Here is a 115343-nt window from a genome sequence, read left to right as displayed (position 1 = left end):
TCGCGAAGAGTTGCTAGACCTTCAAGGCGTTCTCGAAGTGGGGTTAGATTTTCCCGAAGAAGCAACCCCTTACAAAACGGACGAGGCGTTAATGGACTCTATCGCGACGCTCCGCTTGAGCCTAGAGGATCTGTTGGACCGTTGTTCGGTGGGGTTGTTGCTGCGGGAGGGGATACGGGTTGCTCTGGTCGGTAGGCCCAATGTTGGCAAATCCTCTCTTCTGAACGCTCTTCTAAAACAATCCCGCGCCATTGTCACGGCGCTTCCAGGGACCACTCGCGATGTGATTGAGGAAGCCATCACGTATAGAGGAGTCCCCATCCGGCTTGTGGACACGGCGGGGCTACGGGCGCCCGCCGACGAGGCGGAAGCCGGCGGCGTTGAACGGGCCTTGGAGGAGTTACGCCGCGCGGATATCTGTCTTTGGGTTTTGGATGGATCTTTGCCCTTGGACGAGGACGAGCGCGATTATATTGATCGTCTCCGCGAGAAGGATCATCTTGTCGTGTTAAACAAGTCGGACTTGAAACAATCCGGCTGTCTCTCCATCGTTACGAAAGAATCCGTTACGGAAGAATCCGTCACGAAAGAATCTGTCACGAAAGAATCTGTCACGGAAGAGGATATTCACGAGCTCTCTCCGGAGAGTCCGGTTTTGTCGCTCTCGACCAAAACCGGGGAAGGATTGGACCTTTTGAAAGAAAGTATTCTCGCCCTCGTGTCGGGAAGCGGAGCTTTGGACTCCGGCCTCAACGTCACGGCCCGGCAGCTTTCAGAGATCCGGGAGGCACTTCTCGCCGTCACGGAGGCCGAGACCGCGGTGGCGAAAGAAGCCGGCCAGGACATCATCGCTGGTCTCCTGGCCGCGGCTAGAGAGTGTTTGGAACGTCTTCTAGGACTCAGTTACGACGACGCTCTTCTCGATAACGTTTTCAGCCGATTCTGTGTAGGAAAATAGGGAAATAAACCCCAATCAAGCTCCGCCCCCTGAGCTTGATTGAATGTTTGCGCTTGCCTATTATGGGGGTTAGAGTTATATTGTTATCGGAACGACGTTTTTCCGAATCGGAAAAAGGGAACGGAGGCTTTTCAAGAGTGGCATCTGAAGTGGTGAAACCTTGGTGGAGAGAAACTCTGGAAACGATCATATGGGCGGTCGTATTGGCCGCGATCATACGGACGTTTGTGGTGCAGGCTTTCTGGATACCCAGTGGATCTATGTTGCCTACCTTTCAGGTAGGGGACAGGGTATTGGTGGCTAAGTTCTGGAACTGGTTTACGACTCCCTCTCGGGGCAGCATCTACGTTTTCAAATACCCTGAGGACCGGACGCGTGATTTTATCAAACGCATCGTCGCCATTCCCGGCGATATCGTGGACATCAAAAACGGTGTCGTCTACATCAATGGTTCTTCCGTGAACGAACCTTACGTGGTCAACAAAGACCATTACACGATGAGGCCAAATAAATTTTACCCAACAGTGCCTTTCGTCGTTCCGGAGGACAAGTATTTCGCCTTGGGTGACAATCGGCCGAACTCTCAAGATGGTCGTTTCTGGGGTTACGTGCCGAAACAAGACATTCATGGACCAGCCTTTTTTCGCTATTGGCCTCTGACTCGCATTGGCGTTCCTCGCTAAAAACGCTAAAGCTAAAACAGAAAAGATTATTGAATTGACGCCGCATGAGTGGTAGAACTGTCTGGTTTCCCGGCCACATGGCTAAAGGGGAACGTAAGTTAGGCGAATTGATCGACAAATTGGATCTCGTCATTGAGGTGCGCGATGCGCGCGCGCCTTTTTCTACATCCTCTCCCCTGATCACCACCCTATTGCGCCAAAAGCCTGTGACACTGGTGCTTGCCAAAAAAGACCTGGCCGACCCGCGACGGCTCCATCTCTGGCTAGACGAGTTCGCTAAACAAAAGCAAAACATCTGGACTTTCGATCTGCGCAAGGATAGCCTGGAACCTTTACGGAAAGATTTGTCGTATCTCGCGCCATCGTACCGGGAGCTTCGGCTGGCTGTAGTGGGTATTCCCAATGTAGGCAAGTCCCTTTTTCTGAACATGCTAGTGGGTAAGTCCCGGGCGCGGGTGGGAGGAATCCCCGGCGTTACCCGCGACGTCAGTTGGTATCGGGGCAACGGTTTCCTGGTCGTGGACTCTCCTGGAATCCTCAATCCCCGTTCCGAGCCGGGTGTTCATCGGATGCTGTCCTGGCTGGGTTGCGCCAAAGCGGAGGTTGTGGGAGGCTACGAGGTCACGGCACTGGAGCTGATCCGTTTTCTGAGAGAGCGAGACCTGTGGCGTCTCGCCGAAAAAACGTGGAACCTGCCGGATCCGGAAGGTTTCAACGGCGACGTTCCCGAACCCGTCGAAACAACCCTTGAACGCGTTGGTCGCCGGTTAGGTTGCTTGGTGGGGGGAGGAGCCGTGAATATGACATTGGCGGGGCGGCGTTTGGTGGACTCCTTTGCCGCCGGCAAGCTGGGACCTGTAACTTTAGAGTTGCCGGGCGACCCTTTATGGACTCCGCGGCAAAGCTGAAATTTTTGAAGGACTTCGGGGGAACCGTGGCAGGGACCGACGAAGCGGGCCGTGGGCCTCTGGCCGGGCCCGTGATGGCCGCGGCCGTGGTACTGACCGATACTCAAAAAGATGAACTCTTGAGACTGGGGCTCAAGGACTCCAAGCTGATGACGCCCCGAAGGCGTGACGCGCTTTTCCTAAAGATGTGCGAGCTAGGCGTTACTTGGCGGGCTCAAGCCGCTAGTGTCGTTTCCATCGCCAGGCTCAACGTGGGTAGGGCTTCTCTCTGGGCGATGGAGAAAAGCGTTTGTAAGCTGCCTTTTCCCATCGATCTGGTGGTCATCGACGGCCTTTACAAAATTCCCAATCTCCCTTTCGAACAACTTCCATTGGTAACTGCAGATGTTCTCGTACCCGTCGTCTCCGCGGCTTCCGTGGTCGCGAAAGTCTTGCGGGATCGTGTTATGGTCGCTCTGGATAGACTTTATCCCGCCTACGGTTTTGCTCATCACAAGGGGTACCCAACGCAAGCCCATCGGAAAATCATCTGTGCCATCGGGCTTTCTCCCGTTCATCGCGCGTCCTTCTGCAAAAAGCTAATGACGGGAACGTTCAACAATGAAAATTGATGAAATCTAATGAAGTTTGTTGAAATTTAATGAAGTTTGTTGAACATTTGTAGATGATGGGGTGAATTTTAATGAATATTAGAGCGATCAAAATCGAGGACGCGGCGGATATGAATCGTATGCGCATAATGGATGGCGTCAGAGAAACCATTTTAGGAATAATAAGCGAGCGCGTAGTGGATACAGAGGCGCTGATCAGGAATCTCTCTCCCAATGACCACATGTTGGTTGCGGAAGTCGATGATAGGGTCGTCGGCTGCGTTGGGCTTACCGTTTCAAAAATGCCCCGCGAAAACCACACCGCGGGACTCGGTATCATGGTCCACGCGGATCACCAAAGGCAGGGAGTAGGGCGGGCTTTGATGACCGCAATATTTGATCTTGCCGATAAGTGGCTGATGTTGAAAAGAGTCGAACTCAGCGTTTTTGTCGATAATGAGCCAGCTATCGCGCTTTATCGAAGCATGGGGTTTGTCGTCGAAGGGATAAAAAAATTTGCCGCGATCCGGGATGGGGCGTACATGGATGAATATTTGATGGCTCGCTACCGAATGTAACGCACCAGTCTTATAGCCTCATAACTGTTGTTCCTCTTCCCAGTCTTCCATGTCCATTTCCGCCATCGGGAGGGTGTCGCCGCGTAGCTCCCCCTTACGGCAGACGCCTTTGACGCCGCAGTGACGACAGGACTCCGCTACGTAGCAGGGCTCGTAACGTTGGGACTTCAACAGGGCCGCCGCGCATTTCATGGCCGCGAGGGCTTCTTCTTTGCGCTCTTGTAGGGACACGGAAGTTTTTTTGTTCGGCAGATAACACCCCGCCACGGGAGGCGCGAAAGTTCCCGCGAGAGTTCCGTCTCCATGCCCCAAAAAACCCACTCCCGCCACTTGACCCTCCGAGTGCTCGATAGCATACATCAGAGCATAGGCCGAGAGCTGAAGGCCATACTTGAAGGACTCGCGTTTCAGGCCATCTCCTATTAAAACATCTCCCTGCGCGGCGAAATGGCGACGAGAGGCCAGATTTGCCAGTCCTTTCTCGTAAGAGGCGCTTCGTCCCCACTTGTAGTCCACAATGACGACACTGCCGTCTTCGAAAACCTCCACACGGTCGCAGCGTCCCGTAAAAATCACGCCTTCCACTTGGTAGGGAGGCAGCTCCGTCTCCGCTGAAACCAAGCGATGGCGCAGACCGCACGCGGCTAAGCGGTCTAAGATAGCTTGCTGGGTATGAGCCAGGCGTTGAAGATAAAACTCCATATTCTTCCTGTGGCGCTCCAGCCGTCGGTCCTTCAGCAAAACCTCAAAAGCAGAGTAATCGGCCTCTAGAGATAAAGCTCTTCGCCATTCCTCGGCCGTCAAAAAGGAAAGAGTCTCACTCGTTTTTTGCTGGGTATGCCAGATCGCCTCCCAGATCTTGTGAGTTAACTGCCCCGCCATTGCCTTGCTGAAGAGCTTCGTGTCACGCTCTTTCAGCCTCGCATTCCGTTCCAGCCAGTAGCGCAGGGGACAGTCCAACAAGTTGTAAAGGCCGCTGACGGGCAATCGAAGGGCTTCCGCGCCTCGCCTCGAACCTTGGGCCACAGGCATGGCCCGTTCTCTTTTCTCCGATATTTCCACCTCGATAGCGGGGAAATAGGCTTCACTGCGCCCCGGCGTAAGGCCTCCGATACCCACAGTGGGTATCACGGGGTGTTCCCAGACTTTCATGTCCGTGAAAAAGGAATCCATAAACGACGTGACGTTAGTGGGTCGCCCTTCCTCATCGGTGGTGGAGTGGGAGGTCACGGTCAAGTTATCTCCCGTTTGGAGCAAGCGACGGAAAAGGGCTTCTTTTTGCGTGTATTTGTCATGTATGGAGGGCAAATAGGCGGATACTGACACCATCGCTTCCCGCTCTGAAGCATCCAAGAGGGGGGAAGAGCGAATGAGACCGGGCCAGTTTTTCTGCGTCACGTCAGTTATAATCCACACAGAGTGAGAGGCCAGAATGGGAGGCGGTCCGTCGTAAAGAACAACCGCGCCCCTTAGGGGAGGGCTGGGCTGAACCAGCGTTTCCTCGCACCAGCTTTGCAAGAAGTCGATGGCCTCCTTGCCTTGGAGAAGGACCTTGCCCGCGGGGCCCAGGTCGGGTTGTAGTTCACGCAAGGCCAAACCCTTATCCTCTACCTCCTCCACCGAGGCGACCAGCTCTCGAAGGCTATCATCCAGGTCTGGGTTGCTCTCCGGGAGGCAGGCCAGAGCGTCCACCCAAAGGCCCGGCATGGTCAGAAAGGAGTGGAACGCGCCTAAAAGCCTTGAGGGCGAAGCGCCCTTATCTACCAGAAGGCAAAATTTCGTCAGGGCTTTGAAGGCCTTGAGGGCGCGTTTGGCATTTTTAGTCTCTTCTTGATGGACCGCATTTTTCGCAGCCTGCTTCAAGTAGGCTGCCCATTCCTTGACGCCCCGCGGTCCGGCGCGAACGGCGCCGTCGATGGAAAACCCTGGTCCCCCAAGGCAAGGTTGGGCGAGCAGAAGCGCCGTGTCATAGGAGTTCAATCCTTGAACCCAGGTCGTCCACAGAGAAGTTAGAGTTGTTCCTAAAAAGGTTTGGGCGATGCTACGCCCACGCGCCAAGGAATAGGGGATGTGGTAACGGCGAAGCGCGGCTTCCAAGGCTGCCATGCGGTGAGGCGGAGTCGAAATCCCCATGACCCCAAAACCGGGAAAGAGGGTTCGCCCCTCTTTTCTTTCTTTTTCTTCTCCTTCTTTTTCTTCTCCTTCGGGCGGTGTCAAAGTCGCGAGGACTCCTGTCCCTGCCTGCCACAAAGCTAAGGTCCGCGCCACCAGTTCAGGCTCTAGAGAATGTTCCGAAATGGAAAGAGAGACAACAACACCAGGCATTATCGGAGGGTCGTCTTCCCAAGTGTTCTCTTGACTTTTGAACTGTCGCGTGGCGTCTTGGAAATCCACTAGCTCCGTCGCGGGTTTGAGGAGCACCAGTTCCTCGTGAGAAATTTTCTCCAACTTTTGGAGCAAGGCAAATTGCCCATGAGTGCAGGACATGAAGCCGGCAAAAACGAAGCGCTTGTTCCGCCCCCAGTCCTCCGCCATTTCTCCGCTGTTTTCGAGCAGTTCTAGAGCCTTCAAGGGAATTTGGGCGCTGTCCAGCAGCCTGTTGTGACGCAAATACAGGAGATAGCGTCCGTAAAGCCAAGGAAGAACTTTCGAAGTGGGCTTGTCGTCGAAGACCGTGACAGAGAGTTGCTCCACGGAAACAGCCTCATTAAGCAACTCCCGAATGTCGTCGGAGAGAATGTCCAGAAATCCAGGGCGCGCCAAGCCGGGCCAAAGTTTTAGCAGCGGCGGCAGGGCATCCCCTTCCCGATTCTCTTTTTGATTTTCTTTCAGCAGCTCGGCAACGAGGTAAGAGAGAATCAGGCGGTGGTCTGGAGGATCGATCTGACGCAGGATGGGTGAATCGAGAAAAGCGCAGATATCGTTAAAAAGGTCCTCCCAGTTCCAGAGACGCGTCTCGCTATCCGGTTCGAGCCCAAAATCCCGCAGCCCCGCCCGTAGCCTCCACCACTCTCGGTCGCGGCGCGACGGCACAATAAAGCGCGTCTCTTTGCCTAAAAAATCTCGAAGTAAGGGATCGAGGTCAGAGACTTTACGGTAGGGAATGATACGCACTTTCTACACCTCCACGGGATTTTGGGGTTCAAAAAAGCCGAAGAGGAACGCTCCTCTTCGGCTCCACATCGGTTGACAGGTCCGGCACCGGACTATTTCTTTTTCACGGGAGCTTTCGGGGCGGGTTTCGGCAGAGCCAGTGCTACACCCTTACCCGGAGTGGTCTTGGGGTCCACCGCCGCGAAAACCTTTTTCGTTGCCTCGGAAGCGCCGTCGTAAACAGTTCCGTAGATTTCGTTCCCTAGCATATCGTAATGGCGCAGATAGGTCACCGCGAACTGCTTTCCGTCCTTCGTGTATTCGTACTCGTACTCGGTAAAGTAGAGACTGCCCGCAACGTCTGGAGTGATCCCAAATTTGGACATCAAGAGATCAATAGTCTGCTGCTTGATAGATTCGTTTGTGTAGTATTTCCTGGCGACGGCAAAAGGAACTTCGCTCCTGATGCCGTAGTCCAAAAGATACCATTGCATTTTAACGTGATCTTGTCCCAGATTCTTCTGCTTTTCGGGGTCCCATGCCAAGGCGGGCAACGCAGAACATACTGCCGTCGCAACTAACAACGCTAATAACACCAACTTCTTCACTACCAAAACAACCCCTTCCTAAAATATAAAACGACCAAAACTTTGAACTCAAGAACTCAAGAACATCAACGCTTACATTGTAGCATAAATCGAGGGGAAAAATCCATAAACCAAGAGGAAAAATCCCTGACATACTCCTATCACTAAAGTTGTGGGATTCTAAGATCGACAAAAACAGCCGACTGAAACCGGTCTTACATCTTCTCCTTTATATTTATACGTCTTCTATACGTCTTCTCCTTTAAGAGTGGATGCCTAAGAGTGGATGCCCCCACTCTTAGAATATTTAGAGCCACATTAATATCCTGATCATGTTCCACCCCGCATCTCGCGTTGATAAGCCATAAAAAAAGTTTAACATAAAAATAGACATATGGCAAGAAATCAAATACAAAACAAATGTCACCGTTGGCGGCGTTACGATTCTCATCCAACGGCTTCAGCCGTTGGATGAGAATCGCTTTATCGTAAAAACACCCCGGCCGATGAGAATGAGTGATGATAAATTTCGCAAAAGTGCCGATAAAAGTTTACCGCGATTTGTTGCAATAAGTAGCGCAAATATACTCCATTATGAAAAAAATATTCATAACCGTTCAAACCCCTTCCGCACGATTCCTGAGCTTGAACAATTACTTTTGACTTAAGTTTCTGGCATTACCTCGTTGACTCCACCATTCGCGATCCGATAGAAAAGCATGATACGGTCCTCGACTCCCTCAAAGCCCCAGTGGACGTAGCGGATATAATCGGCCATTTCCCGTGGTGTCCCCCTCCAGAAAAGATCGATGATCTTGTGATGTTGCACCCAATATTCCCGCTCCCATGAGGCCAGCTTCGCAACCGCCGTGGACAGGTCCGGCGTTTTAACGCCGGGAAAATGGTAAAGTCTCTGACGGCTGCGACGCAGCATTTTCAAAAGTTCCTCGTTATCGCACAACTCCAGGATCGTCTCGTGAAAGGCGACGTTGTTCTCGTTGCACAGGCCGAAATCGTCCGCGCTCATCAGGTTTTCCGTCTCGCGGGTAAGCTCTTCGAGCTTATTCAGACGTTCTTCCGTGACGAGGTGAAATACGGACTCGAAAGCCACAGCCTCTAGAGCGCCGGAGATCTGATAAATATGTCTGACCGCGTTCCGCGTCAGAGGATTGATGCGCACGCCCTTGCAGGGAATGATGGAGACGAACCCCTCGGCCTCTAACTGCATCAACGAATCCCGTAAAGGCGTCCGGCTGATTCCCAGACTGGCGGTTAGCTCGGCCTGATTGATGAAATCCCCCGCCTTGAGTCGACCGGAGATCAGCAGCTCCCTCAGGTAATCGTAGACCTGTTTTCTCAATGGTTCCGAACGATAGAGCATCATCTGTGTGTTCCTCCACATGTTTTCGATATTTTCACCTTTATATTTTGTCACTTGACAACGCATTTGTGTAGAATTATCATGCGATGTACAGGATACAGCATTTCTTTCTTATTGATCTCTTCCTCAATTTGCGTCTTGGAGATCCTCTTTCGTTTGTACAGTGATACAGTTTAGCATTTGTGGCGATGGACGCCGTAAAGGAGGGAGATTCAAAGGGGGATTCGCAGAGAGAAGCATGCGGCTTCGGTGCCGTGTTGTTTTTGCGGAAAATCGCGATTTCTCGGAAAATCTGGGTTATTTCAAAAGGGATGTAAATTCAAGATGAATGTAGATTTAAGATGGGTGTAAATTCAAAATGGGTGTAAATTCAAGATGAACACGCGATGTTGGGACAGAAAGATGAATAAAGGAGCCCGAACATGAACAGAGCGGACAATATTGGGGAAGTCGTCCTGGGCGGCGAAATTTCGCTCCGTCACCTGATAGCCGTCGCCCGTCACGGCGCGAAGGTGTCCTTCGACGAAAACTTCAAGAAGCGCGTCCGGGAATGCCGCGAACGTGTCGAAAAGTTCGTCGCGGAAAACCGGCGCATCTATGGCGTCACCACGGGGCTGGGAGAGAACGTCAAACGTGTCGTTCTCGAATCCGAGGCCATGGACTACCAAACTAAGATGCTCCTAACGCACTGCACAACTGTCGGAAAAACGTTAGACGAAGAGGCGACACGCGCCGTCATGTTCGTCATGCTCGCTAACATGGGTACCGGCTACAGCGGCGCGCGCCTCTCTCTGTTGGAGCGCCTGGCCGATCTGCTGAACGCGCGAGTCACGCCCTGGGCCCCCGCTCATGGTTCCGTCGGGTACCTCGGCGTCGAGGCCCACATCGCCCTCGTGCTTCTGGGCAGAGGAAAGGCTTTTTATGGTGACAGCGGAAAACTGCTCGACGGCGGAGAGGCTCTGGCACTCGCTGGACTGGCTCCTGTGCAGCTCAGTTATAAAGAAGGGCTTTGCCTCATCAGTGGAGGTACCTCTGCGACGGCCTTGGCCGCCTTGGCGGAGTACGACGCGCTGAACGCCCTGTCCAGCGCCGACGCTGTGGCTTCTCTGACGCTGGAAGCCCTGATCGGAAACACCGAGGCCTTCGATGAACGCGTCATGTCCGTTAAACGCCAACCGCACCAGTGGCGGACGGCGGAGCACCTGCGTAAGATGCTGGCTGACAGCGCCATCCTCAGCGGAGCGAGAAAGGAAAACCTTCAGGACGCTCTTTCATTGCGCTGTATTCCTCAGGCCCATGGCGCGGCGCGTAAGACGATTCTCGACGCTAAAACGGCGATTGAGGACGAGCTGAACTCCTGCGACGACAACCCGATCATTCACCCCTCTGGCGAGGCCATCAGTGCCTGCAACGCCGACGCGGGTTTTGTTGGAATCGCCTCGGATTCCCTGTGTGTCGCGACCTGTTATCTGGCGAAAATCTCCGAGCGCCGGACGGACCGCATGATCAACGAGCACGTCAGCGGTCTGCCTGCCTTCCTGACGACCAGCGCCGGGGCAAACAGCGGATTCATGATCGTTCAATATTCCTCCGCGGGACTGTTGGGAGAAATGCGTATGCTGGCCCACCCGGCAACCGTCGATGCTGTCCCCACCTGCGCCATGCAGGAGGATTACGTCAGCATGGGTTACAACGCGGCCCTCAAAGCGCGGGATGTCGTGCGTCTGTTGGAGTACGTTCTGGGTAACGAGTTATTAACAGCCGCGCAGGCGTTGGAGCTGCGCGAACGCAAAGATTTGGCCCCATCCGCGACGGGACGCGCGCTCTGTGAAGCGGTGAGGAAGCGGGCCCCTTTCATGACGGAAGATCATTATGTCTCCCCAGACATGGAGTGGGGTAGGGAACTGATTCATTCCGGCCGCGTTCGCGCCTTGGCCGAAGAAATGATCGGATTGATGGACTGAAAAGAATCGTTATCAACGCGAGACGCGGGGCGGAACACGACCGGAATATCAATCGAGATATCATATCGGGATATCAATCGGGATATCAAGGCGGCTGTAAATATCCTCAGAGTGGGGGCATCCACTCTTATCAGATCTTATCAGAGCTCGGGAGCATCCACTCTTAAAAGAGAAGACATAAGACCGGTTTCAGTCGGCTGTCTTTGTTGATCTTAGAATCCCGTGACTTTAGTCGTGGGAGTATGTCAATAAAAACTCTTATATAGCCGAAGAAGGTGAGATTTTGTATGAGGATGTCATCGAGGTCTTTGAGGTTCCGGAGGAAGGGCGCGCGTATGTTGCCGATTTTTTGAGCGTGAAGGAAATCGCCGCTATTCGGACAATGGGCAGAACCGCTTACCTGCCTGAGGAACTCCAAACGCTTTTGAGCCCTCTGACCGCTAATCCGACGAAACTCATTGCGGAAGCGTATTCGAGAGCAGTCTTCAACAAAGTCAAAGAGGATGGTCAAGTTAAGTTTCAGACGGCGAATTTTTACAGGCGGCTAGCGTTTTTTGCTCAGTACGAGCCCGACGCGTGGACTGCCATTCCTAGGCCCCACCGCGAGGCGATGGACGCGTGGTACGTGAAGATCTACGCGGAAGGCGCGCGCTCCAGGCTGGAGGTGGTGCGAAAAAACCCGGAACAGTTGCCGGAACAGTTGATCGAAAACGCCTATTTCGTCACTTTGGACGAGGCTTTCGACATCATCGACAAGTTAGAACACGACCCTTACAGAGTTCCATGTAACTGCAAGAGCGTGGCCATGAACTGCGAGAAACCCAGAAACGTTTGCGTCCTTTTCGAGAAAGGGATCAACTCCGAATGGGACAGAGGCCACGGTCAAGCCCTAACCAAAGCGGAAGCGAAAGAGTTATTGAGATTCGCCAACAAAAACGGCTTGATGCAAACCTCGGAGCTACGACGGGCAATTTGTAACTGCGACGGCTGTTGTTGTTATCCGATTCGAGCGTCGCGGATGATCGGAGCAAGGGGCTTCTGGCCCAAGAAACTCTACAATATAGTTTGGGATGAAGGTCGTTGCGTCAATTGTAAAAAATGTACCTCCATTTGTAATTTCAGGGCTTTTATTGAAAAGGAAGGGAAGGTATTTTTTGAAAGAGAGAATTGCTGGGGGTGCGCCATCTGTAAAAGCAATTGTCCCGTAAACGCGATTTCATTGGAACGCGCGGAATAAACGATACTGGAATAATCTTGAATAATAAAATAATAAAAGGAGGAAATAGTGTGTTAACCTGGGTCGACAACATCGTCATTGTTATGGCTGTTGCGGGTGTGCTTGCCGTTGGATATTATTTTTCCAAGTCGGTAACGGATATGGAAAGCTATTATCTGGCCAATAGAAGTTTACCCTGGTCCCTCGTGGTGGGAACTTTGATGGCTTCGTGGTACGGCGGGGTCGGGGTCATCGGAACCATCGGATACGCGTCCGTCTTTGGGCTGGCGTCATGGTTCCTCTGGTCCATCGGCGCGCACGCGGTGCGTTTCCCTCTGGCCTTATGGGTTGGGCCAAAGGTTCATGTTCGTACGGACGTCACCATTCCTGATGTTATACAGAATACATACGGAAAATTCGCCGCCGTCATCGCTTCGATCTTTCTGTTTGTCTACTGTTCTCAAATTGGGGAGATCACCGCGACGGGATTCGTGGGGGAGGCCGCCTGGGGCATCAACAAGGTGGTGGTCGGCGTCATCGTCGTCATCATCACTATCGCGCTCACGTGCCTTGGTGGACTGATGGGTGTCGCCGTCACCGATATGATCTTTTTCCTGTTCATGGTCGTCAGTGTATGTTTGGTTTTTCCCCAAATTTTCCACAGCGTTGGCGGTCTGGAGGGCATCCGCGCCGCGACCGCCGACAACCCGGCTTTCATGCATCCCGTCGCCGGAATGGCTCCCACGAAGGCCATCATGTTGGTCATTCTGTGCATCAACGTCTATGCCGACCCAACGTTTTACCAGCGCTTCTCGGCAAGCAACTCCGCAAAGACGGGACGCCGCGCCATGCTCACTTGTTTTTGCCTGTGGATGGGCTTTGACATTGTGACGATGGTTGCCGGCATTATCGTGCACGTGGCCAGGCCGGACGCGCAACCCGAACTCGCGTACATTCAGATGATCTTGGAATATCTGCCTGTTGGAATAAGGGCCCTTTTCATCATAGGACTTTTCGGCGCCATCATCTCGACCTTGGACAGCTACTACCTTATCGGAGGAACGACTCTCGCGAAGGATCTTTATGCGCGCGTTTTCGCCGAGAATTCCATATCCGACAAACGCCTCATCAACTTGAGCCGCATCGGTTCTTGCATACTGGGGGGCATCGGCGTCGTATTCGCGTACCGTTTCAAACTCGTTTACGATGCCCTCGCGTTCATGTCCAGCCTCTGGATGTCCACCGTTTTCGTCGCCGTGCTGGGGGCTCTGATGTATAAGGGCAAAAAGACGCCAGCGGGGGGCGTCCTTTCGATGCTGGTTGGTTGTTTGTCCTTTGCGTACTTGCAATATTATCCCATCACTATCTCGGAGAGCGTCGGTATATTGGAACCGCTGTTGGTGGCGTTGCCGCTGTCATTGATAGCGTATGTGATCGGCAATAAAATTGGCTCGGACATCAACGCCGACAATATGAAAATTCAAGGCTAGAGAGGAGAAACAAACATGTCGGAAATCGGTAAGGTCAACAAGACGAAAAAGGACGACGAAATCCAATGGTTTGGCATCGACGGCGTGTTGTGTCTTTTGTATGTTCTTGAGGCTGTGTTTATCGGCACTAGCTTGATCAACAACAATGATTACATCATCGGCGAGGTCGTTCCTTACGGTATAGCGATTGTCACGATTTTGATTTTCCTAAGGTATATCGTGCAGGTTATCACTTTTTCAAAATCGAATGCGCCGAAAAAAAGTTGATTCAGGAACAAGGCCGCGCCTACATAAAGCTGGCGCGGTCCGTATAGATATATAGATATGGGGTGCTGATTTTGAAACTGGACAGTTTCGCTATCAAAATAAGCAGAGAAGAAGCCGAAAAACTTTTGGACCGGCAGTTAGGTCTTTTGGGCAGGCTGATCATCGGCAGAAAACCTCCGAACGAAATACGCGTGATTTTTATCGAAAACAAGCTGATTACGTATGAAATAACCACGATTTCGTGGCCGATAATTGCGTGGTTCGGAAAAAACGCGACTCCCCGCAAAAGCAAAATACGCGTTATCGCGAATGGCTCCACGTCGGGAGTCGCCTATTACGACGGAACAGGGCTTAAGATCTCCGAGATGGAAGTCGACGATAAACAGGTTCAATGGTCCAGTTACTCCGAATCGGCATTAGTGACACGAGGCAATGTGCTTGCCCGCAGAATTTTGAGGCGACGCGTCGGAGGCAATATGATCTTGGAGCCGCTGGAAGTCAAAACTGTTTTTCGCCCTTACTATGTGGCTTTTTATGGCGACTTGAAGGAAGGCAACAAGGTACGTTATGTGCCAATCCCGGCCGACGACTGCGTCGTGAAAAGAACGTTTTGAAAAAACACCCTGATCGTTCAATCTATTTCGAACTATTTCGAAGATCGTTCAACCTGTTTCGAAGATCGTTCAATACTATTTCGAAGATTGTTCAATCTATTTCGAAGTTTGTTCAACCTATTTCGAAGATCGTTCAATACTATTTCGAAGATCGTTCAACCTATTTTGAAGATTGTTCAATCTATTTCGAAGATCGTTCAACCTATTTTGAAGATTGTTCAATCTATTTTGAAGATTGTTCAATCTATTTCGAAGATTGTTCAACCTATTTCGAAGATCGTTCAACCTATTTTGAAGATTGTTCAACCTATTTTGAAGATTGTTCAACCTATTTCGAAGATTGTTCAATCTATTTCGAAGATTGTTCAATCTATGAAGATCGTTCAATACTATTTCGAAAGGAGAACACAATGTATGCGTGGAAAAGATCGTTTTTCGAGTTTCGCTTACCTCACACTAATGGTTTCTATTCTCTGTGTTTCCCTCCCTTTTCCGGCGCGTTCTCAAAATTTAACGCCGGAATATTTGACGCCGAAATGGAGGAGTTCCTTTTTAACCGAACCAGACGCTATTCCGCCTGAAGCGCTTCTCATCGACGCACGCCTCGGTTCGGATATCCCGCGCATCCCGAACGCCGTTACACTGGATTGGAAATCTTTTTTCATCGAAAAAGATCGTTCATTAAAGTCCTCTGAGGAAATTCAAAAACTTTTCGGCGCGGCTGGTGTGGGGTCCGCGCCGGTAGTGGTCTACGACGACGGGGGCCTGAAAGGTCCGGCGGGAATGATTTTTTGGTTGTTGGAGTACGCCGGGTACACGAACGTGAGTCTCTTGAATGGAGGGTTCAAAGTTTACCAGAAATTGGGTCTTCCTGTTTCTACGAACACGAGAACGCCGCCTCCCACAAATTTTGACCTTCAAGTCCGTCCAGAAGCGGCTGTGGACTTGCGTGGGCTTATTTCGCGCTTTGGCGACTACAAGCTCGCCCTGCTGGATCCGCGTTCTGACGAAGAATATTTGGGCTGGGCGCTTAACGAAGAAAAACGGGGCGGTCATATACGCACGGCCGTCAGCTTCGACCCTGATTGGGCGTGCGACGCCACGGGTAAGCTCAAACCTCAAGAAGCCGTTTATGAGCTTCTGTACCAAAAAACCTTAACTCCCGAAAAAGAATTAGTCATTTACTCGAATTTTGACACCCGCGGGACGGGGCTCTATTTTTTGTTGCGTTTAGCTGGCTACGAGAACACGGCCTATTTCACGGAGGCGTTTAACGCGTGGGCTGAGAACGAGCTTCTGCCCGTCGCTCAGGCTCCAAACTGGAAATCCTTGGTAAGTCCGGAGTGGGTTCACCAACTCGTCAGCACGGGAAAGGCCGACACATTCGGCGGAAAGTCGTTCGCGATCTATGAATGTAGCTGGGGGACTTTGGAGAATGCCGGTAAAGCCTATAAAAATGGGCACATTCCCGGGGCCTATCACCTGGACTCCGATACATTTGAGAACGAAAAGCATTATTGGGATCTTTTCGAGTTCGAAACTCTGGCCGCGCGCCTAGCAAAAGAAGGGATCACGAAAGATACTACCGTCATCCTATATGGCAACGGCTCGGACACGATTAGCGCGACTATTGCCTTCTGGGCGCTGCAATACGCGGGAGTCGAGGATGTTCGTTTACTAAACGGCAACTTCGAGCGATGGCTCGCGATGGGGTACCCCTCAGAAACGACGATTCATATCCCCCAAGCGGCAGAGTTCGGCCGAAACGTCCCCCTGCGTCCGGAATACGTTAAAAGCACAGAAGAGGTCAAAAATCTCCTGCAAGACTCAAACGTGCGCGTTTGTTCGGTACGTAGTTGGCCGGAATTTACAGGGGAAGTCGTGCGCCATTCCTATATCAAAGCAAAAGGAGAATTAGCCGGAGCGTATTGGGCTCGCGCGGGGTTTGGCGAAAACAGAAGCGATCTTAGTTTTTATTTTGATCCGGACGGTTCGTACCGCAGTTATATCGAGGTTGAAAAGATGTGGGTCGATCTTGACATCACCCCCGACAAAACCGTGGTCTTTTACTGTGGCACAGGCGCGCGCGCCTCTACGGCGTGGTTTTTCGCCCATCTGATGAACTGGCCGTCCGCTATTTATGACAGCGGATGGTTTGGCTGGAGCGAGGGCAGAGAGGTTTCTCCCAATCCCTCTCAAAAAATCTGGAACTACGAATAAAAGCACAAAATAACGCGAAGAGTAGCCTTAGAAGCACTCTTTGCGCGCGACAGCCTCTGGAATGGATCCTATTCTACGGTAGAGTGATACGGTAGAGTGAACGGTTCAACTATATTTTTTCCAATTATATCTCCAACATATTTCAAATCATATAATAGCCGATCCAAAGCCGGCCGCTCGACTGACGAGCGGCCTCATACTTGATTCACGAATTTCTGCGTACTTTAAACAACACTGTCCTTCAAAACCTTACCCGCTTTGAAAACGGGAACTTTCTTCTCTGGAATGTGAATGATCTTCTTCGGGTCCTGAGGATCATGTCCTTCCCGCGCAGAGCGCAGGCGAACCTCGAAAGAGCCAAACCCTATAAGTTGAACTTTGTCTCCTAGGGCAAGAGCATTGGTGATCACATCGAACACCGCCCCCACGGCAGCGCCCGCGTCTTTTTTCGTGATTCCTGCGGATTCCGCGACCTTGTCAATCAGGTCTGTTTTCGTCATCCTAAAAAACCTCCTTCATGGATTTTCAATCTCTTTTCGCATTTCCTTGCATTTGATATCGCTAAATTCTTTGATCCACCGAATACTATCGAGAGATTACAATACTTATCGAGAGATCATAAACAGCGACTTCTCACAAATACCACCCCTATTTTTAACCTAAGCTCGCCTTGCGGTCAAGTCCTCCAGGGCAAAGCAACCGATTGTCTCCCTCATACAAGGACTTAATGCCTAGCATAACCGTTGGGATTGGCTTTGTGCCAGTACCAGGCAGATTGTACGATATCTTCGAGTTGGAATAGAGGTGTCCAGTCCAGGATCTTGCGCGCTTTCTCCGCACTGGCGACCAAAATCGAGGGATCACCGCTCCGACGCAGTTTCTCCTGAACGGGGATTTTCGTCGTCGTAACTTTTTCCGCCGCGGCAATTACCTCCTTCACGGAAAAGCCCCGACCATTTCCAAGGTTGATCTTCTGGCTAGCCCCGCCTTCTTTCAAATAGCGTAGAGCCTTCACGTGAGCTTCCGCCAGGTCGGCCACGTGAATGTAATCCCGGACGCAGGTTCCATCCGGCGTGGGGTAATCGGTGCCATAGATATCAACATGAGTCCGTTGTCCCAGGGGGACTTGGAGCACTAGGGGGATCAAGTGGCTTTCGGGGTGGTGGGCCTCGCCCTTGTGTTTCGTGGATCCTGACGCGTTGAAATAGCGCAACGCCACGTGCGTTATGCCATGGGCCGCGTCGAGGCAGTCCAAAACGCGTTCCACAAAAAGTTTGGAAAGCCCGTAAGGGTTCGTGGGTTTTTGGGGGTGCTCCTCGTCGATGGGCGTGTATTCCGGCTCTCCATAGACAGCGGCTGTCGAGGAAAAAACCACGTTTTTCACGCCTTGCTCCCGAAGAGCCGAGAGCATCCGCACTACCTTGGCCGTGTTGTTCTCGAAGTACCGGAGAGGATCCGCCACGGACTCCGAGACAGAGATGAAGCCAGCGAAATGGATCACCTGCGTCGGTCTGTGGGCAGCCGTAATTTTTTCCAGAAGAGCGACGTCCGCCACGTCTCCCTCGTAAAAGGGAACACCAGCACTCAAAGCCTCCCTATGCCCGTCGCTGAGGTCATCCAGGACGACCACGTCCTCTCCCGTCGCGAGCAAAGCCTCTACTGTGACGCTACCAATATACCCGGCTCCGCCCGTAACCAATACGCTCATGAGTCCATCGTTCCCTTCCGTGTCGTTATTTTAAACGCTTTATCCAGAGCCCAGGCGGGCATGGACCACATCGGCCACGTAAAATCGCCTTGGTCCGACCGGTGTCTCCAAGATCAGCTCGCCATGCTCCCCAATGCCCAGGCAAAGTCCCCTCAAGGTTTCCTCGCTAGTCTCCACCTCCAGAACCCGACTCACGGAGGCACATCGCTCCCGATAGATTTTCAGCATGGGAGCCGTTCCCTCCCGCTCCAAGGCGTCTACCCATCGAAAAAAATTCCTGACGATCCGCGCCAAAAGTTCCGTTTCGTCTATTCTTTCCCTTTCTGTTTGGCGCAACCAACCCGCTCGCGTCGCTACCTCCGCGGGAAAAGAGGGAGGCTTGTAGAGGTTAAGCCCTATCCCCGTGACGCAATAGTCGATCACGCCGTTTCGGGTCGCTGACTCCGACAGAATGCCGCAGACTTTTTTATCCCCTTCGTCCTCAGCCGGACTGGCCTGGGGGAGCAGAAGGTCGTTAGGCCATTTGAGACGTAGCTCCAAGCCCAGAAGAGACCTGACGGCCTCAGCTACAGACAAAGCCGCCGCCACGTTCACTAGGTGCGCCGTGGCGGGTGGCAACTCAGGACGAAAGAGAATAGAAAAATAGAGCCCGCTGCCCTTAGGGGCTTCCCAGCGGCGGGCAAGGCGTCCCCGAGCCGCCGTCTGTTCTTTCGCGACCACAATAGCCTTGAGCTTTCCTTCGCGGGCCAATTCTCGCGCCCGAAGTTGAGTGGACGGCGTAGATTCGTGATATTCCACTGTCACCTCCGCTTGTCCACTGAAGAAATCTAGATTGTTCAAGTCGTTTACTCCCATCTCCACCGTTCTGTCAAACCTATGCAAATCTGAATAAATCCGAGCAAAGATGATCAGGAGCAAGTTTACTGTTGGCTTCCTGCTTCACCGAGGCCAGTTTCACCATCATCTCGCGACCATCTCGCGACCATCTCGCGACGACGGCCAGAGCTTTCCTCTCCACAGACTGACACCAGGCTGACACCAGGCTGACACCATGGAACTCACGGCGTAATTTCTTAATTTGACTGCGGCGTTTACGTCACCATCATGACGTGCGCCACATTGCGGACACGTCCATTCCCGAACCGATAGCGGCAACTCTCCTAGCTTTTCTCCGCAGCACGAGCATATCTTGCCACAAAAATCACGAGAAGCGTGCCGCAAGCGTTGCAGTAACACCTTATGCGCCTTCGGTCCAACTACGCATTCTCCCGTCGAGAGCACCGCCAGTGTCATAATACCTCAATCCACTCCTAAATCCACTCCTGCCACGCCTTGGGGGTCGGCCTTCGGAAGGCATGAATCATCTAGGGTATCGTCAGTTTGCGCCGTAGTGCCATCTGGTTAGGTTTTGGGTTTGCCGGGTCGGCTTTCCACGCCTCGTACTGCCGCTTCCATTCAACTCAACCAACGCCTCAGCCAACGCCCAATTGTACGCCAACCGGGCGCAACCTGCCGCACGGGCAAAATATGTTGCTTGCTTGTTGTTCGGGTTGAGGTCTATCCTATGCGCTATCAACATCAACATGATGGCCGCCTACTATGTATTCTGCTTTAATTCGCCCGATTTTTTCCCAACGCCGTAGCATTGTGATTGAAACCCCTAATGTTTCAGATGCTTCACCTATGTTTAACAATCTATTCATAATTACATATATTAACATAGATTTAATTATATTTCTATCGTACTGTTCACACCCTACACTTTACAATCCTTTTTTACAATAATTACCACATAAAAATACTATAATAGGTCTTTAGAGTTTACACTAGAGGGAAGGGGTGCTCAATGCCGCAAGAATTGAAAAAATTGAAAGACACCAGGCCGGACTGGGATACCTATTTCATCGCGATCGCGATGATGGCCGCGACGAGGAGCACGTGCCTTCGCCGACAGGTAGGAGCAGTGATCGTTCAGAATCGGCAGATCATCAGCACGGGCTACAACGGAGCGCCTTCGAGAACGGCTCACTGTATGGAGGTCGGCTGTTTGAGAGAGATATTAGATGTGCCGTCGGGGGAGCGACAGGAGATGTGCCGGGGCTCTCACGCGGAGTCCAACGCCATTGCTCAGGCGGCGCGTATGGGTATCGCCACGGACGGAGGGGCGCTTTATTGCACCTGTGAACCCTGCTCTCTCTGCACCAAGGTGATTTTAAACGCGGGGATCGCGAGGGTCGTCTATATGGAGTCCTACCCCGACAAACTGGCGGTAGAGCTGAGGAAGGAGACTCAGGTTGTTTTCGAACCCTTTCCTCAGGACAAAGCGGAGGCAGCGCGAGAATGGATGAAGCAATCGGTCTTTAGGTTCAAAAAATAGAAAAATAAGAATGCGTTACGGAGGGAGTTCAATGATACCGACGAGGGAAGAAGCATTAGCATTGCTTAAGCAACACAATAACGACGAAAGCCACATCAAACACGCTTTAGCGGTGGAGGGTACGATGCGCCATTTCGCGCGGAAATTAGGCGGCGACGAGGACCTTTGGGGCGTTGTGGGCATTCTCCACGACATCGATTGGGAAAAGACGATGAGCAAGCCGTCGCGCCACTGCAATCTGGCGCCCGAACTGCTACGTCAAGCCGAAATCGAGGAAAGCGTCATTCACGCCGTCCAATCTCACGGCTACGGTATATGCACCGACGTGAAGCCGGAGAACGACATGGAAAAGGTGTTGTTCACCATCGACGAACTCACGGGACTGGTCATCACCGCGGGGCTGGTGCGCCCATCTCGTTCTCTGTCGGATCTAGAGGTTAAATCCGTGAAGAAAAAATGGAAAGACAAAGCCTTCGCCCGGGGCGTGGACAGAGAGGTCATCCAGAAGGGCGCGGAGATGATGGGTATGCCCCTGGAGGAAGTTATCGAAAACACCATTCTAGCTATGCGCCCCATCGAGAAGGAAATCGGGTTGGGGTAACTTGTGAGAATTGCAACGCCGCCGTTAGCGGCGTTTGTTTTGTATTTGGTTTCTTGCCATATGTCGACTTTCATGTTAAACTCCTTTTATGGCTTATCAACGTGAGATGCGGGGCGGAACACGACCGGGATATTAATGAGGCTGTAAATATTCTCAGAGTAGGGGCATCTACTCTTAAGAGTGGGGACATCTACTCTTATCTTAAAGGAGAAGACGTAAGATCGGTTTCAGTCGGCTGTCTTTGTCGATCTTACAATCCCATGACTTTAGTCGTGGGAATATGTCAAATAGATCATATACTAATTGTTGCGTGGTGTGATGTGAGCTTAAAAATAGTCGCGGAAGGGGAAATTTTAAAAGGGAGATTTTAAATAGGTATTTTACGTATTTCCAAAAGCAAATTTGACGCTTACGATCTTTGATAAAATTAAATTTTGATAAAATTAAATTAGGTTAAGTCAAGGAATAGACCGTTCAAGGGAGGACTTTTTTTATTTTATCGTCCCCCTTGTTTTTGTGTCTCTGAAAATATATTTCTTTTCAATTACCGATTTTTCTCTATTTCAGCAATGTTAAACAGACGCGTCAGGAAAAGTGTATTTAACATGCCGATTCCCGACGCGTTTGCCACGTGAATCCCAAACCTTAGACTCTAGAAATTTCAAATTGCCGTGTTTTGTTTTTTATTATATACTCTCTGAAAATAAGAAAAGAGGAGGTAGACAGATGGAAACGCAACGGCGAGAACCTCAAATGGGCCTTACCTTTGAAAAGGTTTGGGCCGCGTTAATGGAATTGCGGGAAGAATCAAAAGAGACTGATCTACGGATGAAAGAGACTGATCTACGGATGAAAGAAACTGATCTACGGATGAAAGAAACTGACCGGTTGATTCGGGAATTGCGAGAGGAATCGAAAAAAACTGACCTACAACTAGAGAAGACCGCCCGACAGATTGAAAAAACAACGCAACAGGTTGAGGAGACCAGTCGAAGCATCGGAGGTCTAAACAACAGCTTCGGTGAACTGGCTGAACATTTGGTAGCCCCCAATATCCAAGAAAAATTCAACGCCTTGGGTTATCACTTCAAGGGGAGCGCTGAAAATCAGAAGATCAAGGACGAACAGGGAAAGATTATCGCGGAGATCGACATCTTGTTGGAAAATAGAGATTACATCGTCGCTGTGGAAGTAAAATCTAAACCGAAGAACGCCGATATCAATAACTTTGCGAAACGATTGGAAACCCTGAGGAAATACAAAGACGAAAACAATGACAAACGCAAGATTCGCGGCGCCATCGCGGGAGCTGTCTTTTACGATTCAGTCAAAAAAGCCGTCCTGAAAGCCGGCTTCTATGTCATAGAGCAGGCCGGCGACACGATGAAAATCAACATTCCAGTTGATTTTAAGCCAAAGGAATGGTGAGCGCGATGCCCACAAAAAAATATCAAAAACTTGAGCTTCAGGAAATCTCTTTTTAATTAGAAACGCACGGGCGCGCGTCTCTAACCTCAATGAACTTGATCACCTCGTCCACCTGGACCTTGCGTATCACCCGACCGTCACGAGCGTCGATCACTTGAAGTTGTACCACTAGTTGTACCACTCCCGCCTCTTCCAGAACCTCGTACTTCAGCGCCCGGCAGTGGCTGTTACTTAGACTTCTTCGGCTTCATCCTCTCTAAAATCCAGCTTCAGTTACCGGGCTTCCATTTCGTCCACTTCCCTGGCATTGCTGACGGACAACCCCATCAAAGGAACATGGCGAAGATCAGTGAAAATTTAGATGCACTTTTGATTGCGGCTAGCGATGGAACTTAAATGGAACTTAAATGAAACTTAAGCCGAAAGCATTAAACAAATTATTTGGGGTATTGTCAGCATTGCAAATTCGGCAAAAAACCCGATTATTAAATTTAATCAGCAAAGATCTGGGCATGTGCTTCGTCAGAGTAGATAGCTAGGGTACCGCGACCTTCATTTCAGTGACAATTGTATCTGGGGCGGGAAGAAAATACCCACCCCAATTATCACTAATATATCAGACAATTTAGAAAAGTTCCGAACTCTCGACAATGGCTCAACTTGTCTTTGTCTACGAGGACGATTGCAACTGTGCCGTAACGGTTTCAAGCCATGATGCCTGTTGAACGAGTGTGGAAAGACTGACCTCAGCAGCAGCGAATTGAGCCTGAAGACTTGCCTGTTTTGCCTGCAACCTCGCTTCGAATTTTTCGAGATATTCGTCGATTGACGCGATTTCCGTGTCGATGGCGTTCATCTCACGCACAACAGAACCTTGAGCCGTGGTGAAACCGGAGGCCACCTCTTTCTGAGAGGACTTGATCATATTGTCCACGAAGGTTTGCATTTGGGTCGCAAAGCTCGTTACCAATGCCGAAACGTCGTCAGCGTTGTTTTCCAGAGCAGCCATGAAGGTACTGGTGTCAAAATTGAGTTCGCCACTTTTCCCCTCATCGGACACAGTGCCCGTAGAAGCGAGCTTTATTCCGATCTGAGAGAGTGTCGAATATTCGTAATTCAACCCAAGCGACGACAACATAGACGTCGAACCACCAAGGGAAACTTGGCCGTCCCCCCGTATAACCAGCTTGTTGTTCTCCACCTCAGCTTTGGCAAGAGGTATGGAGTAGGCTTCTCCGTTCGCGTCGTAAAACAACGGGTTGTTTTGCCCGTCGAGCTGAGGGTTGTTGATTTTCGCCGCGACCATCGAGAGCGTGTCGCTGGGATCTACAGTAACGCTCAGGGTGCGGTCTCCCGCACTAATGGTAAAGTTCTCCGCTCTGAGGACTCCGTTTTGCAACATCGTGCCGAAGATCGCGTTACGGCTGACACGCTCCGTAAACAACGCGGCGTACACTTGAGACGTCAGTAGGCGCATGGAGTTCTTCGTGGTGCGCAGAAGAGAGTTCCCTTTCAAAAGCCCCCAGTTCATACGAAAATCGTCGCTGTCCACCGTGGCCTTTGCGGTATCGTCTAGTGCTTTTTCTGTCATGCGCACGTTGATCCAGTCTAAAATGTCGTTGTAGGCTGTGACACAATTCTGCAACGCGGTGACGGCGCTCTCCGCGTCCTGCGAAACATCAAGCGACACCTGTCCTACGCCCTTCAGTTGCAGGGTCATTCCCGTGATCAGCTCATTCCCGTAGCCCTCGCCTATGAAATTGGAGGAGCGACTCACCGTCTCGCCGTTTAGCACCAGCAGTGCATCTTGTGCCGCCGTGTAATGGTCTGCGTCCATGTTATCCAAACCAAACGCGGCCAGAGTACCGTTACCGTCGTCGCTTAGGAAAAAAGTGTTGGCACCATAGGTGTATTCAACGGTATACGTGCTCCCGTAGGCAGGAGTCTTCGAATGCATTCCAGGGGAGGGGGGATTCATTGACGCTGGATTTGGCGCTGCCCATGTTATCACGAGATTCTGATTCGAAGAGTCGAGTTTGGCGTCATAAGACCAGGCATCTATGACCGATGAGGTACTATAATCGAAAGTTAAGCCATTGTACGTTATCTTGTGCATCCCATGAGGATCGGTTTCAAACGTGCCGTTGTGAGGCAAACTGAACGTGTCCTCAGCATTACGTGTGACGCTAATGGTATCTGTCGTGCCGTCGATTTTGTACAATGTTATGTCGTAAGAGCTGTTGGGCTCTGGGGCATCTCCGGCTCCTCCCGTGTACCACTGGACTACTGCCTTACCGTTGATATCCTGCACGATGTCGAAGTCGATCCCTTCTCTCCAGACCCGGCTTCCTGATTGCTGGATCGTGGTGGTTCCTCCCACGATATCGGCGTAGTTTACTGACAACTCGTCTTTATTATTGCGTGTGATCTCAAGAGTAACGCTTTCATCTCCTGCGGCGATATAGGTTACCTTGTAACTCTCTCCATCTACCGGTTTATTGGTGTCTAACCAGTGTATCGAGCCATCGGAAGTGACTTGAAAAACAGGATTCGCGTCCGTCGAGGAATAAGTGTTACCTCCGAATTCGACATTTACCTCGCCTCCGGACTTTGGCGTGAAAGGCAAAACCAACGAATCCACGTTGCCATCTGAAGAACGCGTCGCCGTCATCGAGAACGTGTCTCCCGCATACGCCGTGTACGTGTCATAATAAAGGGCTCCTGGAGGGGGGACCACTGGATCCAAAATTCTCCAGCGTACAGAGTCGCCGCCCACAACGTCGAAATCTACGCCCGACGTGTAAGTTGTGCCATCTGCGCCCATAATGGTGATCCTCCCTTCGCCGAAACCGCCGCCCAGTTCCATGTCGAGGGTGTAAGTAGGAGGGTCATAGGTGGAGTCGGTATTGTCGGAGCTCGTGCTGAAAAACACAGTGTCATAAGAGTTGACGGATCGCGTTATTGTCGCCGTGTGCGTCGTATCTCCCAAACCCGTGTTGTCGCTTTTAAGGACGAGCTTGTTATCCACGACGCTCGCCGTTACTCCGACGGGGGAACTCTGGGTCTTGAGCTGCGTGTTGATCTTGTCCGTGAGGGAAGTCAGCGTATCCGTCGAGGCTACGTCAATACGTACTTTGTGCCCGCCGGCGTTTATGTAGAAATAAGAACTGCTTGATCCCAAAATATTGCCGAATTGGCTCGTGACGGACGAAAACTGGTTAGAACGGTTGACTTGGGCTTTAGCCAACTGCACAACCTCCAGTTCGTGGATGTTGATCGCAGCATCCGCGTTGACGGTCGCAGTCAAAACTCCCTTATACGAGGTGTTGCGGTCGAGCCTCTCGATTTCAACCTCCTTCGCCTTGAAGGTGGAGACTAACTTCAAGGGCGACAGGGCGCTTTGCAGAGCTTGCATGGAGACCTGGAGTTCCTCCCAAAGGGTTTTCGTCCGCTCAAGTCTGTCCCGCTTATCCAAGATTACATAAGCAGGCTGTTTCACTTTCTCGAGCAATTCTGACACCATACTGTCCCAGTCTATGCCGGACACAATGCCCGTAATGGACATGGCCATTTTAACGTACCTCCGTCGAATTCACGCCGAAAGACTGAGTTGGGAATATTGTGCTTGTTGTTGGGCGTAAATCTCGATCCAACGACTCGTCAGTCGAGTTTGCAGCTTCGCTGCCGCATTTTCGGCCGCAATATCCTTCAGATTTAGAGCTGCGCCGGAACTTTCGTCGCTTTCATTTTCCTCTAGCTCGGCGAGGTATTCTTCTAGCGTCTCAGTGAGAGAAACTTCGTCGTCTTCGTCGTCTTCATCTTCTTCGTCCACAAGGGCCTCAATCCACTTTATGGAGGCACCCGTGCCTCCGCTCATGCCGCCGGGGCCAGAAAATTTCATGCCTGCGGGTTTTGCTCTCGACGAGGCTTGGGAGACTTTTTCCTCCAGTGCGGACAGATCTCCGCTTTCCGCTATGGCGCTGAGTTCGGATGACAGGTCTTTGAGCATCTTTGCGTGCGGACCATTGGCGTTTTCTGCTTCGTTCGCCACTTGAAGCGCCATTTCGTAGGCTCTAGCCTTTAATTTTTCAGGATCTTCCTGTAACGACTGAAGTTCGGCTAAAAGTTCCGCAGGGTTCGTTGCTGGCACACTAGCGGCTCCGCTCGACCCGTTCGATACTACCTCGCGTGTTGTCTGTTGTTGTAATTTCTTCTGTCTTTCAAGATATTCCTCCCACTGTATACTGCTGCTCGATATAGAACTGACGCTCATAATGATGTCCTCCCGTTATAAAATTTTGTAAAAACATCAATTAATAAAAACATCAATGGACTTCCTCAAAACCTCAAAAAATGCCTCAATCAACGTACATTCAGAATAGAACGGAGAACGTTAACATGCGGCAAAAAAACGTAAAATAATGTCATAAAATGTAAAGAAATGCAAAGACAGTCGTGCGATGTGTTTTAATGATTAGGACGTCTCGACATGTAAAAACAGGGGGAGGCAGAGAGAATTAAAAGCATACTTATGATCGACGACGACGTGGAACTCTGCGCGTTGCTCGGAGATTATTTTCAAATGGAAGGTTTTGGGTTCTCATACGCACATTCTGGAAATAAAGGGCTTGAGATACTGGCCGATGGGGAGTATGGCATTATTGTCCTGGACGTCATGTTGCCGGGCCGCAGTGGTTTCGAGATCCTGAAAGAAATCAGGAATACCTCGCCAATACCGGTGATCATGCTGACGGCCAAAGGAGATCCGCTGGACAGAATAGTGGGGCTCGAAACAGGAGCGGATGATTACATCTGCAAGCCGTTCGATACGCGGGAGCTTTCGGCCAGGATCAGGGCCGTGCTCCGTCGTGGCAGTCTATCCGAAATGACCTCAGAGGATATCCTGCGAGTAGAAGACCTCGAAATGGATCTTCGGTCCCGTTCCGTCAGAATTGGACGGCGCGGTATTTCACTCACGAACGTCGAGTTCAGGTTGCTCGAAGCTCTACTTTCGTGCACGGGTAAAAAAATATCCTTGGAACAGTTGTCCATCAGTGTTCTGGGACATTCTCACTCTCCGTTTGACAGGAGCCTGAGTGTACATATAAGCCGGTTGAGGCACAAAATTGGTCTTTATCCCTGTGGAAGTGAACGCATCAAAACATTAAGAGGCGAGGGATTCATCTACGTTTTCTCCGAAAAAGAGACGTGATGGTTTTATCCGGGAGGGATTTTTTATTTTATTATGAAAAAAATAACGAGGTTTTCTCTGTTCTGGAAAATATATCTCACCATGTTGCTGGTCTTCTTTCTCCCCATCGTTTTCTTCACCCTGTCCCGTATGATCCGCGATCAGCGCAGTGGTATGCCGTTGGGAGTCATGCGCCATATGCAATGGAGCGTTTCAGAACTTGCAAAACAGGCTGAACCGATACCGCGTGAACTTCTGATGTCGTGGCTGGAATCAATGGAAAACGCGAGCGGCTTAAAGATCTGTGTTCGGCGAAATGGGGAAAATTTTTACCTGCCTGATTCGGAGTGGCTCGTCGAACATATATTGAAAGAAACGGACAACACGCAGTATCCACCGGCTCCAATTGTCGTTTCATCCGTTTCACATTCTGACCGGACAAAAATTGTTGTGGGCTCGAAGCCAGGCCCCAGAAGGCACAACGTAGAGGTATTTCTGATGGTGGCCGTTCTCTGTGCCATTTTTAGCTTCATGCTCGTGCGTAATTTCATGACTCCGCTCGCGGAACTTCAACGCACCACGCTTCAACTGGCGAACGGAGATTTATCCGCAAGAGTAGGGCAGAGTGTAGTTGGGCGCGGTGACGAGATCGCCGACTTGGGCAGACGCTTCAATAATATGGGCGAACGTGTAGAAAATCTTATCTCATCTCAAAAAAGGCTCCTGAGCGATATTTCTCACGAAATCCGATCTCCCTTACAACGTATGGAGGTTGCTTCCGCACTTTTACGGGACAAATCCTGCACAGAACCTAGAAAGTATATTGACCGCATAGAGTTGGAAATAAGGCGTATCGACAAGATGGTAGAGGAACTTCTGACCCTAACACGCACCGACGAAATGAATCTGCGGTCTGAAATTGTAGAACTGGATGAAGTAATAAATTCCATCGTTGAGGATGTCCAGTTTGGGAGCGATACGGAACACCGAATGAAAGAGGAAAAGGAGGGAGAAAAAAAGAAATTTATTACCGTAAATGTTGAAAAGGTTGCCGTCATAGGAGATGTAATACTTCTGAATCGGGCACTAGGAAACGTAATACATAACGCTATCCATTATACAGAGTCATCAAGTGGAATTGAAATAAATACATATCGGAAAGGTAATAATGTCACAGTAAATATCAGAGATTATGGGAAAGGCATTTCGGAAGAAGATCTAGAGAAAATTTTTTTACCATATTATCGCACCGAAAAGGCAAGAGAACGTTCCCGGGGAGGGGTCGGGCTCGGATTGGCGATAACAAAACGTATTGTTGAAAAACACGGCGGGACTATCAAAGCATCGAACGCCCAATCGGGAGGCTTAGTGGTGGCAATTATGTTGCCCTGCGCGGATGACCCCGTAGAGTTCAAAGCAGTTGATTCAGGTGTTTAAATACTTTCTATTCACTCAGGGTTACGATAAAGCGATGAGAAAGCCAACGGCTTCAGCCGTTGGATGAGCTTGGATGAGCTTGGATGAGAATCGCATCTTCTCGCCATAGCTATCACAGCCTCCCTTGGAACGGGGCTTTTCAATATTTTCAATATGATGATCGCGGTGGGCATCTCCAACATTCCTCGCTATGCACGCATCCATCCAGGGTTTCGTACTGTCGGTCCGCGAAGTGGATCGGTGTGAGTGTTGGTCTTTTGGCAGTGGTTTCGTTCTTTCTGATCTTGGTACGGTTCGGGAACGCCTACTACGCAAAGTTTGCAATTCAGTTACCGCCGCTCCAGCAGCACTGGAACATCGCCCATACCCGCGAGAAGTCGCTGGCAGCAAGGTCGGCCTTACGAATGGCGAAATACGCCATGCCGCAGTCGCCACACAGAACATCGGCATTGTCGTCGGAATCAATCTGGAAAAGCAGCGTCCAATCCTTTGCGCCATCCCGAAACTCTTTCGCGCGCGGGTCACGATAGCCGCTTTCATTGCCGCAAAACAGACCGTCGCTCATCAATTGGCATTCCTCGAATATCTCGCCTTGTACCAAATGAGAATGACCTAGCAGTTGGTGGTCACCTTCACCAAGCAAGCGGTTTTTTTATATTCTTCGATAATCTCATCAAAAATCTCATCAAATACGTCCGTGTCCGCACGTTTTTTGATGTTTATATGATGTTCATAAACTCCTTCAACATTTCCGGGCCAAGTCCCACGCCACCCAAGGCTTCACCTGTTGGATACGAAAGCCCGGCAAGCTCTTTATGGTGATAAACCCTAAAGCCGTCCGCGTCCGTCGGGTCGGAGCTCCAGACTTCCACGCCGCCTTCATAATGAAAGAGTCCTGGAAAAAATGCAGGACTCTTTCATGCGGTAAACCTACAACTCAATATGATGAAATAAAAGATAACCAATGTCAATAGGTTAAGAAAAATTCGATAAAACGACAGAACGACATAAATTGCTTGACATTTAAATTGGGGATGTTAGAATAAATTAAAATAAAATATTTGATAACTTTCTTGTATAAGTTCATTGATTTGGTATGAACGTTTCGACCGGACGACCTAATCGTCTTAGGCTACAAGGGAGTAATTTATCGACCGAGGGGTCAGTAAATTGCTTCTTTGTAGTCTAAGATTTTTTTACACGTTGCTTTGAACTGCGCAGCTTTAAAGTTTTGGAGGAAGCTAAATTCTCTCCGAATAAAGACGGGGCGCTGTTGTTTGTTACGCGTAAATAAAAAGCAAAATTATAAAGCAAAATTATAAAGGAGAGAATAGCATGTTAATGGACTTATCTATGAAAGAATTTGTTTCTGAACTGGCATCGTCATCTCCGGCCCCTGGCGGCGGAACGATTTCGGCCGTGAATGGGGCATTTGCTGCAGGGCTTGGCGTAATGGTATGTGGGCTCACTTTACAACGATCCAATAAAACGGAAGCCTCCGATTTGCTTCTAGAAGTGATGGACAGTCTAGCAATCGCGCAAAAACGCTTTATTGAGCTGGCCGACGAGGACACGGACGCGTTTAACAAAGTCATGAGAGCCTACAAACTTCCCAAAACATCTGAGCACGAGCAAGAGACCCGAAAAAAGGAAATCGAGGCAGCAATGGTTGAGGCAACACAAATACCGATGGAGACGACACAATTGTCCATAACTTGCTGTAAACTCTTGGAGAGCGTGGCAAGTGTCGCGCACGATAATGTTCTCAGTGATTGCGGAGTGGCTATCGAATGTGCCCATCTCGCCGCGCTGGGCGCGATCATGAACGTGACGATAAACCTTCCGAGCATTACAGATACAAATACTGCCCTCAAATTCCAAAGCCAACTCGACGCTGCCAAAACAGAGATTCAAATTCAGCACGGGAAAACCGATGCGGTATTCAAAAACAGATTCGTATATTGATACAGACGACTATGGTAGTTAGGGTGACTCACTTCGAACCTCCGGTCGCCTGGCGGATTTTATTACTCCTCTAAAAATGCAAAGCAGCACAACAGCATATTGACTCCTGCATTGCATGGTGTATTTTTGAGCTGAGGAAGTGCTTTCATGAATTCCTTTGCGTGTTTTCTAGAAATTTTGTTAGAAGGAGAAGACATACACAAACTTTTAAAAGCCATACGCGAAGATATCGGTATTGATGTCGCTTGGAAAGATATGCGGACGGGTGCCGTATTTTGTTCCGGCGCCCCACTTTTTTGCGAACGCGCTACGACTTATCCTTTAAAAGAACTGATGCGGCTTTATGCGTTTCAAGAGGTCCGTTTGTCCTGCCAATTGTTGGGTTATCTCTTGTTGAACACCTCTCCGTCGTCCGAAAAAACTAAAGAAGAAAACCTTGTTAACAGTTTAGCGGCCATACAGTTGATTTACAGGCAGACAATACTTCAAGAAAAGATGGAAAGTGAATACCGGAACAATTTTGTTCAAGATCTCTTGTATAACAGGATCGTACATCAAGAGGAATTGATCAATCGAGCCAGAACATTTCATTGGCAACTCGACGGTGGAGTCATATGTCTGATTATTGCTCTCTCTCGAAAATATATCGGCAAAAAAGATTTAGCGACACATGACTTTTGGGAACTTTCCTGTGTCAGAATCCGCGCCTTTTTTCCCCAATCTATCTTTTCGCAGGAAGCGCATTCTATTGTTTTCCTTCTATCCTATAATCCCGACGCGAATGACTTACGACACTTCCATTACAGGTTACGTGAAGTTTTAGGCGCATTGCGCAAAGATATACAAGACCGATATGCAGTCGAAATAATCGCCGCTGTCGGGGATTGTCGAAAATCACCGCTTTTTGCCCACAAAAGCTACCAAGAAGCGCGGCAGGCATTGATGATTCTGGAAAGCTCTCCCGGAAAAGAAAAAGAAAAGATTGTTTTTTGGAATCAGTTAGGCGGGCTCCGTTTATTGGCGACGATGGCGAATACCGATGCAGCTACGGATTTTTGTCGTCAAACATTGGCTCCCATCATCCAGGATCACGGCAAAAACGGAGAACTTTTGCAAACGCTCTTGTGCATAGAAGAAAACAGTGGAAATCTACAAAAGGTTGCTCATATACTTGCTTTGCATTACAATACTGTCAAATACAGAGCTGCCAAAATTTGGGAACTTTTGAACATTGACCCAGCCAATTCAGAAGAACGTTTTAACCTCTCTCTTGCCCTCCGTATATACAGACTTCAGGAACACTCCTAAATTCTCCGTGTGCTTACCCATCGTCATTATGACTATTTCCAAATTGAAACCAAATTGAAAGATCATGATCATCCAATTATCAACCGACTCTATATCTCTATAAAGCTCTGCCATGATTAAGAATGGCGAAATTTGGTGAAATTTATTGTAGTTTTTTGCAAAATTTTTTTAAAAATTTTATCCTTCATGGACAAAGACTTTTGTAGAACATCTTCTTATGATTATGATACTTAATCTTCCATCTACCTTGTGAACATCAATCAACTTTTTCGACTTCAAGTGTTTCTGAGAATAAGTAAGTAATGGTGTTCAGTATAAAGCGAGAGTTTCCCAAAATCAAAAGGCGACACACCTAGAGGGGATTTTTCAAGTGGAATTTGAAGAACGGAGCGCTATAAACATTTTGGGGCAATTGATACGAATACGAACTCCTCAGCCATACGGCGACGAAAAAGACGCTGTGCTTTATCTATGTGATTTGTTCAGCACGTATCCCGTTGAATGTATTGTTCTTGAGCACGGGAATAACAGAGCTTCTTTAATTGTAACCCTGCCTGGAAAAAATCGAAGTCACTCCATAGCGATTGTCGGTCATTTGGATACGGTGGGTGTCGATGTCGGACACCAATGGCAATATGGACCTTTTTCCGCTTTTCACGATGGAGATCGAGTTTATGGTCGCGGTGCCGCGGACATGAAGGGGGGCGTCACAAGTATCCTCTTAGCGGCTCTCAATCTTTTGGAAGATAATTTCCGGCCTGTCCTAGACATCCAGCTCTGTTTTACCGCGGATGAAGAGAACGGTGGAATCGGTGCGAAGAGCCTTTGCGATGGCGGATATCTCGACAAGGCGACAGAGATTGTGGTGGTCAAGCCTACAAATGAAAAAATAGGTTTGGCTGAGAAGGGAACACTTTGGTTGTCGGTGGAAACCAGGGGCTGTGGCGCTCATGCCGCTATGCCAGATAAAGGAGTCAACGCCATCGAACAAACTGCCCTGTTCGCTCAAAACATTGCAAAATGGCTCCATAAAAAAGGGAAATATCCGCTTTTAGGCCACTCGACCTGTACAATCACCAGCCTTCACGGCGGCAATTATTCAAACGTCGTTCCAGAATATACCAAGGCTTCTTTCGACATTCGAACTTCTCCCTGCATCGACCATACTTCTATACTCGAAAAAATAAATACTATCGCTCAAGATCAGATGCGCGAAAACGATCTATTAAAAATATCTTACGATGTCACTCAGAACCGCCCTGCTTTAGGTATGGATGAAAACGCGCCTTTGATATGTACTTTCGCGGAAATCTACAAAAAACTAAAAATGTCATGGAAAACGACGGGGATACGGTATTTTACCGACGCTTCAATATTTGTTCCTCGACTTGGCGTACCGTACATCATTATCGGTCCGGGGGAGGAGATGTTCTTCCATCAGCCAGACGAGTATGTCTCGATTGAATCTATATTGCGAATCGCCAAAGTTTTGAAAGAATATTTGTTGAAATCAACTCTTCAAAAAAGTTGACTCAAAGAGGGAGGCGTGTGCTCTTGTGCTAATTTCCTCTGTTAAGCGCTTTGAAGATACTGGCAAGATCTAAATCAATCATGACAGAAGGAGTGTTGATTAAGTGAGTTACGATCTTCTCATCAAAAACGCGGCTGTTCCCAACGGAGAGCAAACGGTGATTACGGATATTTTGGTCGACAAGGGAATCATTGTCGGCTTCCTCGCGAACGCGCAGATCGAGGCAAAACGGACCGTGGACGCGCAGAGCAAGTTGGTTTTGCCAGGGTGTATCGATTCTCATACTCATTTCATGGATCAAGGTTTTACCCATCGCGAAACATTTCTGACCGGAACCAGCGGGGCCGCCGCCGGAGGCGTAACCACGATTATCGACATGCCTTGCTGTAGTGTACCGTCAGTCCGTAGCGTTGATAATTTGAATTACAAATTATCACACCTTGAACCCCAAGCCATCGTCGATTTCGCCTTGTGGGGAGGGGTCACTGGTGAAGACGTCCGCAATGGGGCTTTAGATGTCGTACAGCAACAGGCTGATGCTGGCGTGTGCGCATTCAAAGTTTACATGACTCCCTCTGTGCCTAGCTATCCTCGCGTCACTGATCCGGAAATGCTGGAGTGCTTTGCGGCAATCGCAAAAACAGGTCTTGCGGTCGGAGTTCATTGCGAGAATTTCGCTATATGCGATTTCTATGTGAACAAATTAAAAGAAGCAGGACGGAAAGACGGCCCGGCGTGGGCGGAAGCACGAAAGATTCTCGCGGAAAAAGTGGCGATACAGCTCTGCATCAGCTACAGCGAAGAAACAGACGCTCGATTCCACGTTGTGCATATGAGCACGGGAATTGGCGCCGAATTGATTCGTGAAGCGAAAATAAAAGGCTTGAAAGTCACCGCCGAAACTTGCGCGCACTATTTAACTTTGAACGCACAAGACGCCATGACGAAATACGGGGCTTTCGCCAAAATAGCTCCTCCGCTCCGCCGCGTTGAAGACAATGCGATGTTATGGAAAGGTATCGCGGATGGGAGCGTCGACTTTATCGCCACCGACCACGCGCCTTACAGTATCGAAGAGGAAAAAGATAAAGCGGGCATGGACATTTGGACCGCCTTTCCTGGGATTCCTGGCGTGGAGACGATGGTACCGGTGATCGTGAGTGAAGGCTACAACAAGGGGCGCATTGGGCTTTCTCGCCTTGTAGAGATTCTTTGCGCATCTCCCGCTATACATTACGGCCTGTACCCCAAAAAAGGAGCGTTAGCCATCGGTTCCGACGCAGATTTCACGATCATCGACTTGGAAAAAGAGTGGACGATCGACGAAAAGAAGACTCAATGTCTGAACAAATACACTCCGTTGGACGGAATGAAACTCAAGGGCAAAGTTGTACGGACCATTGTGCGGGGCGAAGACGTATTTACGGAAGAAAAAGGAATCGTAGCCCAATCTGGCTTTGGGAAATATGTCAAGCGCCAAACCATCAGTTCTTTACCGCGGAAATTGATTTTCTAGTTCAATCTCGGAAAAGGAGAAGGAGAAGAAATGAGTAAAGACGCGATTCTCATTATTGATATGCTCAACGATTTTGCCGATCCGAAAGGCGCGCTTTTTTGTCCGGCTGGCCTTACGATTATTCCCAAACTTCAGGATCTGATCAAATTTGCCCACGAAAAAAGCATTCAAGTCGTCTTCATCGAGGAAGCGCACCGGAAAAACGATAAAGATTTTCGCGTGCGTCCGGTTCACGCGGTTAAAGGCACATGGGGATCGGACTTCATCGACGAACTACGCCCCAACGAAGAGCTGGGCGATTACATCGTTCAAAAAAGACGACACAGCTCCTTCGCATACACGGATCTCGACTTGTTCCTGAGGGAAGAAGGAATCGACACAGTGGTCGTCACGGGAACCTGGACGAACGTCTGCGTCCGTTCCACCGCTTCGGACGCGCTTTATCACACGTACAAGGTTCGCTGCATCAGCGACTGCACAGCGTCTAAAACGGAGGAGATGCACCAAGCCGGGCTTGTCGATATTGGCATTTTTGGCGAAGTGCTTACGTTGGAGGAGTATAAGAAGCTCTATTCTTAAAAATATTTGTTTAAGAAGCGTTTCTTTAGAGAATAACTTTCAAAAAACACCTGAGTCATCGTACAGAAGAACTTGCGATAGCACGTTTATTTGTATATGTTTATCCAGATGTTTTATGCGTATACTGTTTTTTGCTTCCTACTTGATGTCTCATTCGTTAGTTGCATTTTGATTGCTGAAAATTTTCTACACGAAGGAGAATTCACTATGCAAGCAACAGACGACCAGGCAATAATGACACATACGGACAAAACAGCAGATGGAATGTCCAATATCAAATTAAATTACCGCCTTGAAGACAAACCTCCGTTTCTGACTACATGTTTATTGGGGTTCCAAAATATCGTCACCGCGTTTGGGGGCATTGTGGCAGTGCCGTTTGTCCTTTCGGGGTTTGCGGGTCTGAACGTTCATGAAACCAGTTACCTTATCAGCGCTGCGTTGCTATGTTCGGGGATTGTTTCTATCATTCAGTCCCGCGGCATATTCAAAAAACCATTTCGTGTGGGCACAGGGATGCCTACTGTCATGGGAACCGACTTTGGTTTCGTCCCGCCGGCTTATACCATCATCAATACGATGGGAGGCGGTATGGCAGGCTATTTCGGCGCATCCATGTTGGGGGCCTTACTGGAGATCTTTTTGAGTTATTTCGTCAAACCATTGATGAAATTTTTCCCACAGGTTGTCACTGGAACGGTGATCACCCTCATAGGCGTAACGATCATGCCGGTCGCTTTCGACTGGGTCGGAGGTGGTGTAGGATCTCCCAATTACGGTGCTCCAATCAATATCATGCTTGCCACCTTTGTGTTCTTAGTTGCAATTTTATTGAATCGTTATGGCAAGGGGATTATTAGTAACGCTTCCATCCTTATTGGAATTGTTGTAGGGTACTTGATTTCCATTCCTCTTGACCTAGTGGATTTCAGTCAGGTGGCAGCAGCGGAGTGGTTTGCCATGCCTCAGGTTTTTCGATATGGCGTCGACTTCAACCCGAAGTTCGTGATTCCTTTTATTGCGGGATATTTAGTCACCGTCATTGAAACGGTAGGGGTTGTACAGAGTATCGGCAATATGACGCAGAGCGAAATGACCGATGAGATCATTGCGGATGGCGTTCGCGCTGATGGCTTTGGATCTCTGATTTCTCCCATACTGGGTTCTGGGCCTGTTGCGACTTTCAGTCAAAACGCGGGGCTTATTCCACTCACGAAATGCGCGTCTCGATCGGTCGCCATCGCGGCAGGCGTCATGCTCGTGATACTGAGCCTGTTTCCAAAGCTCGCTACCGTGGTTTCCATCATGCCTCCTCCGGTGTTAGGAGGGGTAGGAGTCCTCATGTTCGGTACAGTGGCTTCTGCGGGTGTCCAATCGCTTTCGGAGGTCAAGTTCAACAACCGGAATATGCTGATCATCGCATCGGCAATCGGAATAGGACTGGGTGTTACCATGCGTCCGGAACTCATATCAAGTCTTCCTGAGACGATAGAGAGCTGGCCCGCAATGGTAAAGGGGCTTCCCGGTATCGTGAAAGCACTGTTTTCTTCCGGTATTTCCGCAGGTACAATCGTAGCTTTCATACTGAATATCCTATTGAAAGAAGAAGAGTAAGGCATGGAGCACCCAGGGACAATTCGATTTCTTCGATTTTATTCAGTCGAGTTGTCCCCTGGGCGTTTATTTTGTTGTTTAATGTTATTGCTTGGAGGAAGTCATATGCCATTGAAATTAGTGGATTTGTCGCAGGACATTTATCAGGGCATGTCCATATTCCCGATGCACCAGCCCACTTTTATCATGACCAACATGTCCTATGAAGAAAACATGAAAAAAACAGGAAGCAAAACGCTGGGTTTTTCCGCCCGGAATCTCTTGATCAGTGAACACGCCGGCACCCATACGGACGCCGTGTCGGAGTTTAAGCCCGGCGGACTTACTATTGACCATATGTCGCTTGAATATTTTTGGGGAAGCGCGATTTGTGTGGATCTCTCCAGCATTCCAGTCAATCGTTACATTGAACCCAAAGACCTGGAATCCGCGGTCGAAAAATCCAGGCAGGAACTTCGGCAAGGAGACATATTTTTGATGTATACCGGCCACTACGACCATAATTTCGGTACGGAAAAATGGCAAACTACCTATAGCGGACTCAGTTACAAGGGAGCAAAGTGGCTTGCCGAAAACGGCGTGGTCAACATCGGCGTGGATGCTCCGTCTATTGATCATACTGAAGATTTGGATTTTTCGGGACATATGATCTGTGGAGAATATGGCATAACGAATACGGAAAATCTCTGTAATCTTCATCTTTTAGTGGGGCGGCGCTTTTTATTTTTCGGATTGCCCCTAAAAATCCGTGATGGTTCGGGATCGCCTATCCGAGCGATCGCTTTGCTGGAAGAATAAGAAGAATAAGAATGGGGGCCAGTGAGGCCGCTTTTGGCCAAATGGGCTCTGCCCTCCTGAGCTTGAACAATTATAAGGATCGTAACCAAATTTGACGCCCCCGCAAAGCCGGGGGCAATAACTGGAGGCGTTTGTGTTGTCCGAGAAAAAACAATATGTTCTTGCTGTTCCCAACTTCAGTAATGGACAAGATAAAAATATCATCGATCAGGTCACAGCAGAAGTATCTAAAGTTTCCGGGGTAAAGTTGATCAGTGTCGAACCGGAACATGATTTTAACCGTACTGTCGTTACGTTTATCGGTGAACCGCAGCCGGTTAAAAAAGCCCTGGTCAACATGGGAGCGAAAGCGGCGGAGTTAATCGACATGAGCGCTCAAAAAGGAAGTCATCCACGTATAGGAGCCCAGGATACTCTGCCTATTTTTCCTTTTTTGAACATTTCTCTGGAAGAATGCGCTTCTCTGGCAGAAGAGATTGGCAAGGAGTTTTTTGAGAAAACCAAAATCCCGGTGTTTTTTGCCGGTGAAAACGCGCGTACTCCTGAAAGAGCGTCTTTCGCATATATTCGGAAAGGGCAATACGAAGGCTTGCGCCAATTGTTGTTGGACACCCAATCAGACGCTGAGCGAGTGAAGGAATATGAGGGAAGAAAACCGGATTACAGCATTGATGGTCTGTTGAACGATAAAGCGGGTGGCACCATTGTAAGTTGTGAAGCCAACGGATTGACAGCCTACAATATTTTTCTCAACACAGAAAATCTCAATATTGCTAAAGATATAGCCAAAGCGGTACGGGGTCCCAGCGGTGGGTTTTCCTCCATCCGCGCGGTTGGGATAAAATTTCCTGAACATGAAGGCGTAGTCGTGTCTATGAACATGTTCGACTGCATGAATACTCCTATTCAGCGTGTGTTTGACTTTTGCCGCAGAGAAGCTGAACGCTTTGGCGTATCCGTCACAGGTTCTCAGCTTGTGGGACCCATCAAGCTCGAAGCGGTCATTCAAAGTTTCCTGTATTCATTAAGTTTGGAAGATTTTCGTCAAAGTCAAATTTTAGAGACGCATCTTATGGAGATTTAAATGAAAGTCCCGAAAGTCATTTTGCTGAACGCAATAGGGGATGGGGGACATGCGGATTATAGTGGGTATCACAGGCGGTAGCGGTTCGATTTATGCCTTGGCTTTGCTGAAGATGCTTCGAGAAATGGAAATTGAAGCACATCTTGTGGTATCGGATATGGGCGTGAATGTTACGGAACACGAGTGCGGGGTCAGTTTGCAGGAGTTAAAGGAATATTGTGACGTGTTTCATGACAACCATAATCTTGGTGCCGCCATCGCCAGCGGTAGCTATTTATCGGACGGCATGGCTGTTGTTCCCTGTTCAATGAAAACTTTGTCCGCTATCGCAAATGGATTTTCCGATTCATTACTTACACGAGCAGCGGACGTTTGTATTAAAGAACAGCGTAGGCTGGTTATGGTTGTCCGAGAAACGCCGTATAACCCCATTCATTTAGAAAATATGCTGAGGCTTGCAAGAATGGGAGTTGTCATTTTGCCTGCCAGTCCTGCTTTTTACAATCATCCACAAGATATCAGCGATCTGGTGAGTTTTATGGTGGGGAAAATTCTCGATCAGTTGAAAATTGAAAACCAAACCTATCGACGTTGGAATGGTGAGGAAATATGACGGGAAATATGACATCCGAAAAGCAAATGTTGCGGGCAGTGCTGGATCGACTGAAAAAAAACGACGACTTAGTCACTTGTTCCGTGCCTGTCGATCCCAAATTTGAACTCGGTGCGGTCCTATCCCACTTTCGCAATGAACAGCCTATATTGTTCAGCAGTGTTACAGGTTCAAAAGTGAGTGTAGCCGGGGCCCTTTACGGAAACAGGAGAATTATATGTGATTTATTGAATACGACTTTGGAAGATCGCATCTTTAAAATCATGAATGCGGTTGCTAACCCTGGGAAGCCTCGCATTATCGACAAAGGGCCTGTTCAAGAGAATGTCATCCGCGGTAATATTGATTTAAGAGCCCTGTGCCCGTTTCCCATTTCAAACGAGCGCGACAGCGGTCCCTATATCACGGCTGGCATCATCGCGTATCGAGACATCGATTCTAGGTGTACACATATGGCGGTACGTCGTTTTCAAGTCAATGAGGGTAATTCTTTAAACGTCTTGGTGTCGGGTGCCTCCCCTCATCTTCTCAATATGTTGACGGAATGCGAAAAAAACAACAAGACATTGGAATGTGCCGTTATTCTTGGATACGACGCGGCGTTTTTGTTGTCTTCTCAGATTGGTTCTCAAAAATATGGGTTGGATAAATACGCCGTAGACTCCGCTATGCGTGGTGAGCCGCTTGAATTAGTCCGATGCCGTAGCATTGATTTTGAGGTTCCCGCTTACGCGGAAATTGTATTTGAGGGTGTGATACATCCAGGCAGGAAAGGGAAAGAAGGTCCGTTTGCGGAATTAATGGGATACTATAGTGAGCTGGGAACGTCTCCTCTCATGGAAATTACGACCGTTACTCATAGAAATGACTACATATTTCAACACGCGTTTCCTTGCCGTGAAGAACATCTTGTATATGGAATGATAAAAGAAGCCGAATTGTACGCGGCTCTCAGTAGCGTTGTGGATGTTCTGGATGTCAATCTCACCATCGGAGGTGGGTGCAGGTTGAACGCGGTGGTGTCGATCCGAAAACGCAGTCCAGGAGACGGTAAAAGCGCGATCATAACAACACTGGGCGCTTACAAAGATATAAAGCACGTAGTCGTAGTTGACGAAGATGTCGATATTTTCGATCCACTGGATGTGGAATTCGCCATCTCATCTAGATTTCAAGCCTCGACGGATTTGGTTATGATAGCGGGCGCTCTGGGGTCTCCTTTGGAGGCTTCTCATCTGGAACGTGGAATGACCGACAAACTCGGATTTGACGCGACGAAACCATTGGGTGCCGCGTCTCAAAACTACGCGCGCGCGAAAATTCCAGGTTTTGAGAACAGTTTGGATATCAACAAGTATCTAGGGCCGCTAAAAAAGAAACAAAGGGGTGAGACTGCGTGAGAGAAGCGCTAGGAACGGTAGAGATAAGATCACTAGTAGGAGCCATTGAAGCTCTCGATACCATGTTGAAGGCTGCTAGTGTACAGGTCTATGATTTTCAGATTGTGGGATCAGGACTGGTGGCGGTTGTTGTCACCGGAGATGTTGCGGCAGTACAAGCAGCGGTAGAAAGCGGACAGCAAGCGGCCAGTCGTATAAGTGAAGTAATCAGTTACAATGTTATTGCGCGGCCTAACGACGAAGTGGATAAATTGGTTGAACTGGGCGGGTGAACACATTGGCGAACACACTGACATTAAAAGTCATGGGTAATCTATCGAAGCGAAATGCGCGTAGTACACCAAGCACCGACAGCGTTGCGGGGCATTTGTCCGAGCAAGAAGAATCAATGTTGATTCAAGAAATTCGCGAACCAGTAAGAAAAAATCCTTCTTCCGACCTCGCCCGCACTGTCCGCTGCCAAAAACAGGGTCCTGTTCAAGAGACACGGATGATCAGCTTAGATGATTTGGCAAACCATAGGCGATAGGGGTGAAATAAAATGGCTTTAGGCTTGATAGAAGCAATTGGTTTATCCACAGCTATGGTGGCTCTAGACGCCGCGACAAAAAGCGCGGATGTCACATTGATAGGCTGTGACCGCGTCATAGGTGTCGACAAAATGATTAGCATTACATTGAATTTAACCGGTGACGTGGCTGCGGTGCAATCGGCTGTAGAAGCTGGTGAAGTGGCCGGTAATCGTGTTGGGCGAGTCGTGGGGTCGCATGTGATCGCCAGTCCTCACGGTGAGCTGGACAAAATTATCAACAAATACGAAAAATCCTTTTTGCCCGGGCCGATTTAGCCCGCCGTGCCCAGTGGTGCACATCTCCGCTGCCAATCTAGCGATGTTCCTGAACAATAACATCATCAATCGCGTTTATTAATAAGGAGGTCTGACAATGAAAAACCGCATAGCCGACAGAATGAATTTGCTCCACACAGAATCCGCCTTCAGCATCATGGCCAGAGCTAACGCCCTGGAGGCTCATGGTAAAAGCGTCGTTCACCTAGAGATTGGGCAACCAGATTTTAAGACTCCGCAAAACATCATCGACGCAGCCTGCAAGGCACTAAATGAAGGCAAGACCGGCTACACTCCTACTGCTGGTATTCCACCCTTGCGCGAGACCATTGCGAAACACTGCCGCGAGTATAAAAAAGTGGATGTGGACATGGAAAACGTGGTGGTGGTTCCGGGCGGCAAGCCCATCATGTTCTACACCATGCTGATGTTGACCCAACCCGGCGATGAGGTGATCTACCCCAACCCCGGCTTTCCTATATATGAGTCCGTCATAAAGTTCTCTGGAGCTAAGCCGGTGCCCATGCCCCTTTTGGAGAAAAACGACTTTCGCCTGGACCTGGACCAATTAAAACGCGACATCAACGAAAAAACCAAGCTCATAATCGTCAATAATCCAGGAAACCCCACAGGGGGTGTTTTCTCCCGTGAGGACATTCTAGGCATCGCTGACCTGGTTCGAGGTAAAGACATTTACGTCATGTCCGACGAGATTTATGATCAGATCGTTTTCGAGGGACAACCTCTTTCCATCGCATCTCTGCCGGGAATAAAAGATCAAACCATCATCTTAGACGGGTTCTCCAAAACCTTCGCCATGACTGGGTGGCGTCTGGGCTACGGGGTAATGAACAAAGAACTGGCCGGGCACATGACCATGCTAATGGCGAACTCCAACTCCTGCGCCGCGTCTATGACTCAGTGGGCAGCTATTGAGGCTCTAGAAGGCCCCCAGGATGATGTGAAGAAAATGGTTGCCGCCTTCAAGGAAAGACGCGAGTACTTGATCGCGGCTTTAAATGAAATTAAGGGCATCCACTGTGTTCTGCCTCATGGCGCGTTTTACGCCTTTCCCAATATCTCGTCTTTCGGACTGAGCTCCGGCGACTTCGCGAATCGTTTGTTGGAGGAGGGTGGGGTAGCTGCGGCTGGCGGGACAGCGTTCGGAAGCTTTGGCGAGGGCTTTATTCGTCTTTCCTACGCTAATTCGCTGGAAAACTTGAAGATCGCTGTGGAGCGCATCGCCGACTTCACCGGTAGGTTAAATTCAAAATAAGAAAAACTTGAAATTAGCTTATGCCCAAACTTTACAACTACTCGGCGATAGGATGTTTTGCTTAACTGATTGGCATTGTATTTGAAAATGGAGGTCTCAATTATGGATAATTCGGCTTTGGGTATGATTGAAACAAGAGGGCTCGTAGGCGCGATTGAAGCGGCGGATGCTATGGTTAAGGCAGCGGGTGTCACCATTGTGGGATATGAAAAAGTCGGCTTTGGCCTTGTCACGATTTTGATTCGCGGCGACGTGGGTGCGGTAAAAGCCGCTACCGATGCGGGCGCCGAATCCGCTCGCGCCGTCGGGGAAGTGGTGTCTGTCCATGTCATTCCTAAACCGCACGCGGACGTGGAAACGATCCTCGCCAAATTCAAATAATGTCGAATAATGCCAAATAATGCCAAATAATGATGGATAAGAGGTCTTTTACGGAATCTATATTGTCCCGAGTTGTCCCTTACGCTCACTCGATTGTTGATGTTACACGGCAAAATGTGGAGGGTTTGTCGGACGCGCACGCCCATGAGGATTTCGGAAAACCTTCTGTCTTTGCCGTTACCGATTTATCTGTAGAAGAAGCGTTACCTTTTTTTAGAGTACTGCATCCCTTGACAAGATTTGGATACCGCGTCGCGGCGGTAGCCTCTTCACAGATAATTAGCTGCTTAAAATGGAAACCTCAATATAAGTATTGTTTGGAAGATAATGTCGTGGACAAGGTGCGGCCAACGTGGAAGTACGTGGTAGCCGCGTGTTCTCAAGATTCGCTTGCGAGGCTCGCGCTCGGATTGCAAGATACGGCATGCGCGAAGATCATTTTGCAAGCTATCTGGCATGGCATAGACGTATATGTGAATCTCGATTGTCTGAAGACGCTAAACGGAACTGCCTCGAAAAACAACACATTAAAAGACCTCTACGCCACTTATGCGGTGAATTTGGGGAATATGGGCATCAAATCGGTTCCAAACGGAAAATACTTGGCCGTTCTTCTGGATGAGCTGGTGAAGATAAATCCTTGCCCAACTAAAAAAGACTCTAATAAAGAAATCAAACCGGAAGAACTTCACGTATCAGAAAAGCGGCAGAAAAAAATGGTCGTTACCCAAGGGGATATTTACTCTTTCAAGGGTAAAAACACAACTTGGGATCTGCCGCGTGACGCGATTATTACTTCTTTGGCCGCTGATGCGGCCAAAGAAGCGGGAATTACACTGCGCAAAACGGTGCCATGAGCCCTTTGGAAAGGAATGTTTCAGCATGTATGTGGGGAGAATTGTCGGTACTGTTGTCGCTACCCGTAAGGATACCACCCTTGTGGGAACAAAGTTGTTGATCGTACAACCTTTGAATTTGACGTTACGCCCGACTGAGGAAGCGCGAGTGATGGTCGATACTGTTGGAGCCGGTGTGGGCGAATTGGTTATTTTCGCAACTGGAACTGCTGCTCGCAACGCTTTAAACAAAAAAGATTCCGCTGCCGATGCCGCAATTATAGGAATCGTTGATAAATTCGAGACAAACGACCATTGGATATGATCGATAACCCAAGAAAAGAGTGAAACCCTTGAATAATGTGACAACTATCAAAAAAGCTCTTGATTACCGAGCCCTGATCGACGTGTTGTTGTCGGATGATCGCTTCGCTGATCTGGTACTTCATGGCGGAAGCGTCATCAACACTTTGACAGGGGAAATTTACCCGGCCGACATTGCGATAAAAAAACCATATCTCCTCATGGCCGGCGATGTAGAAAGCATGATAGGACCCGATACGCTTGTGGTCGATATTCAGGGAATGTATGTGTCTCCTGGTTTTATTGATTCTCACATGCATTTCGAAAGCAGTATGCTTACCATAACAGAATTTTCTCGTCTATCTATTCCTTCAGGAACAACTACTTTGATTGCGGACCCTCATGAAATTGGCAACGCCTTGGGACCAGTCGGCATGATGGCTATGGCCGACGAGGCCGGAACTGTTCCCAATTATGTTCGTCTGGTTGTTCCCGCGCTCGCTCCGGATTGTCCGGCATTAGAAACAGCAGGTGTTGACGTGAATTCAAAAGACATGGAAATATTGCTGAACTATCCCAATATTATCGGTATCGGTGAGCTGCAAGGATTCTCCATAGCGAAACACGTCTACAAGAACACCCCGGAAATCATCACGGATTTAGTCGCGTCTACTACTTATGCTCGCGGCATAGGTCGCGTTGTAGACGGTAACGCTCCAGATTTATTCGGCAATGAATTGGCCGCGCATATTATTGCCACTGGCGGGCGCACGTCCTGTCACGAGACTACGACGAAGGCAGAATGTGTAGAAAAGCTCCGCCAAGGTGTTCATGTATTTATGCGGGAAGGTTCCACCCAAAAGAATATGGCAGAGTGTATTAAGGCGGTTACGGAAGACGGAATGGATTCCAGAAGATGTATACTCGCTACAGACGATATGATGGCGGGCGACCTGCAAAACCTCGGTCATATGAATGAAATTGTTCGAAGAACAATCCGTGAAGGAGTAGACCCAGTAGAGGCAATCCAGATGGTGACGATTAATCCTGCGAATTATTTTGGATTGCAGGACAGAGGAGCGATCGCCCCAGGGCTGAGAGCCGATTTAGCTATTATTGAGAATCTAGCAGAGATGAAAGTCAGCGCTGTGTTCCTGAGCGGTGAGTTGGTCGCCAAAAATGGCAAATTACTTATCGAGATGCCACCCTATCGGTATCCCAATACAGTCAAACATTCAGTTAGGCGCGGACCTGTCGTGGAAAAAGACATCTCCATAAGTTCGGAATCGACGCAGGTAACGGGGCGCTGTATCGTCGTCATTCCAGATCAAAATCTGACCGACAAAAAAGAGATTGTACTCCGGGTCGAGAAGGGAATTGTTCAGGCTGATCCACAAAATGATATCTTATTTATGTGTTGTGTCGAACGCTATGGGCGCAACGGAAACATCGGAAAATGTTTCCTTACAGGCATGGGCCTCAAACACGGAGCTATCGCGGAAAGCGTAGCTCACGATACTCACAATATTATAGCGGCCGGAACAAACCTAAAAGACATCATAGTTGCCGTCAACCATGTCATCCAAATGGGGGGCGGAATCACTGTCGCCAGGGACGGAAAAATCCTTGACGACTTGCCCTTGCCGATTGGAGGACTCATAACGGATGAACTCACGGGCAGTGAAGTAAGTGATAAAACCGAGTCGTTGGAAAAGATAGTACGTGAGCAATTGGGAGGAATTTTACACGCTCCCTTTATGCACCTGTCTTTTCTTGCGTTATCGACGAGCCCCAAATGGAAACTGACAGATAAAGGGTTGATTGATGTCGAAAATTTCAAGATCCTTCCGCCTATAATCGAAAACTAAAATTTCATTAAGGCGCTTTTGTCTCGCTGTTGGTTTTATTTCTACTGTCACTTTTTATTCCCAACGATCCGATGATGCGGCTGGTTCCTTCGGAGCAAAACGGCAAGGCATCCGTAACCTCAATTGACTGATCCGGCGGAATCTGTTGTAATTTCACTTTCGCCGGATTTGCTTTGCTGCGTCGATTTCTTTGTTTTCCGCCTTTTTCTGTTCTCTGAGACGAGCGATATGCCAGTATTTTATGTTGATCAGCAGTACCCGTGCCTCGGCGACGATGTAGGGTCGACCATGCAAACATAAGGATTAGTCAGCACTTATATCCTCTATTTCATAGGCTCGAACGAGGAGAATCCTTTGGTTTTTTACGATGCCTTCCGGGGTTTCTTTCGTATCGCGTGATTCTAATGTAGTTTAGTCGATATCTCGTGCCTTCTCACTTTATCGCCCATTCCGGAGAAAACGCCTCTATCGTTTTCTCGAAAAGATTCACAAACGATATAGCAAAGAATGCATAAATATTTATTTGCGCATACGCTCCTTATTCGATAGTGGACTGAACGTGTTAATGAATAGATTTTAAACGTTGATATCAGTGCCTTCAGGAAAGCGCACCAACACGTTGGATCCACTACACCTTATTCATATTCCAAACCGCCAACTCTTTGAAATTCTTGAAAACCATCGCCAATGATAAAGCGCAGGCGAGCGAATCAGCTATCGGGCCAGCGTACAGAACACCATCAAGCCCAAACATCATCGGCAGAATCATCAGTAACGGAAGCAGGAAAAATCCCTGCCGAGATAAGGAAAGCATAATTCCCTGCCGCGCATTGCCAATGCCTGAAAAAAAATTGACCGACAGCGGCTGTACGCCATAAACACATACCATCAGCATAAAGATACGCACATAACGCTTCGCAAAACTGAAGTAGAGTTCGTCACCCACGCCGAATATGCTGACAATCTGCCGAGGGAATAACTGAAATGCCAGAAATGCCATTATGCTAATGCACAGCGTTGCAACAAGAGCCTTCTTGTATGTTCCTTTTACCCTATCATAGTTTTTTGCTCCCATATTGAAGCCAAGAATCGGCTGACAGCCTTGCGCAATTCCAACGGTAAACGCTATCAGTATTCTGTCAAGTTTTGCAATGACACCGGAAACGGCAAGAGGAATGTCGCTGCCATATGCCGCGAGCGCACCATAATAGGCAAGAGTGTTGTTCATAACAATGTTGACAACCATCATAATAAGATGATTAATGAAGTTGGATGTTCCAAGTTTGGCTATATCGGTAACGTATGATAATTTTATCCGACAAGTTTCAAGTTTAATCTTAAATGCCTTAAATCGCGTGAAGTACCGAACGCAAATTAAGAACGAAACAATTTGTCCGATTACGGTTGCCGCAGCAGCGCCTTGTATTCCCCAACCTAACGGATACATAAATAGCCAGTCGAGGAAAACATTCAGAACCGCGCCGGTGAGATTGGACATCATAAAATATGTTGGGCTTCCGTCGGCGCGTATAAGCTGGCTCGCCGCTTGGGAAAACAGGAAAAACGGCAGGCCAATTACTGTTATTCCAAGGTATGATTCAGCATAAGGCAGCACGTTATCCGTTGCTCCACACAGCAAGAGTATCGGAGTTTTCAGCAGAAACACAAATGCCGCAAGTAACGGACCACAGACTGAGATAAGTGTTAGTCCCGTTCCGACTATGCCCTCCACTTTGTCCTGTTTTTTCGCTCCCATCGAAATATTGAAATTTGCGGCGGCTCCCACTCCTATCAACTGAGCCAGGGCGGTCGTCAGTATAGTGAGTGGAAACGCGACATTTGTCGCAGCGTTCCCAAGTATACCGATGACCTGACCGATAAATATCTGATCTGTGATATTATAGGCTGCGCTTACAAGAAGGCTGATGATGGACGGAAGCGCGAACTTTATAATCAGCTTCGAAATAGGTGCGTACCCAAGTGGGTTATTTTCGGCGGCGGTTTTCGTTTCCATATCTTGCTCTCTCCTGTTCAACAGCAGTTTTTTTATTTATAGACAGATAAATGACGTTTTTTTCCATTTGCAAAAGTGTGTTATAAGTGATTTCTAGATTGTCTGCGTCGATATGTTGTGTGAGAAGTTCGTTGAAATGAATCAGTTCATGTTCCACACTTAACCAGAGTCTTCTCGCTGTATCCGTTATAAAAACTCTGTTTTGCCGCCTGTTAGTTTCATCTTGCACCCGTTTAACATAGCCTTTCCCTTCCAATAGTTTTACTGTGCGGGCGGTGGCTGACTTGTCAACGCCGATAAGTGCCGAGAGTTCATCTTGAGTAGTACCGTCGTACACCTGTAACGCCGCGAAAAAAGGTTGTTCCGCTGTTGTTAGGTTATATTTGCTGAGCGCAACGCTTAAATAAGACTGGCTTTTCCTATATAGAATCGTGACGATTCTGATCATGCTCTTTTTCATGTTATTCACCTCTGGCGGACAATATAATAGATAACAGTTGATTTGTCAACTATCTTCTTAGTGTTTGTCGTTCGTCTGTGATAATGTCCTCCCATAATATGAATGGCTTAGAAAAGAGTTTGGACGCTTTGCCCTGCACGCCGTGATTGATGACGCGACCAGTATCGTAACTGGAGCAGTGTTTCCACGAAACGAGTGTGCAGAAGGATACAGCTTGGCAATGAGGGAGGGGAATGAGGGAGGGGATAATGAGATATGGAGTGCCTATGGAAATTTACACGGATAAACATACGATATTTCGTTCACCGAAAGAAAAAATGACGCTGGATGAGGAACTGGACGGAGTACAAATCTCCCTGTCGAATTTTGGTAAGGCGATGGTAGAGCTAGGTATTCAGCACATCAGGACGAACACGCCGCAAGTGAAAGGAAGGATAGAAAGGAAGGATAGAGCGTCTGTGGTAAACACTCCAGGATTGTTTACCTGTGGAATTGAGATTATTGAGAATCAAGAAATCGCCGCCCGATCATCCGTGGAGGAATATTAGTAAGAATCGTAATGGTGATAATGATCAGGAAAATCATGAGAATGTGAATATAGTCATGACAAATTAATATTAAAATCTAATATTATAGTTTAGATATAAACAATTGTAATTAGTGTACATAGCAATTTTATTAATTAATAAATTATAAGTATTATAATATTTTGAATTTAATTCCAAAAATAAAAAATATTTAAAATAGGCGTTTAATATGTATCTGGAACTTGGACGCCTCAATTCGGAAAAGGACATTTTCTCAGACGCTTGACACTCATACGCAACGATTTGTCACACGCAATGATTTTGAGTCTATTGACATTGCTAGGCTTCATGGTAACTTAATATATATATATAGGTTAGATAAGTGACCTATTTATGTAGGATATATTCGCGAGCGGAGAGATTTGCCAAAGAGCGAAAGCCCCTTATACAAAGTAGCCTAATCACTTGGCAAATGTTTTCGACCACGAGTATAACATGTTTGTACAACATCTTCGACATTGGAGGAATCATATTATGAACGAGACATTGTTAGTAATCAGAAATAGGCGAAGCGTTCGGAATTTTAGGCTGGAACAAATCAAGGATGTTGAACTTGAGGAAATTTTAGAAGCTGGAAAATATGCGCCCTCAGCAGCGAATCAGCAATCATGGCATTTTACGGTTGTTCAGAATCAGGTATTGCTAGATAGAATATCCCAAGCTGTAAAGATGATTTACAAAGAATTAGACGAGCCATTTTTACGCCAACTTGCTAACGACGAGAAATTTCATCTGTATTTCCACGCGCCTTCAGTTATTGTGATTTCTGGTAATCAAAGCGCTATGTTTCCTGATTTTGATTGTTCTCTTGCTGCCGAGAATATTATGATCGCTGCTGAATCCATGGACATAGGTTCTTGCTGGGTAAGTGGATTACCTCGACTTGCAGATTCAGAGATTGACATGCAAATCCTAAAAGATTTAGACCTACCGGAAGGATATAAACCCTTGTGTGCGATAGCTCTAGGATATAAAGAAGGAACAAAAGCAGAAGCAGCAGTTAGAAAAGGAAATACAGTAAACTACATAAGATAGTGTTTATATCCAAAATCCTCGGAAAATTTCTAGGGACTGAGGCATTATAGTCATAAATAAGCGCTGTAAACTATAAATATAAGCTAATTTTATAAGAAGGAGCAGCATGGATTATTTCCTCAGATGCACCTATAATATGCTATCTTATGGCTACATCTGAGGAAATAACTACGTATATTCTTGAAGCGGAAGTTTATCCCCAAAATTGAAAAAAATGAAGCTAAGACTTTACAAAAAAAGGGTTCAAGCGTTCTTTTTCCTATAGCTATAGTAGCTACACTTATAGCGATACTTGCTAAACAGGCAAATAATTTTACCTCCGTTGCCTTCAATAGTTTTCCGATTTATAGTTTTCCGATTTATTTACTTTGAGATGAAATCATGCTCATCTTCAAAGCATTTAGGATTGTTGCTAATAACGTGTACCTATAATTAGACCAGGAATTTTGGTTATATGTTCTCACAAATAGCAAAGCCACTTGTTCTTGCTTTATGAGAACATTTTCCCTGACGGGTTATGAGAGGACATTATCACAGACAAATAACATTCACACAACGCCAGACACATAGTCTCAAACTTTCCAGGGAAAAGCTCTATGCGCTCTATAGGGAGTACAATTTCTTTGAATTAGCTGTCGTCAAGCGGGGTTTGGGGTTGGGAGTTCGCGATCACGATAATGATGAATACTGCGGAACAAGAGCTTTTTCTTCCTGCAATTCTCCGTCTCGGAATTTTTGAATGATTTGCCCCGCCTCCTTTTTGCTCAATACCTCTGGGAAGGGATGGAGGTTATGAAAATTCAAGTACCACACTTGCTTTTCCGTCGCCGGTTGATTGAAATGCTGATTGAGTAAATTCGCTGCTTCTCCCTTTGAGATGACGGGGTTATGAGGTAACTGAAGATTGTCGAGTAGTTGTAATTGCTTGTCCGATGCTTTCTCTTTGCGCCATTTTGCTCCCTGATCGAAGAAAAACGATTGCACGGTTTTGCAGGCATAATTCTCGGCTGCCGCCATCGCCGTCTCCAATGGGACCGCCTTTTGGACGAGGACACTTGTTTTCCCTGCTTTTTGGACAAGAAAAACGAAATATCCGTTGTCGTGTGGAACACACGTGATTGCGAAATCCTTCACGAGTAAACGGTATCCTTTCCCGAAGGATATCCACTGGAAGCGGTCACGCCTCAGAGGGTCTACCTCTTCGGTATTCTTATGAATCACGATTAGACCGGACTGCGGCTCACGATCTTTCCATTCCCCTTCTTCGACGACTTCAAGAAGAGACTCACCGGATTTTATTTTTCTCCCCACCAGGGTTCCCAGGTTACACAAATCGTGCTTCCTCGAAATGTCTACAAAATCCAGAAGGAGACATTCTTTTTTTCCGGGAGCGAGTCTCAAGCCGCGCCCCACGCACTGTGTATAGAGTCCTTTGCTTCTTGTCGGACGGGACATCAGGATAGCATCAATGTCAGGTGCGTCGAATCCTTCCGTGAGCAACATGCAATTGGAGAGAACTTTGACTTCTCCAGACGCGAAACGCGCTAACTCTTTTTTCCGTTCCTCAGCCCCCATGTTTCCCCACATTACTCCGCATGGTATTCCGTTGGACTGGAATTCTCGTGCGATGCTTTGCGCATGTTCTACAGAAACGCCGAAAGCAACCGCCTTTTTCCCCATACAATAGTTTTTGTAGGCATCTACAATAACTTGATTGCGGCAGACAGTATCAATCGCTAACGCTAGCTCGTTGCTGGCAAAATCGCCGTTGCGGATACTCACGTTATCTAAGTCGGAATTTGTCCCGACCGAAATACACCGGACATCGCTCAAATATCCTTCTCGAATCATGGTCACAAGACTGCGCTCGAAAACGATATGCTCAAAAACACCACCTAAAGCACGTCCATCCATTCGGTACGGCGTAGCGGTCACTCCGAGAAGGAGTTTGTTGAGGTTGTTCTCTAAAAACCCCGTTTTCTTGAGAATCTTCTCATAGCTTTGCGCACGCGCGTGGTGGGCTTCATCGCAAATCAAAAGATTGAATCCCCGTTGTTGAAGGCTGCGCGTATGTCTCGCCGCCGTCTGAACGGAAGCGATGCAAATCCGGCTCTCCAATCCTTCGCGGTTGGAACCCTGAAAGATCCCGGCGTCTGCTTCCGGCATGATGGTTGTGATTTTCTCGTAGGCTTGGGATAAAAGTTCTTCCCGATGGGCGAGGATAAGGGTGAACGTATCCAGTCTCTGGGCTAACAGAGCAAAAATTACCGTTTTGCCGGTTCCGGTCGGGAGGCTAAGAAGTTGGCGAGTCACGCCTTCACGCCACTTACCCAGAACAGTCTCTATAGCTTCTAGCTGATACTGGCGCGGTGTTAACATTCTCCCGCCTCCTTTCTTGCTGTTCGTTTTTTTTGAATTATACGCCAAAAGCGACGATTACAATGAGTGAACCACGAATGATTTCATCCGTCATAAAAGCGCAACGTTCATCCCGGTCAAATAAAGAACGATCAAAATAATAAATATCATTGCAACAAGATTTGTTATGGATTTTACGATAAAGCGATGAGAAAGCCAACAGCTTCAGCTGTGATTGGGTGAGATTGGGTGAGATTGGATGAGATTGGATGAGAATCGCAACGCCGCCGTTGGCGGCGTTTGTTTTGTATTTGATTTCTTGCCATATTGCTACTTTCATATTAAACTCCTTTTATGGTTATGGCTTATCAACGATGGATTTATTCGAACACATCTGTGTTCAATATTGGCTATCAATATTGGCTATCATCTCCTCTAGTGTCCAAAATATTGGCGCAAGGTGCTTGTTGGTGATGTAGAAATCCGACTCAAAGAACTTTATAAATAAAAATCCTCACCATCAAGCGAGACGCGCTGGGTGACCTCCGGCTCTACTTCGTAACGGACGAGGATTGCAAAACGGAGGATTGCAAAGCGAATGAGGCAAGATCAGGTAAAAGTGTCGGCCTCGATTTTGGGTCTCGATTTCGATTTGAAAATATTCCTCACCACGTCGGAGGGAGAAAAGATTGAGTCGCCTCTTTCTATGCATCTATGCGCCGGGCTTCAGGCAAGCTCAAGAAATTTTCGCGAGAACTCAGCCGTAAGAGACGAGGAAGCAAGAATCATAAGAAAGCAAGGTTTGCTCTAGCCAGAACGCACAGGACAATCGCAAATCAACGTAGAGACTATCACTACAAACTGGCGCTTGAGCTCGTACGGCGGCATGCTTCCATCTTCCTTCGTCAAGGACTTAAAGTCAAGGACTTAAAGTCAAGGACTTGAAGTCAAGGACTTGAAGTCGAGGACTTAAAGTCGAGGACTTGAAGTCAAGGACTTGAAGTCAAGGACTTGAAGTCAAGGACTTGGAGTCGAGGACTTGAAGTCAAGGACTTGAAGTCGAGGACTTGAAGTCGAGGACTTGAAGTCAAGGACTTGAATATGAAAGCTATGCAACGCATGTGGGGTCGTAAAATATCTGATTTGGGACACGCTCAATTTCTCGGTATTCTTTCGTGGGAGATGTACAAGAACGGCAATCATGGAATAAAAATCGCATAGAACAAAAATCTACAGGTTCTATCCTTCGTCAAAAATCTGTTCATCCTGTTTTTATGTTCTTCCTGAGTTGCCGCTGTCCATCTCTGTCCATCTGTGGATGGACGGATGGACGTGTCCGAGATGCGGAGCGGAACACGACCGGGATATCAATCGGGATATCAAGGCGGCTGTAAATATTCTCAGAGTGGGGACATCCACTCTTAAAGGAGAAGACGTAAGACCGGTTTCAATCTGCTGTCTTTGTAGATCTTACAATCCCATGACTTTAGTCGTGGGAGTATGTCAAGTACAGAACGATATTTTCATTTTTGTTTTGTTGACTCCAAAACGCTTGTTGACGGTTATCTTTTTCATACTGCTGCTATAAACTTCAAACAGAAACGGACCGCTTCCCAACAGCAAAATCTATCCCGATGGCACATTCAAAATCCACCCTGCCACTCGACGCAGGCCTGTTTCGGAATGTAGCCAGAAAGGGCTATGTCCATTCCCCATGACATATCCTGAGTTGGACACCGCCGCCCGGAGCAGCACCACAAAGCTCATCAGCAGGCCCTACGAGCGCCACATAAAACCTTTGTTCTTTTGAACCGTGAGGCTGTCGGCCTTTTCACCAATAGCCTCTGCTATTTCTTCCAGTGCTCTATTCGCCACGCTGTCCGTGACGCGATCTATCTCCTCCAGTCTTTTTTTCAGGCGGTCATCATTTTAGTATGCGTCAGTACGCGCTGGCAAAGTTTTCATTTGCCGAATACGTGATATGATTAGTACGAGCAGAAAACTATGGAATCTGACAATTCGCGGAGTGACGGAGACAATGGAGTCTGTAGTCAATTTGAGAGTTTTTAAAACACACTCTCACTTTCAACAACCTGAGTCTACGAAGGAGCCATGAAACATGAAACATGTGCTGTGTAGCGGAGAAATCCTGTACGATTTCCTATCGACGACCCCCGGTGCCGGGCTGGCAAAATCGAAGTTCTTCGAGAGGCGTCCCGGAGGCTCGCCTTTCAATACCGCGGTAGGGGTGGCCCGACTGGGGCACAAAACAGGTTTTCTGGTAAAGCTGGGAACGGACGAGTTCGGACTTGAATTGAAGAGCTTGCTTTTGAACGAAGGACTGGATTCTCGGTATTTACTGGAGGGCAAAGGACAGAATACCACCCTCGCTATGGCGGCAATTGACACCGAGGGTAAAGCACAGTTCCGTTTCTACCGCGACCACGCGGCAGACATATCCCTAACCTGGGACGAGCTGCCGCCAATAGACCCTGCGGAGGTTGCGCTCTATCATTTCGGCTCTGTCTCCCTGGGCGACCCGCCAGCGTCCGAGACCTACGTCCGCCTTTTCAAAACGATGAAATCTGCCGGCGTTGTCACCGTACTGGATCCCAACATCCGCCCGCTTTACCTGAAAGATAAACCCAGCTTCAAGCCGCGCCTTCTGGAATGGATATCCGAGGTCGATGTTCTGAAATTGAGCGACGATGACCTGACCTGGATCACAGGGAAGAATGATACAACAAAGGGCCTCGATGCACTACCCGCTAACGAAAGCGGTCTTCTCATCGTCACGGAAGGCTCGAAGGGAGCGCGTGCGCGTTGGCATAAACAGGAAATATCGATTCCCGGTTTCAAAGTCGAGGTGAACGAGACAACTGGATGCGGCGACGCGTTCATGGCCGGAGTGATGTATAAACTGATGCCTTTGGCGGACACCCGATTGGCCAAACTGGACATGCCACAGCTTGCAGATATTCTGCGTTTTTCCAACGCGTGCGCCGCTATTGTGGCAACACGACGCGGCGCGGCGAATTCCATGCCGCGGCTTGAAGAGGTCGAATTTTTTTTGAAAGCGCAGGGATGAGAACGGGATGCAAGCGGGATGAAAACTCCGTCATATCGAAAGCTTCACAAATATTCACAAAGATTCACAAAGATTCATAAAGATTTATATTGAAAGATTCACATACATTGAAAGATTTGTTATTGAAAGATTCACTTACCACTTACATTGAAAGATTCGCCGTGACGCCGTATACTATACGGTATCGGTGAAAAACAGGTGAGGATGTGGTGAAGCTGCTCGCCGAACTGGAACATATCGATAAATCTTTCTTTGGCGTAAAAGTTCTAGACGACGTGTCGTTCGGTGTCAATGCCGGAGAAGTTGTAGCGCTTCTCGGCGAAAATGGCGCCGGCAAATCGACGCTCGTCAAAATATTGAGCGGGGTCTACACGCGCGACGCCGGAACGATGAAAATTTACGGTCGTTCGGTGGGCAATATCACGCCGCGCGAAGCCAAGAACATGGGAATCGCGATAATCCACCAGGAACTCAATCTCTGTTCACACCTTACTGTGGCGGAAAATATCTTTTTGGGGCGTGAGACCGTCAAAAAAGGTGTCCTGGCTAAACGCCAGATGAGCGCGGCGGCGGCGGCAGTGTTAAAACGTCTCAATATCGACATGGATTCCGACACAATCGTCGGCGACCTTACCGTTTCAAAGCAGCAGCTCGTCGAGATAGCCAAGGCACTTTCGGCCAATGCCCGTATACTGATAATGGACGAGCCAACAAGCGCTCTGACGGCAAAAGAAATCGATGACCTTTTCAGCATAATCCATTCACTCAAAAGAGAGGGCCATTGTGGCATCGTCTACATATCGCACAGACTCGACGAACTGAAGCGCGTCGCCGATCGTGTTGCCATAATGCGGGACGGACGCTTCATCATCTCGAAAAAATTCTCGGAGATCACCATGGACGAGATCATTTCCAACATGGTGGGGCGGGAGATAAAGGAAAAATTTCCCTGCGTCGAGCGTCTGCGTGGTAGGAAAATATTCGAAGTCAAAAACCTCTCGGCGGGGAAAGCGGTGAAAAACGTCTCGCTGGAGCTTTACGAGGGCGAAATAGTGGGCATCGCGGGCCTTATGGGAGCCGGACGCACCGAACTCACGCGCGCGATATTCGGAATTGATCCCAGGGACGGAGGCGAAATATTCCTCGACGGCGAAAAAGTTGCAATAAATCGCCCCTCCGATGCGATTTCCGCGGGCATAGTCCTCGCGCCCGAGGACCGCAAGAAGGACGGCCTGTGCGTAAGGCTTTCCGTGCGAGAGAATGTCGTGTTGCCGAACCTCGACTCGCTTTGCGGGGGCGGCGGCGTGGTGAGCCGCGTCAGAGAGATGAAAATGGTGGACGAGACGGTCAAAAATCTCGCCATAAAACTTTCGAGCCCCGAGGTGAACGCGGGGAGCCTCTCGGGGGGCAATCAGCAGAAGGTCGTCGTCGGCAAATGGCTGGCGCGAAATTCCAGGGTCGTGATTTTCGACGAGCCGACGCGCGGAATCGACGTGGCCGCGAAGGTCGAAATCTATAACCTGATGAATGAACTCAAAAAAGAAGGCATTGGAGTCATGTTCGTGTCGTCCGAAATGCCGGAGATAATGGGCTTCGCTGATCGCGTGCTGGTGATGTGCGAGGGACGTGTCACCGGCGAATTCACAGGCGACGAGGTCACACAAAATAAAATATTGGAGTGCGCGACACGCTTCGAGGAAAAAAAAGAGGAGAAAAAACTCGGCGCGCATATTGCAGTCGAAGGGGAGGAAGCGGTATGAGCGGCGAAAACAGGGGTATTGGCGCCCGAATACTGACGATCAGGGGAATGCCCCAGGTCATAACGGTGACGGTGGGCCTCGCGATAATTTTCTTCATCTTCAGTATGCTGAGCGAGAACTTCGTCTCGGCGCGAAACCTGAGGAACCTTCTCCGCCAGATGGCCCCGATATTGATAATCGGTATAGCCCAGTCGTTCGTGCTCATAACGGGCAACATCGACCTCTCGATAGGCTCCGTGGTGGGGATGAGTTGCATGATATCGGCCACTCTCATGACGAAGGGAGTCTCTCCGTCGGGAGCCGTCGCCATAACTCTGATTTCGTGTCTGCTGATCGGCGCTCTCAACGGGGTACTGGTCGCGAGGTGCGGGCTTCCGCCGTTCATAGCGACGCTCGGCACCATGACGATCGCGCGCGGCATCGCTCAGATCGTGAACAAAAACCACAACACCGACTCGATCGGCGAGGCCGCGAGAGCTTTCCGCAACCTGTTCTACTATGGCGAGTACGGGGGAGTCTATAGCACCGTCTGGATAGCCGTCGTGCTTTGGATCATATTCAATTTCATACTGTCGTCCACCAGAACCGGCCGGCATATTTACGCCGTCGGCAGCAACATCGAGGCCGCCAGGATGTCTGGGGTGAATGTCGGCTACACGGTCACCGCAGCTTATCTTGTCAGCGCTTTCTGTTCCTGTGTCGTGGGATTCATAGTCTGCGCGACAGGCGGCGTGGGTACCATGGACGCCGGCAATATGTACGAGCTGTACGCCGTCGCCGCAAGCGTAATAGGCGGTGTCTCGACGCTGGGCGGTCAGGGGTTACTGTTGGGGACAGTGATAGGGGCGTCGATATGGAGTGTTCTCCAGAATGGCCTGATTTTGGCCGGCGCTCCGGTCGCGATCAGAAACATAGCGGTCGGCGTGATCGTCGTTATATCGGTGTTGCTCGACATCATCGTGCGTCAGGGGACGCGGATGGGGAAAAATAAAATCGCCTGGTTCAAACGCAAAACGCGTGAAAGGAGTGAAAGCTGAGGTTTAGTTTAGTCGGTTTTACGGCAAAAGGTAAAAAATATAAGGGAGGTAATATCATGAAAGCACTGCGTTGCGTATTGGCGTTGACGTTGGTTTTGGGGTTTTTGGTCAGCGGAGCGGCGGCCGCACAGTACAAAGTGACCCTCATAACTATGGATCAGATGGATCGTCACTGGGCCGGTGTGAACGAAGGCGCGGATAAAGCGGCGAAGGAAGCGGGCAACGTCACATACAGCTGGACCGCTCCCGACGTCAAGGATGACGCGAAGCAGATAGAAATGATCAACAACGCCGTGGCCGGCGGAGCGAACGTGATACTGCTAGCGGCGAACGGCCCCGACGCGGTCACCGAGGCGCTGAAGGAAGCGGTAGCGGCTGGCGTCAAGATCATCTACGTCGATTCTCCCGCGAATTTCCCAGCAGAAGCCATATTCACCACCAACAACGAAGCCGCGGGCAATACGGCGGGTAAAGAACTGATAAAGGCTCTGGAATCCGCGGGCAAGACCGAGGGCAAAATAGGTATCGTAAACGTGAACTCGGCAACCGCTAGCACCGTCGCCCGCGAAAAGGGTTTTCGCGCGGCGTTCGAGGGGACGAAGTTCAGCATTCTGGAGACGCAGTACGGCGAGGGCGATGTTGTAAAGAGTAAGGAAATAGCCGATAATTTCATCACTCAGGGCGTGGTTGGTCTCTTCGGCGCAAACGAGGGTTCCTCCACCGGCGTAGGTAACGCGATTCAGGAGGCTGGCGATGCGGTACTGGGAGTCGGCTTCGACCAGTCCGACGCTCTCCGCGAGCTTATCAAGAACGGCTACCTGATAGCGACGATGGCCCAGAACCCCGGCGTAATGGGCTATGAAGGCGTGAAAGCAGCAGTAGCTGTCCTGGAGGGCAAGACCGTCTCCAAGGACCCGGTGGATACCGGCGTAACCGTCCTAAGCAAGGACAAGCTGTAAGGACAAAATCGGGCAGGAGGCCGCTCATGAGTTGAGCGGCCATGCTCAAAATAGGCTAGCGCTATGAATATCAAAGACACAATCGCGAAACTGATCGCCGAAAATAGAGGTTTGCTGCGTCTCGAGCCCGCATGGGTTTCACGGGTATTCCTGCCGCCCGGAAAACGCCTTGGTCTTCCGGTCGATGCTTATGACGTGGGCGAACGCGGTTTTATCACCGAACGATGGATCGGCTCGACCACCGAGGCCGAAAACCCGATACACACTCAGGACGAGGGGTTGTCATTCATCCGCGTCAACGGAGGGCCGGACATCACCCTCAAAGCAGCCGTGGAAGCCCTGCCCGACGAAATCATGGGCGCGGGTTACGCCTCGGCGCATAAAGGCCTCGGACGTCTGCCCAAGATATTCGACAACGCCGACAGATTGCCTTTTCATATCCACCAGCGTCAACAGGACACCGACAAGATAGGCAAAAAATCAAAGGAAGAGTCGTACTACTTTCCCCCAGGCGTTCCCCTCGGCCCACACCCCGAAACCTTCTTCGGCTTACATCCTTTTATCGTCCGCCAGAACCGCAAGGACATGATAGCCAAATACCTGGAGGACTGGGAGAATACCGACAGACTGCTAGCGTTGTCGCGCGCCTATATCAATATGCCGGATGACGGATTCCACCTACCTCCTGGCATACTGCACGCGCCGGGCAGCGCGCTCACGATTGAGCTTCAGGAGGATTCCGACGTGTCTAGCATGTTCCAGGGCAAACTAGCGCACACGCTGCTCGACAAGAGCGTTCTGACGCGCGATATTCCTCCGGATGAACTGGAGGAACGCGGTATGATGGCGGCTGTTGAACAGCTCGACTGGGAAGCGAACGGCGACCCGTATTTCTACGAAAACCACCACACGCCGCCCGTCATACTGGAAGACGGACACACGGCAGGCTGCGAGGAATGGTGGATATTCTACAACACCCGCAAATACAGCGGCACGAAACTGATAGTACATCCGGGAGCTTCAAAAAGAAGCGTTGATAGGGGTGCTTACAACATACTCGTATGGAACGGCGAGGGAACATTCGGTGGTCTACCGGTCAAAGGCGGCGACCACGCGCTTGACGAGATAATGGTCACGGCGATACGGGCGCGCACTGGGGTTGACGTGGTGAACACAGGGACGGAGGATCTTTTTATAATAAAGTTCTTCGGCCCAGACATCAACAACGACGCTCCCACCCTCAAAAGATTTGCCTGACGGGATCGGCAGTGGAATAGGAACTACCGTTATCGCCTGATGCATCTTTGCTTTTTGCCGGATGAAAGGTCGCATTTGTCCATCCTTCACTGATAACGTTCCCTGAGTTCAAGGAAGTATGTTAAGATGTCCGTAGCACACGATACAACCGGTCCGCTTACGCGGACCGGTTGTCGTTAAAGACGCTATTTGACTATTTGAGCTTTAACCTTGTCTGCTAGCCTTGTTTGTTTGCGCGAGAGAAGCGCCACACCGAAAGCCGTCAACGCAAATACACCAAAGCCGGCGTCGCAACCGCCGCCAGAGGACCCGCGGAGATTCTCGTCGCTTTTCTTGACCGCCATAGCGAGGGGGTCGATGACTTTTTTACCGTCTTCTGCCGTCTCCCAGTCGTATTCGCCGTTGTCTTTTATCGCTACGTTGAAATAGTACGACTCATCGCCGACAATCGACGTCGATGGGGCTATCTCCGCACCGGCGCTGTCCGTCCAAATGTACTTTCCATCCGTGATGTTCGCGAGAGAGTCCGCAGAGGTGAGCAGCGCAGTCACTCCGTCAGGCTTCAGCTTCAAAATGAGCAGGTTACCGATGGGAAGCCCATCGAAATCACCAAGTTTCGCATCGAACGTCACGACAGCCGTTTTGCCGCTCTCGGAGACTTCGGTCGCGAATACCGGCAGAGAGACGACCGTCTCCTCATCGTCGATTTGTTCCGCGTCGGCTTCGCCCAGACCGCTCTGAACGGCAGCCACGTCCGCGACAACCACGCCGCCACTCACGATCACGCTGTCGCTCATCGCAACGGGTAATTCGCTCTGCGTCTCCTCGCTAAACACCGTCGGTGTGCTTCCGATTTCGACGCCATCATTTGTGGGCTTTACGGGCGGAGTTGCAACAACGTCGATGACTGAGGGGGTGCCAGAACCGCCAGACGTTCCGGAGTCGTCCGGGGTCAAAGGATCGTCCGGTTTATCACCGTCGGACGCAGGCTGAAGTTCGTATGCGCCGATGTCGGGATCCCCATGCCTCGCAAAGCCGCGCTGATCCGTGGCCGGAGCGCTCTCCGAGTCCGCGGCGTCAACCGCCGGCGAACCCGCCAGCAGCGCAATCGTGGGCGTCCCTTGAACGTTGACCTGCGGAGCGCCCGATACCAGGACAGCCGAGATGTCTACGCCCGTTGACGTATTTTTGCCAAACGCAACCTCAGATATCCCTATGAGGTTGTAATCGCCGATAATTCTGGCATGATTCTCAGGCTCCACACCCGTGGGCTCGGAGAGATCGACGTCAGTGTAAGAACCGCTGCCGTTCCCGGCCACGATGCTGTTGATGAGAGAAAAGTCGCTGCGCGTGCCGAGGCCCGATGGATTGCCCGCAACATTATCTCTGGCCAACACGCCGCCGCCTTTTCCGCTCGCCACTTCATTGCCGACGATGGTGCTGTTCGTGATCCTGCCCCGGGCGCGGCTGTAGGCGATGGCTCCGCCGCCGCTGGCGCTTCCCGATTTGTTGCCGTAAAATGTGCTGTTCTCGATGATCACGTTTTCACCCAGCGTTACATTTTCCTGGTCACCGCTCGAATCGATGGCTCCGCCCGCGCCATTGGCAATATTGTTGATGAACGTACTGTTTTTGACCGAAAGGACGCTGGCGCGATGCTGCAACAAGATGGCGCCGCCGCCTCTGCCGGCCTCCGCGCCATCTCTGCCAACCGCATACGAGGCGTTGCCGCTGAATACGCTGTTATCGACCTCGACTTTTCCTCCGAAGATGGCGAAGGCCCCGCCGCCGTGGGTTTCGGCGTTATAAAGCCCGCTTACCGTGAGGTTTTTCAGGACGATGTGGTTTCCCCTGCCCGTCCCTGTCGCCGTCTCCGTCCACGGCGTGCGGTTCGCGAATCTCAGTCCCGTGTATTGGGCTCCCGCCACGTGTGTCGGGGCAGAGTCGGGAAGAGTGCCTCTAATGGAGTACCCGTTGCCGTTGATGGTCACTCGTACGGGATGGTCGATGTCCTCTTCCCCGTATGTCGACGAAGTTACCGCGTCGATGTCGGCGGCCAGTCTGATGTAGTGCATATCTGAAATATTGTTGTTCACGGCATCGACATCGGGGTTCGGGCGAAAGTCCTCTGCGATGACAACGAGCGTTTGGTCCAGCTCCGTTCCGCTGGAAACGATATAGGGACTGGCCGCGGATCCTGTGCCTTCAACCGGCAATACGAACGACTCGAACGCGCCGATATCGGCCCGCCTCAACCTTGAATAGCCTCGCTGATCTTTCTCTGGAGCTTGCTCCGTGTCCGCGGCGTCAATCGCTAGCGAACTGTCAGACAACGCAATCGTGGGCGTTCCTCTGACGTTGATCTGCGGAGCGCCCGATACCAGGACAGCCGAGACGTCTACACCCGTTGACGTATTTTCGCCAAACGCAACCTCAGATATCCCTATGAGGTTGTAATCGCCGGTAATTCTGGCATGATTCTCAGGCTCCACACCCGTGGGCTCGGAGAGATCGACGTCAGTGTAAGAACCGCTGCCGTTCCCGGCCACGATGCTGTTGATGAGAGAAAAGTCGCTGCGAGTGCCGAGGCCCGACGCGTTGCCCGCAACGTTATCTCTGGCCAACACGCCGCCGCCTTTTCCACTCTTCACTTCATTGCCGACGATGGTGCTGTTCGTTATCCTGCCCAGGGCGCGGCTGTAGGCGATGGCTCCGCCGCCGCTGGCGCTTCCCGATTTGTTGCCGTAAAATGTGCTGTTCTCGATGATCACATTTTCGCCGAGCGTCACATTGTCGCGATCGCCGCTGGAGTCGATGGCGCCGCCCGCACCGGTGGCGGTATTGTTGACAAACGTGCTGTTTTTGACCGAAAGAACGCTGGCGCGATGCTGCAACAAGATGGCTCCACCGCCTCTGCCGGCCTCCGCGCCATTTCTGCCAACCGCATATGAGGCATTGCCATCAAATACGCTGTTATCGACCTCGACTTTTCCTCCGAAGATGGCGAAGGCCCCGCCGCCGTGGGTTTCGGCGTTATAAAGCCCGCTCACCGTGAGATTTTTCAGCACGATGTGGTTTCCCCTGCCCGTCCCTGTCGCCGTCTCCGTCCACGGCGTGCGGTTCGCGAATCTCAGGCCCGTGTATTGGGCTCCCGCTGCGTGTGCCGGGGCAGAGTCGGGAAGAATGCCTCTAATCGCGTGCCCATTGCCGTCGATGGTCACGCGCACGGGATGGTCGATGTCCTCTTCCCCGTATGTCGACGAAGTTACCGCGTCGATGTCGGCGGCCAGGCTGATGTAGTGCATATCCGAAATATTGTTGTTTACGGCATCGGTATCGGGGTTCGGGCGAAAGTCCTCCGCGATGACAACGAGCGTTTGGTCCAGCTCTGTTCCGCTGGAAACGATATACGGACTGGCCGCGGATCCTGTACCTTCAACCGGCAATACAAACGACTCGAACGCGCCGATGTCGGCCTGCCTCAACCTTGAATAGCCTCGCTGATCTTTCTCTGGAGCTTGCGCCGCGTCCGCGGCGTCAATCGCTAGAGAACTGCCAGACAACGCAATCGTGGGCGTTCCCCTGACGTTGATCTGTGGAGCACCCGATACCAGGACAGCCGAGATGCTCACTCCCGTCCGAGTATTGTCAAGCGAAACCTTAGATGTTCCTACGAGGTTGTAAGCGCCGGCAATCTTGACATAGAAGTCAGGACTGGCAACGTTACGATGAATAAAGTCGACGTCAGTGTAGGAGCCGCTGCCATTCCCGATCACGATGCTGTTGATGAGAGAAAAGTCGCTGTAATCGCCGAGGCCCGATGCGTTGCCCGCAACGTTATCTCTGGCCAACACGCCGCCGCCTTTCCCGCTCGTCGCTTCATTGCCGACGATGGTGCTGTTCGTTATCCTGCCCCGAGCGCGGCTGTAGGCGATGGCTCCTCCGCCGCTAGCGCTTCCTGATTTGTTGCCGTAGAATGTACTGTTCTCGATGATAACATTTTCACCGAGCGTCACATTATCTTGATCGCCGCTGGAGTCGATGGCTCCGCCCGCGCCGGTAGCGGTATTGCCGATAAACGTACTGTTTTTGACCGAAAGAACGCTGGCGCGATGCTGCAACAAGATAGCGCCGCCGCCCCTGCCGGGCTCACCGGTACCGCCTCTGCCAGCCGAGTACGAGGCGTTGCCGCTGAATATGCTGTTATCGACCTCGACCTTTCCTCCAAAGATGGCGAACGCTCCGCCGCCGTGGGTTTCGGCGTTATAAAGCCCGCTCACCGTGAGATTTTTCAGCACGATATGGTTTCCCTTGCCTGTTCCTGTCGCCGGGTCTGTTACCGTCCACGGCGTGCGGTTCGCGAACCTCAGACCCGTGTATTGGGCTCCCGTTGCGTGTGCCGGAGCAGAGTCGGGAAGAGTGCCTCTAATCGTGTGCCCCTTGCCGTCGATGGTCACGCGCACGGGGTGGTCGTCGTCCTCATTTCCATACGTCGACGAGGCGATCGCGTCGATGTCATTGCTCAACTCGATGTAGTGCATATTTGAAACATTGTCGCCGCTAACAACATAGTAATCCTCCGCGATGACAATGAGCGCAGCATCGAGATCCTGTCCGCTGCCGACCAAGAACGGAGTTTCTTCAGTGCCGTCGCCCTGTATCCCCTCTATTGAATTAGCCGCCCACGTCTGTGTCGCAGGCATTGCGAGCGCCAAGACGCACAATGTCGCCACTATAAGCCTGGCAAAACTTTTCATTTTTTTGAAACTCTGCTTTTTGAAACTCTGCATTCTAAACACTCCTTCTAAAATACAGCCACTAAAATACAGCCACAACACCAAAAAATGCTAACAAACATAATCTTTACTTGACATACTCCCACGACTAAAGTCATGGGATTCTAAGATCGACAAAGACAGCCGACTGGAACCGGCCTTACGTCTTCTCCTTTAAGAGTGGATGCCCCCACTCTGAGAATATTTACAGCCGCTATTTACAGCCGCCTTGATATCCCGATTGATATCCCGGTCGTGTTTCGCCCCGCATCTCGGACACGTCCATCCACGTCCATCCGTCCGTCCACGGACGGACAGCGGCAACTCAGGAAGAACATATGAAGCCGTTGGCTTTCTCATCGCTTTATCGTAAAAATTATTTATTAAGCATTTGGATAAACGATATTTTTAAAATATATAGAGACTTTGAGTTTTTAAATTCTTAGTGGCGCGAAGCCTCGCCAAGGACGCCTCCGAATACCGAATTCCACCATGCGACATTGGGAAACAGCTTGCCTGAAGAGAAAAGATAAACTATCACTACTCGGAATAGGAGAAAAAAATGAGATGTCAATTGCATTATTTATACTTATATACCCGAACTCGCGATTAACTTCAGTCTTAACAGACATGATTTTTCGCTTTCATCGCTCCCAATCTGAGATGTCATAGTGTTTACTCTGGCAAACATTATATAGCTAAATTACCTAACGTCAAGCTCCCGTTTTTCTCAAAAATTCGCGAAAAGTTATAAAAAACATCCTAAAAATGAGCGGTTACAGTCAACTGGACTTATGTGACTGCCACCGCTCATTGTATCATTAGCCTAACACTTTTCCCTAAAAGACACAAGAAATATCCTAAATAGTGTCACTCGTCTGTGATAATGTCCTCCCATAAGTCGTCTGAGAAAATGTCCGCATGATGCGGGAGAGATTGACATCGAGCTAAAGATAGTTCTATCTCTTCGCCATCAGTGTAGCTCCAGAAGTTTGACATACTCCCACGACTTTAGCCGTGGGAGTATGTTACGACATCACATTTGTCGCTGTATATGATTGATTACGAATTGATTACGACGCGAAGAAAGCGTCCACGCCACCGGATGGTGATAATGATAATATGGTGATAATAGTGGTGGCGGCTGCGAAACCGAAGTAGGCGCGATGGCCGGCATCATTGTGCTCGGCGCGTTGATCATAGCCCGCAGAAGGGCAGTGTAAGTCTGTGTAGTCGTAATCAAATCCATTAGCTTCAAATTTATTGAGGTTATCAGCAAGGACCTCATCACAAATTGGGGTCCTTGCTGAACTGATAAGTCATAAATTGTCAGATTTATATTGAGACTTGATATTGAGACTTGCTCTAAGTGACAAAGACAGACTTCAAAACCCTGATTTGGAATTGACTTATTTATAAATCTATTAAATCTATAAATCTTCTGACTTATAAATCTAAATCTTCTTGAGCGGTAATGGCGGCAACTGGAATCGAACCAGTGACATCGCGGGTATGAACCGCGTGCTCTAACCATCTGAGCCATGCCGCCTCATAAATTTAGGAAATTTGAAAATTGGTTGCGGGGACAGGATTCGAACCTGTGACCTTCGGGTTATGAGCCCGACGAGCTTCCTGGCTGCTCCACCCCGCGATACTCTTTCTTTATACTTCTTTATACCTTATACTTCTTTATACCTTCTTCATGCCGGACGCGGGACTCGAACCCGCACAGATCTAAATCTCCAGGATTTTAAGTCCTGTGCGTCTACCACTTCCGCCAGCCCGGCAACATTAATATTATATCATCTTTATTTATCGTGTCAAGTTTTCTCACCCCCTCCTAAAACCGCGGGGAAAAAAGCATTGATATACTCCCACGACTAAAGTTAAAGTCATGGGATTGTAAGATCGACAAAGACAGCCGACTGAAAGCGGTCTTACGTCTTCTCCTTTAAGAGTGGATGCCCCCACTAAGAGTGGATACCCCCACTCTTAGAATATTTACAGCCGCCTTGATATCCCGATTGATATCCCGATTGATATCCCGATTGATATCCCGGTCGTGTTCCGCCCCGCATCTCGGACACGTCCATCCACTCCATCCACGTCCATCCGTCCATCCATGGACGGACAGCGGCAACTCAGGTTGCTTTAGAGTGAATGAACGATATTTCTCACCTTATTTTCTCAGCTTTTTGCAACTCGGAAGGGACGTTTTAACCCCGCGTTTCAGATTGCTGAAGAACAGTTTGTATACTCTGTCAATACGTTGCGCGATATCTTGTATTTCCTGAGAGCCAATATTATTCCAGTGTCCGTAGCGTTTAGTTTTCTTCAGCTTGGTTATATGCCGTTGCAAACGGATAACATTAAGGCTTTTACCGAACATCTGGTAGTAGCGGCGATGAAGCGCGATCAAATGATTATAGATCGACCCGGCAAGGCTAATCTTATGGTGAAGATGTTTATTCCGTTTGGCCTGGTAGAGTTTGAAAACGTAGGTTCTCATTTATTTTTCTGCTCTTCGATATACTTCATGATAGTTTTCTCTGAAATATGCCCCACAGATTCACAGTAATACGAACGTGTTCGCAAGTAAGGCATTTTTAGGAGATGAGGAAGTTCCAAGCGCAATACTCTTGCCGTATAGCCCTTGAGCTGTCGGACAATATAGTGAGGAGCGTTTATAGACCGCGTTTTGACAAAAGCGTGAATGTGATCCGGCATGATCTCAAGCTTTGCAATCTGAACATCGATCTCATCAGTTTTCTCGTATAAAAGTTCTTTGAGTCGGATTTCTACATTACCAACAAGTACCTTGCGCCGATATTCGATATTTTGGACAACAGATAAGATGACAGCCAATATTGAACACAGATGTGTTCGAATGAATCCATCGTTAATAAGCCATAAAGCCATAAAAGGAGTTTAACATGAAAGTAGACATATGGCAAGAAACCCAATACAAAACAAACGCCGCCGTTGCAATTCTCATCTAACGGCTGAAACCATTGGCTTTTTCATCGCTTTATCGTAAGTGTCATATATGCCCAGACAAAGTACGTGTGCGTGAGGCCAACTGCGATTAGGATTGAACCCTTGACGGAATGTCAGCGTCAAATTATGATCTTTATAAATATAGTACAGATATCGGAACGGTATAAGGAAGTGAGTTGATTGAAAGTATTGAAAGTTTTGTTTTATAGTAAGGAATTTGTGACGATGCACGACCGTTTAGCCGACTGGACTAAAGGACACGAGGCGGATACGGCCGACGAGGATGCGCTTGCCGAGAAAATCGTCGACGCCGATGTCTTGGTGACTCGCCCCGGTGTTGTTGTGAGCGGAGACCTGCTGGATTCCGCGCCGAGATTGAGGTTGCGGCAACAGTGGGGCACGGGCCTCGACGGTGTGGACCTCGACATGTATCGTAAACGGGGGATCGCGGTGTGCAACACGCCTTCCCGGGGCACGGGTAACGCCGAGGGAGTGGCGGAAATCGCCCTGCTACACCTATTGCTCTTGGGTCGCAAGTACGCCTTCGCCCAGCAGAACATTCAGTCGGGAAAAATGTTCTCGCCGAGCGGCGTCTCGCTCTGGAGAAAGACGGTCTGTGTGGTGGGGCTCGGTAATTTGGGACGAACTTTAGCGGAGCGGCTCACGGCTATGGGGATGAGGCTCAGAGGCGTCAACCGCAGTCTCGTGGACCCCGCGCGCCTCAATGAAATGAAGATAAAGGAATTTTTCCTCCTGAGCCGCCTGAGGAAAGCCGTTCCGGGCTGCCGATTCGTCGTCGCGGCCCTCGCCCTCAACGACGAAACTCGCGGGATTTTCGACGACGAGTTTTTCCAGTCTATGGACGAAGGCGCCTTCTTCGTCAACGTCGCTCGGGGCGGTCTCGTGAAAGAAGACGCCCTGTTGAGGGCCTTGAACGAACGTCACATCGCTGGGGCGGGTCTGGACGTGTTGGAAAACGAACCGCCTCTTCCCGGCAATCCCCTCTTGACCCATCCCTCCGTCACCTTGACTCCCCACATCGGTGGCGTTACGGATGAGTCTTTCAAAGGCGTGTTCGACTTCATCCAGGATAACGTTGATCGATTGAGTCGCGGGAAACCCCTACTTTCGCGGCAAGACCTGACCGAGTAAAAAAACGGGAACCTATCCCCACGGGCTGTCAGTCGTGGAGACAATGGGGAGCGAAACCAGCACACTGGCGCCGTTGATGCCGTCCGCGCGATGCGCGAGCATGATGTTTCCACCATGAGAGGTAACCACCTTGCGGGTAAAGGCCAATCCCAGCCCCGTGGAGCCCCAGCCGGACTTCTGGTACAAGGAGGACTGGATTCCAGGTCCATTGTCCATAACCTCAATCTCCAGAAACTGGACGTTGCGCCGGACGTGGATGTCGATGTCCTTCGTTCCCGCGGTGCGATTAGCCCGTGACGCGTTGTCCAGAATATTGAGCAGAGCCCGCGTGAAGCGGATCTCGTTGAGCGACAGGGAAAGCTGTTCGCTGTCGGGTTCAATGACAACGGCGACATGTTCGGCCCAAGGAAAGGGACAGATATGTTTTTCCAAGTCGTCGAAGAATACCTGGACCGGGACGAGACGTTGTTGATCCTCGTGAAGGATTTCCCCGATAATGTGTTCCATGTAATTCGCCGCTTTAAGCATAATGTCAGATTTTTCGGAAGCGGAATGCCCCTCGCTCCGAAACATGAGGGCTATTCCTTTGATGGCCGCCAAGGGGTTTCTGAGATCGTGGACCAGGCTGCGGATATCGACCATGCTGACCTCCAGAAGGGTGTCTTCTTCCTTGGTTCGCTTAGATTGGCTTTCCCAGGAGTGACGCATTTGCCCCAGAAGAATGGAATAGCGTGTCAAAATCCAGGTGGCAATCATGGCCCCCGCCATGAAGCTCAAAAACAGAGCCGTCCCTGCCACACTGGCGATGGCCACGTCCTCGTTGGAGCGGTACATGTCCCGAAAAAGCGTGGAGAGGGCGAGACGGTCCGGCGAAAACATGGGCAAAAGCTCCAGACTCTGGAACGAATAGACCCACAGCAGAATGGCCGCGGCCTTGTCGATCCAGTTTTCTATATTCAGCGTCAAGAGCTGGAAAATGGCGAACAAAAGGAGCACGATATAAAAATTCAAAGGAAATGTGTAGACCAAATTGCGGGAGAGCAGAGGAAACACCGTCCAGACCGCCCAAATGCCCAAGGAAGAAAAGGAGAGCCCCGCGATCAGCTCCGTTCGGTGAAAATAATAACCGATCCCCCTGCCGATCAACCCCCAGGCCACGAGCAACAAAATCACCTGGCCCCCGTGCACGAGCACTCCCAAAGTGGAGCCGAATAGCATGAGTCCGAATGATCGTTCCTGCAAACGTGAGATCATGTAAGCGACGTACCGATTGCCGAAATAAAGAACAGTACACCCCGCTAGAAGAATCAAAATCCCCAGCAAAATGCGTTTGAAGGCCCCACGTTCCTCGATGGGCAACAAAGTCCGATTTTCCACCATCAGGCTTTCACTTCGCCTCTTTAAACATTCTTTACAAAAATCAATCGCGTCATAACTGTTATAATAACCTCGGTTTTGTGTATTCCGGTCATTGACCCCGCGACGACATTCCGAGTACAAGTATAAGAGTATTCGGTAGGAAAGATAAAGGAATACTGCACAAAAAATCTAGGCTATTTCCGCAAGAAGCGCGAAGAATTTAAGGAGATGACATGAAAATAGAAGGCACAAACGCTACGACGACAAAAATCCGTGACGCACTCTCTATGTCTTACGAAGAATGGCAAAAAGCGGTGGAAGAATGGGAAGAGCCCCGTTTTCGAGCTGATCAGATCTGCGGGTGGATCCACGCCAAAAAAGTTTTCGACTACCACTCCATGACAAACCTTTCAAAAGGCCTAAGGGATAAACTGATCTATGAGGCGTTGGTGAAGGTTCCCATTCAGCTAAAGGAACAAAGATCCTCGGACGGTTCTCGCAAATACCTATGGCAACTGGAGGACGGCAATCGCGTTGAGTCCGTGCTCCTGGATCACGGCAATCACACGACGGCATGCGTCTCCAGCCAAGTGGGTTGCCCTTTGGCCTGCGCCTTCTGCGCCACGGGGCAAACGGGTTATATTCGCGACCTCTCGGCGGGAGAGATCGTAGGGCAATTTCTGCTCATGGAGAAACGCCTGGGCAGAGACATCAACAACATAGTGTTCATGGGTATGGGCGAGCCATTGCTCAACGAAACCAATGTATTCAAAAGCATCGGCGCGTTGAACCATCCCAAAATGCGCAATTTGGGAGGACGCCACATTACGATCTCCACATCGGGGATCGTGCCGGGCATACGGGACCTGGCGGACTTCGGGACTCCCGTGCGGCTGTCCGTTTCGCTGCACGCCTCCAATGATTCGCTCCGCGACAAGCTGATGCCTGTCAACAAACAATATTCCCTGGCTACCCTTGTGGAGGCGATGCGCCACTACAAAAAACGCACGAGCGAGCGCATCACCATAGAGTACGTCTTGATAGACGGAGTTAACGACGATCCTCAGTTCGCCTTCGAGATAGCCGCTCTTCTAGACGGGCTTGGAGTTTACGTCAACGTCATTCCCTACAATCCCATCGACACGCTTATAATAGGAAACGCGGCCAAAATGACTCTAAAACGCCCTGCCCCGGCTAGGATCAAGGCGTTTTGTGCCGCGCTTTCGGAGTTGTCGATAGAGTTCGAGCTTCGGCGAGAAAAAGGAACGGACATCCTTGCGGCTTGTGGTCAATTGGCGGGAGTCCTGAAAGACCAGAACAGGGAACAGAACAGGGAAGGCGCGCGTGACCGTTTATTCTAAGGAGGAATTTTTGTGAGCGTGAATAAAAAATGGACCAACTTCGCAGGACTGGTTTTGATTGGGGTCATTTTGCTGGTTTTGTACGCTTCCAGCGCCTTGTCCCAGCCCACGGTAAACGCGGCGAGAGGAGACTACGCTCCCGGCGAGGTATTGGTGGTGCTCAAAAATCGAATCGGACGACTGAATGTCTCGACTCTGTCCAGCGCGGCGGGAACGAGCTACGTTAAGAGCGCCTCCTCCTCCGTGGGGGCCAAAGCGGTCACGACTTACGCCGCTTTATCCGAAGCTGGAAACGGGATTTTCGTCTTGATGAGGTCCGAGACAAAAAGCACGGAGGAACTGTTGACCGAACTCGAAAAAAACCCCGACGTGGAGTGTGCGTCTCCCAACTATCGCGTATATGCCGATACAACGCCCAATGATCCATACTTCGACGGAAGTGCCGGAAACCTCTGGGGGCTAAAAAAAATACGGGCTAATGAAGCCTGGGAGACGACGACGGGAAGCGACAGCGTGTACGTGGCCGTGGCGGATACCGGCGTGTATTATGAGCACGCAGATCTAGCGAGCAACGTGGATATGTCTTTGAGCCGGAGTTTCGTCAATTCGGAGAACAACGACACGACGCCAGTGGAGAGCCACAACTTTGGGGACGACAACGGACACGGAACCCACGTGGCGGGTACGATAGCCGCTGTAGGCAACAATGGAATAGGGGTCGTCGGGGTCAACTGGAACACCAAGATTCTTGCGCTGAAGGTTCTCGACGAGGACGGCGTAGGATACTATTCTTGGGTCACTGCTGGTATTGATTATCTCCTCAAGCTCTTGAAGGAGAAGCCCGACTTACGTGTCGTCGCTTTTAATTTTTCTCTGGGAGGATGGATGAGCCCCACGCCGGATGCCATCCGAAACTCAGCAATGTGGCGAGCCTACAAACTGTTGGATCAGACGGACCGAACCGTCATTGTAGTGGCGTCCGGCAACGAGGGCCACGAGGTGGGCGCGCCGGCGCCCTATAGTTTTTCGAGTCTGGAAATAGCTCAAGGTGACTACTGCTACCCCAGCTCCTACACGGGCCTGAATAACATGTTGGTGGTAGGGGCGATCGACGTGAACGACAACGCAGGAGATTTCGCGAACTGGAGCAGTAAGTCGGTGCATCTGGCCGCGCCGGGAGTGAATATTTGGAGCACTTACTCGCCTTTGGCCACGGACAAACCAGGACTTTACAAATCATCAAGCGGAACATCCATGGCGACGCCTCATGTGGCTGGCGCTGTAGCGTTGATCGCATCGTTCCGTCCAGAGCTGGGGGCGCACCAATTGAAACTTTTGTTGAACGCCGCCGCTAACAGGAACATCAATCCCACATCCCCGGGAAAGCAGCTCGGCCGCGAGATCCCCCCCCAGAACGTCGTCGATAAAACGCTTTCAAAATACGGGCTTTTGGACGTCAAAACCGCCCTTGACGCAGACCTCCCCGCGTCCGTTCCCGTCAGCAGCATCGTGGTGCTCCCTACGTCTCCCGCCCTAACGTTAGCTAACACGGTCCAGCTCTACGCCATCCTGGAACCGGAAGAGGCAACAGATATTGATGTCACATGGAGCAGCAGCAGTGCCGACGTGGCCACTGTCGACTCCATGGGTCTGGTGACCGCGCATACTTTGGGTACAACGGTCATTACAGCCAGCGCGTCGGGAGGCACCGACATCTTCAAGAGCATGAGTATCACCGTGCGGGAGTTCATTCCAGATCCAGACAATAACCCCCCCGCGCGTCCAGCAAATCAACCTCCGACCGGAAGCGGCGGCGGCGGCGGCGGTTGTGACACGGGCATAGGGGCTTTCGTCTTTATTTTAGGAGGTTTTGGAGCCTGGAAATTTGCGGTTCACAGATTCAGGTTCTTTAGAGAATCCTTGACAACTCGTGGGTCGGATGCTATCCTACCTAAGTCTTTACGTAAAAGATAGGGGATAATATAGATGTCAAGTGTTATTTCCGTTATTTCTATTGTTTTCGTGTACGTGTATTATTATGAGTCTGGACCTCTGAGGGTGCCCGGCTTGTAATTTTTTGTGTTTCAAAAACAAAAATGACACGAGTTCTCAAGAGGGTCCTTCACCGAAATATGGGAGAAGGGCCCTCTGTTTTTGTATCTTTCAAATTCGAGAGGGTGCTAGAAGTGAACGGTATTATGAACGGTATGATTAAGTTTTTCGGTAGTAAGGATTTTCCCCTGGAAATGCACAAAGTGCGCATCGTCCAAAAGCTGAATTTGACCCCTGTGGAGGAGCGGGTTTCGGCGATACGCCAGGCTGGTTTCAACACGTTTTTGTTGAAAAATTGCTCAGTTTTCCTCGACATGTTGACAGACAGTGGAGTCAACGCCATGAGCGACAGGCAACTGGCCTCTATGATGATCGCTGACGACAGTTACGCGGGGTCTATGAGCTTCGAGCGCCTCTGCGAGACGGCCCAAAACATTTTCGGCAAGGAGTTTATCCTGCCGACTCACCAGGGCAGAGCCGCGGAAAATATTCTCGCCTGTGCTTTCGTCAAAGAGGGTAATATCATCCCTATGAACTATCACTTTACCACCGCGAAAGCTCATATCGGCTTAAAAGGAGGTTCGGTGCTAGAACTGTTCACACCGGCGGCAATGAAACTCTCCAGCGACGACCCCTTTAAGGGCAATATGGATGTGGCGGCGTTGGAAAAAGCCCTCGAAACCCACGCTGGTAACGTGCCTTTCGTTAGAGTGGAGGCCGGAACGAACCTGATCGGCGGACAACCTTGGTCCTTAGCCAACCTGCAAGAGGTCAGCGCCGTTACCCGTGCGCGCAAGGTGGCGTTGGTCCTGGACGCCTCGCTGCTGGCCGACAACCTTTACTTCATCAAAACCAGGGAGGCCGCGCAAAAAGACAAGAGCATACGTGAGATAACGAAAACCATCGCGGACGCGGTCGACATCATTTACTTCTCCGCGCGAAAGCTGGGCTGCGCCCGAGGTGGTTTGATACTGACCAACGACGCGAGTTTGCACGAGACCATGCGGACTTTTATTCCCTTGTACGAGGGTTTTCTCACCTACGGCGGCATGTCGGTGCGCGAGATCGAGGCGATGGCAGTTGGCCTGGAGGAAACTATGGATTTCGATATGATACGTCACGGTCCGGAGTTCATTGCCTTCATGGCCACCGAACTCATGCGTCAGAAAGTCCCTGTTGTCACACCTCCCGGTGGTCTGGGATGTCACTTAAACGCTGGTGAGTTTCTTCCTCATTTGCCCAAAGAAGAATATCCTGCGGGCTCCTTGGCGGCGGCGGTGTTCATTGCCGGGGGCATCCGGGGAATGGAGCGTGGCACTTTGTCAGAGGAACGGAACTCCGATGGCTCCGAGCATCTATGCGACATGGAACTCTTGAGGTTAGCCCTGCCTCGCCGAGTATTCACTCTATCGCAGGTGAAGTACGCTGTGGATCGTATACACTGGCTTTTCGAGAACAGGGAACTGGTGGGCGGACTAAAATGGGTATCCGAACCGAAAGTACTCCGGTTCTTCAGCGGTAAACTGGATGCCTTGAGCGATTGGCCAGAAAAACTGGCGCGAAAGTTCCGAAAAGACTTGGGGGATAGTCTGTAAAACTATCAAAAAAGCCGGAAGGAACGGATAAAGGTTTCTTCCGGCGGCTCTTTCTATTAGCTCTTTTATTGGCTATGAACACCGCTCATGCGGGACTTTGACATACTCCCACGACTAAAGTCATGGGATTGTAAGATGGGATTGTAAGATCGACAAAGACAGCCGACTGAAACCGGTCTTACGTCTTCTCCTTTAAGATACATCTTCTCCTTTAAGAGCGAATGCCCCCACTCTGAGAATATTTACAGCCGCCTTGATATCCCGATTGATATCCCGGTCGTGTTCCGCCCCGCCCCACATCTCGGACACGTCCATCCACGGACGGACAGCGGCAACTGTGGATTTAACACGACCATTGTTATATTACTGACACTCAGATTGCTCATTATGTTGGACAAAGACAACATTGTTGCTAAAGCTGTTGATGTACGAGAAATGACGCTATCTTTTTCGCCGGAAAAAGACGTGATGCTTAGACTCTTCCCTGTATATATTTTGTCAGTTAGTTTTAGCACTTCATCGTAAGTCCCAGGTTTAATTTTTACCACTACATCCACGAAATACCTGGGAATAGCATTCAGCGCTGCCTGGATCGTCTGATACGGCCTTGCTGCTGTTCCGTTTTTTAGCGTCTTAATTCTCCAATTTAATTTTCCAATTTAATTTTCCAATACGCTAACGATAGTCCGCTCTATCGTCATATAATCGCCCGCGAGGACGTCGATCATAGCCCCGACGACGCCCATAATCGCACCGGTCGCAGCGGTCGGGGAAATGTCGCTTAACGTGACCGACTTTATGATCGCGGTTCCTGAAGCCGGGTTTGTGCCGGTAGAAATTTTGACCGCTACAGAGCTGCGTTTTAAAGTTGAGGGCTGAATCTTACGCTCCTTCAATCCTTCAATGGACCCTTCAATGGTTTGCATTACCTCGCCAGCATTTTCCTCTTATTCCTGCCAGCCTTGTCGAGTAGCGAGTACAGCAGGGTTTTGTCGCCGTCAGCGAGAGACCTGCGGATAGTCTGTAAGCTACCGATGTATTCGTTGAGCCGGGCAAGTGTGTGCGACCTATTGTCCATCAGCAGCTCCGTCCACGCCTCCGGGTTTATGTTGGCGATGCGTGTACAGTCACGAAACGCCCCGGCCGCGAAAGCCGACGTCATACCCGCGTGAAACTCCACGCAGAGCCCTGCCGCGGCAATGTGCATCAAATCACTGGTATAGGCGATCACGCTGTCATGTTCGCCTGGAGGAGAGGTTGCCAACCTTGTCACCCCGATGTACTCCGCTATATCTTTCATTAAAGCGATATCCTCGGGCTTACTGCTGGGAAGCGGGCAGATGATCATGCCGGAGTTTTTGTAAATCGCGGGGTCCGCGTTGTCTATGCCGTCTCGCTCCTTGCCAGTCATGGGGTGGATTCCGACGTAGTCCACGTGCTCTGGCAGCAAGCCTCGCAGTTTGGCGTACAATTCACTTTTCACCCCGCAGATGTCGGATACCACCGAGCCGGTTTTGAAACACAACGCGTTCTCTGATATCAACCGCGGAATATGACGCGCGTATACGCAAAAGATGATTAGGTCTGCGCCGTGTATGGCGTCTCCCGCGTCTACATAGGCTTCATCCACAAAACCGGCCTGTTTTGCCTTGACGCAAACGCCTTCTGAAACATCCGCGCCCGCAATTCGAGCGTTTTTGAAACCGTGCAGCGCTCCGGCGAGGGACGCGCCCATCAACCCTAGTCCAATAATGCCTATCCTGTAGCTCATTTCATTCTCTCCATTCTATAAAACAAGAAACAAAAAAATAACCGGGGCCCTCTTCCGGACCCCGGTTTCACATACTGAATCGCGCTATGTCGTATCTTCTCTATCCTTCTCTATCAGGCCGGACCACGACAAGCACAAATCCTCCGCGAATCAGGACCCATGCTAATAAAGGAGAAGATAGTATAATAATAAAATGACTTGTAATAAATTGCTAACTCATACCTCATATCTCCATCTCTCCTTCAGTCGTTTTCAGCCGTTAAAACGCCTTGAGCTTTACTGCGCTCAATATATGTGTTTATAAATCAGAACCCCATTTTTGTCAAGGAGTTCGCGGGTTGGTCTCATAAAGTTGTTGTCGTCATCGTCACAACTCCTTGTCCATATTTTACTGCCGCCACGCTTGCCCAACTCTCTTACGTTTGATCCACGCTCCCGCTTTATGATAGTATTATATATCACCCGCGCGCTGATTGAAGAGCGCGTTGAATGGTGATATGTTTTTATCGAGGGGGCGGTTTGGATGTGTAAAGAAGTAAAGGATTATAAAGATACGCTGAACCTTCCTGTCACGAGCTTTCCCATGAGGGCCAACTTGGCAAGCCGGGAGCCCGATTTTTTAAAGTTCTGGCAGGATAACGACACGTATCACAAAGCTTTGAAGCGGCGCGAGGGCGCGGAGAAGTTCATTCTTCACGACGGACCTCCTTACGCCAATGCCAATATTCACATCGGAACCGCTTTCAACAAAATTCTCAAGGACTTTATTCCTAAGTATAAATTGATGTGTGGCTACTACGCCCCCTTTATCCCCGGCTACGACACCCACGGCCTCCCTATCGAGCTTCGGGTCCTGAAGGATGAAAAAATGTCCAAAGAGGCGGCCGACCCCGTCTTGCTTCGCAAAAAGTGCACGGAGTTCGCCTATCGATTCATCGACGTTCAAACCGACGAGTTCAAGCGTCTGGGAGTGTTCGGCGAATGGGACGCCCCCTACATCACTCTCGAACCGGCTTACGAAGCCGTGGAATTGAACGCCTTCGCCGAGATGATCGACAAAGACTTAGTGTACCGCGGACTCAAGCCAGTCTACTGGTGCATCGACTGCCAAACGGCCCTAGCCACAAGCGAAATTGAATACTGGGATGAATCCTCGCCCTCCGTCACCATCGCCTACCCCATGCCGGGCGTGAGCGAAAGATACCCCCAACTGGCGGGTAAAGATGTTTCCGTCCTCATCTGGACGACGACCCCCTGGACCTTGGCCGCCAGTATGGCCGTGGCCCTACATCCTCAGTACGAATATGGCTTTTACGAGGCGGACGAAACGGGGAACCAGAGCAACTCCAAGGTTTACCTGATCGCGGCGGACCTGAAAAACTCCGTGGCCAAGGAGACGGGATTGACCTTTGGCGAGTCCATCCTCAAAGTCAAAGGTTCCGAGCTGGAAGGCTTGATTTCCATCCATCCTTTTTATGACGAGAGGAAAGTTCCCCTGATTTTGGCCGATTACATCTTGTTAGACTCGGGCACGGGCTGCGTCCACACGGCGCCCGGTCACGGCACGGAGGACTTTGAGAGCGGCGTCAAGTATGGTATCGACATCTACAATCCCGTGGACGAGACGGGACATTATCTCAAAAATACCTCCCTCTTTGGCGGCATGGACATTGATTCGGGCGGAAAAAAGGCACTGGAACTCATCGCAGAACGGGGACGCCTCTTGGGCAATAGCACGATCATGCACAGCTACCCTCACTGCTGGCGCTGCAAAAAACCCGTCATTTTCCGCGCCACAGAACAGTGGTTCATCTCCGTGCCCAAGTTCCGGAATAGAGCCTTAGAGGTCATCGAGAAGGAAGTCCGCTGGATACCCGATTGGGGGCGCGACCGTATTTACAATATGGTGAGGGACCGCTCCGACTGGTGCATCAGCCGTCAGAGGATCTGGGGTGTTCCCATTCCGGCCCTGAAGTGTGAGGACTGCGGCGCATACTCCTTGACCTCTCAACGGGTACGTCGCTTCGCGGAAAAGGTTAAAGACGCGCCTAACGGCTGTTCCATCTGGTGGGACAAGGAAAAGACGCCCCAGAAACTCTTCGGCGACTTGGCCGTCTGCGATGCTTGCGGATCCCAGAACTTGTCGAAAACCAACGATATCATCGATGTCTGGTTCGACTCCGGCGTCTCCCATTTCGCCGTGCTGAACACGAGGGAAGGGCACGAATGGCCTACGGAACTCTACTTAGAAGGCAGCGACCAACACCGCGGTTGGTTCCAGTCCTCCCTCATGACCGCCGTGGCGGTGAAGGGCAGAGCACCCTACAAACAGGTTCTAACTCACGGATTCATTTTAGACGGCGAAGGACGCAAGATGTCGAAGTCCCTGGGGAACAGCGTCTTCCCTCAAGAGGTGGTGGACGAGTACGGGGCGGACATCCTGCGCCTGTGGGTAGCGTCTACCGACTACCGCAACGATGTGCGCATCTCGAAGACCATTATGAAGTCTTTGTCGGAGACCTACCGACGCATCCGCAACACCGCCCGCTTCCTACTGGGGAACCTGCACGACTTCGACCCTAAGCGCCATGTTGTACCCAGGGACAAGATGCAACCTATGGACCGATGGATTCTCGGCCGACTAAACCGAGTCGTCGAGCGGGCTGGGGAGGGCTTCGAGAACTACGAGTACCACCTGCCCACCTACGCGATCCACTCCTTCTGCGTCACGGAGCTGAGTTCTTTCTACCTGGACGTGAATAAGGACCGCCTTTACGTGGAGTCCGCCGATTCCCTTCTCCGCCGGAGCGCGCAAACCGCCATGTGGGAGGTGCTCTCCGCCGTCGCCCGTATGCTTGCGACGATCCTCAGCTTCACCGCGGAGGAGATCTGGCAGGAGATGCGCGCCATCGACTCCACTCTGCCTGAGAGCGTCTTCTTGTCCGATTTCCCCAAGCCCGACCCCAGCGCCATAGACGAGCCCTTGGACGCTTTATGGAGCGACGCTCTGTGGAGCAAGGTCTTGCTCTTACGAGGAGCCGTATCTCGCGCTCTGGAAGAACTGCGGGCCGCGAAGACCATTGGAACCTCGCTAGAAGCTCACGTGCAGGTCAAAAAGACAGAGGACCTGGCAGATGTCGTCTCGGCTTTTACGTTGCAAGAAATGGCCGACATCGCGATCGTGTCCAAGTTCGAGTGGGTAGAGGATTTTTCTCTGCCTCTGGCTAAAGTGATCACGGACGAGGAAACAGGTTACGTCATGGCCGTGGCCTTCACGTCCGGCGTCAAGTGTCCACGGTGCTGGAAGTACTCCGAAACTCCCGGTGAGAATGGACTATGCCCTCGGTGCGTAGGCGTGTTGAAGGCTTAGAAAAGAGTTAGAGACTAAAAGAGGAGTGGGAGAGAGCCCCCTTTAGGCTTCCCCTGCCTCTTTTGCTTCCCGCCATGACAGTCGAGCGCTACATCGCCCAAATATCGGAACGGTTGGATATTTCCCTTGCCCGGCAGCTGGGGATTACCCGCGCTTTCGCTCAAAAGCTGATCCGCGAGGGCCACGTGTCGTTAGAGTCGCTGAATGATCCTTCTTTCAAGATCAAACCCTCCTACAAGATATCGGAGGGTCAATCTTTTTCTGTGTCCATTCCACCAACTCAAATCCTGGGAATTGAGCCCGAGGACGTTTTCTTTGAGGTCGCTCATGAGGACCCGTACCTTTTGGTCATCGACAAACCAGCCGGTCTTGTGGTGCATCCCGCGTCGGGGCACTGGACGGGAACTCTGGTGCACGGGCTTCTCTTTCGATATCCCGATCTCGGACCGTTCAACAACGTGGCGCGGCCGGGCATCGTCCACCGACTGGACGCCACCACCTCCGGGCTGATGCTGGTAGCCCGGGAACAGAGGACGATGGAAGCCCTCCAGAAAGACTTCAAAGAACGAGCTATCGAGAAATATTATCTTGCTCTGGTTCAGGGACGTTTCAAGCGACAGACGGGGATTATCGAGGGTCCCATCGGCCGTAACCCACAAAATCGCCTGAAGATGGCTGTCATCGAAGGTGGACGGGACTCGGCTACAGAGTATCGCGTGCTTTGGAATAGCGCGAACTATGCTTTGCTGATCTGCAAGCTCCTCACGGGACGCACCCATCAGATACGCGTCCACTTGGCGGCGGAGGGACACCCCCTTGTAGGGGATACCCTTTATGGCGCGCAACGGATCGAGGGGCTCAATCGGGTTTTTTTGCACTCTTGGCGACTGGCCTTCAATCACCCTGTGACGAGCCGACCTTTGAGCTTTACTTCACTTCTGCCTCAGGATCTGCGCCAGTGCCTAGCTAACCTTGGTCTTCCACGGCGCGAGAAGTGCGAGGTGACGTTTGGCGGTTGGCGATGCTAAAAGAATAGCTGTATAATCTCAATAGGCCTTTTTTTAGGTTTTTGCTTTAGGTTTTTGCTTTAGATCTTTTCTTTAGTCGTTAGGTTTTTTCTTTAGGCCTTTGCTTTGTGTCTTTGCTTTAGTTTTTAGGTCTTTTCTTTAGGCCTTTGCTTTGTGTCTTTGCTTTAGTTTTTAGGTCTTTTCTTTAGGCCTTTGCTTTGTATCTTTGCTTTAGTTTTTAGGTCTTTTCTTTAGGCCTTTTATCTAATTCAGAAGAGAGCGATTCGAACATAGAACTTTACAAATGGCAACTGGATGCCTACTCTCGGATACGAGACCAAAGCGCGGTGTTATCCGCGCCTACTGGTGCAGGGAAAACGTTGGTGGCTTACCTTTGGGCAAACCTGTTGAACGTTGACGGTAAAACGCGGCTTCCATCCGCGAGCCGCGTCATTTTTACCGCGCCCATCAAGGCGTTGAGTAATGAACGCTACATGGACCTCAGACGGATGGGGTTCGATGTGGGTATCGAGACTGGCGATTTCAAACGCAACGAAGAAGCCCAGATCATTTGCTGTACACAGGAAATCTACACCATGAAATATACGGACCGAGCCGGACAGATGTTGATCGTGGACGAGTTCCATTACATCTTTAACGACTCCGACCGGGCGCGGACTTACATCGACGGAATAAAAAATACCCACCCTGACACAGCCGTTTTGGTGATGTCCGCCACTCTGGGAGGCGCCAAAAAAGTGGGCCGCTACCTGTCGGAGATTTCGTCCCGTTCTTTTGTCGTTCATGAAAGCCGCGAGCGTATGACGCGCCTTATTTTCGCTCCAGACAAGCCCATGACGCTCCATACTGTTCATGACGCGTTGATTTTTTTGTTCTCCCAAAAAGGAGCCTACGACTTGGCTTTTCAGATCGCTAAAGCCCGTAAACGCCTAACCCGCGAGCACTTGACGCGCCTTGAGGAATTGGCGGAAATCCTGGAGGTGCAAAAGATCCAAATGCCCCTTCTTCATGGAGTGGGAGTGTACCACGGTGGCATGTTCCCCAAAGAAAAACTTCTTGTGGAGTCCGCCTTCAGGGAGCGTTTGCTGGATGTGGTCTGTGGAACCAACGCCTTGGCCTTGGGGGTAAACCTTCCCGCTCAGTACGCCGTGTTCGCCCAACTGGTTCAGTACCATCACGACGAGCCCATCACCAAAAACGAGTTTTTGCAGATGGCGGGTCGGGCCGGGCGGAAGGGGCTATTCGATCCGGGTTTTGTCACCTGGCTCGAAAATTCTCCCTTCGAGCGTCACGGGTTTCAAACAGACGAGGTCTTTCGGACGCTGATGAACAGTCCTCCCGAACAGGCCGTGGTGACTCTGCGGCCTTCTTACGGGAGGCTTTTACGCAAACAGGCGATCCTCGAAGTCGAGGCCGAGTACATTGCCCAGTACTCTATGCCTCCGGGCGACGCGTCCATCGTGACGGGTTTTCTTCACGCGGGGCTACGCAAAATCGACCGTGTGGTCCGCAAACTGGTACACGGTCATGATCGCAATCGCTACCGCTCCATTTTAGCCTCGATATGGTACGATGAAATGGAGATTGATGAAAACTTGGAAATGGCGATGTTGTTTTTCGAGGAACCAACGCCCAACGCGTTATTGGCCGCTCAGATGGTTTTACCTTACGAACGCAACTACCTTCAGGCTCTTTTAAAGATCAAGCGATTTGCCAACCGTCTGCCCAAAGGCTACCGTTTCCGCGGATTGGACGAGTTGAACAATACGGTGGACGAAATTGACCCGACGATCTATGGTTTCGAGCGCAAACTGGACGAAATTGACGAAGGGCGTCAGATTTTCAACGTAACCGAGTAACCGACTCCAAGTGAAGCGTTGAATCGACGATAGGCCGCGACAGAGGACGGGGGATCGTGGATGGTTCTGTTACTTAAAAACGGAGAGGTTTACTCGCCTGATTACTTAGGAATTGCGGATGTTCTCGTTTTGAACGGACAAATCGCGGCAATTGATAGAGGCATCGACTTCACCTGCGCGGGAATAGACGTGGAGGTGCGGAACCTGCGCGGCATGAGGTTGATTCCCGGTTTTATCGACAATCATGTCCACATCATCGGAGGCGGCGGCGAGGCTGGCTTTCATAGCCGAACGCCTGAAGTGACCCTCTCTGCCGTCACGGAAAGCGGAATCACGACACTGGTGGGCGTCATCGGCACGGATGGCACTACCCGCCACATGGAAACGCTGTTGGCCAAGGCCAAAGGATTGATGCGAGAGGGAATAACGGCCTATATTTACACGGGCTCCTACGAGTTGCCGCTGATCTCGCTAACGGGTTCGACGCGGCGGGATATCGTTATCGTGGACGAGGTCATCGGTACGGGAGAGATCGCTATATCCGATCATCGTTCGTCGATACCCACAATGGAGGAGCTGATCCGCATCGCCGTGGATACCCGCCTCGGAGGGATGCTCAGTGGCAAAGCCGGAGTGGTGAATCTTCACATGGGTAGTGGCAAAGAGGGATTTAGCGGCATTTTCAAAATTTTGAAAGACACGGAAATTCCTATAAGGCACTTTCTGCCCACTCACGTAACGCGTAGCCGAGATCTTTTCGAGCAGTCGATGATTTTCGCGGCTTTGGGCGGTATCATCGACATAACAGCCGGCATGAGCGAATCGAACGGCTTTGCCGGGGCTGTGCCCATCGCGGAGGCCATCAATCTTTGCCTGGAGAAGAGAATCCCCATCGACAACATCACCATCAGCTCCGACGGCAATGGCAGCATGGCCGTGTTTGACAAGACCGGTAAAGTGGAACGTTTGATTGTCACGAAGCTCTCCGGCCTGCAAAAAGAGTTGAAGTCCATGGTCGCCAGTGGCTTGGATCTGTCTATGGCCCTGAAACCCCTTACTTCCAACGTGGCCAGAGTCTTGATGTTGCCCACCAAAGGGCGTATCGAGGTAGGTTGCGACGCGGACTTCGCGGTCCTGGATGGAGACATGAACATCAACTTAGTCATCGCCCGGGGACGGGTAATGGTGGAGTCCGGCAAGGCTACCGTCCGCGGAACCTTCGAGTCCGTCATATAGTCTCATATAGTCTCATATAGTCTAGAGATAAATATCTATTCATATTTCATATTCGCGGAACACGACTGACTTTAGTCGTGGGAGTATGTCAATCGGACAAATCGGACAAATCGGACAAAAACGTTTTTATTGCCTCCCCCAGTTCGTAGGTCAACGTGTAGTGCTCCGCGCCGCTACTGAGGCTATGGGATGCATTGGTGTGCCATTTCGCCCGATGCCTCAGCGGGGAGATCAAAGGGTCGTATCGAGCGATCAACGGCTGCTCTAGGCCAAGCGCGTAGGCGTAAGGGAGAAGACTCTCGAATTTTTCGATATTGTCCTGCTCCCTGAGCTCCGCCCGGCTCCCCAGTCCCAGTTGAAACCCTTCTATTTCTCCCAGAAGTTTTTGTCCTTCCTCGGAGCGGCTAGGAGCTATTTCCCAAAAGAAGCCGATAACGGCGATGCTGCCGGCCAAGGTGGCGATACTCAAGGAGTCCATCCCTTGCTGATGGAGGAGAGTCAGAGAGCAGGCGCAGAAGAAAAGAGGAATCCCCGTGCGCAGAATGAACATGGGGGTGCTTTGCCTCCACAGCGTCTCCCCACCGAGAAGGGGAGTCAGGAAAAAAAGAGGGGCCATGAAAGCCAAGGCGTGTTCACTGCTGGGCTCTATACCGCCCACGCCCTGGGAGAGGTTCTGGAACATAATAAACCCCGTGTAGGCTTCAAAACAAACGAGCCCCAATACCCATCGTCCCATGTGCTGAAAAAAGAAACGTTTTCCTACATCCGAAAAACTTCGAATCAACGCGCGAAACGCGGTTTTCAAACGGGCGGCACAGCTTTCGTCCAGAACGACCGGCTCTCCTCCTTGGGCGAACAAGTTGTGTAACAAAATTTTTTCTGTAGCGGTCAAAGCCGGAGAGTTCAAAGAAGAGTCGTTCGGTCTCAGCCGATATTTACGGCTCATCATACGCTCCAACGTCGAGTAGTAGCTTTGTCTGACCGGAGTTTTCCTTTCATCCTTCCTTTCATCCTTCTTTCCGTCGGCGGCGTCTTCGGCGTTGTCTAGGCGAATGTAGCCCTTGACGGCCAGGTTAAGGATTTCCGCAGTCAGGATCCGCGCGCTCGGACGCATGTCGCGAAGGTAACGCAGAAGCCCAGGAGAAAGGTTCGCCGGAGGGATTACGCTCAAAGGCGCGGTCTGGCGCTTGAACAGACGACCGTAGGCCCACCAAGTATAGGCATAGTAAATCGTTAAAAGGATCATAGCACCCAAATCCAAGTAACGCCAGGGGGAAACATTCTGGTGCGTCCCCATCACAAATCCCTTGTCCCAAGACATGTAGAGTGTAAAGTCACTTCCCTCCGGCAGCTCCGCCGTGGTCGAAAGGGCGCCTGGCCTTTCGGTGTGGATGCTCTCTCCTCGATCAAGAGTGCTCATATGTCCAGTAAAAAGCCCAAACGCGGGGCCTTCTTTTTCTGTCGACTCTGGATCGGGCAACTTCACCTCCACCGAGATCCGTAGAATCGGGCAGGAACTTCCCTGCACCAGGTTCCAAATCAGTAAGTCCTGGTCGGCGGGCATTCCTTCAAGGGAGTATTCTTGGGCGTTTTCGGGGTCGAAAAAAGAGATCATGTTGATCAGCTCGTACTTCAGTTTGAAGACATGCCTTCCCCACATCGGCGCCGACATAAAGCCTCCGCCTCTGCGAGCCAGAGTCAATCTCAGGCTGTCGGTTCTGCGTTGTATGTCCGTTTTCGCGGGCTGCCCGTCCAGGGTGGCATCCAGCAACACGAAACCCGTCTTGTTTTTTTCGTAGCCGTCTCGGACGTAGCGCCTGGAGATCCCTCGCGTCAGGTCCTCGGAGAGAGGCAGTCCGTCGAAAAACACAATCAAAGTCTCTTCCACAGAAAGAATACTGCCCTTCGTCACCGTGGCGAGAACTGATAAGTCTTCTATGACGGTCCCTTCTCCACAGGCCTTACCCGGCGTTACAGCGATGAGCGAAAAAATCCCCGCCATCGCGAACACTATCGAAAACCTCACTGAAAACCGCATCACTGAAAACATCATCGCTGAAAACCTCATTAAAAGGAAGTGTCCAGATCCCTGGGACAGGAATCGTTTTTTCAGTTTTATGCCGTTCCCTCCCTTTTGTATTTTGTGATAATTCTACTCCAAAAACAAGCGTTTTACGTGCTCTTTTTTTATGTTAAACTCTTCAGCTAAAACAGAGCTTAGGGGAGATCGCTGCCGTGGATGATAAGGGAGATTGCTTCTAGCTTTACTAATTAGGATATAGAGTATAATATGGTGTTATGGATAAGATATATAGTTCAAGGCAAGAAGATACTTTGTGTCTTGCTGTATGGAAGAGTTCACCTTAACTTCAACAGAGCCTGATTTTGATGGAATAGGTGTTGATTGAGGTATTAAAGAAACAGCTACCGTTTCTAACCATATACCGTTTCTAACCATATAGGTTTTTGGCAATATAAACAAGAAAATTTATCAGAAGAAGATTCAGAAGATCGCTGCGGCCGCATGCCTTCGCTCTTGGATCATTCGCGTAGGACTGTGATATGATTTTGACAACATCGCGGAAGGTGCGTGAAAGAAAATGATTGTGGCGATTGGATGCGACCATGGAGGCTTTCCTTTGAAATCCGCTGTAACGAGTTTTTTCGAGGGCAAAGCCGAGGTGTTAGATTGCGGTGTCTTTAGGGGAGAGCAAAGCGATTACCCGGATATCGCATTGAAAGTGGCGAGGGCCATCTCCAAGGGAGAAGCGGACAGGGGAGTGCTCTTGTGCGGAAGGGGGATAGGCATGGCTATAGCCGCCAACAAAATTGGCGGAATACGCGCCGCCGCGTGTAACGATGTCGAAAGCGCGCGATTGGGCAAGGCTCACAACAACTTGAATATCCTCTGTATGGGAGGGCGTGTCCTGCCACCCGAAAACGCCCGCGCAATTTTGAGCGCCTGGTTCGATACCCCGTTCGAGGGAGGGCGTCACCTGGTTAGGATCAACAAGATCGCCGCGGCTGAATCCTCGACGCTTTCCGTCGTTTCGGCAAAAGAAGAAGGTCGAGAGGAAGGCCGGGTGGTGATTTTCAATCATCCCCTGGTGCAACACAAAATCGGCATCATCCGCGACAAAAACACCAACGTCAAAGAATTTCGCGAAATGGCCCAGGAGATCACCGGTCTTATGGTGTACGAGATCACGAGAAACCTTCCTCTGGTCGATGTGGAGGTGGAAACACCTGTGGCGCCAACGACGGCCCGTACTCTTGCAGGAAAAACACCGGCTGTCGTGCCCATTCTGCGCGCGGGGCTTGGCATGGTGGATGGTCTATTGCAGCTCATCCCTAACGCCAAGGTGGGACACATCGGTCTCTACAGAAATCCCGATACCCTCGAACCCGTGGAGTACTATTGCAAACTGCCCTCGGACATAGAAGAAAGAGACATTTTCGTGGTGGATCCCATGCTGGCCACGGGAGGTTCTGCCGCAGCAGCCATTTCTCTCATCAAAAAACGAGGCGGCCGGAAGGTTTCCTTGGTCTGCTTGATCGCGGCTCCGGAGGGGATCAACAAAGTTCGGGAAAACCACCCTGAGACAGATATCTTCATCGCGGCGTTGGACAGCCGCCTAAACGATCACGGTTACATCGTGCCAGGACTCGGCGACGCCGGCGACAGGCTTTTTGGCACGAAATGAACGTTCGGTTGGTATTGATGGGGCTCTTCGGCTTTTTCTGGGGAGGGTTCATCACTCCCCTTTCCATCCGACTCGCCCACGACTACCGGATCATGGACCTCCCCGGCGGTCGGAAGATTCACCGTGAGAGCACCCCGCGGGGCGCGGGTTTGGGACTGTGGACCGGCTATCTCCTGTGGGCTCTTTACTTCGTGCCCGATATGCTCCAGATCCGTTACAGTGCCACGGCCGCCACCTTAATTTTCTTCTGCGGCTATATGGACGACATGAAGTCCATGAGTCCCTTTATCCGCTTGGCGGTCCACCTGCTGGCGGCTTTTCTGGTGACTTTGCCCTTACCTTTACCAGCCATCCCCTGGTTTGTGTGCGTTATCTGGATCGCGGGGGCCACAAGCGCGTACAACTTCATTGACGGCATCAACGGTCTTTGCATCTCCATTTTCATCTCCTCCGCAGCGGCACTCTGTTTCGTGGGAGGCGCGTTTTTTGGGGTGGTAGGCGCGGCCATCGCCCTGGGGATTTTTTGCTGGAACTTTCCGATGGCCCAGACCTTTCTGGGCGACGGGGGTAGCACTCTTCTGGGTTTCCTGTTTGCCTCTCACTTCGTGATATGCGCGTCTCCTGCCTTGGCCCGGATAGGACTGCACGAACTCATCCTTTTGCTTCTGTTGCTAGGGGGAGTCCCCGTTTTGGATACCTTGATTGCTTTCAGCCGCCGGATTTTGAGGGGAAAATCTCCCTTTTACCCGGACAGAGGGCACCTTCACCACCACCTCATGGAGTGGACGCGCTCCCCATTCTGGTCCGTGACCTGCCTGGTGGTGTTGCATGCGTGTTTTCTCCTGCTAGGTGTGATGGCTTACGCGAAAGTGTTGTAAACCCTTATGAAAGCAAAAATTAAAATTACCTGTGTTGTGGGAACGCGACCGGAAGCCATCAAAATGGCTCCTCTTATTTTGGCTTTAAAAGAAGATCCTGTTTTTGAAACACGACTTCTCTCCAGCGGACAACACACAGATATGTTATCTCAGGCGCTGGGACATTTCGGAATAACGGCTGACATGGACCTGGCCGTTATGAGAGACCGGCAGACCCTCGATTACGTTACCTCCGCTGTTTTAGAGGGTGTGGGGGCATTTTTGGACTCGGCTCCTCATGATTTGCTGCTGGTCCACGGGGACACGACCACGACATTCGCCGCTGCCTTGGCTGGGTTCTACAGAAAAATTCCCGTGGGGCACGTGGAGGCGGGGCTACGGAGCCACGACCTAGCTTGTCCATTCCCAGAAGAGGCGAACCGCGTTCTCACCGACCAGGTCTCTACCCTTTATTTCGCCCCAACCCCTCTGTCGGCTCAAAATCTGCGGGCGGAGGGAGCGGGGAGCGCGCGGGTGTTCGTCACGGGGAATACGGTGATCGACGCACTTTTTTGGACTTTGAAGCGGGGAATGGAAACGAGTTTTCTAAACGATATACCCCACGGCAGCCCCTTGATTTTGATGACCGCCCACAGACGCGAGTCCTGGGGAAAACCGCTTCTAGAGATCTGCGGCGCCGTTCGGGGGATTTTGGAAAAACACCCCGACCTCCAGATACTGATTCCCCTCCATAAAAACCCCACGGTCAGGGACACGCTACAGGAGGCGCTGAAGGGCTGTACGAGAGTGATCTTCACAGAACCTTTGGACTACCCTGAATTTGTGGCCGCAATGAACCGCAGCCTTTTTATTATGAGCGATAGCGGCGGCGTCCAAGAAGAAGCCTCCGCCCTCGAAAAACCGGTGTTAATTTTGCGAGAGCTCTCCGAGCGTCCAGAGGCTCTGGAGACAGGAACAGGCGTGTTGGTCGGAACAGATCGAAAACGGATCGAGAGAGAGGCATTGTGCCTGCTGGAGGACGAGTCTTATCGTCGATCTTTTATGGGCCGGGGAATGCCCTTTGGTGACGGAAAAGCCTCCCAGCGAATCGTGCACATCATCAAAAATTATTTCGCGTGAAATTGTTTCGCGTGAACAGGAAAAATTGATCTACGGATATATAGGGAGGAGATTTTCATCGCGACGTTATTGAAGGGTGCCGAAGTGGTCGCGAAGCTAAATGCGGCGATCAAGGAAGAAGTGAGATTATTGAGGGCAAGAAATATCTTGCCAGGGTTGGCTATCGTTCGTGTGGGTGAACGGGAGGGCGACATCGCTTACCAGCGCGGGGCGACAAAGCGCTGTTCATCCTTGGGGGTGGAGGTGAAAAGCCTCGTCCTGCCCACGACCGTCACGCAGGAGGAGGTGTTGCACGTCGTGGACAGCCTCAACGAGGACGCCTCTATTCACGGTGTATTGTTGCTCCGCCCGCTGCCAAAGCATATCGATGACGAGGTGATTCGCAACAGGCTTCTGCCGGCTAAAGACGTGGACGGCATCACCGACGCATCCATCGCTGCCGTGTTTACGGGGAGCATCAACGTCGGTTTTCCTCCCTGCACTCCCCAGGCTTGCGTGAAAATTCTCGATCACTACGGCGTTGACCTGAAGGGCAAAAGGGTGGTGGTCGTGGGGCGCAGTTTGGTTGTGGGCAGGCCGGTGGCTATGATGCTCTTGGGCAAAAACGCCACGGTCACAGTGTGCCATTCGGGAACCAAAAACATGTCCGCCTTATGCCGGGAGGCCGACGTGTTGGTTGTAGCTATCGGCAAGGCCAGAATGATCGATCAAGATTACTTTTCCCCAGGGCAAATGGTGATTGATGTGGGGATCAACGAGGACGAGAACGGCGTTTTGTGCGGAGACGTCAACTTTACCGACGCGGAAAAAATTGTTGACGCCGTCACCCCAGTTCCGGGCGGTGTTGGGAGCGTCACCACCACCCTATTGGCCGAACATGTGACGCAGGCGGCCAAGTGCATTGGAGGGCGCGGAGCGTGAACGCGCCGCAGTTGTTGACGCCTGTCGAAATCATCACGGATTACGCAGAGATCGGCGCAAAAAAAGCGGCGAGTCCCACGGGAAAACTATTCCTGTTGGGTATTCTCGCGGGCTTTCTGATTGGAATGGGCGCAGCGGTGACCAACACGGCCGCTCACGCCATCGTGAACGTATCTGTCGCCCGGGTAATCAGCGGTCTGCTCTTTCCCTTCGGACTGGGCGTCGTGATGCTGATAGGCGCAGAGCTGTTCACGGGCAACTGTATGATTCCTATTTCCTTATTGGAAGGCAGGAGCACCATAAAAGGGATGTTGAGAAACTGGGTGATAGTGTACTTGGGCAACTTTGTGGGGGCTGTCTTGTTGGCCGCTAGCTGCGCTTATTCTGGACAGATGAACTACTCCGACGGCGGTCTGTCCGTCTACACCATCAAAGTAGCGGCGGCTAAGTGCGCTGTGGGGTTCATTCCCGCCATGCTGCTGGGTGTCTTGTGCAATGTGTTGGTGTGTCTGGGTGTCTTGTGCAGCTTGTCCGCCAGAGACAGCGCAGGCCGCGTCCTGGGAGCATATATTCCCGTAGTCTTTTTCGTCATCTGCGGCTTCGAGCACAGCGTGGCAAACATGTACTATATCCCCGCGGGGCTTTTTGCGATGGACGTTCCCGTTTACGCGGCGAAGGTGTCGGGGGCGGGTGTCGATGTGGCGGCGTTGACTTGGGGGAAATTCTTCATGAGTAATCTGCTGCCGGTAACGGTGGGCAACGTCTTGGGCGGCGTTGGACTAGGCGCGTTGTTGTGGAAGTGTTATCTGGCAAAGGCGGGGACGCTGACTTAATGAAATGCTACGCGAAACGTATCTACTTGTTATAAGTAGGTATTAGTACGCTGAAAGGATCGGAGAAACGACCATGGACGACTTGGTGATCACTATCGGCAGAGAATTCGGCAGCGGCGGCAGGCAGGTCGGCGAAAAACTAGCCGAAGAACTGGGGATTGGGTTTTACGACAAATCTTTGATTCACCTAGCTGTGGCTAAAAGCGGGCTCGATCCCATCACGATCGAAAAAGCGGAGGAAGAGGCCACCAGTCGATTTTTGTTCTATCTAGCCATAGGGGGCTACGTCTCGTCGGGAATTTTCTCCCAGGTCAACATTCCCATCAGCGATCAAGTTTATTTTGCGCAGTCGAAGGCTATTGAGGAATTGGCGAGCCAAGGGAGCTGCGTCATCATTGGGCGGTGCGCTAACTATATCCTCCGGAACCACCCCAAGTGCGTGAAAGTGTTCATCTACGGGTCGGTGAAAGACAAACTGCGGCGCATCGTGGAAGAATACGGTATCCCGCGGGAGGAGGCCGAGTCGAAAATGACCAAGATGGACAAGGGACGCGCCAATTATTACCAACATTACACGGACGAGGTTTGGGGGAATGTGCGGTCTTACGATCTCGCGATTAACACCAGTTCCACCGGCATTGACGGCGCGGTGACACTCATTCAGACCTTGGTCAAAAATCGCTAACCGTTCAGGCCCTTTTTGTTCGATTCTCACCTGGTATCTGAGCTTGAATAATTAAGTTTTGTTTTGGCCTTAAAAAAGTTGCAGTTGACCACTCGTATTGATAAACTCTTCCTGAGGTGATTGGATGTGAGGAAGAATCTGGAGGACTGGCTCAGAGGCGGAGCGTGGCAAGCATCCTTATTTGTGATGGATTATGCTGCCATGCTTGATAAAACTCGTGAGGAGGACTACCCTGTTGTTCCGCTTCTGGTTGTGCCTCCTCCTTCTAGCGAGATTTTTTCCGTCGCCGAGGTTAAAGTAAGCCCGGTGAAGGAGGTTGTGCTTGGAAAAACCACACCTAAGGGAAACTCGATTGAAGAAGATATCAAAGAAGATAAAGGAAATATTAAAGGAAATATAAATATTGAAGAAGACATTAAAGAAAATATCGAAGAAAATATCGAAGAAGATATCAAAAAAGATATCAAAAAAAATTCAATACAGGAAAACTTAATTGAAGAAAACTTAATTGAAGAAAATTCAATTGAAGAAAATTCAATTAAAGAAAGCCTGATTGAAGAAAGCCCGATTGAAGAAAGCCTGATTGAAGAAAGCCTGATAAAGAAAAGTTCGATGGAGGAAGACATCTCCGTGGCGGCTTATCAAAGAAAATTCGATGATGAACCAGGCATGGAAACACAAACATCAACATCTTCCGAGGAGCCTGAACCCCTCGCCACTCCGGAGATAATTTCTCTTTCCGATGGTTCCGATATTTCCGACCTTGCCGATGTGGGTTCTGGTGTTTTTGGCGATTCCCTCGACAAGATTTTTCCAGTCTCTGACGATTCTACGCTTCCATCCCACGAAACCCACGAAACCCACGAAAAAAGCGGGGAAACTGAAAAAAGCGAAAAAAACGGTGATCGCGATGAAACGCATGATAAAATTCACGACGAAAATCACGGTAACGACAGTGAGAAATACGCCATGTGGAGATCTGCGGAGAGAGAAGCGCTTCATCTCGCTCAACAGATGCAGGACACCGAGCCGATGAGACGCGTTTCCCCTTTGTATAGGCGTAGCGGCTTCCGAGGGAACCGCGGACGTTTTTTGGTGTTGTGCGCTTTCTCGATCCTGATTATTGGGACGCTCTTTACGGTGTACCATCATTGGAAGCGCAACTCCTACGATTTTCTCATGGGGGAAGCCCTGACGTTTTATGGTCAGGAGCAATACGAAGCCGCCTTTGAAATGTATCAGCGGGTGGTGGGGCGCTACGCTGGGAGGATCGAGCCTTTGTTGGGCACGGCTCGCGCCGCCGAACATATCGGACGAGTGGAGGATGCGGTGGCGGCCTACCAGGCCAGCTTGAAGTTCTTCTCTGAGAGCGAGGCGCCGGCTCGTTCCGGGGTATTTTACGAAATCGGGCGTCTTTACTCCAGTCTGAAGGCATGGGACAAAGCCCAATCCAGCTTCAAGGAGGCTGCGGCGATCGATCCGACCAGCTATAGCGTTTATTTCGCGCTGGCCATCGTCTTGGAGGAGCAGGACGACCTCCAGGCGGCCTCTGAGGCCTATAGCCGGATGCTTGATCTGAGCCCCTCCTCTGACGTTGCCCGGAAGGCCATCAGGCGGATTTCTCTCATCTTAGCCGCGCGGGAAGAGGAGCAAAAGGTTCGAGCCGTGACGCAAAAGTTCGAGCAAGCCATGAGAGAGGGCACGGCGGCTTTGGAGTTGAAAAAATACGAAGACGCTTCTCGGTATTTCTCAGAGGCGTTGTCGGTTTACAGCAACGACGTGAATGCTTGGATAGGTTTCGCCGACGCTCGCAACGAACTGGGCGATAGAGCCGGGGCAATTAAGTCCCTGCAAAGAGCGTTGACATATCAACCGGACCACGACGAGGCCAAGACCAAGCTGGCTGAGTTGGAGGTGCAAAACAGAAGACGCCAGCCTCCCAAGAGAAATACGTCGCCGCGCAGCTTCAGAAGAAACACGCGTTTCCAAGCAAAACCTGTTGCCAATAAAGTGGCCTCAGCGGTTTCCCCAGTTTTTTCCGTCTCTGCCGTGGAATCCGTCACACGAGAAGGCCTCTTCAACGAAGGAGTCGATCACTATCGGGAGGGAAACTATAGCCAAGCGTTCGAGATGTTTCTGGCTTGTTTGAGTTTTGAGGGGAACGGTGATAATAAGAATAATCCTTTGCCCTCCGGTTCTTTGGCTGGCGATGTGGGGCCTCTGTGGAAGGACTTTCAGACGATATTGAATGTTCCCTCTGAGGCTAGGCTTCTCGCCGAGGCCGTTTACTTTAACCCGGTGGATCGAAGTCTTTACGTGAATCTTTCTATGGCGGGGGCGAAAATGGGCATCGATAGGAAAACGTTGCGCACGGCTTTAGAGCGCGTTCATCTTCACGCTCTGGAGCGGCAGTAAGGAAACAATCCATGCCTCGCGTTGGGCTTGGGGGCCTCGGAAGGCAGGATAATTATACAAATGGGGGCGTTAAAAATGAGCGATCCTTTCGGTGACGCGCGGGCAAAAGCGCGTGAAATCCTGGGGCAATCCGTGGTCAAAGCCCTAAAGGCAAAAGGATATGAGGCGACCTATGTTCCTTCAAAAGAGGCGGCGCTGGAAGAGGTGTTGAAGCTGATCCCCGGGGGAACATCAGTAGGCGTTCCTGGAACGGTGACGGTTAGGGAGATCGGAGCTATGGAAAAGTTGGCGGAGCGAGGGTGTACAATATACCACCATTGGAATCCCGCTTTATCGCCTGATGAACGTTCCAAAGTTTTAATGGACGAGTATTGCGCGGACTATTTTCTGACAAGCGCCAACGCCATTACCAAGGATGGTAAGATTGTAAATATCGACGGCAACGGCAACCGTGTCAGCGCTATGGCCTGGGGGCGCAATACACTGATTTTCGTTATTAGCGTCAACAAGGTGGTCGCGGACTTGGACGCGGCGGTCGTGAGGGCTCGGACGGCGACGCCGCCCAATGTTTTGCGCTTAAATGGAAATACGCCTTGTACCCAAACGGGCTACTGCGTGGATTGCGATTCTCCAGCACGCATCTGCCGGGCTCTTTTGATTTTGGAAAGACCGAATGTGAGCAGGAAAACACATGTTATTATGGTCGGTGAGGATTTAGGGTTCTAAGCCCGGGTATAGTCGATCAACTCCTGGGCTGGAGATCTCGGAATATGGAAAAGTAGTTATCAATGTCAATGAGGAATATCAATGAGAAATGTCAATGAGGCTTCTACCTCTAAAGCCTGTTCGTGGAATGGAGTAATCAAAAAGATTGGAAGCGCTAAGTTGATCAAAGAGGGATATCGACTAGGGATATCAAAGAGGGAAGTATTGTTGTAGATCGAAACTACAACGGTGCTCGTGGTATCTTTCTACGAGCTTTGTGAGATTTAGCTTTTTCTTTGGCTTTATAGTCAAAGAAATACTATGCGAAATGTATCTACTTGTTATAAGTAGGTATTAGTACGTTGAAAGGATCGGTAGAAGTGTGGCAAACAGAGATAAGATCGCGTTGATTTTGGCGGGTGGACAGATTATCCAGAAACATGTCCCCATCGAACTGGAAACGAGAGTTCTGGAGGAAGAAGAGATCGTCGCGCTTTTTCCGGAGGCGATGAGGGAAAAAATCTACATAGTGGACTGGAGCTACCAGCCTATTTCTCATTATACTCTACGCATGTGCAGCGACATGATTCAAGTGGCGGGGGCTCAGGTGGAGGCGGGGGCTAGTGGCATTGTCATCACCTGCGGAACACAAGCCTTGACGGAGATGGCGTATTTCTCCAACCTGGTTTGGAGCTATCCTCAGCCCCTCGTTTTCACCGCGTCCATTAACTACGCGAATAGCCTCGGTTCCGAAACGGCGTTGTTTTTTTCTCAATCTGTGCGCGCTGCGGAATCGCGTACCTGCTGGGGGCAGGGCGCTCTCGTCTGCTTGCAGGATAAACTTTACCCGGCCGCGGAGCTCGTACACCTGTCCAACGACAACCGCAACGGGTACGTTGCCATACCTGGCGGTCCCGTCGCGAAGTTCTCCGAGCCCGAGGGCGTTTTAACGCCTATCCGCACTCTCCGCCGAGGCAAGATCATGGATATCACCACTCCTCCCGCCCGCAACGTGGAAATTCTCGATGCCTCCCTAGGAGGGGGCGATGTTTTGCTGAATGCTCTTTTGGATGGGCGTGTTTCTGAGGTAGATGGGCTTGTGGTTTCGTCCTTCGGGGGAGGCGACGTCCCACCCTCGTGGGTCTCTCTTCTGCGCAAGGTTATGCGCGCCGAGGTTCCTGTCGTTCTCGCCTCGCGTTGTATGGCGGGGCGTGTTATATCGGGGCTCGATTTCGAGGGCAGCGCGAAACGCCTTCTGGAAATGGGTTTGATCAGCGCGGGGGATTTGATGCCCTTGCAGGCGCGCATCCGGTTGGCGGTGGGGCTGGGGGCGGAATTGCGGGACCAGGATCTACGGTCCTATATGCTCAATGAGTAATCGATGCCTATTGTAGCCGTTGTCGGAAGACCCAACGTAGGTAAGTCATCCCTTTTCAATCGTATGATCGGGCGTCGTGAGGCTATCGTGGACGATGTTCCCGGTGTGACCCGCGATCGCCTTTACGGTGAGGTCCAATGGCGGGAGCGATCTTTTTACGCGGTGGACACCGGGGGCATCAAGGGGGAAGAAACCTCTTTTAGCGCGGGTATCGAGACCCACGTGAAGGCGGCCTTGGCGGAGTGCGATCTGGCCGTTATGGTCGTGGACGGAACGTTAGGCATCGTAACCCCGGACGAAGACGTGGCGCTCCTTTTGCGACGTAGCGGACGCCCGGTGATTGTGGTCGTCAATAAAATCGACGATCCTCGTCACGAGGTTCGTATTGCCGACGCTTATGCCCTGGGCTTCGACGACGTGGTCGGGGTGAGCGCCTTGCACAAGCGTAACCTGGACGAACTGCTGGACCTGATTCTCGACAAACTGCCGGAGACAGAGGAGCCCTACCAGGAGAATGAGATCCGCGTTTCCATCGTGGGACGTCCCAATGTGGGTAAATCCAGCCTTTTGAACAAACTGGCGCGCGAAGAACGGTCTCTCGTCAGCCCCATCGCAGGCACCACGAGAGATCCTGTAGACACGCTGGTGGTTTTGGAGGGCCGCAAGTTCAGGTTGATCGACACGGCGGGCTTGCGCAAAAAGAGCCGGATGGATTCTGACCTGGAATACTATTCCTTCGTGCGAACTCTGACGGCGGTGGATCGGTCGGACGTGGCCCTTCTTCTCATGGAGGCCGACGAACCCTGTACCGATTCCGATAAAAAAATCGCGGCCCACGTGGTGGAAAAAGGCCGAGGATTGCTCCTGCTGATCAATAAATGGGATTTGTTGGCGAAAAAAGACAAGATGGGAGATAAGATGGCCGCCAAAATCCGTGATGAAATGCCTTTTCTGTCTTGGGCGCCGCTTTTGTTCATCTCGGCTTTGAACAGCAGAGGCCTCCAGAAAATCCCCGGCGCCGCGATAGAGGTTTTTGAAAATCGCCGACATCGTATCCCGACTAACGTTTTGAATCGTCTGATGCGGGATGTTCTGGCTTTCGACCGATTGCCCTCGAACAAACGGGGAAAAGCTCTCAAAATCTATTATTGTTTACAATCGAGCGTCGAGCCTCCGACTTTTGTGTTTTTCGTCAATGACCCCGAAATCGTGGATAATGGGTTTGAAAACCATATTCAAAAAGAACTGCGTGCTCTAGGGGAATTTTCCGGGAGCCCTATCCGAACCTACTGGCGCGGTAAACCCCCCTTCCCCGCAATAACTTAAAACTATACTCGTGGACGCCTCTGGAACGGCGGTACCTCTATCTGGACAACCTGGGGGGTTACATATAGTGGATAATTAAATATTAGTTTCTAATTATATACTTAACAAGGTATATATATGCTATAATATAGCTATTATGGCGGTATTATACACGGTGTACCAAGTCGCATAGGAAACAGGGTTGAGTATTGGAACTCTTAGAAGGTGGGAACAAGCTGTTATGCCGGAGAGCAATGTTTATGCCTTGATGGGTTTGGCGTCTTTTGGAATGGCGCTTCTGGTGGCCAGGTTGACGGTGCGAATACAAAGAGGCGAACTTCCAGGGGGGCCTCTTTGGGTCTTTTATTTGCGCACATTTCTTGGTTTTCTCTTCGCCGCCGCCATTGTTTTTGGCTACCGATCTTTTTTATGACGCCATTGGGGAGTTCAGACACCAAGAGGCCGTCGTAGAGTATAAAGATAAGTATCTATTCGTTAATTTATTTATATTAATTTGCATCAGACTCCTTCTTATTTGCCGCGTCTCGCGTCGCATATGGCTTTCAAGCTATAAAGAATAGAACTACAATGACTTCCGCGACTACTCTCAAAGAGCGTCGCGCCTTTGTCGATATGACGATATACAAGATCCCAATCTCCCATATTGAGCGCTGTATCCGCGGCGTGAGCGTGAAAGTGGCTATGTCCCTAGAGTCTGATTCTGATGGAATAGGTGTTGATTTAGGAATTAAAGAAACAGCTACGGTTTCTAACCACCAGGTTTTTAGCAATATAAACAAAGCACCCAGAGTTAAGAAATTAAAACGCAGGCTTAAACGAGAACAACGTAAATTTTCTCGAAAAATTAATTATAGAAAGAAGGTGAAAGCTGCTACTGGAAAATTTACGAACCTATATAAACAGCGTATTAAAGTCCAGAAAGCCTACTACAGACTTGATTGTGTAAAAAAAGACTATATCAACAAAATAATCTGTGCACTGGTGATGACCAAGCCAGCCTATATCACAATCGAGGACCTTAATATTCTTGGAATGATGAAAAACAGGCATCTCTCAAAGGCTATAGCGGAACAGGATTTTTACTGTTTTAAAAGCAAGCTGGCAGAGAAATGTAAGAGGCACAGCATAGAGCTTAGAGCCGCTGACCGATTTTTTCCTTCATCTTTTTTCCTTCATCTTTTTTCCCTCATCTTTTTTCCCTCATCGAAGATGTGCTCAAATTGTGGGGCTATAAAGTGGGGTTTAAAGAAGGATTTTAAGCAAGGATTTGAAGCAAGGATTTGAAGCTCAGTGACCGTGTCTATATCTGCCAAGAATGCGGGTTGAAAATAGACCGCGATTTGAACGCGGCTATGAACCTAAAGTATTGTAAACACTATAAAGTAGTGTAAAGCCGTGGGCTACACGGGAATTTAAGCCTTTGGACTTCCATACAAACTTGAGTAGCTTTGGCGAAAGAGGGAAGGATGAAGAAGGAAAAATCTGGACTATTACACATTTGTGTAGGTTTTCAGTAGCAGTTTGTCAGCGATGTTTGATTCGACGGGCAAGGCAATGGAGATCAGGTTAGATTTTTCAGGCGGCTTACCACCCAAAACGGAATTTGAGCCGGGAATCAGAAGAGCGCCAAATCGAGGACAAGTCTTGAGCAAAAAGGAAACCGTCCTCGCATTGAAAAACGCGTTACGTTACATTCCAGAAAAATTCCATAAAGAATTGGCTCCTGAATTCCTGGCGGAGTACAGAGAAAAGGGGCGAATTTATGGTTACCGTTTCCGCCCTAAAGGGCGGTTCATGGGCAGGCCCATTGACGAATATAAAGGTAAATGCCTGGAAGCCAGAGCCTTTCAGGTGATGATCGACAATAACTTGGACTTCGACGTGGCCCTTTACCCCTACGAACTCGTGACCTATGGCGAGACGGGACAAGTTTGTCAGAACTGGATGCAGTACCTTCTTATTAAAAAATATTTGGAAATCATGACGCGGGATCAGACTCTGGTCCTCCAGTCGGGACATCCGCTAGGTTTGTTCCACTCAAACCCCGGCACGCCGCGCGTTATTCTGACGAATGGGCTTATGATTGGGTTATTCGATAATCCGGTGAGTTTCGCCCGCGCCGCGGCGCTGGGAGTGGCGAACTACGGTCAGATGACGGCTGGCGGCTGGATGTACATCGGGCCGCAGGGTATCGTTCACGGAACCTACAACACGCTGTTGAACGCTGGCAGAAAGAAGTTCGATCTCCCAAAAGGAAAAGGTCTTGCCGGACACCTTTTCATTTCTTCCGGGCTTGGAGGTATGAGCGGGGCGCAGCCCAAGGCCGCCGACATTGCCGGAGCCGCCTCGATCATCGCGGACGTGGATTCGTCGAGGGTAGAGACGCGTATGAATCAAGGTTGGGTGAACAGGAAAACCGCCGATCTGGCGGAAGCCTTCAAGTGGGCCGAGGAAGCCATGAGCGCGGGCAAACCCCTTTCCATCGCCTACCACGGCAACGTCGTGGATCTCCTTCAATACGCCCTCGATCATGACAAGAAGGTAGAACTTCTTTCTGATCAGACCTCGTGCCACGCTGTTTACGACGGAGGCTACTGCCCCCAGGGGCTTACCTTCGAGGAACGCACCGAAATGTTGAGTAAAGACCCGGTTAAATTCCGTAAACTGGTGGACATCAGCCTCAAAAAACACTTTGAGGTGATCGCGGCTCTCGTTGCCAAAGGGACGTACTTCTTCGACTACGGCAACTCGTTCATGAGGGCGGTGTTCGACGCGGGAGTGAAGGAGATATCAAAAAACGGGGTTGACACCTACGAAGGATTCATTTTCCCCTCTTATGTTGAGGATATCATGGGACCGCTGCTTTTCGACTACGGCTATGGACCGTTCCGCTGGGTTTGCCTGAGCCGCGACCCCGAAGACCTCCGTAAGACGGACAAGGCGGCGATGGACTGTATCGATCCAGAGAGGCGTTTTCAAGACCACGACAACTGGGCATGGATACGCGACGCGGAAAAAAACAGGCTCGTTGTGGGCACGCAGGCCCGGATACTTTATCAAGATGAGGAAGGCCGGATACGCATCGCTTTGAAATTCAATGAGATGGTGCGGAATGGGGAGATTGGCCCCATAATGCTTGGACGGGATCATCATGACGTATCCGGTACGGACTCTCCTTACCGAGAGACCGCAAACATCAAAGACGGCAGCAACATTATGGCGGAAATGGCGTTACAGTGTTTTGCCGGGGATTGCGCAAGGGGCATGAGTCTCGTAGCGCTTCACAACGGAGGCGGCGTAGGTACGGGGAAAGCGGTCGATTGTGGATTCGGTCTTGTGCTTGATGGAAGCAGGCGAGTTGATGAAATCATCCGTTCTTCGATGAGCTGGGACGTTATCAGCGGGGTAGCACGCCGCGCCTGGGCACGGAACGAACACGCCATCGAGACGATCAAAGAATTTAACCGGAAGAGAGACGACGGGCACATTACCCTTCCGTTCATCGCGGACGAGGAATATCTCGAAAAATTGGTCGAGATTGGATAGAATGCTGAAAATGTCTCGAAGAACTTAAAGCGCTTAAGGAGGAATGTATTATGTCGGAAGACAGCATGGCGCAAAACAACACGGGGGTATACAAATTTCTGGGTTACAGCTTGTTCGGAGTGTTCATGTTTTTTTGCCCCATCACTCTCGGTGGTCGTTCGACTATTCCCGTAGATCACATTATTTCCTTTATCAACGTCAATTGGCTGGAGGGCGCGAAAATCTACATTTTGCTCGTCATGTACTGCGGCGCGGTCATCCCCTTCATCAAAAAAACGTGGAACAAGAACGCCATGACACTCTTTTTCTCCGTGGCCAAAGTCTGTGGCGCGGTCATCGGCACGATTCTGTACTTCAAGCTGTTCTCTGATCATCAATGGCTCTGGCGCCCCGACTTCGGGCCGTTTCTTTTCGACAGACTGGCCATACCTGTAGGGCTCGTCATTCCCATTGGTTCGGTTTTCTTAGCGTTTCTCGCCAACTTCGGACTGATGGAATTTACGGGAGTGCTCATGACGCCAGTGATGCGACCACTGTTTCGCACACCGGGACGTTCCGCCATCGATGCCGTGGCCTCTTTTGTGGGCAGCTACTCCATCGCGCTGATCATCACGAACAACATGTACCGCCAGGGAAAATACTCCACGCGGGAAGCCGCCATCGTCGCGACGGGTTTCTCGACTGTTTCGGCGACATTCCTCCTGGTCGTGGCCCGTACTCTGAACCTTATGGACCACTGGACGCTCTACTTTTGGGTCAGCCTTCTCGTAACATTTCTCGTGACCGCGGTCACGGCCTATATTTGGCCGCTCAGTTCGTATCCCAATACCTATTTCGAGAACAGACCGGACCCCGACCCAGACATTCAGGGTAACCGCTGGAAGCGCGCGTGGGAGGTGGGTATACAGGTTGGCGGACAGTCAGCCCCCCTCTGGAAGATGACCCTTGCCAACATCAAGGCAGGTCTGAACATGGCTTTCGCCGTCATTCCTTCGATCACCTCAGTAGGGTTGTTAGGACTTGTGCTGGCCGAGTATACGCCGATTTTCGATTGGTTCGGATATGTGTTCTATCCCTTTTTCGCGGTGTTTGGCGTCTCCGACGCGACATTGGCGGGAAAGGCGGCGGCGCTGAGTTTGCCGGAGATGTTTCTACCCGCCCTTCTGATCGCAAAAAAAACGACGCCGCTTTTGGGGTTCGTCATCGCGGTGGTAAGCATCTCCGAGATTCTTTTCTTCTCTGCGAGCATTCCCTGTCTCATGGGTACGGATATTCCGATCAAATTACGGGACATTGTTGTGATTTGGTTCGAGCGAGTGGTATTGTCCATCGTCTTAACGATCCCCATCGCCATGGCGCTGGGCTTTGCGGACGTGTTAACCGTTATCTAATCGACGCGCCTCGCTTTCCTGGGAAGAACTCGTATATGCTCGTGCTGTCGAAGGCTTTTCCGGCGTCAAAAGCGGCGCTCGGAAAAGCCGGTTTGTTAGGGGAGTCAGGGAAGTATTGCGTTTCAAGACAGAAGCCCCCTCTTTTGAGGTACTTTGCCCCGCCTTTCTCCCCAAAATCGCCTCCCATATTGTTGCCGCCATAAAACTGGACTCCTGGCAGATCGGTATAGACCTTCATCTCTATGCGGGTCGCCTCCGACCACGCGTGGGCAAACGGAACCTCAAGGGAAGGGTTTTCGATCACGAAGTTGTGATCGTACCCATTGCCCAGTCTTATTTGTTCATGCTCCGAGTCTGCGTCGCGCCCGATTCGTTTTGCTTGGGTGAAGTCGAAAGGCGTGCCCGTCACCGGCATGATTTCACCAGTGGGGATGAACTCGGCGTCGATGGCGGTGAATTGAGCGCAGGCGAGGATGAGAAACTGTTCGGCGATGGGGCCGGAATCATGTCCGCCCAGATTGAAATAGCTGTGATTTGTAAGGTTGAACACCGTCTTCTTGTCGGCCACAGCATGATAATGGATGACGACTTTATTGTCCTCGCTCAGGGAGTAGGTCACCGATATTTTTGCGTTTCCGGGCATACCTTGATCGCCGTCCAGGCTCTCCAGCCTGAATATGACAGATTGCGCGTCTCCAGGGCTGGGGCTGCAGGGGCTAGGGAAAACTTCAGCAACCCACATTCTGCGCGAGTACGGATCGTTTCCTCCGTGCAGGACATTGTCGCCCTCGTTTTTGTCGAGACAATACACCGCTCCGTCTATAATAAAGGAGGCCCCACCTATTCTATTTGCGCACCGGCCCACTGTGGCGCCGTAAAAAGAGCTGTTTCTCTCATAACCCTCGCTGGAATCGTAACCCAACAAGATATCAGTCATCCTTCCGTCGCGGTCCGGCAGAACTATGCTGATTATTGAAGCTCCGATTTCAGTAACCGAAAGCTCCACTCCGTTTTTATTGCTGAAAGTATACAACGAGGCGCCGTTGTCACCGAACGGTTTTATATTCAATTTCATAGCGTCGGCACAGCCCCCGCTAGTTTTGACCAGTTAATTTGATCAATCCAGTTAATTTGATCAATTAAAGAGAAACACCGATCATCGATTGCCACAAAAATTTTCTGGTACATCTCAGGACGTACCGCCTTCTTCTGGTTGATGACGTAAGATACAGTATTAGCCGAAACGTCGGCTTTTTCAACTACATCCTGGTCAACTACATCCTGGATAGAAACTATGATATATTCACCTGCTTCAAAAACAACATCAATTACTTCAAAAACAACATCAATCATGATGTAGATGAGTATAGGGGGAGGGTTTTGCTTTGTCAATCGTTTGACTTGATGTATTCATACCCTGCTCCAATAAAACCGCTTCTCTCAGTTTGCCCTGGTACCTGGTGGTACTGGCTTGACGATTGCTGAAAGTTGGCTATAATGCGATATAACTAACAACTTAAAGTAGCTTTTCCCTGATCTGAAGATCTCATTGTAGGCAACTTTATATTCATTTTACTCTCAAAAAATTTAAACCTCCGTGCGATGAAGAATCGCTGTAGAACTAATGGAGTAGAACTAATGGAAAGGAGGAAGATTATACATAGTATCTTAATAAGCTGTAATACATTAATATTCATATCTGGTAAACTATTACAAAGCGCTATAATATGTTATGGTAAAAATTATATTATCAAGTGACGTAGGTAACAGAGTTGTGCGTTTCGACAATAGGGAGGTGAATCGATGAAGGCAGAATTTACGATTGACTCTAGAGTCTGATGGGTGGTTTATACGCGTTCCGATAGTTACTGACGTTATAGCCTAGAACCAAGGCCGTACAGTGGCTATTGACCCGGGTATCCGAACGACGGCGCTTGTGGAATATTTCGGAATATTTTTATGAGCTTTGCGAGATTCAGCTTTTTCTTTGGCTTTATAGTCGAAGAGATACTATGCGAAATGTATCTGCTCGTTATAAGTAGGTATTAGTACGCTGAAAGGATCGGAAAGTTATGAAAAGATTTTTTAAAAGAGCGACGTTTTTGTTGGGAGCAATTGTGATTTTTGTGGTGCGCAGTGGAACGATCCCGGCTTTGGGGGCTGATGTCCGCACTCTCAACCTGAGTACCTTGGCTCCACTTACCACGATCGACCCGCACAATACTACCAACCTCCAAGATATCATCTTCCTCAAGCAAGTTTTTGAACCCCTGGTATTTCAAAACGAAGCCACCGGCGAGTACGAGCTCCGCGTCGCGGAGAGCTATAGTGTCGCTTCCGATGGTCTCGCCTATACATTTAATCTCCGCAAAGACGTCAAATTCCACAACGGTAGAGATCTCAAGGCCAGCGACGTAGTATTTTCGCTCAAGCGTGCCGCCGAAAACCCCAAGGTCAGAAACTATCTGACAACCGTTGACGATGTAACCGCCACCGATGACTATACCGTGGTCGTCAAGCTGAAACAGCCCAACTCGGCGTTCCTCAATAACCAAAATATGATTTTTATCGTGAATCAGGCCGAAGTCGAAGAGCAGGGCGAGGAGTTCGGCACGAAACTGACTTTGGCCGGAACTGGTCCCTATTTCATTACTTCCCTCAGACACGACGTCGAGTGGACTTGCGATGCTTTCCCCGCTTATTATCGGGGCGAGGCGCCTATCAAAAAACTGCGTTTCGTTCCTATCACTGACGCTTCCGCGGGGCTTATCGCTTTCGAATCCGGCGAGCTGGATTGGTACATTGCTCCCATCGCCAACTGGGACATGCTGGTCTCTAATCCGAAATACAAAACCGAGCTTGTGCCCGCCAATCACATTTCCTTCATCTGCGTAAACTACTTCAACAAACCTCTGGATGACGACAACCTGCGTAAGGCAATTGCTTATGCCATCGACAAGGACGCCATGAATATCGCTGTCTTCAACGGAAACGCGGTCAATGCCGATTTCCTGATTGGCGCTCAAAATACCGGCGCTCCCATCACAGGCATCGTTTACAACTACGATCTTGAGAGAGCCAAGGAGTACTTGGCCAAGTCCGCCTATCCAAACGGAACCCACATCGGCTCGATTAACTGTTCCGCTGGTGGCAACTACGAGAAGATGGCCGTCGTCTTGCAGGCGAATCTCGCCGAAATCGGCCTGACCTGCGACATCAACCGCCTGGAATCCGCCACAAATCTGGAGTATGCTCGTACTCAGAAGTTCAACCTCCTGACGACCGGTGGTGAAGTGGTCGGCGACTTCGATGCTTGGAGACTGTACTGTGATACCAGGGCAATTGGTGCCTACTACGTCAAGTACGAAGGTGACAAATTCGACTATAAGAAAATGGATCAACTTTGGGACGACGGTGTTTCTGTCGCGGACGTCACCAAACGTAAGGAAATTTACACTGAACTCAATGATATGATTATGGACACCGCCACTATGCTGCCTGTTTTCTATAGACCGACGCCTTTTGTCTGGACGACCGATTTGAACATTTCGAGAAACTATTCTATCTTTCCTCAATTTTATGAATGGTCCTGGCAATAAGAAATAAAATAGGCAAAACCCTCTTACATAGGGGGGTTTTGCCCCTCTCCAGCTTCAAAAACCATTGTGGATGAGGTGTGACGCTTGTATCGATTCATTTTGAAACGACTACTGATGATGATACCCATTATCATCGGCGTGTCTCTCTTGATTTTTATCATTATCGACTTGGTTCCCGGTGACCCAGGGTCTAATTTGCTGGGCCCTGGCGCCCGCCAGGAGGACATCGACTTGATGAACGCGCAACTGGGATATAACCGCCCGCTCTTGCAGCGCTATGGTATATATATGTATAACGCGATTTTCAAGTTGGATTTAGGCAAATCCTACTCTACAAAAAAAACGGTCTTCACCGAAGTGACCGACCGGCTGCCCGTTTCTTTGACGGTGGCATTCAACGCGATTATGTTCTCGCTCGTTTTCGGAGTTCCCTTGGGTGTACTGTCGGCGGTGAAGCAGAATACCCTCTTCGACCGCGTTCCCACAGGACTGGCCCTGCTTTTGGCGTCACAACCAGCGTTTTTGATTGGCCTCGTGTTGATGCTGATTTTTTCGCTCCGGCTGGGTTGGTTTCCGGTTACCGGCGTGGCGAGCTGGAAAAGTTATATCATGCCGATGATCGCTTTGGGGCTTCCTTACGGCGGCCGCCAATTGCGCTTCACGCGTTCCAGCATGTTGGAAACCATTCGCCAGGACTACGTCCGCACCGCCAAAGCCAAAGGCGCTCCGTCAAGGGTGGTTATCTGGAAACACGCCATGAAAAACGCGCTTCTCCCAGTCATCACAGTGGCGGGGAACAGCTTCGGCATCCTCATCGGCAGCGCCATCGCCACAGAAACACTGTTTGGACTTCCCGGTTTGGGGACCTTCGTCGTGATGGGGATCAAACAGAAAGACGTCCCCGTCGTCACAGGGGGAATTATTATTTTGGCCGTCATCTTTTCATTTGTCATTCTAGCGGTGGATATTTCCTACGCTTTTGTGGATCCTAGGATCCGGGCCAAGTACTCGGGGAGGAGGGGTTGAGTTGAGTTCGGACGCGCTCGGCACAACGGCGGATATTTTGGTATTCAAAAAAGGAAACCGTTGGAAAGAAGTGTGGCGCAGGCTCAAAAAAGACCGGGTGGCCATGCTGGGCTTCTTTATCATTTGCGTGGTGATCTTTTGCGCCCTAGCGGCGGACCTCATCGTCCCCTACAGCACCGCGCTCAAGATGAACATGAAGCTCAGGCTGGCGCCGCCCTCCGCCGAACACTGGTTTGGTTGCGACGGATACGGGCGTGATCTTTTGGCGCGTTGTCTTCATGGATCGAGAGTGTCTCTGCTCGTCGGATTCGCCACGTCTTTCGCTACGTTGCTGGTCGGTAGCATAATCGGCGCTCTGGTTGGGTATGTGGGGGGAAAATTGGACGATCTCGTCATGCGCGCGCTGGATATTTTTTCTTCCATTCCCGACACCCTCTTCGCCATGGCGGTTGTGGCCGCTATGGGGCCTGGAATCCTGAACATCTGCATCGCTATTTCCTTGACCAACCTTCCCGGCTTTGTGCGAATGGTGCGATCCTCGGTGCTGAACATCGCCGAGCAGGAATACATCGAAGCGTCGCGGGCGGGCGGGGCCTCCACCCTGCACATTCTCATCCGCCACGTGCTTCCCAACGCCGTGGGAACCCTCATCGTCCAGACCACCGCCAACGTGGCCTCCATGATCCTGACGGCGGCGACCCTGAGTTTCCTCGGGCTGGGCATCAACCCGCCGCAGCCGGAGTGGGGCGCTTTGGTCAGCGAAGGGAAAGAATTTTTGCGCACGGCACCCCACCTCATCCTGGTTCCCGGTTTCATGATCTGTGTCGCGTCTTTTTCCATGAGCGTCCTGGGCGACGGCTTGCGCGACGCGCTGGATCCACGTCTGCGAACATAAAGGGGCGGGAGACATGGATGAAGAAAATATGGATCAAGAAAATATGGACGGACTGACAGTCCCTCTGCTGCGGGTAAATAATTTGTCGGTGGAGTACCGCACCGACTTGGAGACGGTAAAGGCCGTCAACGGCATCACCTTTTCTCTGAAAAAAGGCGAGACTTTCGGTCTTGTGGGAGAAACCGGCGCGGGAAAGACCACGACGGCCCTCACCTGCATGAGGCTCCTTCCTGAAAACACCGGGCGTGTCACCAAGGGCGAGATCGAGTTCGAGGGCAAAAACCTGTTGGACCTGCCGGAGTCCGACATGCAAAAAATTCGAGGAGAGCGCGCGGCCATGATTTTCCAGGATCCTATGACCAGCCTGAACCCCGTCATGTCGATCAACGAGCAAATCGAAGAGGCCCTGAAATTTCACAACGAGGACAACAAGACGAAAGAACAGATACAAAAACGTGTGGACGAAGTTTTGTCGATGGTTGGGATTCCCGCTTCCCGCAAGTACGATTATCCTCATCAATTTTCTGGAGGGATGAAGCAGCGGGTGGTCATCGCCATGGCTCTGACCTGCGAGCCGGCCCTTCTCATAGCCGACGAGCCCACCACCGCCCTGGACGTCACCATCCAGGCCCAAGTCATCGAGATGATACGGGAATTGAGGAAGCGCCTGGGTACGGCTATGATCATGATTACCCACGATCTGGGCATTGTCGCTCAGACTTGCGACAACGTGGCGGTGATGTACGCCGGTAAAATCATCGAAATGGGGAGGGCGGAAGATATTTACCTTTCCGCGAACCATCATCCCTACACGGTGGGGTTGTTCGGCTCCATCCCCAATCTGCGCACCAAGGCCAAACGCCTGACGCCTATTCCGGGGCTGATGCCCGACCCCACGAATCTACCCAAAGGATGCGGCTTTTCCCCTCGTTGTCTCCAGAAAATAAGCGACTGCGACGGAGTTCCCCCCGGCGTTTACCGCAACGGAACGCACCTGATCTCCTGCCACCTCTTGGCCCGGCAAAATGACTGGCGGAAGGAGGAAGCGTAAATGGAACCTCAAGCTTCTTACGCGCCGCTGTTGGAGACACGGGGGCTCAAAAAATATTTCAAAGTCCGGGAGGGATGGCTCCACGCCGTAGACGACATCAATATCTCTATTCCTCGAAAAAAGACCCTGGGCGTGGTGGGAGAGTCGGGCTGCGGCAAGTCCACCCTGGGCCGCGCCATCATCCGCCTGATCGAGCCCACCGAGGGACAGGTGCTTTTCGACGGACAAGACGTCCTCGCGTACAGCCGTCGGGCCATGAGAGAAATGCGCAAGAAGATGCAGATCATCTTTCAAGACCCCTATTCCAGCATCGACCCTCGCATGTCCGTGGCCGAGATCGTCGCGGAGTACATGTTGATACACAAAACCTGCTCCGGCAGGACGGCCGCCTTTCAACGAGCCGCCGAGCTGATGGACACCGTGGGGCTCGCCCGGCGTTACGCCAATGTCTACCCTCACGAGCTGGACGGAGGGCGCCGCCAGCGCATCGGCATCGCCCGGGCCCTTTCTCTCGATCCCGAGTTCATCGTCTGCGACGAGCCGGTCTCCGCCTTGGACGTCTCGATTCAGGCGCAGATTCTCAACCTGCTGATGGACATTCAGGAGGACAGAGGATTGACCTACATGTTCATCACCCACGACCTTTCGGTGGTCAAACACATCTCGGACGAGATTGTCGTGATGTATCTGGGGCAGTGTGTGGAACACGCCTCCTCCGACTCCCTCTTCGAAAATCCCCTGCACCCTTACACGAAGGCGCTTTTGTCCGCGATCCCAGAGCCGGATATCTCCATGCGCGACAAGGAAATCGAGGTCATCAAAGGAGAGATCGTCAGCCCGATCAACCCTCCGCCAGGCTGCCGTTTCGCCGCGCGGTGCCGGAACGTCCAGGAGATCTGCCGGGAAAAAACGCCCCCTCTTCGACAACAAGAGAAAAAAGGCGGAAAAGAGGGAACTGAAAAGCACTTCGTGGCCTGCCATCTCTACATATAATACATAAAATATTGATGAAAGATTTTCAGAAGGGGGTTCAGGGGGACTCTGTCCCCCTGAGTTTGTCTTGAGCTTGAATGTTACGTTAGGAGGGCCATTATGACAGTGAAAATGTCTTTTACGGCGACGGGGGACATGCTGGTTCATCGCCGTCTGCCCGAAAGTTATCCGGGTTTCGACGAAATCGCGGCGGAGATCCAAAAAGGCGACATGCGTTTTTTCAACCTGGAGACCACGGTCCACGATTACGAATCTTACGGCTCTCAGTACAACGGGGGGAGCTATCTGTGCGCGCCCTACGGAATTTTGGAGGACGCGAAAAGGTTCGGCTTCAACATTTCCTCCTTCGCCAACAACCACACGATGGATTTCTCTTACGGCGGGCTGGAAAAGACCCTGGAAAACCTCGGGAAAGCGGGAATCCCCTCCGCTGGAGTGGGGCTCGACCTCCAGCGGGCGGCGGCCCCGGCCTATTTAGACTGCAGTTCCGGACGCGCCGCTCTCATCGGCGCGGTGTCCTCGTTCAACCCCGCGGCCATGGCCGGAAACGCTTCCGGCGCCATGATCGGGCGTCCCGGCGTCAACGGGCTGCGCCTGGAGACCACCCATTACATCGAGCCCCGTCACGCCCAGGCCCTTCGGGAAATCGCCGCCGGCACTCAGATAAACGCCATCAACGAACTTCTTCGCAGCGAAGGGTACAGTTCTCCGCTGCCTGACAACAGGATAGAGTTCGATACGCTGTCGTTCGAAGCCGGCGACCAGGTGGGCAAAAAATCTTCCGTGCATCCCAAGGACCTGGCGAGAATAAAAAAATCTATTTACGACGCGAGCTTGCAGGCCGATTATATCGTCGTCTCCGTCCACTGCCACGAACAGCCCGCGGCCGAGAAATTTCTCGCCCCTCCGTTCTTGGAGGAATTCGCGAGAACCTGCATCGACTACGGTGCTCATGCCATTGTCGGACACGGCCCTCACGTTCTGCGGGGCATCGAAATTTACAAGAATCGACCTATTTTTTATTCCCTGGGGGATTTTGTTCTGCAAAACGAAAACATCACGAGAGCCCCGGCGGACTACTTCGAGTTTTACGGCCTGTCGACGGACTCCACCATGCACGACCTCTACAAGGCGCGCTCCGCCGGCTTCACCCGAGGGCTGCAAACCAAACGAGAGGCCTTCGAGACGGTCATACCCTATTGGGAAATGGAGGACGGAGAGCTGACGAAGCTGACGCTCCTGGCGGCGGAGCTGGGCTTTGGTCTTCCTCGCAGCCGCAGCGGCTGGCCCGCTCCGGCAAAAGACTCCTCCATTCTGGAGCAGCTTGCCCAGCGGTCGGAAGCCTACGGCACAAAGATCGCCATTCACGGAAACCGTGCCGAAATCATGTTGCGGTAGAGGGAAAATTTCCCCCTTGCTTTTTCGATGGAGTTCAAGATCAGAAGGTGGAGACATGTTTTTTGACGGACTGCGTTTTGGGCTCCTGTTGCAGTTAGCGGTCGGGCCCGTGTGCCTAATGGTCTTCAACACGTCTGGAGTTTTCGGGTTCCGTTCGGGGGCATTGGCGGCTTTGGCCGTGACGCTGGTTGATGGATTCTATATTTTTTTGGCCGCCGTGGGTATCGCGGTTTTCTTGCAAGACGAGAAAGTCAAGAAAACTGTCCGCTATGCGGGGGCGTGCATACTGGCCGCGTTCGGACTGGACATCGTCTCGGGGGCGCTGGGAATACCGCTGCTCCCTCAAGTGTCGTTGTTCGGCGGGACCGAAGCGGAGGGTATTTTCTTAAAAGCCGTGTTGTTGACGGGTTCCAATCCTCTGACGATAGTCTTTTGGGGAGGAGTCTTTTCCGCCAACGTGGCGGCGAAAGATCTGAACGGCCGTCAGCTTTTTCGCTTCGGCATGGGATGCGCGACGGCGACTTTCGTATTTCTGAACGGTGTCGCTCTGGCGGGCAGCGTGGCAAGAACTTTTCTCCCGCGGGAAGTCATGGTTTTTCTTAATGTCGGTGTCGGACTCGTTCTCATTTTTTTCGCGCTCAAAATGGCGGGCCTGACGAAACAGACCCTCGAGTAGTGTCGCCAGGGAGTTTCTTGCAGACCTTTTCCGGCTCTCAGAAATTTTAATATAGCTTCACATGTCCCACACCGAGACAGCGCTGGCCTTTCGAGTCAGTGGGAAGGGCCTGTCAGTAAGACAGACAAGGGCGCCATAGCCCACGTTTTTGCCGAGTTTTTCCAGTACGTCGAAATTTTTAACCATGCGGCTGTCTGGAGTGGCGGTTTCCTTGATTTCCACCGGGTACAACTTGCCGTCCTGAGCTATGATGAGGTCGATTTCAACTTTGTTCGTGTCTCGGTAATAGTAGACGCTGGCTTGTTTGCCGTTATGATTGTAGGATTTCAGAATTTCGGCAACCACGAAGGTCTCGAAAATCGCTCCGCTCATAGCCCCAGCCAGCAGTTGCGCCGGAGTGTTCCAGTCCGTGAGATAGGCGGCGAGCCCAGTGTCCATAAAATACAAATTCGGACGCTTGACGATGTGCTTCAAGACGTTCTGG

Annotated in this window: 101 protein-coding genes, 3 tRNA genes, 1 pseudogene and 1 riboswitch (1 of these 106 running past the window's edge); of the genes and pseudogenes, 74 read left to right on the top strand and 31 right to left on the bottom strand. The window is 50.6% G+C overall.

Going from position 1 to position 115343, the window contains the following annotated elements; translation table 11 throughout:
* From mnmE to LBJ36_07225, 5 genes are all read left to right on the top strand, one after another.
* Nucleotides 1–958, top strand: partial view of a tRNA uridine-5-carboxymethylaminomethyl(34) synthesis GTPase MnmE gene (gene mnmE / locus LBJ36_07245; protein MDR1378833.1) — the 3' portion only. It extends 488 nt beyond the left edge of the window; 958 of the gene's 1446 nt are visible here — the last part of the coding sequence; its start codon lies beyond the left edge, outside the window; its stop codon occupies nucleotides 956–958.
* Nucleotides 959–1095: 137 nt separating this feature from the next.
* Nucleotides 1096–1641 (top strand): signal peptidase I, encoded by a 546-nt coding sequence (lepB, locus tag LBJ36_07240; GenBank protein MDR1378832.1) that lies wholly within the window; start codon nucleotides 1096–1098, stop codon nucleotides 1639–1641.
* Between the two features lie 44 nt (nucleotides 1642–1685).
* Nucleotides 1686–2549, top strand: coding sequence for a 50S ribosome-binding GTPase (locus LBJ36_07235; GenBank protein ID MDR1378831.1), 864 nt, complete (start codon nucleotides 1686–1688; stop codon nucleotides 2547–2549).
* Nucleotides 2528–3160, top strand: a complete 633-nt coding sequence (locus LBJ36_07230) for a ribonuclease HII (protein ID MDR1378830.1) — start codon at nucleotides 2528–2530, stop codon at nucleotides 3158–3160. Before LBJ36_07235 ends, LBJ36_07230 begins: the two co-directional genes overlap by 22 nt.
* 71 nt (nucleotides 3161–3231) lie before the next feature.
* Nucleotides 3232–3717 carry a GNAT family N-acetyltransferase gene (locus tag LBJ36_07225; GenBank protein ID MDR1378829.1) on the top strand — a complete coding sequence of 162 codons (486 nt, stop codon included), beginning with the start codon at nucleotides 3232–3234 and terminating at the stop codon, nucleotides 3715–3717.
* Nucleotides 3718–3735: 18 nt separating this feature from the next.
* Here LBJ36_07225 and LBJ36_07220 read toward each other — a convergent pair whose 3' ends face one another.
* The 3 genes from LBJ36_07220 to LBJ36_07210 all read right to left on the bottom strand — a co-directional run bounded on the left by LBJ36_07220 (nucleotide 3736) and on the right by LBJ36_07210 (nucleotide 8781).
* Complete coding sequence (locus LBJ36_07220; protein ID MDR1378828.1) at nucleotides 3736–6831, bottom strand: PD-(D/E)XK nuclease family protein; 3096 nt, start codon at nucleotides 6829–6831, stop codon at nucleotides 3736–3738.
* Nucleotides 6832–6923: 92 nt separating this feature from the next.
* Nucleotides 6924–7418, bottom strand: a complete 495-nt coding sequence (locus LBJ36_07215; protein MDR1378827.1) for a hypothetical protein — start codon at nucleotides 7416–7418, stop codon at nucleotides 6924–6926.
* A gap of 643 nt (nucleotides 7419–8061) precedes the next feature.
* Nucleotides 8062–8781 (bottom strand): GntR family transcriptional regulator, encoded by a 720-nt coding sequence (locus LBJ36_07210; protein ID MDR1378826.1) that lies wholly within the window; start codon nucleotides 8779–8781, stop codon nucleotides 8062–8064.
* Between the two features lie 419 nt (nucleotides 8782–9200).
* Between LBJ36_07210 and LBJ36_07205 the strand changes: the two genes are divergently transcribed.
* From LBJ36_07205 to LBJ36_07180, 6 genes are all read left to right on the top strand, one after another.
* Nucleotides 9201–10742, top strand: coding sequence for an aromatic amino acid ammonia-lyase (locus tag LBJ36_07205; protein ID MDR1378825.1), 1542 nt, complete (start codon nucleotides 9201–9203; stop codon nucleotides 10740–10742).
* A gap of 283 nt (nucleotides 10743–11025) precedes the next feature.
* Entirely contained in the window at nucleotides 11026–11979 is a 954-nt protein-coding gene (locus LBJ36_07200) for a 4Fe-4S binding protein (protein MDR1378824.1), read from the top strand.
* A 50-nt stretch (nucleotides 11980–12029) separates the two neighbouring features.
* Nucleotides 12030–13448, top strand: coding sequence for a sodium:solute symporter family protein (locus LBJ36_07195; GenBank protein ID MDR1378823.1), 1419 nt, complete (start codon nucleotides 12030–12032; stop codon nucleotides 13446–13448).
* 15 nt (nucleotides 13449–13463) lie between these two features.
* The gene (locus tag LBJ36_07190; GenBank protein MDR1378822.1) at nucleotides 13464–13715 is read left to right on the top strand and encodes a hypothetical protein; all 252 of its coding nucleotides are present in this window, start codon (nucleotides 13464–13466) and stop codon (nucleotides 13713–13715) included.
* Nucleotides 13716–13777: 62 nt separating this feature from the next.
* Nucleotides 13778–14329, top strand: a complete 552-nt coding sequence (locus tag LBJ36_07185) for a hypothetical protein (protein MDR1378821.1) — start codon at nucleotides 13778–13780, stop codon at nucleotides 14327–14329.
* 414 nt (nucleotides 14330–14743) lie between these two features.
* A complete protein-coding gene (locus LBJ36_07180) occupies nucleotides 14744–16549 on the top strand; it encodes a hypothetical protein (GenBank protein MDR1378820.1) in 1806 nt (601 codons plus the stop codon).
* A 224-nt stretch (nucleotides 16550–16773) separates the two neighbouring features.
* Here the strand turns inward: LBJ36_07180 and LBJ36_07175 are convergent, their stop codons facing one another.
* From LBJ36_07175 to LBJ36_07150, 6 genes are all read right to left on the bottom strand, one after another.
* On the bottom strand, nucleotides 16774–17049 hold the full coding sequence (locus tag LBJ36_07175; GenBank protein MDR1378819.1) for an HU family DNA-binding protein: 276 nt from the start codon (nucleotides 17047–17049) through the stop codon (nucleotides 16774–16776).
* A 224-nt stretch (nucleotides 17050–17273) separates the two neighbouring features.
* Nucleotides 17274–18257, bottom strand: coding sequence for a UDP-glucose 4-epimerase GalE (galE, locus tag LBJ36_07170; GenBank protein ID MDR1378818.1), 984 nt, complete (start codon nucleotides 18255–18257; stop codon nucleotides 17274–17276).
* 39 nt (nucleotides 18258–18296) lie between these two features.
* On the bottom strand, nucleotides 18297–19097 hold the full coding sequence (locus LBJ36_07165) for a biotin--[acetyl-CoA-carboxylase] ligase (GenBank protein MDR1378817.1): 801 nt from the start codon (nucleotides 19095–19097) through the stop codon (nucleotides 18297–18299).
* 120 nt (nucleotides 19098–19217) lie between these two features.
* Entirely contained in the window at nucleotides 19218–19550 is a 333-nt protein-coding gene (locus LBJ36_07160) for a transposase (protein ID MDR1378816.1), read from the bottom strand.
* An 82-nt stretch (nucleotides 19551–19632) separates the two neighbouring features.
* Nucleotides 19633–19836 (bottom strand): helix-turn-helix domain-containing protein, encoded by a 204-nt coding sequence (locus tag LBJ36_07155; GenBank protein MDR1378815.1) that lies wholly within the window; start codon nucleotides 19834–19836, stop codon nucleotides 19633–19635.
* Nucleotides 19820–19960, bottom strand: a complete 141-nt coding sequence (locus LBJ36_07150) for a MerR family DNA-binding transcriptional regulator (GenBank protein ID MDR1378814.1) — start codon at nucleotides 19958–19960, stop codon at nucleotides 19820–19822. Before LBJ36_07150 ends, LBJ36_07155 begins: the two co-directional genes overlap by 17 nt.
* 143 nt (nucleotides 19961–20103) lie before the next feature.
* On the opposite strand from LBJ36_07150, the gene LBJ36_07145 reads away from it, so the two are divergent.
* The 3 genes from LBJ36_07145 to LBJ36_07135 all read left to right on the top strand — a co-directional run bounded on the left by LBJ36_07145 (nucleotide 20104) and on the right by LBJ36_07135 (nucleotide 22663).
* Nucleotides 20104–20634: a cytidine/deoxycytidylate deaminase family protein gene (locus LBJ36_07145; protein MDR1378813.1), complete on the top strand. Its 531-nt coding sequence runs from the start codon at nucleotides 20104–20106 to the stop codon at nucleotides 20632–20634.
* A 31-nt stretch (nucleotides 20635–20665) separates the two neighbouring features.
* Nucleotides 20666–21235 (top strand): HDIG domain-containing protein, encoded by a 570-nt coding sequence (locus tag LBJ36_07140; protein MDR1378812.1) that lies wholly within the window; start codon nucleotides 20666–20668, stop codon nucleotides 21233–21235.
* Between the two features lie 726 nt (nucleotides 21236–21961).
* Nucleotides 21962–22663 carry a hypothetical protein gene (locus LBJ36_07135; protein ID MDR1378811.1) on the top strand — a complete coding sequence of 234 codons (702 nt, stop codon included), beginning with the start codon at nucleotides 21962–21964 and terminating at the stop codon, nucleotides 22661–22663.
* Between the two features lie 670 nt (nucleotides 22664–23333).
* Here LBJ36_07135 and fliD read toward each other — a convergent pair.
* Together fliD and LBJ36_07125 are read right to left on the bottom strand one after the other, a co-directional pair.
* A complete protein-coding gene (gene fliD, locus LBJ36_07130) occupies nucleotides 23334–26234 on the bottom strand; it encodes a flagellar filament capping protein FliD (GenBank protein ID MDR1378810.1) in 2901 nt (966 codons plus the stop codon).
* A 21-nt stretch (nucleotides 26235–26255) separates the two neighbouring features.
* Entirely contained in the window at nucleotides 26256–26936 is a 681-nt protein-coding gene (locus LBJ36_07125; GenBank protein MDR1378809.1) for a hypothetical protein, read from the bottom strand.
* 258 nt (nucleotides 26937–27194) lie between these two features.
* On the opposite strand from LBJ36_07125, the gene LBJ36_07120 reads away from it, so the two are divergent.
* From LBJ36_07120 to LBJ36_07110, 3 genes and pseudogenes are all read left to right on the top strand, one after another.
* On the top strand, nucleotides 27195–27875 hold the full coding sequence (locus tag LBJ36_07120) for a response regulator transcription factor (protein MDR1378808.1): 681 nt from the start codon (nucleotides 27195–27197) through the stop codon (nucleotides 27873–27875).
* Nucleotides 27876–27956: 81 nt separating this feature from the next.
* Nucleotides 27957–29291 carry a HAMP domain-containing protein gene (locus tag LBJ36_07115; protein MDR1378807.1) on the top strand — a complete coding sequence of 445 codons (1335 nt, stop codon included), beginning with the start codon at nucleotides 27957–27959 and terminating at the stop codon, nucleotides 29289–29291.
* 96 nt (nucleotides 29292–29387) lie between these two features.
* Nucleotides 29388–29520, top strand: a pseudogene (locus LBJ36_07110) (ABC transporter permease).
* A 96-nt stretch (nucleotides 29521–29616) separates the two neighbouring features.
* Here LBJ36_07110 and LBJ36_07105 read toward each other — a convergent pair.
* On the bottom strand, nucleotides 29617–29934 hold the full coding sequence (locus LBJ36_07105) for a DUF1963 domain-containing protein (GenBank protein ID MDR1378806.1): 318 nt from the start codon (nucleotides 29932–29934) through the stop codon (nucleotides 29617–29619).
* 76 nt (nucleotides 29935–30010) lie between these two features.
* Entirely contained in the window at nucleotides 30011–30163 is a 153-nt protein-coding gene (locus tag LBJ36_07100; GenBank protein ID MDR1378805.1) for a hypothetical protein, read from the bottom strand.
* 181 nt (nucleotides 30164–30344) lie between these two features.
* Nucleotides 30345–30446: riboswitch (purine riboswitch) on the top strand.
* Between the two features lie 180 nt (nucleotides 30447–30626).
* On the opposite strand from LBJ36_07100, the gene LBJ36_07095 reads away from it, so the two are divergent.
* The 18 genes from LBJ36_07095 to LBJ36_07010 all read left to right on the top strand — a co-directional run bounded on the left by LBJ36_07095 (nucleotide 30627) and on the right by LBJ36_07010 (nucleotide 47210).
* Entirely contained in the window at nucleotides 30627–31256 is a 630-nt protein-coding gene (locus tag LBJ36_07095; protein MDR1378804.1) for a cyclodeaminase/cyclohydrolase family protein, read from the top strand.
* A 147-nt stretch (nucleotides 31257–31403) separates the two neighbouring features.
* Nucleotides 31404–32564, top strand: a complete 1161-nt coding sequence (locus LBJ36_07090) for a helix-turn-helix domain-containing protein (GenBank protein ID MDR1378803.1) — start codon at nucleotides 31404–31406, stop codon at nucleotides 32562–32564.
* 370 nt (nucleotides 32565–32934) lie between these two features.
* Entirely contained in the window at nucleotides 32935–34095 is a 1161-nt protein-coding gene (locus tag LBJ36_07085; protein ID MDR1378802.1) for a M20 family metallopeptidase, read from the top strand.
* 103 nt (nucleotides 34096–34198) lie between these two features.
* The gene (gene pyrC / locus LBJ36_07080; protein MDR1378801.1) at nucleotides 34199–35611 is read left to right on the top strand and encodes a dihydroorotase; all 1413 of its coding nucleotides are present in this window, start codon (nucleotides 34199–34201) and stop codon (nucleotides 35609–35611) included.
* Nucleotides 35612–35641: 30 nt separating this feature from the next.
* Nucleotides 35642–36190: a cysteine hydrolase gene (locus LBJ36_07075; GenBank protein MDR1378800.1), complete on the top strand. Its 549-nt coding sequence runs from the start codon at nucleotides 35642–35644 to the stop codon at nucleotides 36188–36190.
* Between the two features lie 207 nt (nucleotides 36191–36397).
* Nucleotides 36398–37804 carry a purine permease gene (locus LBJ36_07070; GenBank protein MDR1378799.1) on the top strand — a complete coding sequence of 469 codons (1407 nt, stop codon included), beginning with the start codon at nucleotides 36398–36400 and terminating at the stop codon, nucleotides 37802–37804.
* 105 nt (nucleotides 37805–37909) lie between these two features.
* Nucleotides 37910–38602 (top strand): cyclase family protein, encoded by a 693-nt coding sequence (locus tag LBJ36_07065; protein ID MDR1378798.1) that lies wholly within the window; start codon nucleotides 37910–37912, stop codon nucleotides 38600–38602.
* A 133-nt stretch (nucleotides 38603–38735) separates the two neighbouring features.
* Nucleotides 38736–39686, top strand: coding sequence for a glutamate formimidoyltransferase (ftcD, locus tag LBJ36_07060; GenBank protein MDR1378797.1), 951 nt, complete (start codon nucleotides 38736–38738; stop codon nucleotides 39684–39686).
* Between the two features lie 49 nt (nucleotides 39687–39735).
* Nucleotides 39736–40299, top strand: a complete 564-nt coding sequence (locus LBJ36_07055) for a UbiX family flavin prenyltransferase (GenBank protein ID MDR1378796.1) — start codon at nucleotides 39736–39738, stop codon at nucleotides 40297–40299.
* Nucleotides 40300–40325: 26 nt separating this feature from the next.
* On the top strand, nucleotides 40326–41699 hold the full coding sequence (locus LBJ36_07050; GenBank protein MDR1378795.1) for a UbiD family decarboxylase: 1374 nt from the start codon (nucleotides 40326–40328) through the stop codon (nucleotides 41697–41699).
* Complete coding sequence (locus LBJ36_07045) at nucleotides 41696–41971, top strand: BMC domain-containing protein (protein ID MDR1378794.1); 276 nt, start codon at nucleotides 41696–41698, stop codon at nucleotides 41969–41971. Before LBJ36_07050 ends, LBJ36_07045 begins: the two co-directional genes overlap by 4 nt.
* Nucleotides 41972–41976: 5 nt before the next feature.
* The gene (locus LBJ36_07040; protein ID MDR1378793.1) at nucleotides 41977–42228 is read left to right on the top strand and encodes a hypothetical protein; all 252 of its coding nucleotides are present in this window, start codon (nucleotides 41977–41979) and stop codon (nucleotides 42226–42228) included.
* A 12-nt stretch (nucleotides 42229–42240) separates the two neighbouring features.
* A complete protein-coding gene (locus LBJ36_07035) occupies nucleotides 42241–42546 on the top strand; it encodes a BMC domain-containing protein (protein MDR1378792.1) in 306 nt (101 codons plus the stop codon).
* A 97-nt stretch (nucleotides 42547–42643) separates the two neighbouring features.
* Complete coding sequence (locus LBJ36_07030) at nucleotides 42644–43822, top strand: pyridoxal phosphate-dependent aminotransferase (protein MDR1378791.1); 1179 nt, start codon at nucleotides 42644–42646, stop codon at nucleotides 43820–43822.
* 102 nt (nucleotides 43823–43924) lie between these two features.
* The gene (locus LBJ36_07025) at nucleotides 43925–44203 is read left to right on the top strand and encodes a BMC domain-containing protein (GenBank protein ID MDR1378790.1); all 279 of its coding nucleotides are present in this window, start codon (nucleotides 43925–43927) and stop codon (nucleotides 44201–44203) included.
* A gap of 125 nt (nucleotides 44204–44328) precedes the next feature.
* The gene (locus LBJ36_07020; protein ID MDR1378789.1) at nucleotides 44329–45060 is read left to right on the top strand and encodes a hypothetical protein; all 732 of its coding nucleotides are present in this window, start codon (nucleotides 44329–44331) and stop codon (nucleotides 45058–45060) included.
* Nucleotides 45061–45085: 25 nt separating this feature from the next.
* A complete protein-coding gene (locus LBJ36_07015; protein MDR1378788.1) occupies nucleotides 45086–45364 on the top strand; it encodes a EutN/CcmL family microcompartment protein in 279 nt (92 codons plus the stop codon).
* A 37-nt stretch (nucleotides 45365–45401) separates the two neighbouring features.
* Nucleotides 45402–47210 carry an amidohydrolase family protein gene (locus tag LBJ36_07010; protein MDR1378787.1) on the top strand — a complete coding sequence of 603 codons (1809 nt, stop codon included), beginning with the start codon at nucleotides 45402–45404 and terminating at the stop codon, nucleotides 47208–47210.
* Between the two features lie 7 nt (nucleotides 47211–47217).
* Here the strand turns inward: LBJ36_07010 and LBJ36_07005 are convergent, their stop codons facing one another.
* The 3 genes from LBJ36_07005 to LBJ36_06995 form a co-directional block, all read right to left on the bottom strand.
* Nucleotides 47218–47508: a hypothetical protein gene (locus LBJ36_07005; protein MDR1378786.1), complete on the bottom strand. Its 291-nt coding sequence runs from the start codon at nucleotides 47506–47508 to the stop codon at nucleotides 47218–47220.
* Nucleotides 47509–47838: 330 nt separating this feature from the next.
* Nucleotides 47839–49224 carry an MATE family efflux transporter gene (locus LBJ36_07000; protein ID MDR1378785.1) on the bottom strand — a complete coding sequence of 462 codons (1386 nt, stop codon included), beginning with the start codon at nucleotides 49222–49224 and terminating at the stop codon, nucleotides 47839–47841.
* Nucleotides 49196–49684, bottom strand: a complete 489-nt coding sequence (locus LBJ36_06995) for a MarR family winged helix-turn-helix transcriptional regulator (protein MDR1378784.1) — start codon at nucleotides 49682–49684, stop codon at nucleotides 49196–49198. The genes LBJ36_07000 and LBJ36_06995 overlap by 29 nt, the downstream gene beginning before the upstream one ends.
* A 248-nt stretch (nucleotides 49685–49932) precedes the next feature.
* Between LBJ36_06995 and LBJ36_06990 the strand changes: the two genes are divergently transcribed.
* Together LBJ36_06990 and LBJ36_06985 are read left to right on the top strand one after the other, a co-directional pair.
* Nucleotides 49933–50232, top strand: coding sequence for a hypothetical protein (locus tag LBJ36_06990; GenBank protein MDR1378783.1), 300 nt, complete (start codon nucleotides 49933–49935; stop codon nucleotides 50230–50232).
* A 513-nt stretch (nucleotides 50233–50745) separates the two neighbouring features.
* Entirely contained in the window at nucleotides 50746–51306 is a 561-nt protein-coding gene (locus tag LBJ36_06985) for a nitroreductase family protein (GenBank protein ID MDR1378782.1), read from the top strand.
* 669 nt (nucleotides 51307–51975) lie between these two features.
* On the opposite strand, the gene LBJ36_06980 is transcribed toward LBJ36_06985, so the two are convergent.
* Nucleotides 51976–53685: a DEAD/DEAH box helicase gene (locus LBJ36_06980; protein MDR1378781.1), complete on the bottom strand. Its 1710-nt coding sequence runs from the start codon at nucleotides 53683–53685 to the stop codon at nucleotides 51976–51978.
* A 37-nt stretch (nucleotides 53686–53722) separates the two neighbouring features.
* Nucleotides 53723–54004: a hypothetical protein gene (locus LBJ36_06975; GenBank protein ID MDR1378780.1), complete on the bottom strand. Its 282-nt coding sequence runs from the start codon at nucleotides 54002–54004 to the stop codon at nucleotides 53723–53725.
* 374 nt (nucleotides 54005–54378) lie between these two features.
* On the opposite strand from LBJ36_06975, the gene LBJ36_06970 reads away from it, so the two are divergent.
* Complete coding sequence (locus LBJ36_06970; GenBank protein MDR1378779.1) at nucleotides 54379–54609, top strand: transposase; 231 nt, start codon at nucleotides 54379–54381, stop codon at nucleotides 54607–54609.
* 283 nt (nucleotides 54610–54892) lie between these two features.
* Nucleotides 54893–55252 carry a transposase gene (locus LBJ36_06965; protein ID MDR1378778.1) on the top strand — a complete coding sequence of 120 codons (360 nt, stop codon included), beginning with the start codon at nucleotides 54893–54895 and terminating at the stop codon, nucleotides 55250–55252.
* 38 nt (nucleotides 55253–55290) lie between these two features.
* Here LBJ36_06965 and LBJ36_06960 read toward each other — a convergent pair whose 3' ends face one another.
* On the bottom strand, nucleotides 55291–55431 hold the full coding sequence (locus LBJ36_06960) for a hypothetical protein (protein ID MDR1378777.1): 141 nt from the start codon (nucleotides 55429–55431) through the stop codon (nucleotides 55291–55293).
* 352 nt (nucleotides 55432–55783) lie between these two features.
* Between LBJ36_06960 and LBJ36_06955 the strand changes: the two genes are divergently transcribed.
* The 5 genes from LBJ36_06955 to LBJ36_06935 all read left to right on the top strand — a co-directional run bounded on the left by LBJ36_06955 (nucleotide 55784) and on the right by LBJ36_06935 (nucleotide 61765).
* Nucleotides 55784–56752: a carbohydrate kinase gene (locus LBJ36_06955; protein MDR1378776.1), complete on the top strand. Its 969-nt coding sequence runs from the start codon at nucleotides 55784–55786 to the stop codon at nucleotides 56750–56752.
* A 209-nt stretch (nucleotides 56753–56961) separates the two neighbouring features.
* Nucleotides 56962–58512 carry a sugar ABC transporter ATP-binding protein gene (locus LBJ36_06950; protein ID MDR1378775.1) on the top strand — a complete coding sequence of 517 codons (1551 nt, stop codon included), beginning with the start codon at nucleotides 56962–56964 and terminating at the stop codon, nucleotides 58510–58512.
* On the top strand, nucleotides 58509–59549 hold the full coding sequence (locus tag LBJ36_06945) for an ABC transporter permease (protein ID MDR1378774.1): 1041 nt from the start codon (nucleotides 58509–58511) through the stop codon (nucleotides 59547–59549). The genes LBJ36_06950 and LBJ36_06945 overlap by 4 nt, the downstream gene beginning before the upstream one ends.
* 56 nt (nucleotides 59550–59605) lie before the next feature.
* Nucleotides 59606–60508 (top strand): substrate-binding domain-containing protein, encoded by a 903-nt coding sequence (locus LBJ36_06940; GenBank protein ID MDR1378773.1) that lies wholly within the window; start codon nucleotides 59606–59608, stop codon nucleotides 60506–60508.
* 63 nt (nucleotides 60509–60571) lie between these two features.
* Entirely contained in the window at nucleotides 60572–61765 is a 1194-nt protein-coding gene (locus LBJ36_06935; GenBank protein MDR1378772.1) for a hypothetical protein, read from the top strand.
* Between the two features lie 185 nt (nucleotides 61766–61950).
* Here LBJ36_06935 and LBJ36_06930 read toward each other — a convergent pair whose 3' ends face one another.
* The 5 genes from LBJ36_06930 to tnpA form a co-directional block, all read right to left on the bottom strand.
* The gene (locus LBJ36_06930; GenBank protein MDR1378771.1) at nucleotides 61951–66555 is read right to left on the bottom strand and encodes a hypothetical protein; all 4605 of its coding nucleotides are present in this window, start codon (nucleotides 66553–66555) and stop codon (nucleotides 61951–61953) included.
* A 1460-nt stretch (nucleotides 66556–68015) separates the two neighbouring features.
* Nucleotides 68016–68089: transfer RNA gene (locus LBJ36_06925), tRNA-Met, on the bottom strand.
* A gap of 25 nt (nucleotides 68090–68114) precedes the next feature.
* Nucleotides 68115–68191 (bottom strand) — tRNA-Met (locus LBJ36_06920).
* Nucleotides 68192–68243: 52 nt separating this feature from the next.
* A tRNA-Leu gene (locus tag LBJ36_06915) sits at nucleotides 68244–68327 on the bottom strand.
* Between the two features lie 718 nt (nucleotides 68328–69045).
* Nucleotides 69046–69405: an IS200/IS605 family transposase gene (tnpA, locus tag LBJ36_06910; GenBank protein MDR1378770.1), complete on the bottom strand. Its 360-nt coding sequence runs from the start codon at nucleotides 69403–69405 to the stop codon at nucleotides 69046–69048.
* 312 nt (nucleotides 69406–69717) lie between these two features.
* Here tnpA and LBJ36_06905 point away from each other — a divergent pair, with 312 nt between their 5' ends.
* Nucleotides 69718–70689, top strand: coding sequence for a 2-hydroxyacid dehydrogenase (locus LBJ36_06905; GenBank protein MDR1378769.1), 972 nt, complete (start codon nucleotides 69718–69720; stop codon nucleotides 70687–70689).
* Nucleotides 70690–70701: 12 nt separating this feature from the next.
* On the opposite strand, the gene LBJ36_06900 is transcribed toward LBJ36_06905, so the two are convergent.
* Nucleotides 70702–72069, bottom strand: a complete 1368-nt coding sequence (locus LBJ36_06900; protein MDR1378768.1) for a HAMP domain-containing histidine kinase — start codon at nucleotides 72067–72069, stop codon at nucleotides 70702–70704.
* 212 nt (nucleotides 72070–72281) lie between these two features.
* Between LBJ36_06900 and rlmN the strand changes: the two genes are divergently transcribed.
* The 3 genes from rlmN to LBJ36_06885 all read left to right on the top strand — a co-directional run bounded on the left by rlmN (nucleotide 72282) and on the right by LBJ36_06885 (nucleotide 77056).
* Complete coding sequence (gene rlmN, locus LBJ36_06895) at nucleotides 72282–73409, top strand: 23S rRNA (adenine(2503)-C(2))-methyltransferase RlmN (GenBank protein ID MDR1378767.1); 1128 nt, start codon at nucleotides 72282–72284, stop codon at nucleotides 73407–73409.
* Between the two features lie 12 nt (nucleotides 73410–73421).
* Complete coding sequence (locus LBJ36_06890) at nucleotides 73422–75383, top strand: S8 family serine peptidase (GenBank protein MDR1378766.1); 1962 nt, start codon at nucleotides 73422–73424, stop codon at nucleotides 75381–75383.
* Nucleotides 75384–75595: 212 nt separating this feature from the next.
* Nucleotides 75596–77056: a tryptophanase gene (locus LBJ36_06885; GenBank protein ID MDR1378765.1), complete on the top strand. Its 1461-nt coding sequence runs from the start codon at nucleotides 75596–75598 to the stop codon at nucleotides 77054–77056.
* Nucleotides 77057–77715: 659 nt separating this feature from the next.
* Here LBJ36_06885 and LBJ36_06880 read toward each other — a convergent pair.
* Together LBJ36_06880 and LBJ36_06875 are read right to left on the bottom strand one after the other, a co-directional pair.
* Nucleotides 77716–77982, bottom strand: coding sequence for a DUF1659 domain-containing protein (locus LBJ36_06880; GenBank protein MDR1378764.1), 267 nt, complete (start codon nucleotides 77980–77982; stop codon nucleotides 77716–77718).
* Entirely contained in the window at nucleotides 77982–78827 is an 846-nt protein-coding gene (locus tag LBJ36_06875; protein MDR1378763.1) for a prephenate dehydrogenase, read from the bottom strand. Before LBJ36_06875 ends, LBJ36_06880 begins: the two co-directional genes overlap by 1 nt.
* A 523-nt stretch (nucleotides 78828–79350) precedes the next feature.
* On the opposite strand from LBJ36_06875, the gene ileS reads away from it, so the two are divergent.
* From ileS to iadA, 4 genes are all read left to right on the top strand, one after another.
* Nucleotides 79351–82197, top strand: a complete 2847-nt coding sequence (gene ileS / locus LBJ36_06870; protein ID MDR1378762.1) for an isoleucine--tRNA ligase — start codon at nucleotides 79351–79353, stop codon at nucleotides 82195–82197.
* A gap of 62 nt (nucleotides 82198–82259) precedes the next feature.
* Complete coding sequence (locus tag LBJ36_06865) at nucleotides 82260–83225, top strand: RluA family pseudouridine synthase (protein ID MDR1378761.1); 966 nt, start codon at nucleotides 82260–82262, stop codon at nucleotides 83223–83225.
* Nucleotides 83226–83494: 269 nt separating this feature from the next.
* Nucleotides 83495–85084 (top strand): DEAD/DEAH box helicase, encoded by a 1590-nt coding sequence (locus LBJ36_06860; GenBank protein ID MDR1378760.1) that lies wholly within the window; start codon nucleotides 83495–83497, stop codon nucleotides 85082–85084.
* Between the two features lie 60 nt (nucleotides 85085–85144).
* Nucleotides 85145–86320, top strand: a complete 1176-nt coding sequence (gene iadA, locus LBJ36_06855; protein ID MDR1378759.1) for a beta-aspartyl-peptidase — start codon at nucleotides 85145–85147, stop codon at nucleotides 86318–86320.
* 88 nt (nucleotides 86321–86408) lie between these two features.
* Here the strand turns inward: iadA and LBJ36_06850 are convergent, their stop codons facing one another.
* Nucleotides 86409–88346, bottom strand: a complete 1938-nt coding sequence (locus LBJ36_06850; GenBank protein ID MDR1378758.1) for a DUF2207 domain-containing protein — start codon at nucleotides 88344–88346, stop codon at nucleotides 86409–86411.
* Nucleotides 88347–88920: 574 nt separating this feature from the next.
* Between LBJ36_06850 and upp the strand changes: the two genes are divergently transcribed.
* The 15 genes from upp (at nucleotide 88921) to LBJ36_06775 (ending at nucleotide 105221) form a co-directional block, all read left to right on the top strand.
* A complete protein-coding gene (upp, locus tag LBJ36_06845; GenBank protein MDR1378757.1) occupies nucleotides 88921–90024 on the top strand; it encodes a uracil phosphoribosyltransferase in 1104 nt (367 codons plus the stop codon).
* Complete coding sequence (locus tag LBJ36_06840; protein ID MDR1378756.1) at nucleotides 90021–90902, top strand: undecaprenyl/decaprenyl-phosphate alpha-N-acetylglucosaminyl 1-phosphate transferase; 882 nt, start codon at nucleotides 90021–90023, stop codon at nucleotides 90900–90902. Before upp ends, LBJ36_06840 begins: the two co-directional genes overlap by 4 nt.
* 6 nt (nucleotides 90903–90908) lie before the next feature.
* A complete protein-coding gene (wecB, locus tag LBJ36_06835) occupies nucleotides 90909–92021 on the top strand; it encodes a UDP-N-acetylglucosamine 2-epimerase (non-hydrolyzing) (protein ID MDR1378755.1) in 1113 nt (370 codons plus the stop codon).
* Between the two features lie 69 nt (nucleotides 92022–92090).
* The gene (locus LBJ36_06830; GenBank protein MDR1378754.1) at nucleotides 92091–92942 is read left to right on the top strand and encodes a bifunctional 5,10-methylenetetrahydrofolate dehydrogenase/5,10-methenyltetrahydrofolate cyclohydrolase; all 852 of its coding nucleotides are present in this window, start codon (nucleotides 92091–92093) and stop codon (nucleotides 92940–92942) included.
* A complete protein-coding gene (locus tag LBJ36_06825; protein MDR1378753.1) occupies nucleotides 92939–93775 on the top strand; it encodes a formate/nitrite transporter family protein in 837 nt (278 codons plus the stop codon). The genes LBJ36_06830 and LBJ36_06825 overlap by 4 nt, the downstream gene beginning before the upstream one ends.
* 73 nt (nucleotides 93776–93848) lie before the next feature.
* Nucleotides 93849–94460 carry a cytidylate kinase-like family protein gene (locus LBJ36_06820; GenBank protein ID MDR1378752.1) on the top strand — a complete coding sequence of 204 codons (612 nt, stop codon included), beginning with the start codon at nucleotides 93849–93851 and terminating at the stop codon, nucleotides 94458–94460.
* Nucleotides 94461–94646: 186 nt separating this feature from the next.
* Nucleotides 94647–96875: a tetratricopeptide repeat protein gene (locus LBJ36_06815; protein MDR1378751.1), complete on the top strand. Its 2229-nt coding sequence runs from the start codon at nucleotides 94647–94649 to the stop codon at nucleotides 96873–96875.
* Nucleotides 96876–96950: 75 nt separating this feature from the next.
* Nucleotides 96951–97601 (top strand): lactate utilization protein, encoded by a 651-nt coding sequence (locus LBJ36_06810; protein MDR1378750.1) that lies wholly within the window; start codon nucleotides 96951–96953, stop codon nucleotides 97599–97601.
* 361 nt (nucleotides 97602–97962) lie between these two features.
* Nucleotides 97963–98958 carry an asparaginase domain-containing protein gene (locus LBJ36_06805; GenBank protein MDR1378749.1) on the top strand — a complete coding sequence of 332 codons (996 nt, stop codon included), beginning with the start codon at nucleotides 97963–97965 and terminating at the stop codon, nucleotides 98956–98958.
* Between the two features lie 3 nt (nucleotides 98959–98961).
* A complete protein-coding gene (gene der / locus LBJ36_06800; protein ID MDR1378748.1) occupies nucleotides 98962–100284 on the top strand; it encodes a ribosome biogenesis GTPase Der in 1323 nt (440 codons plus the stop codon).
* A 220-nt stretch (nucleotides 100285–100504) separates the two neighbouring features.
* A complete protein-coding gene (locus LBJ36_06795; GenBank protein MDR1378747.1) occupies nucleotides 100505–100696 on the top strand; it encodes a flagellar biosynthesis protein FliR in 192 nt (63 codons plus the stop codon).
* A 200-nt stretch (nucleotides 100697–100896) separates the two neighbouring features.
* The gene (locus LBJ36_06790; protein ID MDR1378746.1) at nucleotides 100897–101568 is read left to right on the top strand and encodes a transposase; all 672 of its coding nucleotides are present in this window, start codon (nucleotides 100897–100899) and stop codon (nucleotides 101566–101568) included.
* Nucleotides 101565–101675, top strand: a complete 111-nt coding sequence (locus tag LBJ36_06785) for a transposase (GenBank protein ID MDR1378745.1) — start codon at nucleotides 101565–101567, stop codon at nucleotides 101673–101675. Before LBJ36_06790 ends, LBJ36_06785 begins: the two co-directional genes overlap by 4 nt.
* 139 nt (nucleotides 101676–101814) lie before the next feature.
* Nucleotides 101815–103830 carry a urocanate hydratase gene (locus tag LBJ36_06780; protein ID MDR1378744.1) on the top strand — a complete coding sequence of 672 codons (2016 nt, stop codon included), beginning with the start codon at nucleotides 101815–101817 and terminating at the stop codon, nucleotides 103828–103830.
* A 50-nt stretch (nucleotides 103831–103880) separates the two neighbouring features.
* On the top strand, nucleotides 103881–105221 hold the full coding sequence (locus tag LBJ36_06775; protein ID MDR1378743.1) for a YjiH family protein: 1341 nt from the start codon (nucleotides 103881–103883) through the stop codon (nucleotides 105219–105221).
* Here the strand turns inward: LBJ36_06775 and LBJ36_06770 are convergent.
* Both LBJ36_06770 and LBJ36_06765 read right to left on the bottom strand, forming a co-directional pair.
* Nucleotides 105214–106296, bottom strand: coding sequence for a galactose mutarotase (locus tag LBJ36_06770; protein ID MDR1378742.1), 1083 nt, complete (start codon nucleotides 106294–106296; stop codon nucleotides 105214–105216). The two genes, LBJ36_06775 and LBJ36_06770, sit on opposite strands and share 8 nt — an antisense overlap.
* A complete protein-coding gene (locus LBJ36_06765; GenBank protein MDR1378741.1) occupies nucleotides 106293–106574 on the bottom strand; it encodes a LacI family DNA-binding transcriptional regulator in 282 nt (93 codons plus the stop codon). The genes LBJ36_06770 and LBJ36_06765 overlap by 4 nt, the downstream gene beginning before the upstream one ends.
* 719 nt (nucleotides 106575–107293) lie before the next feature.
* Here LBJ36_06765 and LBJ36_06760 point away from each other — a divergent pair.
* The 7 genes from LBJ36_06760 (at nucleotide 107294) to LBJ36_06730 (ending at nucleotide 114859) form a co-directional block, all read left to right on the top strand.
* A complete protein-coding gene (locus LBJ36_06760) occupies nucleotides 107294–108820 on the top strand; it encodes an ABC transporter substrate-binding protein (GenBank protein ID MDR1378740.1) in 1527 nt (508 codons plus the stop codon).
* Between the two features lie 84 nt (nucleotides 108821–108904).
* Nucleotides 108905–109846, top strand: a complete 942-nt coding sequence (locus tag LBJ36_06755) for an ABC transporter permease (protein MDR1378739.1) — start codon at nucleotides 108905–108907, stop codon at nucleotides 109844–109846.
* Between the two features lies 1 nt (nucleotide 109847).
* Nucleotides 109848–110741 (top strand): ABC transporter permease, encoded by an 894-nt coding sequence (locus LBJ36_06750; protein ID MDR1378738.1) that lies wholly within the window; start codon nucleotides 109848–109850, stop codon nucleotides 110739–110741.
* A 13-nt stretch (nucleotides 110742–110754) separates the two neighbouring features.
* Nucleotides 110755–111792: an ABC transporter ATP-binding protein gene (locus LBJ36_06745; GenBank protein ID MDR1378737.1), complete on the top strand. Its 1038-nt coding sequence runs from the start codon at nucleotides 110755–110757 to the stop codon at nucleotides 111790–111792.
* On the top strand, nucleotides 111793–112785 hold the full coding sequence (locus LBJ36_06740; protein ID MDR1378736.1) for an ATP-binding cassette domain-containing protein: 993 nt from the start codon (nucleotides 111793–111795) through the stop codon (nucleotides 112783–112785).
* A gap of 99 nt (nucleotides 112786–112884) precedes the next feature.
* On the top strand, nucleotides 112885–114183 hold the full coding sequence (locus LBJ36_06735; GenBank protein ID MDR1378735.1) for a CapA family protein: 1299 nt from the start codon (nucleotides 112885–112887) through the stop codon (nucleotides 114181–114183).
* Between the two features lie 55 nt (nucleotides 114184–114238).
* The gene (locus tag LBJ36_06730) at nucleotides 114239–114859 is read left to right on the top strand and encodes a LysE family translocator (GenBank protein MDR1378734.1); all 621 of its coding nucleotides are present in this window, start codon (nucleotides 114239–114241) and stop codon (nucleotides 114857–114859) included.
* Between the two features lie 57 nt (nucleotides 114860–114916).
* On the opposite strand, the gene LBJ36_06725 is transcribed toward LBJ36_06730, so the two are convergent.
* The coding region (locus LBJ36_06725) for a DUF4143 domain-containing protein (protein MDR1378733.1) at nucleotides 114917–115343 on the bottom strand (427 nt) is incomplete at its 5' end.

It is taken from the genome of Synergistaceae bacterium (assembly GCA_031267575.1).
Lineage (GTDB): Bacteria > Synergistota > Synergistia > Synergistales > Aminobacteriaceae > JAIRYN01.
This window is presented reverse-complemented; position numbering and strand designations above follow the sequence as displayed.

Excerpts from the sequence above, each read along its gene's own strand:
- LBJ36_07235 (MDR1378831.1), top strand. The coding sequence starts at position 1,686 with ATGAGTGGTAGAACTGTCTGGTTTCCCGGCCACATGGCTAAAGGGGAA.
- LBJ36_07230 (MDR1378830.1), top strand. The coding sequence starts at position 2,528 with ATGGACTCCGCGGCAAAGCTGAAATTTTTGAAGGACTTCGGGGGAACC.
- LBJ36_07225 (MDR1378829.1), top strand. The coding sequence starts at position 3,232 with ATGAATATTAGAGCGATCAAAATCGAGGACGCGGCGGATATGAATCGT.
- LBJ36_07210 (MDR1378826.1), bottom strand. The coding sequence starts at position 8,781 with ATGATGCTCTATCGTTCGGAACCATTGAGAAAACAGGTCTACGATTAC.
- LBJ36_07205 (MDR1378825.1), top strand. The coding sequence starts at position 9,201 with ATGAACAGAGCGGACAATATTGGGGAAGTCGTCCTGGGCGGCGAAATT.
- LBJ36_07190 (MDR1378822.1), top strand. The coding sequence starts at position 13,464 with ATGTCGGAAATCGGTAAGGTCAACAAGACGAAAAAGGACGACGAAATC.
- LBJ36_07180 (MDR1378820.1), top strand. The coding sequence starts at position 14,744 with ATGCGTGGAAAAGATCGTTTTTCGAGTTTCGCTTACCTCACACTAATG.
- LBJ36_07175 (MDR1378819.1), bottom strand. The coding sequence starts at position 17,049 with ATGACGAAAACAGACCTGATTGACAAGGTCGCGGAATCCGCAGGAATC.
- galE (MDR1378818.1), bottom strand. The coding sequence starts at position 18,257 with ATGAGCGTATTGGTTACGGGCGGAGCCGGGTATATTGGTAGCGTCACA.
- LBJ36_07160 (MDR1378816.1), bottom strand. The coding sequence starts at position 19,550 with ATGACACTGGCGGTGCTCTCGACGGGAGAATGCGTAGTTGGACCGAAG.
- LBJ36_07155 (MDR1378815.1), bottom strand. The coding sequence starts at position 19,836 with ATGTTGATAGCGCATAGGATAGACCTCAACCCGAACAACAAGCAAGCA.
- LBJ36_07150 (MDR1378814.1), bottom strand. The coding sequence starts at position 19,960 with ATGAATAGATTGTTAAACATAGGTGAAGCATCTGAAACATTAGGGGTT.
- LBJ36_07145 (MDR1378813.1), top strand. The coding sequence starts at position 20,104 with ATGCCGCAAGAATTGAAAAAATTGAAAGACACCAGGCCGGACTGGGAT.
- LBJ36_07140 (MDR1378812.1), top strand. The coding sequence starts at position 20,666 with ATGATACCGACGAGGGAAGAAGCATTAGCATTGCTTAAGCAACACAAT.
- LBJ36_07135 (MDR1378811.1), top strand. The coding sequence starts at position 21,962 with ATGGAAACGCAACGGCGAGAACCTCAAATGGGCCTTACCTTTGAAAAG.
- fliD (MDR1378810.1), bottom strand. The coding sequence starts at position 26,234 with ATGGCCATGTCCATTACGGGCATTGTGTCCGGCATAGACTGGGACAGT.
- LBJ36_07125 (MDR1378809.1), bottom strand. The coding sequence starts at position 26,936 with ATGAGCGTCAGTTCTATATCGAGCAGCAGTATACAGTGGGAGGAATAT.
- LBJ36_07120 (MDR1378808.1), top strand. The coding sequence starts at position 27,195 with ATGATCGACGACGACGTGGAACTCTGCGCGTTGCTCGGAGATTATTTT.
- LBJ36_07115 (MDR1378807.1), top strand. The coding sequence starts at position 27,957 with ATGTTGCTGGTCTTCTTTCTCCCCATCGTTTTCTTCACCCTGTCCCGT.
- LBJ36_07095 (MDR1378804.1), top strand. The coding sequence starts at position 30,627 with ATGTTAATGGACTTATCTATGAAAGAATTTGTTTCTGAACTGGCATCG.
- LBJ36_07090 (MDR1378803.1), top strand. The coding sequence starts at position 31,404 with ATGAATTCCTTTGCGTGTTTTCTAGAAATTTTGTTAGAAGGAGAAGAC.
- LBJ36_07075 (MDR1378800.1), top strand. The coding sequence starts at position 35,642 with ATGAGTAAAGACGCGATTCTCATTATTGATATGCTCAACGATTTTGCC.
- LBJ36_07070 (MDR1378799.1), top strand. The coding sequence starts at position 36,398 with ATGCAAGCAACAGACGACCAGGCAATAATGACACATACGGACAAAACA.
- LBJ36_07065 (MDR1378798.1), top strand. The coding sequence starts at position 37,910 with ATGCCATTGAAATTAGTGGATTTGTCGCAGGACATTTATCAGGGCATG.
- LBJ36_07055 (MDR1378796.1), top strand. The coding sequence starts at position 39,736 with ATGCGGATTATAGTGGGTATCACAGGCGGTAGCGGTTCGATTTATGCC.
- LBJ36_07050 (MDR1378795.1), top strand. The coding sequence starts at position 40,326 with ATGTTGCGGGCAGTGCTGGATCGACTGAAAAAAAACGACGACTTAGTC.
- LBJ36_07035 (MDR1378792.1), top strand. The coding sequence starts at position 42,241 with ATGGCTTTAGGCTTGATAGAAGCAATTGGTTTATCCACAGCTATGGTG.
- LBJ36_07030 (MDR1378791.1), top strand. The coding sequence starts at position 42,644 with ATGAAAAACCGCATAGCCGACAGAATGAATTTGCTCCACACAGAATCC.
- LBJ36_07025 (MDR1378790.1), top strand. The coding sequence starts at position 43,925 with ATGGATAATTCGGCTTTGGGTATGATTGAAACAAGAGGGCTCGTAGGC.
- LBJ36_07015 (MDR1378788.1), top strand. The coding sequence starts at position 45,086 with ATGTATGTGGGGAGAATTGTCGGTACTGTTGTCGCTACCCGTAAGGAT.
- LBJ36_07005 (MDR1378786.1), bottom strand. The coding sequence starts at position 47,508 with ATGTTTGCATGGTCGACCCTACATCGTCGCCGAGGCACGGGTACTGCT.
- LBJ36_07000 (MDR1378785.1), bottom strand. The coding sequence starts at position 49,224 with ATGGAAACGAAAACCGCCGCCGAAAATAACCCACTTGGGTACGCACCT.
- LBJ36_06995 (MDR1378784.1), bottom strand. The coding sequence starts at position 49,684 with ATGAAAAAGAGCATGATCAGAATCGTCACGATTCTATATAGGAAAAGC.
- LBJ36_06990 (MDR1378783.1), top strand. The coding sequence starts at position 49,933 with ATGAGATATGGAGTGCCTATGGAAATTTACACGGATAAACATACGATA.
- LBJ36_06985 (MDR1378782.1), top strand. The coding sequence starts at position 50,746 with ATGAACGAGACATTGTTAGTAATCAGAAATAGGCGAAGCGTTCGGAAT.
- LBJ36_06980 (MDR1378781.1), bottom strand. The coding sequence starts at position 53,685 with ATGTTAACACCGCGCCAGTATCAGCTAGAAGCTATAGAGACTGTTCTG.
- LBJ36_06975 (MDR1378780.1), bottom strand. The coding sequence starts at position 54,004 with ATGAAAGTAGCAATATGGCAAGAAATCAAATACAAAACAAACGCCGCC.
- LBJ36_06970 (MDR1378779.1), top strand. The coding sequence starts at position 54,379 with ATGCGCCGGGCTTCAGGCAAGCTCAAGAAATTTTCGCGAGAACTCAGC.
- LBJ36_06960 (MDR1378777.1), bottom strand. The coding sequence starts at position 55,431 with ATGAGCTTTGTGGTGCTGCTCCGGGCGGCGGTGTCCAACTCAGGATAT.
- LBJ36_06955 (MDR1378776.1), top strand. The coding sequence starts at position 55,784 with ATGAAACATGTGCTGTGTAGCGGAGAAATCCTGTACGATTTCCTATCG.
- LBJ36_06945 (MDR1378774.1), top strand. The coding sequence starts at position 58,509 with ATGAGCGGCGAAAACAGGGGTATTGGCGCCCGAATACTGACGATCAGG.
- LBJ36_06940 (MDR1378773.1), top strand. The coding sequence starts at position 59,606 with ATGAAAGCACTGCGTTGCGTATTGGCGTTGACGTTGGTTTTGGGGTTT.
- LBJ36_06935 (MDR1378772.1), top strand. The coding sequence starts at position 60,572 with ATGAATATCAAAGACACAATCGCGAAACTGATCGCCGAAAATAGAGGT.
- LBJ36_06930 (MDR1378771.1), bottom strand. The coding sequence starts at position 66,555 with ATGCAGAGTTTCAAAAAGCAGAGTTTCAAAAAAATGAAAAGTTTTGCC.
- LBJ36_06900 (MDR1378768.1), bottom strand. The coding sequence starts at position 72,069 with ATGGTGGAAAATCGGACTTTGTTGCCCATCGAGGAACGTGGGGCCTTC.
- rlmN (MDR1378767.1), top strand. The coding sequence starts at position 72,282 with ATGAAAATAGAAGGCACAAACGCTACGACGACAAAAATCCGTGACGCA.
- LBJ36_06880 (MDR1378764.1), bottom strand. The coding sequence starts at position 77,982 with ATGCAAACCATTGAAGGGTCCATTGAAGGATTGAAGGAGCGTAAGATT.
- LBJ36_06875 (MDR1378763.1), bottom strand. The coding sequence starts at position 78,827 with ATGAGCTACAGGATAGGCATTATTGGACTAGGGTTGATGGGCGCGTCC.
- ileS (MDR1378762.1), top strand. The coding sequence starts at position 79,351 with ATGTGTAAAGAAGTAAAGGATTATAAAGATACGCTGAACCTTCCTGTC.
- iadA (MDR1378759.1), top strand. The coding sequence starts at position 85,145 with ATGGTTCTGTTACTTAAAAACGGAGAGGTTTACTCGCCTGATTACTTA.
- upp (MDR1378757.1), top strand. The coding sequence starts at position 88,921 with ATGATTGTGGCGATTGGATGCGACCATGGAGGCTTTCCTTTGAAATCC.
- LBJ36_06840 (MDR1378756.1), top strand. The coding sequence starts at position 90,021 with ATGAACGTTCGGTTGGTATTGATGGGGCTCTTCGGCTTTTTCTGGGGA.
- wecB (MDR1378755.1), top strand. The coding sequence starts at position 90,909 with ATGAAAGCAAAAATTAAAATTACCTGTGTTGTGGGAACGCGACCGGAA.
- LBJ36_06820 (MDR1378752.1), top strand. The coding sequence starts at position 93,849 with ATGGACGACTTGGTGATCACTATCGGCAGAGAATTCGGCAGCGGCGGC.
- LBJ36_06815 (MDR1378751.1), top strand. The coding sequence starts at position 94,647 with ATGGATTATGCTGCCATGCTTGATAAAACTCGTGAGGAGGACTACCCT.
- LBJ36_06810 (MDR1378750.1), top strand. The coding sequence starts at position 96,951 with ATGAGCGATCCTTTCGGTGACGCGCGGGCAAAAGCGCGTGAAATCCTG.
- der (MDR1378748.1), top strand. The coding sequence starts at position 98,962 with ATGCCTATTGTAGCCGTTGTCGGAAGACCCAACGTAGGTAAGTCATCC.
- LBJ36_06795 (MDR1378747.1), top strand. The coding sequence starts at position 100,505 with ATGCCGGAGAGCAATGTTTATGCCTTGATGGGTTTGGCGTCTTTTGGA.
- LBJ36_06790 (MDR1378746.1), top strand. The coding sequence starts at position 100,897 with ATGACGATATACAAGATCCCAATCTCCCATATTGAGCGCTGTATCCGC.
- LBJ36_06780 (MDR1378744.1), top strand. The coding sequence starts at position 101,815 with ATGTTTGATTCGACGGGCAAGGCAATGGAGATCAGGTTAGATTTTTCA.
- LBJ36_06775 (MDR1378743.1), top strand. The coding sequence starts at position 103,881 with ATGTCGGAAGACAGCATGGCGCAAAACAACACGGGGGTATACAAATTT.
- LBJ36_06770 (MDR1378742.1), bottom strand. The coding sequence starts at position 106,296 with ATGAAATTGAATATAAAACCGTTCGGTGACAACGGCGCCTCGTTGTAT.
- LBJ36_06765 (MDR1378741.1), bottom strand. The coding sequence starts at position 106,574 with ATGATTGATGTTGTTTTTGAAGTAATTGATGTTGTTTTTGAAGCAGGT.
- LBJ36_06760 (MDR1378740.1), top strand. The coding sequence starts at position 107,294 with ATGAAAAGATTTTTTAAAAGAGCGACGTTTTTGTTGGGAGCAATTGTG.
- LBJ36_06745 (MDR1378737.1), top strand. The coding sequence starts at position 110,755 with ATGGATGAAGAAAATATGGATCAAGAAAATATGGACGGACTGACAGTC.
- LBJ36_06740 (MDR1378736.1), top strand. The coding sequence starts at position 111,793 with ATGGAACCTCAAGCTTCTTACGCGCCGCTGTTGGAGACACGGGGGCTC.
- LBJ36_06735 (MDR1378735.1), top strand. The coding sequence starts at position 112,885 with ATGACAGTGAAAATGTCTTTTACGGCGACGGGGGACATGCTGGTTCAT.
- LBJ36_06730 (MDR1378734.1), top strand. The coding sequence starts at position 114,239 with ATGTTTTTTGACGGACTGCGTTTTGGGCTCCTGTTGCAGTTAGCGGTC.